The sequence below is a fragment of the Streptomyces sp. NPDC058308 genome, from assembly GCF_042880275.1.
Lineage (GTDB): Bacteria > Actinomycetota > Actinomycetes > Streptomycetales > Streptomycetaceae > Streptomyces.
In genome coordinates, this window is the sequence record NZ_JBHVZA010000013.1 from 115,344 (window position 1) to 225,918 (window position 110,575).

At 72.5% G+C, this 110,575-nt stretch carries 113 protein-coding genes and 1 pseudogene (2 of these 114 only partly in view); 48 read left to right on the forward strand and 66 right to left on the reverse strand.

Annotated features, from left to right (window positions below; all coding sequences use genetic code 11):
• The 3 genes from ACFVYL_RS19360 to ACFVYL_RS19370 form a co-directional block, all read left to right on the forward strand.
• A protein-coding gene (locus ACFVYL_RS19360; RefSeq protein ID WP_389717485.1) for a hypothetical protein crosses the window boundary here: on the forward strand, window positions 1-3,556 show its 3' portion. 623 nt of this gene lie to the left of the window's left edge; the window shows 3,556 of its 4,179 coding nt (coding positions 624-4,179); the start codon falls outside the window, past its left edge; its stop codon occupies window positions 3,554-3,556.
• Window positions 3,557-4,030: 474 nt separating this feature from the next.
• The gene (locus tag ACFVYL_RS19365; protein ID WP_389717739.1) at window positions 4,031-4,819 is read left to right on the forward strand and encodes a GntR family transcriptional regulator; all 789 of its coding nucleotides are present in this window, start codon (window positions 4,031-4,033) and stop codon (window positions 4,817-4,819) included.
• Between the two features lie 5 nt (window positions 4,820-4,824).
• Window positions 4,825-5,586 carry a glycosyltransferase family 2 protein gene (locus ACFVYL_RS19370; protein ID WP_389717487.1) on the forward strand — a complete coding sequence of 254 codons (762 nt, stop codon included), beginning with the start codon at window positions 4,825-4,827 and terminating at the stop codon, window positions 5,584-5,586.
• Window positions 5,587-5,792: 206 nt separating this feature from the next.
• Here ACFVYL_RS19370 and ACFVYL_RS19375 read toward each other — a convergent pair whose 3' ends face one another.
• Both ACFVYL_RS19375 and ACFVYL_RS19380 read right to left on the reverse strand, forming a co-directional pair.
• Window positions 5,793-6,713, reverse strand: a complete 921-nt coding sequence (locus tag ACFVYL_RS19375) for an FkbM family methyltransferase (RefSeq protein WP_389717490.1) — start codon at window positions 6,711-6,713, stop codon at window positions 5,793-5,795.
• Between the two features lie 56 nt (window positions 6,714-6,769).
• Window positions 6,770-7,993 carry an amidohydrolase family protein gene (locus tag ACFVYL_RS19380; protein WP_389717492.1) on the reverse strand — a complete coding sequence of 408 codons (1,224 nt, stop codon included), beginning with the start codon at window positions 7,991-7,993 and terminating at the stop codon, window positions 6,770-6,772.
• Between the two features lie 172 nt (window positions 7,994-8,165).
• Between ACFVYL_RS19380 and ACFVYL_RS19385 the strand changes: the two genes are divergently transcribed.
• The 5 genes from ACFVYL_RS19385 to ACFVYL_RS19405 all read left to right on the forward strand — a co-directional run bounded on the left by ACFVYL_RS19385 (window position 8,166) and on the right by ACFVYL_RS19405 (window position 10,892).
• Window positions 8,166-8,615 carry a DoxX family membrane protein gene (locus ACFVYL_RS19385; protein WP_389717494.1) on the forward strand — a complete coding sequence of 150 codons (450 nt, stop codon included), beginning with the start codon at window positions 8,166-8,168 and terminating at the stop codon, window positions 8,613-8,615.
• A 145-nt stretch (window positions 8,616-8,760) separates the two neighbouring features.
• The gene (locus ACFVYL_RS19390; protein ID WP_389717495.1) at window positions 8,761-9,315 is read left to right on the forward strand and encodes a hypothetical protein; all 555 of its coding nucleotides are present in this window, start codon (window positions 8,761-8,763) and stop codon (window positions 9,313-9,315) included.
• A 177-nt stretch (window positions 9,316-9,492) separates the two neighbouring features.
• Window positions 9,493-10,053 (forward strand): hypothetical protein, encoded by a 561-nt coding sequence (locus ACFVYL_RS19395; RefSeq protein WP_389717498.1) that lies wholly within the window; start codon window positions 9,493-9,495, stop codon window positions 10,051-10,053.
• A gap of 138 nt (window positions 10,054-10,191) precedes the next feature.
• On the forward strand, window positions 10,192-10,464 hold the full coding sequence (locus ACFVYL_RS19400) for a hypothetical protein (RefSeq protein WP_389717500.1): 273 nt from the start codon (window positions 10,192-10,194) through the stop codon (window positions 10,462-10,464).
• Between the two features lie 62 nt (window positions 10,465-10,526).
• Window positions 10,527-10,892 carry a hypothetical protein gene (locus ACFVYL_RS19405; RefSeq protein ID WP_389717503.1) on the forward strand — a complete coding sequence of 122 codons (366 nt, stop codon included), beginning with the start codon at window positions 10,527-10,529 and terminating at the stop codon, window positions 10,890-10,892.
• Here the strand turns inward: ACFVYL_RS19405 and ACFVYL_RS19410 are convergent.
• On the reverse strand, window positions 10,889-12,112 hold the full coding sequence (locus ACFVYL_RS19410; protein ID WP_389717505.1) for an FAD-dependent monooxygenase: 1,224 nt from the start codon (window positions 12,110-12,112) through the stop codon (window positions 10,889-10,891). The two genes, ACFVYL_RS19405 and ACFVYL_RS19410, sit on opposite strands and share 4 nt — an antisense overlap.
• Window positions 12,113-12,498: 386 nt before the next feature.
• Here ACFVYL_RS19410 and ACFVYL_RS19415 point away from each other — a divergent pair, with 386 nt between their 5' ends.
• Together ACFVYL_RS19415 and ACFVYL_RS19420 are read left to right on the forward strand one after the other, a co-directional pair.
• Window positions 12,499-12,927 (forward strand): STAS domain-containing protein, encoded by a 429-nt coding sequence (locus tag ACFVYL_RS19415; protein WP_389717507.1) that lies wholly within the window; start codon window positions 12,499-12,501, stop codon window positions 12,925-12,927.
• 80 nt (window positions 12,928-13,007) lie between these two features.
• Window positions 13,008-13,655: a M23 family metallopeptidase gene (locus ACFVYL_RS19420; RefSeq protein WP_389717509.1), complete on the forward strand. Its 648-nt coding sequence runs from the start codon at window positions 13,008-13,010 to the stop codon at window positions 13,653-13,655.
• A 26-nt stretch (window positions 13,656-13,681) separates the two neighbouring features.
• Here ACFVYL_RS19420 and ACFVYL_RS19425 read toward each other — a convergent pair whose 3' ends face one another.
• Complete coding sequence (locus ACFVYL_RS19425) at window positions 13,682-13,981, reverse strand: hypothetical protein (protein WP_389717510.1); 300 nt, start codon at window positions 13,979-13,981, stop codon at window positions 13,682-13,684.
• Window positions 13,982-14,289: 308 nt separating this feature from the next.
• Between ACFVYL_RS19425 and ACFVYL_RS19430 the strand changes: the two genes are divergently transcribed.
• Entirely contained in the window at window positions 14,290-14,625 is a 336-nt protein-coding gene (locus ACFVYL_RS19430; protein ID WP_389717512.1) for a chaplin, read from the forward strand.
• 81 nt (window positions 14,626-14,706) lie between these two features.
• Here the strand turns inward: ACFVYL_RS19430 and ACFVYL_RS19435 are convergent, their stop codons facing one another.
• The 7 genes from ACFVYL_RS19435 to ACFVYL_RS19465 all read right to left on the reverse strand — a co-directional run bounded on the left by ACFVYL_RS19435 (window position 14,707) and on the right by ACFVYL_RS19465 (window position 19,310).
• Window positions 14,707-15,579, reverse strand: a complete 873-nt coding sequence (locus ACFVYL_RS19435) for a tyrosinase family protein (protein ID WP_389717514.1) — start codon at window positions 15,577-15,579, stop codon at window positions 14,707-14,709.
• 37 nt (window positions 15,580-15,616) lie between these two features.
• A complete protein-coding gene (locus ACFVYL_RS19440; protein ID WP_389717516.1) occupies window positions 15,617-16,054 on the reverse strand; it encodes a tyrosinase family oxidase copper chaperone in 438 nt (145 codons plus the stop codon).
• A gap of 164 nt (window positions 16,055-16,218) precedes the next feature.
• Window positions 16,219-16,893 carry a vitamin K epoxide reductase family protein gene (locus tag ACFVYL_RS19445; RefSeq protein WP_389717519.1) on the reverse strand — a complete coding sequence of 225 codons (675 nt, stop codon included), beginning with the start codon at window positions 16,891-16,893 and terminating at the stop codon, window positions 16,219-16,221.
• The gene (locus tag ACFVYL_RS19450) at window positions 16,893-17,393 is read right to left on the reverse strand and encodes a DUF5949 family protein (RefSeq protein WP_389717520.1); all 501 of its coding nucleotides are present in this window, start codon (window positions 17,391-17,393) and stop codon (window positions 16,893-16,895) included. Before ACFVYL_RS19450 ends, ACFVYL_RS19445 begins: the two co-directional genes overlap by 1 nt.
• Window positions 17,394-17,580: 187 nt before the next feature.
• Window positions 17,581-17,859 (reverse strand): hypothetical protein, encoded by a 279-nt coding sequence (locus ACFVYL_RS19455; RefSeq protein ID WP_389717741.1) that lies wholly within the window; start codon window positions 17,857-17,859, stop codon window positions 17,581-17,583.
• Between the two features lie 292 nt (window positions 17,860-18,151).
• Window positions 18,152-18,793, reverse strand: coding sequence for a hypothetical protein (locus ACFVYL_RS19460; RefSeq protein WP_389717523.1), 642 nt, complete (start codon window positions 18,791-18,793; stop codon window positions 18,152-18,154).
• A gap of 277 nt (window positions 18,794-19,070) precedes the next feature.
• Window positions 19,071-19,310 carry a chaplin gene (locus tag ACFVYL_RS19465; protein WP_389717526.1) on the reverse strand — a complete coding sequence of 80 codons (240 nt, stop codon included), beginning with the start codon at window positions 19,308-19,310 and terminating at the stop codon, window positions 19,071-19,073.
• 383 nt (window positions 19,311-19,693) lie between these two features.
• Between ACFVYL_RS19465 and ACFVYL_RS19470 the strand changes: the two genes are divergently transcribed.
• Genes ACFVYL_RS19470 through ACFVYL_RS19510 form a run of 9 tightly spaced genes read left to right on the forward strand, consistent with a single transcriptional unit; the run spans window position 19,694 to window position 30,343 of the window.
• Window positions 19,694-20,779 carry a DUF3344 domain-containing protein gene (locus tag ACFVYL_RS19470; protein WP_389717527.1) on the forward strand — a complete coding sequence of 362 codons (1,086 nt, stop codon included), beginning with the start codon at window positions 19,694-19,696 and terminating at the stop codon, window positions 20,777-20,779.
• A gap of 55 nt (window positions 20,780-20,834) precedes the next feature.
• Window positions 20,835-21,980 carry a glycosyltransferase gene (locus ACFVYL_RS19475; RefSeq protein WP_389717528.1) on the forward strand — a complete coding sequence of 382 codons (1,146 nt, stop codon included), beginning with the start codon at window positions 20,835-20,837 and terminating at the stop codon, window positions 21,978-21,980.
• On the forward strand, window positions 21,977-23,476 hold the full coding sequence (locus tag ACFVYL_RS19480) for a sugar transferase (RefSeq protein ID WP_389717531.1): 1,500 nt from the start codon (window positions 21,977-21,979) through the stop codon (window positions 23,474-23,476). Before ACFVYL_RS19475 ends, ACFVYL_RS19480 begins: the two co-directional genes overlap by 4 nt.
• Before the next feature lie 3 nt (window positions 23,477-23,479).
• Window positions 23,480-24,853 carry an O-antigen ligase family protein gene (locus ACFVYL_RS19485; protein ID WP_389717533.1) on the forward strand — a complete coding sequence of 458 codons (1,374 nt, stop codon included), beginning with the start codon at window positions 23,480-23,482 and terminating at the stop codon, window positions 24,851-24,853.
• Window positions 24,850-26,577: a murein biosynthesis integral membrane protein MurJ gene (murJ, locus tag ACFVYL_RS19490; RefSeq protein ID WP_389717535.1), complete on the forward strand. Its 1,728-nt coding sequence runs from the start codon at window positions 24,850-24,852 to the stop codon at window positions 26,575-26,577. Before ACFVYL_RS19485 ends, murJ begins: the two co-directional genes overlap by 4 nt.
• Window positions 26,567-27,355 (forward strand): polysaccharide deacetylase family protein, encoded by a 789-nt coding sequence (locus tag ACFVYL_RS19495; RefSeq protein ID WP_389717537.1) that lies wholly within the window; start codon window positions 26,567-26,569, stop codon window positions 27,353-27,355. The genes murJ and ACFVYL_RS19495 overlap by 11 nt, the downstream gene beginning before the upstream one ends.
• The gene (locus ACFVYL_RS19500) at window positions 27,352-28,581 is read left to right on the forward strand and encodes a glycosyltransferase (protein WP_389717538.1); all 1,230 of its coding nucleotides are present in this window, start codon (window positions 27,352-27,354) and stop codon (window positions 28,579-28,581) included. The genes ACFVYL_RS19495 and ACFVYL_RS19500 overlap by 4 nt, the downstream gene beginning before the upstream one ends.
• Window positions 28,578-29,228: a lipopolysaccharide biosynthesis protein gene (locus tag ACFVYL_RS19505; RefSeq protein ID WP_389717540.1), complete on the forward strand. Its 651-nt coding sequence runs from the start codon at window positions 28,578-28,580 to the stop codon at window positions 29,226-29,228. Before ACFVYL_RS19500 ends, ACFVYL_RS19505 begins: the two co-directional genes overlap by 4 nt.
• Window positions 29,225-30,343, forward strand: coding sequence for a GNAT family N-acetyltransferase (locus ACFVYL_RS19510; protein ID WP_389717543.1), 1,119 nt, complete (start codon window positions 29,225-29,227; stop codon window positions 30,341-30,343). Before ACFVYL_RS19505 ends, ACFVYL_RS19510 begins: the two co-directional genes overlap by 4 nt.
• 31 nt (window positions 30,344-30,374) lie before the next feature.
• Here the strand turns inward: ACFVYL_RS19510 and ACFVYL_RS19515 are convergent, their stop codons facing one another.
• On the reverse strand, window positions 30,375-31,571 hold the full coding sequence (locus tag ACFVYL_RS19515; RefSeq protein ID WP_389717546.1) for a glycoside hydrolase family 26 protein: 1,197 nt from the start codon (window positions 31,569-31,571) through the stop codon (window positions 30,375-30,377).
• 165 nt (window positions 31,572-31,736) lie between these two features.
• Between ACFVYL_RS19515 and ACFVYL_RS19520 the strand changes: the two genes are divergently transcribed.
• Window positions 31,737-33,002, forward strand: coding sequence for an ATP-grasp domain-containing protein (locus ACFVYL_RS19520; RefSeq protein ID WP_389717548.1), 1,266 nt, complete (start codon window positions 31,737-31,739; stop codon window positions 33,000-33,002).
• On the forward strand, window positions 32,995-34,266 hold the full coding sequence (locus ACFVYL_RS19525) for an NAD(P)-binding domain-containing protein (RefSeq protein WP_389717549.1): 1,272 nt from the start codon (window positions 32,995-32,997) through the stop codon (window positions 34,264-34,266). The genes ACFVYL_RS19520 and ACFVYL_RS19525 overlap by 8 nt, the downstream gene beginning before the upstream one ends.
• 207 nt (window positions 34,267-34,473) lie before the next feature.
• Here the strand turns inward: ACFVYL_RS19525 and ACFVYL_RS19530 are convergent, their stop codons facing one another.
• On the reverse strand, window positions 34,474-35,175 hold the full coding sequence (locus ACFVYL_RS19530) for a chaplin (protein ID WP_389717743.1): 702 nt from the start codon (window positions 35,173-35,175) through the stop codon (window positions 34,474-34,476).
• Window positions 35,176-35,220: 45 nt separating this feature from the next.
• Here ACFVYL_RS19530 and ACFVYL_RS19535 point away from each other — a divergent pair, with 45 nt between their 5' ends.
• Window positions 35,221-35,487, forward strand: coding sequence for a hypothetical protein (locus tag ACFVYL_RS19535; protein WP_389717754.1), 267 nt, complete (start codon window positions 35,221-35,223; stop codon window positions 35,485-35,487).
• A 51-nt stretch (window positions 35,488-35,538) separates the two neighbouring features.
• On the opposite strand, the pseudogene ACFVYL_RS19540 reads toward ACFVYL_RS19535, so the two are convergent.
• From ACFVYL_RS19540 to ACFVYL_RS19550, 3 genes and pseudogenes are all read right to left on the reverse strand, one after another.
• Window positions 35,539-35,688, reverse strand: a pseudogene (locus ACFVYL_RS19540) (chaplin family protein); the annotation flags it as partial.
• A gap of 121 nt (window positions 35,689-35,809) precedes the next feature.
• Window positions 35,810-36,037 (reverse strand): chaplin, encoded by a 228-nt coding sequence (locus tag ACFVYL_RS19545; protein WP_389717746.1) that lies wholly within the window; start codon window positions 36,035-36,037, stop codon window positions 35,810-35,812.
• Window positions 36,038-36,310: 273 nt separating this feature from the next.
• The gene (locus ACFVYL_RS19550) at window positions 36,311-36,709 is read right to left on the reverse strand and encodes a rodlin (protein WP_389717551.1); all 399 of its coding nucleotides are present in this window, start codon (window positions 36,707-36,709) and stop codon (window positions 36,311-36,313) included.
• Window positions 36,710-36,948: 239 nt separating this feature from the next.
• Between ACFVYL_RS19550 and ACFVYL_RS19555 the strand changes: the two genes are divergently transcribed.
• From ACFVYL_RS19555 to ACFVYL_RS19575, 5 genes are all read left to right on the forward strand, one after another.
• Window positions 36,949-37,359: a rodlin gene (locus ACFVYL_RS19555; protein ID WP_389717552.1), complete on the forward strand. Its 411-nt coding sequence runs from the start codon at window positions 36,949-36,951 to the stop codon at window positions 37,357-37,359.
• A gap of 449 nt (window positions 37,360-37,808) precedes the next feature.
• Window positions 37,809-38,216, forward strand: coding sequence for a rodlin (locus ACFVYL_RS19560; RefSeq protein WP_389717553.1), 408 nt, complete (start codon window positions 37,809-37,811; stop codon window positions 38,214-38,216).
• A 198-nt stretch (window positions 38,217-38,414) separates the two neighbouring features.
• On the forward strand, window positions 38,415-38,642 hold the full coding sequence (locus ACFVYL_RS19565; RefSeq protein ID WP_389717555.1) for a hypothetical protein: 228 nt from the start codon (window positions 38,415-38,417) through the stop codon (window positions 38,640-38,642).
• A gap of 157 nt (window positions 38,643-38,799) precedes the next feature.
• Window positions 38,800-39,198 carry an ATP-binding protein gene (locus ACFVYL_RS19570; RefSeq protein WP_389717557.1) on the forward strand — a complete coding sequence of 133 codons (399 nt, stop codon included), beginning with the start codon at window positions 38,800-38,802 and terminating at the stop codon, window positions 39,196-39,198.
• Between the two features lie 151 nt (window positions 39,199-39,349).
• Window positions 39,350-39,844 carry a hypothetical protein gene (locus ACFVYL_RS19575; RefSeq protein WP_389717558.1) on the forward strand — a complete coding sequence of 165 codons (495 nt, stop codon included), beginning with the start codon at window positions 39,350-39,352 and terminating at the stop codon, window positions 39,842-39,844.
• An 18-nt stretch (window positions 39,845-39,862) separates the two neighbouring features.
• On the opposite strand, the gene ACFVYL_RS19580 is transcribed toward ACFVYL_RS19575, so the two are convergent.
• From ACFVYL_RS19580 to ACFVYL_RS19590, 3 genes are read right to left on the reverse strand one after another with little or no spacing between them, the layout of a single operon-like run.
• Window positions 39,863-40,198, reverse strand: coding sequence for an Asp23/Gls24 family envelope stress response protein (locus ACFVYL_RS19580; RefSeq protein ID WP_389717561.1), 336 nt, complete (start codon window positions 40,196-40,198; stop codon window positions 39,863-39,865).
• Window positions 40,195-40,857, reverse strand: coding sequence for an Asp23/Gls24 family envelope stress response protein (locus ACFVYL_RS19585; protein ID WP_389717563.1), 663 nt, complete (start codon window positions 40,855-40,857; stop codon window positions 40,195-40,197). Before ACFVYL_RS19585 ends, ACFVYL_RS19580 begins: the two co-directional genes overlap by 4 nt.
• Window positions 40,848-41,435 carry an RNA polymerase sigma factor gene (locus ACFVYL_RS19590; RefSeq protein WP_389717566.1) on the reverse strand — a complete coding sequence of 196 codons (588 nt, stop codon included), beginning with the start codon at window positions 41,433-41,435 and terminating at the stop codon, window positions 40,848-40,850. The genes ACFVYL_RS19585 and ACFVYL_RS19590 overlap by 10 nt, the downstream gene beginning before the upstream one ends.
• 223 nt (window positions 41,436-41,658) lie before the next feature.
• On the opposite strand from ACFVYL_RS19590, the gene ACFVYL_RS19595 reads away from it, so the two are divergent.
• The 5 genes from ACFVYL_RS19595 (at window position 41,659) to ACFVYL_RS19615 (ending at window position 45,425) form a co-directional block, all read left to right on the forward strand.
• Window positions 41,659-42,177, forward strand: coding sequence for an Asp23/Gls24 family envelope stress response protein (locus ACFVYL_RS19595; protein ID WP_389717569.1), 519 nt, complete (start codon window positions 41,659-41,661; stop codon window positions 42,175-42,177).
• A 90-nt stretch (window positions 42,178-42,267) separates the two neighbouring features.
• Window positions 42,268-42,453 carry a hypothetical protein gene (locus ACFVYL_RS19600; protein ID WP_389717571.1) on the forward strand — a complete coding sequence of 62 codons (186 nt, stop codon included), beginning with the start codon at window positions 42,268-42,270 and terminating at the stop codon, window positions 42,451-42,453.
• A complete protein-coding gene (locus ACFVYL_RS19605) occupies window positions 42,450-43,508 on the forward strand; it encodes a DUF6286 domain-containing Asp23/Gls24 family envelope stress response protein (RefSeq protein WP_389717574.1) in 1,059 nt (352 codons plus the stop codon). Before ACFVYL_RS19600 ends, ACFVYL_RS19605 begins: the two co-directional genes overlap by 4 nt.
• Window positions 43,505-44,107: a hypothetical protein gene (locus ACFVYL_RS19610; RefSeq protein ID WP_389717576.1), complete on the forward strand. Its 603-nt coding sequence runs from the start codon at window positions 43,505-43,507 to the stop codon at window positions 44,105-44,107. Before ACFVYL_RS19605 ends, ACFVYL_RS19610 begins: the two co-directional genes overlap by 4 nt.
• 310 nt (window positions 44,108-44,417) lie before the next feature.
• Window positions 44,418-45,425: a hypothetical protein gene (locus tag ACFVYL_RS19615; protein WP_389717579.1), complete on the forward strand. Its 1,008-nt coding sequence runs from the start codon at window positions 44,418-44,420 to the stop codon at window positions 45,423-45,425.
• A 111-nt stretch (window positions 45,426-45,536) separates the two neighbouring features.
• On the opposite strand, the gene ACFVYL_RS19620 is transcribed toward ACFVYL_RS19615, so the two are convergent.
• Window positions 45,537-46,352: an RNA polymerase sigma factor SigF gene (locus ACFVYL_RS19620; protein WP_389717580.1), complete on the reverse strand. Its 816-nt coding sequence runs from the start codon at window positions 46,350-46,352 to the stop codon at window positions 45,537-45,539.
• A gap of 301 nt (window positions 46,353-46,653) precedes the next feature.
• Between ACFVYL_RS19620 and ACFVYL_RS19625 the strand changes: the two genes are divergently transcribed.
• Complete coding sequence (locus ACFVYL_RS19625; RefSeq protein ID WP_389717582.1) at window positions 46,654-47,187, forward strand: hypothetical protein; 534 nt, start codon at window positions 46,654-46,656, stop codon at window positions 47,185-47,187.
• Window positions 47,188-47,206: 19 nt separating this feature from the next.
• On the opposite strand, the gene ACFVYL_RS19630 is transcribed toward ACFVYL_RS19625, so the two are convergent.
• Window positions 47,207-48,046 carry a class I SAM-dependent methyltransferase gene (locus tag ACFVYL_RS19630; protein ID WP_389717585.1) on the reverse strand — a complete coding sequence of 280 codons (840 nt, stop codon included), beginning with the start codon at window positions 48,044-48,046 and terminating at the stop codon, window positions 47,207-47,209.
• 99 nt (window positions 48,047-48,145) lie between these two features.
• Between ACFVYL_RS19630 and ACFVYL_RS19635 the strand changes: the two genes are divergently transcribed.
• Both ACFVYL_RS19635 and ACFVYL_RS19640 read left to right on the forward strand, forming a co-directional pair.
• On the forward strand, window positions 48,146-49,984 hold the full coding sequence (locus ACFVYL_RS19635; RefSeq protein ID WP_389717749.1) for a prolyl oligopeptidase family serine peptidase: 1,839 nt from the start codon (window positions 48,146-48,148) through the stop codon (window positions 49,982-49,984).
• A 671-nt stretch (window positions 49,985-50,655) separates the two neighbouring features.
• Window positions 50,656-51,426, forward strand: a complete 771-nt coding sequence (locus ACFVYL_RS19640; protein WP_389717586.1) for an SURF1 family protein — start codon at window positions 50,656-50,658, stop codon at window positions 51,424-51,426.
• Window positions 51,427-51,436: 10 nt separating this feature from the next.
• Here the strand turns inward: ACFVYL_RS19640 and ACFVYL_RS19645 are convergent, their stop codons facing one another.
• From ACFVYL_RS19645 to ACFVYL_RS19700, 12 genes are all read right to left on the reverse strand, one after another.
• The gene (locus ACFVYL_RS19645) at window positions 51,437-52,684 is read right to left on the reverse strand and encodes a hypothetical protein (RefSeq protein WP_389717589.1); all 1,248 of its coding nucleotides are present in this window, start codon (window positions 52,682-52,684) and stop codon (window positions 51,437-51,439) included.
• Window positions 52,681-53,343, reverse strand: coding sequence for a SigE family RNA polymerase sigma factor (locus tag ACFVYL_RS19650; RefSeq protein WP_389717591.1), 663 nt, complete (start codon window positions 53,341-53,343; stop codon window positions 52,681-52,683). The genes ACFVYL_RS19645 and ACFVYL_RS19650 overlap by 4 nt, the downstream gene beginning before the upstream one ends.
• A gap of 344 nt (window positions 53,344-53,687) precedes the next feature.
• Window positions 53,688-54,746, reverse strand: a complete 1,059-nt coding sequence (locus tag ACFVYL_RS19655; RefSeq protein ID WP_389717593.1) for an aspartate-semialdehyde dehydrogenase — start codon at window positions 54,744-54,746, stop codon at window positions 53,688-53,690.
• Entirely contained in the window at window positions 54,743-56,014 is a 1,272-nt protein-coding gene (locus tag ACFVYL_RS19660) for an aspartate kinase (protein ID WP_389717595.1), read from the reverse strand. Before ACFVYL_RS19660 ends, ACFVYL_RS19655 begins: the two co-directional genes overlap by 4 nt.
• 226 nt (window positions 56,015-56,240) lie before the next feature.
• Window positions 56,241-56,819, reverse strand: a complete 579-nt coding sequence (locus ACFVYL_RS19665; protein WP_389717597.1) for a Uma2 family endonuclease — start codon at window positions 56,817-56,819, stop codon at window positions 56,241-56,243.
• 50 nt (window positions 56,820-56,869) lie between these two features.
• Window positions 56,870-57,793 (reverse strand): hypothetical protein, encoded by a 924-nt coding sequence (locus tag ACFVYL_RS19670; RefSeq protein ID WP_389717599.1) that lies wholly within the window; start codon window positions 57,791-57,793, stop codon window positions 56,870-56,872.
• Window positions 57,794-58,069: 276 nt separating this feature from the next.
• On the reverse strand, window positions 58,070-58,327 hold the full coding sequence (locus ACFVYL_RS19675) for a DUF397 domain-containing protein (RefSeq protein ID WP_389717602.1): 258 nt from the start codon (window positions 58,325-58,327) through the stop codon (window positions 58,070-58,072).
• Between the two features lie 17 nt (window positions 58,328-58,344).
• Window positions 58,345-61,278, reverse strand: coding sequence for a tetratricopeptide repeat protein (locus ACFVYL_RS19680; protein WP_389717604.1), 2,934 nt, complete (start codon window positions 61,276-61,278; stop codon window positions 58,345-58,347).
• Window positions 61,279-61,413: 135 nt separating this feature from the next.
• Window positions 61,414-61,707, reverse strand: coding sequence for a helix-turn-helix transcriptional regulator (locus ACFVYL_RS19685; protein WP_389717606.1), 294 nt, complete (start codon window positions 61,705-61,707; stop codon window positions 61,414-61,416).
• Between the two features lie 88 nt (window positions 61,708-61,795).
• Window positions 61,796-62,455 (reverse strand): DUF5063 domain-containing protein, encoded by a 660-nt coding sequence (locus tag ACFVYL_RS19690; protein WP_389717608.1) that lies wholly within the window; start codon window positions 62,453-62,455, stop codon window positions 61,796-61,798.
• Window positions 62,448-63,047: a recombination mediator RecR gene (gene recR / locus ACFVYL_RS19695; protein WP_389717611.1), complete on the reverse strand. Its 600-nt coding sequence runs from the start codon at window positions 63,045-63,047 to the stop codon at window positions 62,448-62,450. The genes ACFVYL_RS19690 and recR overlap by 8 nt, the downstream gene beginning before the upstream one ends.
• A gap of 69 nt (window positions 63,048-63,116) precedes the next feature.
• Window positions 63,117-63,458 (reverse strand): YbaB/EbfC family nucleoid-associated protein, encoded by a 342-nt coding sequence (locus ACFVYL_RS19700; protein WP_389717612.1) that lies wholly within the window; start codon window positions 63,456-63,458, stop codon window positions 63,117-63,119.
• 239 nt (window positions 63,459-63,697) lie between these two features.
• Between ACFVYL_RS19700 and ACFVYL_RS19705 the strand changes: the two genes are divergently transcribed.
• Window positions 63,698-64,492, forward strand: a complete 795-nt coding sequence (locus ACFVYL_RS19705; protein ID WP_389717613.1) for an SLATT domain-containing protein — start codon at window positions 63,698-63,700, stop codon at window positions 64,490-64,492.
• Between the two features lie 149 nt (window positions 64,493-64,641).
• Here ACFVYL_RS19705 and ACFVYL_RS19710 read toward each other — a convergent pair whose 3' ends face one another.
• The 6 genes from ACFVYL_RS19710 to ACFVYL_RS19735 form a co-directional block, all read right to left on the reverse strand.
• Window positions 64,642-65,286, reverse strand: a complete 645-nt coding sequence (locus ACFVYL_RS19710; RefSeq protein ID WP_389717614.1) for a dihydrofolate reductase family protein — start codon at window positions 65,284-65,286, stop codon at window positions 64,642-64,644.
• A gap of 128 nt (window positions 65,287-65,414) precedes the next feature.
• A complete protein-coding gene (locus ACFVYL_RS19715) occupies window positions 65,415-66,065 on the reverse strand; it encodes a hypothetical protein (RefSeq protein ID WP_389717616.1) in 651 nt (216 codons plus the stop codon).
• A 318-nt stretch (window positions 66,066-66,383) separates the two neighbouring features.
• Complete coding sequence (locus ACFVYL_RS19720) at window positions 66,384-68,816, reverse strand: dolichyl-phosphate beta-glucosyltransferase (RefSeq protein WP_389717618.1); 2,433 nt, start codon at window positions 68,814-68,816, stop codon at window positions 66,384-66,386.
• Entirely contained in the window at window positions 68,813-69,508 is a 696-nt protein-coding gene (locus tag ACFVYL_RS19725) for a GntR family transcriptional regulator (RefSeq protein ID WP_389717621.1), read from the reverse strand. The genes ACFVYL_RS19720 and ACFVYL_RS19725 overlap by 4 nt, the downstream gene beginning before the upstream one ends.
• A gap of 148 nt (window positions 69,509-69,656) precedes the next feature.
• A complete protein-coding gene (locus ACFVYL_RS19730) occupies window positions 69,657-71,012 on the reverse strand; it encodes an aspartate aminotransferase family protein (protein WP_389717623.1) in 1,356 nt (451 codons plus the stop codon).
• A 782-nt stretch (window positions 71,013-71,794) separates the two neighbouring features.
• A complete protein-coding gene (locus ACFVYL_RS19735) occupies window positions 71,795-71,980 on the reverse strand; it encodes a hypothetical protein (RefSeq protein WP_389717625.1) in 186 nt (61 codons plus the stop codon).
• A 49-nt stretch (window positions 71,981-72,029) separates the two neighbouring features.
• Here ACFVYL_RS19735 and ACFVYL_RS19740 point away from each other — a divergent pair, with 49 nt between their 5' ends.
• The 3 genes from ACFVYL_RS19740 to ACFVYL_RS19750 all read left to right on the forward strand — a co-directional run bounded on the left by ACFVYL_RS19740 (window position 72,030) and on the right by ACFVYL_RS19750 (window position 74,463).
• Window positions 72,030-72,335: a hypothetical protein gene (locus ACFVYL_RS19740; protein ID WP_389717628.1), complete on the forward strand. Its 306-nt coding sequence runs from the start codon at window positions 72,030-72,032 to the stop codon at window positions 72,333-72,335.
• Between the two features lie 70 nt (window positions 72,336-72,405).
• Window positions 72,406-73,101 (forward strand): response regulator transcription factor, encoded by a 696-nt coding sequence (locus ACFVYL_RS19745; RefSeq protein WP_389717629.1) that lies wholly within the window; start codon window positions 72,406-72,408, stop codon window positions 73,099-73,101.
• Between the two features lie 3 nt (window positions 73,102-73,104).
• Window positions 73,105-74,463, forward strand: a complete 1,359-nt coding sequence (locus ACFVYL_RS19750; protein ID WP_389717631.1) for an ATP-binding protein — start codon at window positions 73,105-73,107, stop codon at window positions 74,461-74,463.
• Here ACFVYL_RS19750 and ACFVYL_RS19755 read toward each other — a convergent pair.
• Together ACFVYL_RS19755 and ACFVYL_RS19760 are read right to left on the reverse strand one after the other, a co-directional pair.
• Window positions 74,402-75,208, reverse strand: a complete 807-nt coding sequence (locus ACFVYL_RS19755) for a VTC domain-containing protein (protein ID WP_389717633.1) — start codon at window positions 75,206-75,208, stop codon at window positions 74,402-74,404. The two genes, ACFVYL_RS19750 and ACFVYL_RS19755, sit on opposite strands and share 62 nt — an antisense overlap.
• On the reverse strand, window positions 75,205-75,852 hold the full coding sequence (locus ACFVYL_RS19760) for a DUF4956 domain-containing protein (RefSeq protein ID WP_389717635.1): 648 nt from the start codon (window positions 75,850-75,852) through the stop codon (window positions 75,205-75,207). The genes ACFVYL_RS19755 and ACFVYL_RS19760 overlap by 4 nt, the downstream gene beginning before the upstream one ends.
• Window positions 75,853-76,010: 158 nt before the next feature.
• Between ACFVYL_RS19760 and ACFVYL_RS19765 the strand changes: the two genes are divergently transcribed.
• The 3 genes from ACFVYL_RS19765 to ACFVYL_RS19775 all read left to right on the forward strand — a co-directional run bounded on the left by ACFVYL_RS19765 (window position 76,011) and on the right by ACFVYL_RS19775 (window position 79,066).
• On the forward strand, window positions 76,011-76,607 hold the full coding sequence (locus ACFVYL_RS19765; RefSeq protein WP_389717636.1) for a DJ-1/PfpI family protein: 597 nt from the start codon (window positions 76,011-76,013) through the stop codon (window positions 76,605-76,607).
• A gap of 34 nt (window positions 76,608-76,641) precedes the next feature.
• Entirely contained in the window at window positions 76,642-77,109 is a 468-nt protein-coding gene (locus ACFVYL_RS19770) for a MarR family winged helix-turn-helix transcriptional regulator (RefSeq protein WP_389717639.1), read from the forward strand.
• Between the two features lie 79 nt (window positions 77,110-77,188).
• Window positions 77,189-79,066, forward strand: coding sequence for a serine/threonine-protein kinase (locus ACFVYL_RS19775; protein WP_389717641.1), 1,878 nt, complete (start codon window positions 77,189-77,191; stop codon window positions 79,064-79,066).
• A 52-nt stretch (window positions 79,067-79,118) separates the two neighbouring features.
• Here the strand turns inward: ACFVYL_RS19775 and ACFVYL_RS19780 are convergent, their stop codons facing one another.
• Together ACFVYL_RS19780 and ACFVYL_RS19785 are read right to left on the reverse strand one after the other, a co-directional pair.
• Window positions 79,119-79,730 (reverse strand): Uma2 family endonuclease, encoded by a 612-nt coding sequence (locus ACFVYL_RS19780; RefSeq protein ID WP_389717643.1) that lies wholly within the window; start codon window positions 79,728-79,730, stop codon window positions 79,119-79,121.
• Window positions 79,731-79,873: 143 nt separating this feature from the next.
• On the reverse strand, window positions 79,874-81,157 hold the full coding sequence (locus ACFVYL_RS19785; RefSeq protein WP_389717646.1) for an adenylosuccinate synthase: 1,284 nt from the start codon (window positions 81,155-81,157) through the stop codon (window positions 79,874-79,876).
• Between the two features lie 176 nt (window positions 81,158-81,333).
• Here ACFVYL_RS19785 and ACFVYL_RS19790 point away from each other — a divergent pair, with 176 nt between their 5' ends.
• Window positions 81,334-82,257: a diacylglycerol kinase family protein gene (locus ACFVYL_RS19790; protein WP_389717648.1), complete on the forward strand. Its 924-nt coding sequence runs from the start codon at window positions 81,334-81,336 to the stop codon at window positions 82,255-82,257.
• Window positions 82,258-82,283: 26 nt separating this feature from the next.
• Here ACFVYL_RS19790 and ACFVYL_RS19795 read toward each other — a convergent pair whose 3' ends face one another.
• The 11 genes from ACFVYL_RS19795 to ACFVYL_RS19845 all read right to left on the reverse strand — a co-directional run bounded on the left by ACFVYL_RS19795 (window position 82,284) and on the right by ACFVYL_RS19845 (window position 93,888).
• Entirely contained in the window at window positions 82,284-83,510 is a 1,227-nt protein-coding gene (locus tag ACFVYL_RS19795; RefSeq protein WP_389717651.1) for a cytochrome P450, read from the reverse strand.
• 50 nt (window positions 83,511-83,560) lie between these two features.
• Window positions 83,561-84,229 (reverse strand): response regulator, encoded by a 669-nt coding sequence (locus ACFVYL_RS19800; protein ID WP_389717653.1) that lies wholly within the window; start codon window positions 84,227-84,229, stop codon window positions 83,561-83,563.
• Window positions 84,226-85,569, reverse strand: a complete 1,344-nt coding sequence (locus ACFVYL_RS19805) for a sensor histidine kinase (protein WP_389717655.1) — start codon at window positions 85,567-85,569, stop codon at window positions 84,226-84,228. Before ACFVYL_RS19805 ends, ACFVYL_RS19800 begins: the two co-directional genes overlap by 4 nt.
• A gap of 150 nt (window positions 85,570-85,719) precedes the next feature.
• The gene (locus tag ACFVYL_RS19810; RefSeq protein ID WP_389717658.1) at window positions 85,720-86,394 is read right to left on the reverse strand and encodes a response regulator; all 675 of its coding nucleotides are present in this window, start codon (window positions 86,392-86,394) and stop codon (window positions 85,720-85,722) included.
• On the reverse strand, window positions 86,391-87,776 hold the full coding sequence (locus ACFVYL_RS19815) for a sensor histidine kinase (protein WP_389717659.1): 1,386 nt from the start codon (window positions 87,774-87,776) through the stop codon (window positions 86,391-86,393). The genes ACFVYL_RS19810 and ACFVYL_RS19815 overlap by 4 nt, the downstream gene beginning before the upstream one ends.
• On the reverse strand, window positions 87,769-88,932 hold the full coding sequence (locus ACFVYL_RS19820; RefSeq protein ID WP_389717662.1) for an acyltransferase: 1,164 nt from the start codon (window positions 88,930-88,932) through the stop codon (window positions 87,769-87,771). The genes ACFVYL_RS19815 and ACFVYL_RS19820 overlap by 8 nt, the downstream gene beginning before the upstream one ends.
• Complete coding sequence (locus ACFVYL_RS19825; RefSeq protein WP_389717665.1) at window positions 88,925-89,878, reverse strand: alpha/beta hydrolase; 954 nt, start codon at window positions 89,876-89,878, stop codon at window positions 88,925-88,927. Before ACFVYL_RS19825 ends, ACFVYL_RS19820 begins: the two co-directional genes overlap by 8 nt.
• A gap of 190 nt (window positions 89,879-90,068) precedes the next feature.
• Window positions 90,069-90,947, reverse strand: coding sequence for an alpha/beta hydrolase (locus ACFVYL_RS19830; RefSeq protein ID WP_389717666.1), 879 nt, complete (start codon window positions 90,945-90,947; stop codon window positions 90,069-90,071).
• A gap of 90 nt (window positions 90,948-91,037) precedes the next feature.
• On the reverse strand, window positions 91,038-92,255 hold the full coding sequence (gene kynU / locus ACFVYL_RS19835; RefSeq protein ID WP_389717668.1) for a kynureninase: 1,218 nt from the start codon (window positions 92,253-92,255) through the stop codon (window positions 91,038-91,040).
• Complete coding sequence (locus tag ACFVYL_RS19840; RefSeq protein ID WP_389717669.1) at window positions 92,248-93,117, reverse strand: tryptophan 2,3-dioxygenase family protein; 870 nt, start codon at window positions 93,115-93,117, stop codon at window positions 92,248-92,250. The genes kynU and ACFVYL_RS19840 overlap by 8 nt, the downstream gene beginning before the upstream one ends.
• A gap of 150 nt (window positions 93,118-93,267) precedes the next feature.
• A complete protein-coding gene (locus tag ACFVYL_RS19845; RefSeq protein WP_389717672.1) occupies window positions 93,268-93,888 on the reverse strand; it encodes a CGNR zinc finger domain-containing protein in 621 nt (206 codons plus the stop codon).
• A gap of 111 nt (window positions 93,889-93,999) precedes the next feature.
• On the opposite strand from ACFVYL_RS19845, the gene ACFVYL_RS19850 reads away from it, so the two are divergent.
• Window positions 94,000-95,127, forward strand: coding sequence for an NADH:flavin oxidoreductase (locus ACFVYL_RS19850; RefSeq protein ID WP_389717674.1), 1,128 nt, complete (start codon window positions 94,000-94,002; stop codon window positions 95,125-95,127).
• A 162-nt stretch (window positions 95,128-95,289) separates the two neighbouring features.
• Here ACFVYL_RS19850 and ACFVYL_RS19855 read toward each other — a convergent pair whose 3' ends face one another.
• From ACFVYL_RS19855 to clpB, 10 genes are all read right to left on the reverse strand, one after another.
• The gene (locus ACFVYL_RS19855) at window positions 95,290-95,703 is read right to left on the reverse strand and encodes a DUF3151 domain-containing protein (RefSeq protein WP_389717676.1); all 414 of its coding nucleotides are present in this window, start codon (window positions 95,701-95,703) and stop codon (window positions 95,290-95,292) included.
• A gap of 78 nt (window positions 95,704-95,781) precedes the next feature.
• Window positions 95,782-96,813 (reverse strand): class II fructose-bisphosphate aldolase, encoded by a 1,032-nt coding sequence (gene fbaA / locus ACFVYL_RS19860; RefSeq protein WP_389717678.1) that lies wholly within the window; start codon window positions 96,811-96,813, stop codon window positions 95,782-95,784.
• 129 nt (window positions 96,814-96,942) lie between these two features.
• Window positions 96,943-97,494 (reverse strand): orotate phosphoribosyltransferase, encoded by a 552-nt coding sequence (gene pyrE / locus ACFVYL_RS19865; RefSeq protein WP_389717680.1) that lies wholly within the window; start codon window positions 97,492-97,494, stop codon window positions 96,943-96,945.
• 10 nt (window positions 97,495-97,504) lie between these two features.
• Complete coding sequence (locus tag ACFVYL_RS19870; protein ID WP_389717682.1) at window positions 97,505-98,293, reverse strand: aldose 1-epimerase; 789 nt, start codon at window positions 98,291-98,293, stop codon at window positions 97,505-97,507.
• Between the two features lie 232 nt (window positions 98,294-98,525).
• Entirely contained in the window at window positions 98,526-99,401 is an 876-nt protein-coding gene (locus tag ACFVYL_RS19875; RefSeq protein WP_389717684.1) for an SRPBCC family protein, read from the reverse strand.
• Between the two features lie 59 nt (window positions 99,402-99,460).
• The gene (locus ACFVYL_RS19880) at window positions 99,461-101,029 is read right to left on the reverse strand and encodes a polyamine aminopropyltransferase (protein WP_389717686.1); all 1,569 of its coding nucleotides are present in this window, start codon (window positions 101,027-101,029) and stop codon (window positions 99,461-99,463) included.
• Between the two features lie 78 nt (window positions 101,030-101,107).
• Window positions 101,108-101,632 (reverse strand): DUF2617 family protein, encoded by a 525-nt coding sequence (locus ACFVYL_RS19885; RefSeq protein ID WP_389717689.1) that lies wholly within the window; start codon window positions 101,630-101,632, stop codon window positions 101,108-101,110.
• A gap of 800 nt (window positions 101,633-102,432) precedes the next feature.
• The gene (locus tag ACFVYL_RS19890) at window positions 102,433-103,644 is read right to left on the reverse strand and encodes an aminotransferase class I/II-fold pyridoxal phosphate-dependent enzyme (RefSeq protein ID WP_389717691.1); all 1,212 of its coding nucleotides are present in this window, start codon (window positions 103,642-103,644) and stop codon (window positions 102,433-102,435) included.
• Window positions 103,645-103,797: 153 nt separating this feature from the next.
• A complete protein-coding gene (locus ACFVYL_RS19895; protein WP_389717694.1) occupies window positions 103,798-104,340 on the reverse strand; it encodes a YbjN domain-containing protein in 543 nt (180 codons plus the stop codon).
• A 223-nt stretch (window positions 104,341-104,563) separates the two neighbouring features.
• Window positions 104,564-107,176 carry an ATP-dependent chaperone ClpB gene (gene clpB / locus ACFVYL_RS19900; protein ID WP_389717695.1) on the reverse strand — a complete coding sequence of 871 codons (2,613 nt, stop codon included), beginning with the start codon at window positions 107,174-107,176 and terminating at the stop codon, window positions 104,564-104,566.
• Between the two features lie 195 nt (window positions 107,177-107,371).
• Here clpB and ACFVYL_RS19905 point away from each other — a divergent pair, with 195 nt between their 5' ends.
• Window positions 107,372-107,812, forward strand: a complete 441-nt coding sequence (locus ACFVYL_RS19905; protein ID WP_389717698.1) for a pyridoxamine 5'-phosphate oxidase family protein — start codon at window positions 107,372-107,374, stop codon at window positions 107,810-107,812.
• A gap of 141 nt (window positions 107,813-107,953) precedes the next feature.
• Here the strand turns inward: ACFVYL_RS19905 and ACFVYL_RS19910 are convergent, their stop codons facing one another.
• A complete protein-coding gene (locus tag ACFVYL_RS19910) occupies window positions 107,954-108,310 on the reverse strand; it encodes a hypothetical protein (RefSeq protein ID WP_389717701.1) in 357 nt (118 codons plus the stop codon).
• Complete coding sequence (locus ACFVYL_RS19915; protein ID WP_389717704.1) at window positions 108,307-108,471, reverse strand: hypothetical protein; 165 nt, start codon at window positions 108,469-108,471, stop codon at window positions 108,307-108,309. The genes ACFVYL_RS19910 and ACFVYL_RS19915 overlap by 4 nt, the downstream gene beginning before the upstream one ends.
• A gap of 142 nt (window positions 108,472-108,613) precedes the next feature.
• Here ACFVYL_RS19915 and ACFVYL_RS19920 point away from each other — a divergent pair, with 142 nt between their 5' ends.
• Entirely contained in the window at window positions 108,614-109,603 is a 990-nt protein-coding gene (locus ACFVYL_RS19920) for a helix-turn-helix transcriptional regulator (RefSeq protein ID WP_389717706.1), read from the forward strand.
• Window positions 109,600-110,575, forward strand: partial view of a LuxR C-terminal-related transcriptional regulator gene (locus ACFVYL_RS19925; protein ID WP_389717707.1) — the 5' portion only. 17 nt of this gene lie beyond the right edge of the window; only the first 976 of its 993 coding nucleotides appear in the window; its start codon is at window positions 109,600-109,602; the stop codon falls past the right edge of the window. Before ACFVYL_RS19920 ends, ACFVYL_RS19925 begins: the two co-directional genes overlap by 4 nt.

The following is a 110,575-nucleotide window of genomic DNA, read 5'->3' on the forward strand; positions in this document are numbered from 1 at the left end:
CGAGGACGCTCTCGATGCCGGTCCGGTGCTGCAGCTGGTGCCGGGGAACGACCCGCTCGGGGAGCTGACCCGGCAGATACCCGAGCTCGCGCCCGCCGTCGCGGCGGCCGCGGACGAACCGGCGGAGGACGAAGCCGGGTCCGGAGCCGGGGCCGGGGCCGGGGGCGGAGCCGGGGCCGGTTCTTCGGTGTGGTTCGTCCGGGCCGTGCGGGACGGCATCGCCGCCTGGGCGGCGCGGTCGGGGGCACCTTCGGGGGCGCGTTCGGGGGCGCCTTCGGAGTCGGAGTCGGGGGCACCTTCGAAGACGGGGGCACCTTCGGAGTCGGAGCCACCTTCGGAGTCGCGATCAGCACCCGCGCAGGCCCGCCCCGTCCTCATCGTCGACCAGTTCGAGGAGACTTTCACCCTTTGTCCGGATGAGTCGGCCAGACGCGCCTTCGTCCGGCTGCTGCACGCCGCCTGCACGCCCCCCGCCCCGGCGGAGGGCGAGCCGGACCGGGACGCCGCCGCGCTCGTCGTCCTCGGCATACGCGCCGACTTCTACGAGGAGTGCCTCGGCTACCCCGAGCTGGCCGACGCCCTGCAGCACCGGCACATGGTGCTCGGCCCGCTGACCTCCACGGAACTGCGCAAGGCGGTGGCCGGCCCTGCCAAGGCCGTGGGGCTCGAACTCGAACCGGGCCTCGCCGAGCTGATCGTCCGGGAAGTGAGCACGGACGGGCCCCGCGGGGCGCACGACGCGGGCGTACTGCCGCTCCTCTCGCACGCCCTGCTCGCCACCTGGCAGCGGCGGAAGACGGGGCGGCTCACGCTGGCCGGGTACCGCGCGGCGGGCGGGATCCAGGGTGCCGTGGCGGCGACCGCCGAGCGCGCCTGGACCGGGCTCGATCCGGCGGCCCGTACGGCCGCGAGGCTGCTCCTGCTCCGCCTCGTGCGGCTGGGCGAGGACACGCAGGCCACCCGGCGCCGGGGTACGCGCCGTCAGCTGGCGGAGGAGTCGACGGACCCCCACAAGACGGAGGAGTCCCTCGAAGCGCTGGTCCGCGCCCGGCTGGTGACGCTCGACGCGGACACCGTGGAGATCACGCACGAAGCGCTGCTGCACGCCTGGCCCCGGCTGCGCGACTGGATCGACGAGGACAGGAACGACCACCTGCTGCGCCAGCGCCTCGAGGAGGACGGCAAGGCCTGGGAGGACTCCGAGCGCGACTCGTCGCTGCTCTACCGGGGTTCCCGCCTGGAGCAGGCCCGCGCCTGGGCGAAGAGCGCAGGGGACACGTTCCTGACCCGGGGCGCGATGGAGTTCCTGGCCGCTTCGGCCAGGCTGCGCAAGCGCACGGTCTGGATCGCCCGGGGCGCGGTGGCGGCCCTGGTCGTGCTGGCGATGGTGGCCGTCGTCTCTGCGGTGGTCGCCCGGCAGCAGCGGGACGACGCGGTGTTCCAGCAGGTGGTCGCGGAGGCCGACCGCGCCCAGCACACGGATCCGTCCCTGTCCGCCCAGCTCGACCTGGTGGCGCACCGGCTGCGGCCCGGCGACGCGGCGACCCGCAACCGGCTGATCTCGATCGTGAACGCGCCGCTCGCCACACCGCTCCTCGGCCACAAGGGCGCCGTCTACCTCACGTCCTTCAGCAAGAACGGACGCGTGCTCGCCACCGCCAGCTACGACCGGACCGTACGGCTGTGGGACGTGTCGGACCTGGCGCACCCCAAACCGCTGGGCAAGCCGCTGACCGGCCACAAGAGCTGGGTGAGCACCGCGGTGTTCAGCCCGGACGGCAAAACGCTCGCCAGCGCGTCGGACGACGGGACGCTGCGGCTGTGGGACGTGCGGGACCCGCGCCACCCGCGGCTGATCGGCGCTCCCGTGCCCGGTCACGGCGGCACGATCTATCTGCTCGCGTTCAGCCCGGACGGCCGGACCCTGGCCTCCGCCAACGAGGATCACGCCGTACGCCTCTGGGACATCGAGGACCTGGCGCGGCCGAAGGCGATCGACACGCTGACCGGGCACACGGCCGCCGTGCGCTCCGTGGCGTTCGCCCCCGACGGGCGCACCCTCGCGGCCGGCGGGGACGACGGCACGATCAGGCTGTGGAACACGGCCGACCGGCAGCGCCCGAAGCCGCTCGACAAGGTGCTGCGGGGCCATACGAGCACGGTGCACTCGGTGGCCTTCAGCCCCGACGGGAACACGCTCGCCAGCGGCGGCGCGGACAGCACGATCCGGCTCTGGGGCGTCGCCGACCCCCGCAGGGCGAGATCGCTCGGCACCCCGCTCACCGGCCACACCGGGGCCCTGTGGTCCGTGGCCTTCAACGCCTCGGGGAGCATGCTCGCGGCCGCCAGCGCGGACAGCACGGCCAGCCTGTGGAACGTCCGTGACCCGTCGCATCCGTCGCAGGTCGGCGAGCCGCTCGCGGGCAGCAGCGGGGAGATGTACTCCCTCGGCTTCAGCCCGGACGGACGGACGCTCGCCACCGGGAGCGGCGACAACAAGGTGCGCCTGTGGTCCATCCCGCCGTCGGACATGCTCGGCCGCGACGGGGCGTTCCGCCCCGACGGAAAGGTGCTCGCGACAGCCGCGGGCGACGAGAAGATCCGGCTGTGGGACGTGGCGAAGCCCGACCGGCCCGTGGCCCTCGGCCGGCCGTTCAAGCCCGGGAAGGGGAACCTGCGTGCGCCGGTGTTCTCCCCCGACGGCCGCACGCTCGCGGTGCTCACGGGCAACCGTGCGGTGCAGCTGTGGAACGTCGCCGACCCGGAGCGCCCCGTCCCCTACGGGCCGCCCGTCGCGCTGCGGACCCGGTTCGCGGCCGCCCTGGCCTTCAGTCCGGACGGGCGCACGCTCGCGTCCGCCGACACCGACCGCACCATTCAGCTGTGGAATGTCAGCTCACCGTCGCACCTGCGCAGGCTCGGCCGGCCGCTCACCGGTCATCAGGGCTACGTCAACTCCCTCGCGTTCAGCAAGGACGGGAGGACGCTCGCGAGCGGCAGCGCGGACGGCACCGTCCGGCTGTGGAACGTGACCGACCCGAGCCGCGCCACCCATCGCGGGGCGCCCCTCACCGGGCACCTGGGCCCGGTCAACCGGGTCGCCTACAGCCCGGACGGCCGCTCGCTGGCCAGCGGCAGCGACGACGGCACGGTCCGGCTCTGGGACATCTCCGACCCGGGCCGGGCGCCGCAGCGGGCCGCCACCCTGACGGGCCACACCGACGCGGTCGTGTCGCTGACGTTCGGCGCGGACGGCACCCTGGCGACCGGCGGCAACGACAACACGGTCCGGCTCTGGGACGTGGCCGACCCCTTCGACGCCTCGGCCATCGGCCAGTCGATGAGCCCGAACGCCAAGACGGGCAGTTTCCTGGTGTTCAGCCCGCAGAGCCGCATGCTCGGGGTGTCCAGCGGCACCGATACGGTCCGGCTGTGGGACTTGGACACCGACGAAGCCGTTAACCGCATTTGCTCGACCACGCGGGGCGTTCTGACGCGGGGTAAATGGGATGAGTATCTGCCGCGGCTCTCGTACGAGCCGCCGTGCGACGACTGACTAAGGGGCGCTGTTTCCCCTCGTTCAACGTTCTCCAGGTACGGGTTCAACCTTCTCCAGGTACGGGTTCAACCTTCTCCCGGTGCAGATCTCCCGACGTGATCCCGATCACAATGCCATAGTTCGATCGCGGAGTTGACTCCCACAGTTCCGCCATAGTTGTTACTGTTGGACGCAGAGCCCGATCGCTGGTGCATCCCCCGTCGCCAGCGATCGGGCCCTTTCCATGTCCGGGCCCAATTGCCCGGCCTTTTTCGGCGCGTGCCTCCCGGGTCGGGTTTAGGACGCGAGATCGATGCGTACGGAAACTTTCGGCCATTGCATCCGCGCCATGAACGTCGTGGCTCCCGTTGCGCGGCCCGTTTCCCTGCACATTCTCCGAGCCACTCGTCAACTCCTCCTGAGGAGTCGTAGGGTGTCGCCGAGGCCGGCCGACGGATCCCGGCCAGGCGCCGACGACGGATGGTGAGCGCGATACCGAAGGCCTACGAGCAGATCGCGGACGACCTCCGCCGGGCCATCCGCGCCGGGCGGCTGCAGCCCGGCGAACGGCTGCCCGCCGAGACGAAGCTCGCCGCGCACTACCGGCGCAGCGTGCCGACGCTCCGCGACGCGCTCCGCCTTCTGCGCGAGGAAGGGCTGATCGAGAAGGAGCACGGCCGCGGCAACTTCGTGCGCCGGATCCGCACCAGGGTGGTCCGCGACAACTCCCGCCACCAGTGGGAGAAGGACCGCGTGCACCAGCCGGAACAGCGCAGGGCGCGCACCGGGGCCACGGAGCGCGACACCGGACTCGAACTCCAGGACCTCGTCTTCCACGCCGCGTACCGCGAGGTCGAGGCGGACGGACGGCTCGCCCCCGCCTTCGGCGTCCCGGTGGGGACGCCCCTGATCGAGCGCACCTACCGGACGCGCAATGCCGCGGAGAACGCCCCGTTCAACCTGTCCACGTCCTACCTGGTCCGCGACATGGTGGCGGGCAACCCCGCCCTCCTCGACGCGGACCAGGAGCCGTGGCCCGGCGGCACGCAGAGCCAGCTCAGCACCGTCGGCATCGAGCTGGACCGCATCGAGGACCGCCTCACCGCCCGCCCGCCGACCCCGGAAGAGGCCGCGGAACTGGAGCTTCCGCCGGGGACGTCGGTACTGCGGCTCCGCAAGACGTCGTACGACACGGACGGCCGCGTCGTCGAGATCTCCGACGTCACCCTGCCCGGCGACCGCACCGAAGCGGTCTTCACCACTCCACTGGAAAGGTGGTGAGTGCCGTGCGCCGGCGCATCATCATCGTCACCGCCGTCCACGCGCCCTCGGCCCCGTTCCTGCCGGAGGCGTACACCTCTCTCCGCGAGCAGGAGCTGCCCGAGGGGTGGGAGTGGCACTGGCTCGTCCAGGAGGACGGCACGACCGACCGGGTCGCGCCGTACGTCCCTGACGACCCCCGGGTGACGTTCCGACAGGGGCGGCCCGGCGGGCCCGGCGTCGCCCGCACCCTGGCCCTCGCGCACGCCGACGGCGCGTACGTGAAGGTCCTGGACGCCGACGACCAGCTCGCCCCCGGGGCGCTCGCCCGCGACCTCGCGGCCCTAGAGGACCACCCGGACATCGGCTGGGCCACCTCCCGCGTCCTCGACCTGCTGCCCGACGGTTCCACGGCGGGCTTCCCCGGCGACCCGGAGCACGGTCCCGTCGAGCGCCGGACGGTGATCGACTACTGGGCGGCCCACGACTACCGGGCGCCGGTCCACCCGGCGACGCTCTTCGTACGCCGCGAGCTGCTCGTCGCCCTGGGCGGCTGGATGGCGCTGCCGGCCTCCGAGGACACCGGTCTGCTGCTGGCGCTCGACGCCGTCGCGCGCGGCTGGTTCTCGTCCGAGGTGGGGCTGCTCTACCGCAAGTGGGAGGGCCAGGCGACCGGCCAGAGCGCGCACGTCGACACAGGCGAGCGCGGGGTGCGCATGGCGGTGGTGGAGGCGCGGGCCAGGGCGCTCGCCGCGACCGGCTGGCGCTTCCCGCCCGACAAGGCCTGACACCGGGATGGGCATGCCCCTAGGCCCTGTCGTCAAACTCGCGTCGTTCGCCCGGAGGGCGGCCTCGCGGCGTCTGGTGCGTGCGATCGCAAGGCGGAGGGTCATCCCGGTACTGGGCGTACCGGGATGAGCCCGACAACGCGGCGAGCGTGCGTGCCAGACGCCGCGAGGCAGACGCGAGTTTGACGACAGGGCCTGGCCCCGCGTCAGTCCAGCCTCTCCGCGTCGATCCGCGAGAAGACCAACTCGGTCTCGCCGACGACCGGTTCGCGCCACCGCACCGGAGGCAGGGGCCGCCGCAGCGCTCCCGGGTAGCTGTCGGCGGCGTACTCATTGACCAGCCGGTACGGATGGAAACCCGCCTCCCGCATGGTCGTCATCAACTCGTCGACGCAGTCGCCGAGTTGTTCCATGCGGTCGGGGGTCACCTCCACGGCGATCTCCACGTCGGGCCGGAGGCGGTCGAGGGCAGGGGCGAGGCCTCTGATCACACCGCCCTCCGCCCCCTCCACATCGATCTTGATCACCCGGGCACGGGCGATCTCGTCGGGTTCGAGGAGCTCGGGCAGCACGGTCGCCTCCGTCTCGAAGGTCGACTCCGCGGGCCCGTCGTACGGGACGATGCTGTTCGCGCCCATGTTGTGCGAGCTGGCGAGGATGAAGGTGAGCGGCTTGCGCTCGTCCGACACGGCGGCGTTGACCGCGCGGATGTTGGCGCAGCCGTTCAGTTCCGCGTGCTGGAGCACCCTGCGGTGGAACGCGGGCGCGGCCTCGATCGCCACCACCCGGCCCCCGGCGCCGACGAGCCGGGAGCCGAGCACGGCGAAGTAGCCCACGTTCGCGCCCACGTCGACGAACACGTCCCCGGCCCCGAGGCGCCCCCGAAGCCACCGCGTCATATGGGGCTCCCAGGCGCCGAACAGGTACACGTAGCGCTGGATGAGGTCCTGGGTGTCGACGGCGAACCGCAGGCCGTGCCGGTCGGCGACGACGCGGCGGCGGGGGCTCTCCCGGAGCCGCGGGTTCAGGAAGCGGGCGGCCAGCGCCGCCTTGCCGAAGGTGCCGGGCGCGTCACGCACGTACCGGCGGCCGAGCGTGACCAGCGTCTCCGAGAGGGGGGTGCTCATCCGGTCGCCTCTTTCGTCGGGGTCGGATGAAACCGTATCCGCCCGGCGCGGGCCGCTTACCCGCCGGTCCGGTCGAACGGCAGGTCCAGCATGCGGATCGCGTTGCCGCGCAGCAGCTTGTACGCGATCTCCTCGGGGAGGTGGCCGACGTGTTCGGCCGCGACCTCCTTGGTGTGCGGCCAGGTGGAGTCGACGTGCGGGTAGTCGGTCTCGAACGTGGCGTTGTCGACGCCCACGGTCTCGATCGCCTCGATGCCGTGCTTGTCGCGGAAGAAACAGCAGAAGATCTGCCGGTAGTAGTACGTCGACGGGGGCTCCGGAATCAGGTCCTTCACGCCGCCCCAGGCCCGGTGCTCCTCCCACACGTCGTCGGCGCGCTCCAGGGCGTACGGGATCCAGCCCATCTGGCCCTCGCTGTAGGCGAGCTTGAGCCGCGGGAACTTCACCAGGACGCCGCTGAAGAGGAAGTCCATCATCGAGGCCATCGCGTTGTTGAAGGAGAGCGCGGCCTGCACCGCGGGCGGCGCGTCCGGGGACGCGGCGGGCATCTGGGACGACGAGCCGATGTGCATGTTCACGACGGTCCCGGTCTCCTCGCACGCCGCGAAGAACGGGTCCCAGTAGCCGGAGTGGATCGACGGCAGGCCCAGGTGGGTGGGGATCTCGCTGAAGGTGACGGCCCGCACCCCGCGGGCGGCGTTCCGCTTGATCTCGGCGACGGCGAGGTCCACGTCCCAGAGCGGGATCAGGCAGAGCGGGATGAGGCGCCCGCCGCTGTCGCCGCACCACTCCTCGACCATCCAGTCGTTGTAGGCGCGGACGCAGGCCAGGCCGACCTCCTTGTCCTTGGCCTCGGAGAAGGTCTGCCCGCAGAAGCGGGGAAAGGTCGGGAAGCAGAGGGACGCCTCGACGTGGTTGACGTCCATGTCCGCGAGGCGGGCCTTCGGGTCCCAGCAGCCGCGGCGCATCTGCTCGCGGGTGATGCCGTCCAGCGTCATCTCGTCCCGCGAGAAGCCGACGGCGGCGATGATGCGCTTGTACGGGAAGATGCCGCCCTCGTACTCCCACCAGTCGGTGATCTGCCCGGCCGGGTCCGTCGTGAACTTGTACTTGCCGCCTACGTACTCCAGCTCGCCGATGCCCGCGGTGAAGGGCTTCGGTCCCCGGTCGCGGTACTTGGCCGGGAGCCACGTCTCGAAGAGGTGCGCGGGCTCGATCACGTGGTCGTCCACGCTGATGACCCGGGGGAGTTCCTTGCTGCCGACCTCGCTGCTGACCACTGCTGTGCCCCCTACTGCCTGCCGGTTTCCTCGACCCAAATCTGACGCTCCATCAGATCGAGGTTATGGCCTCACCGGGGCGACGGCAAGCGCGGGTCCGCAACTCGACCCCTTGCGCGTTCCGGCCGGATCCGCTGAACTGACGCCCCGTCAGTTCGCTTGGAGGCACTCGATGCAGACGATCTGGCTCAGCGGAGCCGAGTGGCTGGCCGTGCTCCGGATCGGACTCGGCCTGTGGTGGCTGGAGAGCTGGCGCCACAAGGACAAGAAGGAGTGGTTCGGCGGCGGCGGGATCGGCTGGGCCGCGGGCATCGCCGAGAAACACCGGTGGCCCGTCGTGCGCGAGGGCTTCAACACCGTCGTCAAGCCCCGGCCGCGCCTGATGGCGTACGTCGTCGCCTACGCCGAACTGGCCTTGGGCCTCGGCCTGATCGTCGGCTTCCTCACGCCGATCGCCCTGGTCGGAGGTCTCGTCCTCAACCTGATCTACCTCGTCCTGATGATCCACGACTGGGCCGAGCAGGGGCAGAACTTCACGATGGCCCTGGTCTCGCTCGTCGGTCTGTTCGCCATGAGCTGGCAGACGTGGTCGCTGGACGACGCGTTGGGACTCTTCGTCTAGCCCATCCAGCCTGTCCAGCTCGCTCAGCTCGCCCGGACCGACCAGCTCATCCAGCTCGTCAGTAAGATCGTCCGGTCATGGCGGGAAGCGCTGGCTGGGGGCGGTTCGGGTGGGCGCGGGAGAGCAACTCGTCACCGTTGGCGCCGTGTTGCTCGGCGCGCTGACCACCCACGCCACCAATTACCTGATGGAGCGCAGCCGGAACAAGCACCAGCTGCTGACCCGGTGGGACGACAAGAAGGTCGACGCCTACGGCGACTACGTCGAGGCGGCGAAGGCGCGGATCGCCCACGCCGTACGGCTCTACGGGCTCCGGGAAGGTTCGGGCGACGGCGTGCGGACGGCGAGTGAACGGACGGAGCAGGAACTCCGCGAGGAGCTCGCGGCGGCCGCCCGCACCTGGGGCAGCGCCTTCGAGCGGGTGATGCTGCTCGGGGGCGACGAGGCCATCGAGGCGGGGCACGACCTCAACGCCCGGATCTCCGAGATCGACTGGCAGGCCACCGGCAGGATCGGCGGGAGCCTCGCCGAGTGGCGGGAGCGCAACCGTGCCGCCTTCCGGGCGATCAACGACTTCCACGAGGCGGCGCGGCAGGACCTCGGGATCCAGGGCAGCGTCACGGGCGAGAAGCATCCGGAGCGGGATCTCCTGCTCCCTCCCCAGGAGCAGAACCCCGCCGCCGGGGGCCGGTCGTCGTGACGCCTCGCCGACCGCCGGGGCCGTAGCGGCTGTACGGGGTCGAAGTCCCGTCGCGCATATGGCCTGTTGAGCCCGGACATGCCACCCTGCCCGGCAGTCAAGACCTCCATGGACCAGCCCCGGCATCCGGCATCCGGCATCCGGCTGACGAGGAGACGAGGAGACGAGGAGACAGCCATGAGCGACCGCACGCCCACCGAAGAGACAGGCACGCCCGGAGCCTCCCCCGAGGCGCGACTGCGTACCCGGCACGCCGCTCGCGCCGCGAGCGCCGCATCCCGCGCCGCCGCGGTCTCCCACTACATCGAGCGGCACGGGGCCGAGGAGACGGCGCAGGAGGACCTCGCCTGGAAGGCCGCGCACGCCGCCCGCGTCTCTGTCCAGGCCCTCGCCGTGCTCGCCGAGAGCGCCCCCGACCCGGCGGCGGACGCCCGCTGCGCGCGCAACGCCGCGGCCGCCGCCGCGCAGGCCGCCCAGATGGGCCGACTGCACGACGGCGACAGCGAGTCCGCCGCGGCCGCCTGCCGGTCCGCCCTCAAGGCCTCGCAGGCGGCGTCGGCCGCATCGGGCCGGGGCGCCCTCGGCACGGACGAGTCGCTGAACGCCGCCGCGGACGAGGCGGAGGCGGACGCCGTCACCGCCGCCGAACACGCGGGGTGGATGCGGCCGGGCCAGCGCCTCCCGGAGGTGCCGGCCGGGCTGCGCAGTACGGAACTGATGGCGATGATGCACTTCTGACCGATGGCGGCGGCGCGTTTCCTGCCGCCCTGCACCGGACCACGTGCCGCGTCGCCCCGATCGCTCGGACGGTGGAATTGCCCGGGTTCCTGACGACGGCGGCGCACCCTCCGGGCCCGTTGTGCCGTTTGAGAGATCATGAACAACTCCAAGCGCATGTTCGCCGCCCTCACCCTCGCCGCCGCTGCCGCCTCCGTCGCCGCGGCCGCCCCCGCCCACGCCGCCTCGTCCGACGAGGGCCACCGCAGCGTGGGCCGTACCGTCGGCGACTCCCTGGCCGACCCGGCCACGACGGGCAAGCAGGTCCTCGACGGGGGCCATCTGGCCCTTGAGGGTGGCAAGACCGCCCTGACCGTGGCCGACGCCGGGCTGAGGTCCGTGAAGACCAGCTCCGACAGCTTCAGCAGCTAGCCCGCCCCCGGCGGGGAGCCCTCGCTCAGGACAGGGCCGGGAGCCGGGGGCAGGATGGGGACGTGCTTACCGTGCTGGTGCTGGTCGGGCGACCGCAGGCGAGGGAACTCATCGCCCGGATCGAGAGCGTCCCGGACGTCTGCGTCCTGTCCCACACCCATGACAGCGGCCTGGCCCTGGCCCGCGCCCGGGTGCTGCTGCCGGACGTACTGGTCCTCGACCTCAGCGCCTGCCGCGCCGGGGACGCGGCCTCGGTCGTGCACCGCGCGCACTTGCTCGGCCTGCCGGGCGAACTGGTCGTGCACGCGGGCGACGCGGTCATCGGAACCGTCTCCCCCACCGGCGCCACGGACCCCGCGCGGGCGGGCGAACCGGGCGGCCTGATCCGCACGCTCACCCGACTGGCCCGCAACCAGCCCGCTTCCTAGGCCCGGTCCGCGGCCCGGCGGCTCTGCAGGGTGCGGGCGAGGCGGGGGCCGAGGCGCTGTTTCAGCCAGCGCAGGGCCTGCAGGCGGCCGACGGCCTGGTCGAGGTGGAAGTAGAGCTGCGGCGGCACGTAGGGCAGCAGTGGCGAGTGGCGCTGGCCGAGCAGCGCGAACATCTGGTGCGGCTCAAGGGCCAGATAGCGCGGCAGGTTCTCGTACCACTGCGCGCTGTGCCGGGCGGCGCTCTGCACCGGGAGCAGCGCCCGCCTGCGCTCCCGTTCGTACGCGGCGAGGGCCGCGGGGACGTCCGGCGGTCCGGCGGCGGAGCCGAGCGCGCGGGCCAGGCCCATCGCGTCGCGGAGCGCGAGGGTCGTGCCGGCCCCGATCGAGTAGTGCGTGGTATGCGCGGCGTCGCCGATCAGCGCGAGATTGCCGTGCGACCAGGCCGTGTTGGTGACCGTCGGGAAGGCCTGCCACTGGGCGTGGCTCTCGATGTCCTTGCGGCCGAGCAGCGCGTGGCCGTCGAGCAGGCCCGCGAAGTACTTCTCAAGAAGGCGCAGGGTCTCGGCGTTGCCGAGGCGGTCGAATCCCAGCGCCGTCCATGTCGCCTCGGAGCACTCCACCACGCAGGTGCTGTGCTCGTCGCTGAAACCGTAGGCGTAGCACCAGATCCAGCCGTGCTCGGTCTCGACGAAGGCGAAGGTGAACGCCGTGAACACCCGGGTCGTGCCGAGCCAGATGAAGCGGTTGGCGCCCGTGGTCACCCGGGTGCCGAACTGCGCGGCGTGGGCGGTCCGCAGCCCGCTGTGGGCGCCGTCCCCCGCGACGACGAGGTGCGCGCCGGGCAGCTCCGCGACACTGCCGATCTCCCTGCCGAACTCCAGGCGCACCCCCAGGTCACGGGCCCGGTCGGCGAGGATGGTCCGCAGCCGGTGGCGGCCGATGGCGTGTCCGGGGTCTCCGTCGTGCGCGGTGGTCCGGTCGCCGACGTAGGCGAATCCGCCCCGCCAGCACACGGACTGCTCCTCGATGAGCCGTGCGGAGTCGGGGTCGTGGTCGTACAGGTCGGCGAGGAGGTCGGGCCAGTAGGTCACGCCCCAGCCGTAGCTGGTGCCGGCCGCGTGCCGTTCGTGGACGGTGACCTCGTGGGCCGGCTCCCGGAGTTTGGCGAGGATGGCCAGGTACAGGGAGGCGGGCCCGCCGCCGACGCAATCGATCTTCACGCACGCTCCTGCTCTTCTTCCCCGCGGAGCCGGGGGTTCCGGCGCCCCGGGCCCTGGAAGGGGCAACGAGGAGGCCAACGTATGCGTCGGCGGCGCGGCACGGCCGAAGGCGGGCGCGGTGTCGTGATTCTGCCGGACGGATGGGTGAAACGGATGAGGGAAACGGATGGGGAAACAGACAGGGGAAGCGGACGGGTGGAACGGCTGGGTGGACCGGTGCCTCGACGGGGCGCGCGCGGTGGCCGGAGGGGCGAGGGTGTCAGCTGTGACTTGGCCGTAGTGGCTGACGTCTCCCGGGAGATCCTGTATACCCGCAGAGAGCAGATCGCCCGCGCCGGTTCGCACACGCTGCCGGACGGCGTCCGATGACGGCCCCTGGAGGTGTGATGGGTACGCCGCCCCACCGTTTGTCGATCACGGCCCTCGCGCGCTCCGACGTCTGCGCCGTGCTGAGGCTCACCGGCGAACTCGACCAGGCCTCCGAGAAGTTCTTCATGGACACGGTGGCCAAGGTGGTCGACGCGAGCCACCGCCACATCATCCTCGACGTGACCGCGCTGACGTTCTGCGACTCCCGCGGCCTGAACTGCCTGCTCGCCCTGCACTGGCTGCTGCGGCGCCGGTCCGGCGACCTGATGCTCGCCGGGGTGGGCCGCCGCCTCGCCACGCTCCTCGAACACAGCGGGAGCACAACCCTGTTCTCGGCGCACACCTCGGTCGGCCAGGCCCTGCGCTCCCTGCCGGAGTCCGCGCGGCCGCACTGGCCGCCGCCCTTCGAGCGCAGCGCGGACGAGGGCGTGACCCCACCCGCGTAGGGCCTGCCGGACACGACCGGCATACGCCGGGCGGGTCACCCGAGATGCGATCCGGGCCGCGCACCAGTGTGCTGTCGGACATGGAACACGACATAGCGAGCGTGACAGAAGCCGTCTCCACCCGGCGCCGCGCGCTGGGTGCCGCCGCGGCGCTGCTGGCCGGTGGAGCGGTATCGCTGGCCACCCCGCGCGCCGCCGTCGCCCATGCGGACCATGTCTGTACGGGCGGTTATGACGCCGAGTTCGAGGAAGCCCTGGCCGAAGCGGACGACAGGTTCGCCGCGGAGGAGCTCCGCGCCCTGCCGGACGGACCCCGCCGGAAGTACGCGCTGCCGCTGCGCCGCGACTTCCGGGTCTCCGCTCGCTACGGAGTACGCGGCGACTGGCTCGCCGGGCACCACACGGGCATCGACCTGGCCGTGCCGCAGGGGACGCCCGTCTACGCCGTGGGCGCGGGCACCGTGCTCGTCGCGGGGTGGTCGGGCGCGTACGGCAACGCCGTGACGGTGCGGATGCCGGACGGCCACTACGCCCTCGTGGCCCACCTCTCGCGCGTCTCGGCCCGGGTGGGCAGGCGGGTCCGGGCCGGCACGCTGCTCGGCAGGAGCGGGGCGACGGGACGCGCCACGGGCCCGCACCTCCACCTGGAGGTACGGGTCCGCAGGGAGTACGGCAGCGACATCAACCCGGTGAGGTATCTGGCCAGCCGTGGAGTGCGACTCCTCTGACCTGCCGCCGTGCGGCAGGCCACGGGTCACTGGATGGAGGGCAGGATGTTCGTGACGGGCGCCGCCAGGTCCGTGAGCTGGTGCAGCTCGTTGAGCTGGTTGAGCTTCTTGAGCTGGTTCATGCCCTGCAGCTGGCTCGCGATGGTCGGCATCTGGGCGCGCTGCTCCTCGGGCATGCCCGCGGTGCCGAGTTCGTCCAGGACGCTGAGCGGTGAGATCTGGCCCGTGTCCCGCGCGGGCTCGGCTGCCTGGGCGGCCGGCGTGGCGAGGGCCGCTGCCCCTGCGGCCAGCGAGACGGCGGCGATGAGTCGTCGTGCTGATGTCATGTCCTCAGAAACGGCTGAACGCCATGAAGGACACGGGTTTTCCGGCGCCCTCACTCCCGCCGCCGCACTGTTGCGCTGATCGGGTTGAATGACCGCACCGCCCGTTCTTCCTCGGCCGGAATAGCGCACCGCCTCCCACAATGAGCAGCAGAATGCCCGGGTATTCAGCGGGATCTCGCCGTCCCGCCGAAATCGAACTGCACGGTGGCATTCGAACCCCGGGTGCCGTGACTTCACCTCGACGGCAGCCGTTAGAAATATGCGGCTGCGTGTAGGCAGCCGCTCTGTCCAAGTCAAAGGAGAACGTGATGTCTCGCATCGCGAAGGCAGCCGTCGCCACCCTCGGCACCGGAGCCGTCGTCCTCGGCGGCGCCGGCCTCGCCATGGCGGACGCCGGTGCGCAAGGTACCGCCGCCGGCTCCCCCGGTGTGGTCTCGGGCAACCTGATCCAGGTCCCGCTGAACGTCCCGGTGAACCTGTGCGGCAACACCGTCGACGTCATCGGCCTGCTGAACCCCACGTTCGGCAACAAGTGCGCCAACCCCGGCGGCGGCGACCACCACGGTCACCCGGGCCACCACGGTCACCCCGGCCACCACGGTCACCCGGGCCACCACGGCGGCGGCCCCGGCTACGGCGGCTGACCCAGTAGTCAAGGCCCGGCCCCCGGTGCGCGTTCCACCGGGGGCCCTGCCATGTCCCAAGGTCCGGCCGCCACCGGCCACCTAGCCGCCGTAGGTGTACTTCCCCTTGTGCGACAGCTGGCTGTCCGGCGTGGCGTCCCACGGCGGCATCGGCTCGTGACGGGCGACGATGCGCTGGTACTGGACCGAGCCGGGGCCCGGCGGCCGCGCCGGCAGATAGGGGGCCGAGTCGGGGTGGCGGCGCTGCCACCGGTCCCACAGCAGGTCCACGAAGGCGTGGTTGAGCCAGAAGACCGGGTCGTTCACCGAGCCGCCGCCCAGCATGTGACCGCCGACCCAGCGGTGGACGCGGTTGTGGTTGCGCCACCGCTCCTTGCCCCGCGCCGCCGTCCAGCCCTCCAGCTTGTTGCGGAAGCCCCCGGGCGACGTGGAGTCCCAGGGCGCCGTGTCGTAACGGGGGTCGGACATGGCCCACTCCACGTCCCGGGCGGTGGGCAGGTCGACGGGGTCCTGCGGGCGGCCGAGGTCCCGCATGAGGAACTCCCCGTCGGTGACGCTCTCCTTGATGTCCCAGTGCCCGCTCCTGTACGCGAACGGCCCGGTCATGACCTGCCGGTCGGAGCGCCGCCCGTTGCCGCCCATCAGGTCCGCGCCCCACACCGACGCGGCCGGAGTGCGGTCCTTCGTCCAGTCCCAGTAGGGCACGGAGACACCGGAGTCGATCCGCCGAAGGGCCCGTTCGAACTCAAGCAGGAATCGGCGGTGCCAGGGGAAGAACGAGGGGGCCATGTGCGCGACCCTGAGCCGCTCGTCGCCGTCCGACACGTAGAAGTCGATGTGCATGCGGACGAACTCGTCGTACTCCCCCCGCCGTTTGAGCTTCAGGAGCGCGTCGACGAAGCGCCGCCGCTCGGCTCGGGTGAGGCTGCGCTGGTTCCTGCGCGTGTGGGCCATGTCCGTCCCTTCCGCGGTCGGGGGCTACGCGTCCGGCTCAGTGGCCGCGCCCGCTCAGGGCCCGCAGGGGACCGAGTTCGTCGACGGCTCCTCGCGCGGCGGCCAGCGGGGTCGCGTACGACTCGTAGTGGTCCACCATGCTGAGGTAGCTGCCGTCCGCGCGGCGCATGAGCCCGAGCCGCTGCCCGTCGACGGTGACCTGCCACCCTCCGTGCGCGGGCCCTTCGTGCGCGGGCCCTTCGTGGTGGACGACCGGCTCGCCCCGGATGCGTCGGCCCCGGTACGTCTCGTCGAACGGCGGATGGTCGTACGCGGCCTGCGGGCCCGGCGCCGCGAGGTCCGGCGCCGAGAGGTCCGGTGCGGACGGCTCGGGGGCGGACGCCTCGGGGGCGGGCTGATCAGGGGCGGCCCGGACGATGGCCGCGGCGCCGAGGAACGCCGTGGCCGCGGCGCCGATGAGGTGGCGGCGGGTCATCCGGTCGACCGGGCGGGCGGCCGGACGGGCGGCTGGATGGACGGCCGGGCCCGCCGCCTCCCGGGGGCCGTCGTGGGCCCGGCTCGGGACCGGGCCCACACGTTTCGATGCGGGCGCAGATTGCTCCATGGCGCTCGATTCGTCCTTTCGCCACACGGCCTCGGTCAGCTGGTCCAGAAATCCCACCAGCGCGTCAGAATGAGCATGCCGATAACGCCCGCGTGCAGAACGGGCAGCGTCCAGGTGAACTCGCCCAGGAAAGTGCGCACACCCCGGGGAGCGGGCAGGAATCCGCAGCGCACATTGTGCGATGTCACGTACCAGAACATGACGATGGTCGCGGCCCAGGCCAGACAGCACCACAGACAGAGGGAATGAATGCGGTAAAGGGACTGGAATTGCAGCCAGCCGCAGAATGCCACACCGAATACGGTGCCCGCGTTGAAGGTCAGCCAGTACCAGCGGGGAAAGCGTGCGCCGCCGAGCAGGCCGGCGCCGACGCCGATCACCACGGCGTACGCGACGAGACCGAGCATCGGGTTGGGGAACCCGAAGGCCGCCGCCTGCTCGCTCTTCATGATGTTGCCGCAGGCGACCACCGGATTGAGGCTGCACCCGGGGACGAAGTCCGGGTCCTCCATCAGTTTGATCTTGTCGAGGGTGATGACCCACGCCGCGAGCAGTCCCGCCGCGCCGGTGACCACCAGGAGCAGGCCGAGGAGCCGGCCCGCCTCCTGCTGCCGGGGCCGGTCGGCACCGGGAGCCGCGACGGGGGCCGCACCGGGGGCGCCGACGGCCTGGAGCGGTACCCGGTGCGGCAGTTCGGTGGTGCGGCGCATCAGCGCAGGCTGCGCGCGGGCAGCAGGCAGTGGGCGGCGTTGAGCATGGTCTCCTCGGCACCGGCGAACGCGGCGAGGCCCTCCTCCGGCACGGGCTCGCCCGGCTTGGCCTCCGGCCACGCGCGCGTGGTGATCATGAAGTAGGCGTGGCCGCGCAGCTTGACGGCGGCGATCCACTCCGGCGGCACCCCGCACTGCGCGTTCAGGTGGGGCATGTTGACGACCGCGTTGTCGCCCTCGACGAGCAGGCTCACCGGCAGGGAGGGGTTGTGGGCGCCGTCGAGGAGGGGGCCGCCCATCGGCAGGCCCGTCTCGGCGAGGAGAGTGCGCATCGCTTGGGCCGTGCCCTCCGGGCCCTCCTCGGTGTCGCCGAGGGAGTAGGCCAGCAGGAAGGGCATGTCCTTCTCGTCCTCGGGGTGTTCACCGCTCCAGGCGAGAACTGCGAGGGTTCCCAGATCAGTTGGTTGGAAGGGGCGCTGCTCACTGGAAGTTGAGGTCATGAGGGGAACCGTATAGACGCGAAGGGGCCGCTCCGGCTCCGTTGTCACCCGAGTGGCCCAGCCCGAGGACGCCATCACACGATGGGGTCACCCGGTCGGCGCCCGTGAGACCCCACGGCCGAACTCCCGTCCGTGCCGCGCGCCGCGACACCCCCTGGCACGGAACAGGAAACAGGAGCAGAAGGCTCTACTTGCCGACGGGGCGCCCGCCGAGGAGACCGGCGGGGCCGCCACCGGCGTTCAGGGCGTCCACGGCGTCCGCGACCGTGTTGACCACGGAGTCCTTGTTCTCGGTGTCGAGCATGTTCGTGCTCACCGGCTTGGTGTCGAGGAGCGACTGGCGGGTCAGGGCGTCGAGACCACCGTTCAGGCTGGAGGGCGTCAGGTCGCCGGCGAACGCGGGCGCGGCGGAACCGGCGATGGCGATCGAACCGGCAAGGACAGCGGCAGCCTTCAGGGCCTTCATCATGTTCCTTTCTTTGGCAACGCGTGTCGCCTGTGGGAGGACCGTTCAGGCATGGGTTTGCCTGTGTCTCTTCTCCCCGGCTAACGAGCACGGCTCGGTACGGAAACCCCTGTGCCGCAAAGTTCCCCGATCCCACCCGAATGAAGAACGCATCGCATTCTCATATCAACCGGCCGACCAATAAAGGCGGTTGGCAGCGAGAAGCCCGCCGCCCCGGACTGTCTCCGGTGCGGCGGGCGGTGGCGTTGGGCCTCCCCGGGAAGGCCTTCGCCGTGGGTTCAAAGACAGGCTCTCAGAGCGCGGGGAGCTTGGGCGGGCCCGGCAGGCTGGGTGCAGGCAGGCCGCCGCCGCGGAGGGTGGCGACGGCGAAGTTGACCAGGCCGGTGAGGACCGTGGGGACCTGCGCGAGCACAGCCTTGGGGTCGCCGGACGTGACGGCCTTGAGCAGGCCGTCGACCGCCTTCTGCAGCGCGGCCACGGCGTCGGCCTTGGGGTCGAGCACCGCCTTGGCGTCCCGTTGCGCTCCCGCGGCGGGCAGTTGCGCGGCCGGGAGCTGGGTGGCCGGAAGCTGAGGGAGCGCGGCCGGGTCGGCGGCGGTGCTGAGAGGCGCCTTGGCGGGCGGCTTGGCGGCCGCGTCCAGCGCTTTCTTGATCGCGTCGGCGTGCTTCTTGACGTCCTCGGGCGAGAGCTTGTTGTCCTTCGCCTTGAGCACCGCGGTGAGCAGATCCGTGACGGGGGTGATGACAGCACCGAGCCCGCTGAGCTGCTGGACCTGGCCCAGCAGTGCGGCCGGGTCCGCGGGCGCGCCGGACGCGGTCCGCAGGTCGTCGCGGGAGGCGGCGCCGTGCGAGGCGAAGGCCGGTCCGGCCGTGCCGAGAAGCAGCGTCGCGCACAGGACGGTCGTCGCGATACGCCGTACGGGCAGAGCGCGCATAGGTGTTTCCCTTTCGGTGGTGCATCAGATCTTGTGATCACCGTGGGATCGGGCAACCTCACCCGCAACCGAGCGGCTGCGCACCGTGGCTTCCATTCCTTCACGCGGAGGGCATCCGCGCAGGTGAGAAGTGAATGTGACGGTCAGTCGGCCATGCGTGGCGCGCCCCCCATTCGGGGCACGGCCGCGGGCGTGCCGCGGCGGCCGAATGCCGCCCCGGCACGCGGAACGGCCGCCCCCGTGAGTACGGGGACGGCCGCTCCTGTCAGACGGTGCGTCAGTCGTTGGCGCACTGGTTGCCGAACGCCGGGTTCAGCAGACCGATGACGTTGACGCTGTTGCCGCAGACGTTCACGGGGATGTGGACCGGCACCTGCGCGGTGTTGCCCGAGATCACACCGGGGGAGTTCTGGGCGGCACCCTGCGCGCCGCTGTCGGCGGCGGCGGCGCCCGCGGATCCGGCCACGGCGGCGGCGGCGACGGCGGACAGGGCAAGAGCCTTGGTGGTACGCGACATGGAGTGCTGCTCCTTGGTGGTGTAACGAGGACGGGAGGGATACCCGTCTAGGGGGATCAACTGCCGAGCGTGGCGGCGAGTTGTGCGCCCAGACGGGTGATGCTGCCCGGGATCCATTGCGGTGACGGCCCGTCGGCCGCCGACCCCGCGGGACCTGCACTCCTTCCGAACTGACGCGGGCCGTGCCCGACGTCGCCCATCTGCCGCGTCCTTCACCGTTCCGACACACGCGCCGAGGTTGACCGGGCCGCCCCCTTTAGGGGCTACAGTTGCGCTTCCGTTTAGGGCAATCCACTCATATACGTTCATATTCGTTCAAGTAAGTACGAATCGTCTCTCTGTCGTGGTTCAGAGTCTCCACCCTTCGGAAGGCCAACGCCGTCATGCGTCACTCCCCGGGCCTGCGTCGCGTGTTCGTCGTCCCGCTCGCACTCGCCGCGTGTCTCGCGGCCACCGGGCCCGGCTCGGCAGCCCCGCCCGGAGGCGAGAGGACGCGCGTCGACTTCGCGCAGAGATACCGCGCGCTGCAGCACGGCGGGATCGTCCGGGCCGCGAACTCGGCGATCACCTGCCGCCGCGCGGTGGCGCGCACGGCCGCCTCCTGCGCCGCGGCACGCGGCGGCACGGCGGGCGTCAACGACGACTTCGACATGGCCTACATCGACGTCGACGACGACCCGAACACCTACAACTCCAGTACGGGCGAGGTACGCCTGCCCCCGCACGCGCGCGTCACCTACGCACGCCTGTACTGGGGAGGCAACCTCCGGGCCGGCGAGCAGAAGTCGCCCAAGGACAACGGGCGGGTGCTGATCGCGGAACCGGGCGGACGCTACAGACCGGTCGTCGCCGACACCCTGACCGGCCACCGCGTCGCCGGTGACGCCGACGCCTTCCAGGCATCGGCCGACGTGACCGGACTGGTGCGCACCGCGGGCGGTGGCTCGTACACGGTGGCCCAGGTCAATGTCGCCAAGGGGCACTCACGGACCGGCGCCTGGGGCGGCTGGACGCTGGTCGTGGCCTACGAGGACGCCGCGGAACCGCTGCGCGCCCTGACCGTCTGGGACGGCTTCGACTCGACCGGGAAGAACGGGCACCGGCACACGCTGCGGTTGCGCGGCGTGCCCGCGCCGACGGCCGCGGGCGGCATCGCCGGAGTGGTGGCCTACGACGGCGACCGGGGGCGGCTCGGGGACACCGTGGGCGTGGCGGCCGGGCGGGGCCGGGCCGTGCCGCTGTCGGACGACGCCAATCCGGTCGGCGACGTACTCAACTCGACCATCAGCGAGCCAGGACCGCCGGTCCGCAGAACCCCCGCGTACCCGAACACCCTGGGATACGACTCCGATGTCCTTCCACTGACCACACGTCCGGGCGGACAGGGCGGTGATCTGACGGTCCACCTTTCCTCGCGGGAGTCGGCGTGGGTCGGCGTGGTCTTCGCCGCCGTCGACGCGCGGCGCTAGCAGCACGTCGCTCCGCAACCGGCTCCGCGCTGTCACTGACTCAAGGGAGTCGCGCATGCCTCTGCCTTCAGCACTCGCTCCCCCGCGGGTCCTGCACGTCAGCCAGCCCGTGGACGGCGGCGTGGCACGGGTCGTCGTCGACCTCGTCACGGCTCAGGCCGCGGCGGGCGCCGACGTCCACGTGGCCTGCCCGCCGGAGGGCTTACTGCCCGCGGTCCTGGGCGCCCTCGGCCCCGGCGTACGGGTCCACCCCTGGGCGGCCACCCGCTCCCCGGGACCCGGCCTCAGGGCCGAGATCAGGGATCTGAAGCGCATCGTCGACGCGACGGGCCCGGCGCTCGTCCACGCGCACAGCGCCAAGGCCGGGCTCGCCGCGCGGCTCGCGCTGCGCGGGGCCGTGCCCACCGTGTTCCAGCCGCACGCCTGGTCGTTCGAGGCGGTCGGCGGCGTCACCGCGCTGCTCGCCCGCCGCTGGGAACGGAGCGCGGCGCGGTGGACGGCGCGCATCGTCTGCGTCAGCGAGGCCGAGTGGGTCACCGGGCTGCGGGCCGGTATCAACGGCTCCTACACGGTCGTCCCCAACGGCGTCGACACCGGCCGTTTCAGGCCCGCCACCCCCGGCGGGCCACCCGGCGCGCGCGTCCCCCTGGTGGTGTGCGTCGGACGGCTCTGCCGGCAGAAGGGGCAGGACGTGCTGCTGCGCGCCTGGCCCGCGGTGGCCGCGCGGGTCCCCGAGGCCCGTCTCGTGCTGGTGGGCGACGGGCCCGACGCCGACCGGCTGCGCGCCCGGGCCGGTCCTCGGGTGGCCTTCGCCGGGGAGGCGGCCGACGCGGCCCCCTGGTACCGGGCGGCCGACGTCGTCGTCCTGCCCTCGCGGTGGGAGGGCATGGCGCTGGCGCCGCTCGAGGCGATGGCTTGCGCCCGTCCGGTCGTGGTCACCGACGTCGACGGGGCGCGGGAGAGCCTGCCGCGGACCGACCGCGGGCACGCCCTCGTACCGCCGGAGGATCCCGGCGCGCTGGCGCGGGCCCTGGTCGCCGTGTTGCGGGACGGGGAGCTGCGGGACGCGCTGGGGCGGCGGGGCCGTCAGCACGTACTGGACCACCACGACGCACGGCACGCCGCCGCCGCCATCGACGCGGTGTACGGCGAGGTTCTGGGCACGGCGCCCAGCCGACACAGGGAGTGCACCACCACGTGAGTGCCGAACGGACCGTCGCCTCCTCATCGGGTCAGTCACGGCAGGACACCCAGGCCCCGCCCGGGACCTTCGTCGTCGCGCCACGCGAAGCCATGGGCACCCGCGCCGGAACGTCGGCGCCGCACCCCGCCCGCCGACGGCGCTCGGCGGCCGCGCTGATGGCCGTCGACTGCGCCGCCGCCCTGCTCGCCCTGCTGCTGCTCCAGGACCCGCGGCAGCGGGCCGTCCTTGCGCCCCTGCTCGTGGCCGGTGTGCTGGTCCTGAACGTACGGGGCCGCCTGTACGAGTACGCCGTGCTGCCCGACACCCTCGGCAGGCTGCCCTCGCTCGCCGGGCGGATCGTGCTCGGCTGGTCCCTCACCGCGGTCCTGGCCACCGCCCTGCCCGCGGCGGATCCGCTCGCCCCGGAGACCCTCCTGCGCGCCGCCGCCGCGCAGTGCGCCCTGAGCTTCTGCGGGCGGGCGCTCGTCCACTGGCACCGGCGGACCGGCACCGTGCGCAGGCCCCGTCCCGTCCTGGTGCTCGGCCCGAGCGGACCGGCCCGCGGGGTGGCCGCGGCGCTGCTGCGGCGGCCCGGCTGCGGCATGCGGCCCGTCGGCATCGTGGGCGAGCCGGCGGAACCCCAGCAGGACCAGGACGACGGGGCCGATACGGCGTCAGGGGCCGGGCCCGAGCTGCCGGTTCTGCGCACGGAGGACGAACTGCACCGGGCGGTGATCCAGAACGACGTCCGCGCCGTGCTGCTCCTCACCGACCGCGGCCCCGGCTCCGCGCGCTGGCTGACCGCGCTGAGCGGTCTGGACTGCGACCTGTGGGAGCTCGACGCGCGGTGCCCGGACGTGGCGCCCGCGCCGGGCGGACCCCCGCAGTACGTGGCCGGATTCCCCTGCCGCCCGCTGGTGGCCACCCGGATCCGCCGGACCGGCATCGGCAAGCGGCTCCTGGACGTCGCCGTGTCGGGCGCCCTGCTCCTTGTCACCGCGCCGGTGCTCGCGGCCTGCGCCCTGGTCCTGCGGGCCGTGGAGGGCCCCGGCGTGATCTTCCGGCAGGAACGCGTCGGCAAGGACGGGCAGTTGTTCACCCTGCTGAAGTTCCGGACCCACCGGCCCGCCGACCCGCAGGAGGCGGCGACCCGGTGGAGCGTCGCCGACGAGCGCCGGATCAGCCCGTTCTGCCGGTTCCTGCGGGGCACCTCGCTCGACGAGCTGCCCCAGCTGTGGAACGTACTGCGCGGCGACATAAGCCTCGTCGGCCCGCGGCCCGAACGCCCCTTCTTCGTGGCGCAGTTCAGCCAGGCCTACCCGGACTACGCCCGGCGCCACCGGATGCCGACCGGCATCACCGGCCTCGCCCAGATCCACGGCCTGCGCGGGGACACCTCCATCGAGGACCGGTGCCGCTTCGACAACGCCTACATCGACAGCTGGTCGTTCTGGCAGGACCTGTGCATCCTGCTGCGCACCCTCGGCTGCCTCGTACGCCGCACGGGGAGCTGAGCAGTGACCCACATCCCGTCCCCCGCCCTGCACGGGCCCCACCCGCTCGACGTGGCGCTGCCGTGGCTGCGGCGGAACGCCCCCGTCCTCCCGGTGGTGCTCCTGATCGCGCTGCTCGCGCTGCCGGTGCCCGCCGGGAGCGCCACCGCCGAAGGCGGCACCGGGACCGCGGCCGACGCGGTGTCGGCCCTCGTCGTGGGCTACTGCGCCGTCCGCGCGGTGCGGGCCCGGCAGCGCGCACTGACCCGTACCGCGGCCGTGCTCTTCGGGCTGCCGGTCGTCGGCGTCACCGTGGCCGCGTTCGGCGCGTCGTCCGCCGCGACCGGCGTCGCCGGGGCCGCGCGCTATCTGCAGATCTTCGTCCTTGTGCCGGCGGCCGTGCTGCTCCTGATCCGCGACGCGTCCCACTTCCGCCTGATCGCCTGGTCGCTGGTCGGCCTCGGGCTGTGGCAGGGCGTCATCGGCGTGCACCAGAACCTCACCGGCACCGGCGCCTCGTACATGGGCGAGGACATCCGCGCCGTCGGCACGTTCGGCTCCACGGACGTCATGGGGATGGCCACGGTCGTCTCGTACGGGCTCGTCTGCGCGCTGGCCCTCGCCCACCGCCCCGGCGCGCCGCGCCACCGGACGGCGGCGGTGGCGTGCGCGGCGCTCCTCACCGTGCCGCTGGCCCTGTCGTTCAGCCGCGGGGCGTGGATCGCCACCGCGGCCGCCTGCGGCACGGTGCTGCTGCTCGCCGGGGTGCGCCGGGCCTGCCGGGTGCTCCTTGTCGCGGGCGCGGCCGCCGTGGTCCTGGTGGCGGGGCTCGGCGTCGGCTCGGCGATGCTCCAGGAGCGCCTGAGCAGCATCACCCAGGTCACGGACGCGCCCGACCAGTCCGTCACCGACCGCTACACGATGTGGGCGGCGTCGGCCGACATGTGGCGCGCGCACCCGGTGACCGGCGTGGGCCTGAAGGGGTTCCCCGACCACCGCGACAGCCACGCCTCGCTGGCCCTCTCCTCCGGCAGCGACACGGCGGGGGCGGGCAGCGGCTTCGTCCGCCAGCCGTTGCTCTCCCCGCACAACATGTACCTGCTCGTCCTCAGCGAGCAGGGACTGCTCGGCCTCACCGCGCTGGCGGGCGGCTGGGCGGCGCTCGTGGTGTGCGCGGTGCGCCGCTGGCACCGGCAGCGGGCCCGGCGGGGCGCGGCGGGCGGGCCCGAACCGGACTGCGCCCTGGTGGCCTGCGGGCTGCTGGTCTGGCAGTTGACCGACTTCATGTACGCCGACATCGGCGGGCCCTCCACCGTCCTGACCGGGGTCGTCCTCGGCGTCGCGGCCCGGTGGGCGGTCGGCGCCCGTGCCCGCCGGGGAGAGGCGGCCGCGCGATGACCACCGTGCCGCCCCAGGTGGCGCCGGATGCGGCCGCGCCGGACACCGCCGGGCTCGATGCGGAGCAGGGTTCCGGGAAGTCCGGCGGCTCGTTCCTCGCCAAGGCCGCGCTGGTCACGGCCGTGCTCTCCGTCGCGGGTTCGCTCCTCGGGCTCGTACGCGACCAGGCCCTCGCGCACTTCTTCGGCGCCGGGACCGACACCGACGCCTTCCTGGTGGCGTGGACGCTTCCGGAACTGGCCGCGACGCTGCTCATCGAGGACGGCCTGGCCTTCTTCCTCGTGCCCGCGTTCAGTCTGGCGCTCGCGCGCCGCGCGGACGCCCCGGCCACCGACCCGGTCCACGAGCTCGTACGGGCGTCGCTGCCCCGGATAACGCTGTGGTTCGCGGGCACCGCCGTCCTGCTCATCGCGGCGGCGCCGTACGTGGTCGCGGTGCTCGCCCCCGGGCTCCCCGACCCGCAACTGGCCGTCGACTGCACCCGGTTGACCGCCACCTGCGCCCTGACCTTCGGTCTCACCGGCTACTGCAGCGCGGCCCTGCGCGCGCACCAGCGGTTCGTCGCGCCCGCCACGGTCTACGTCGCCTACAACACCGCCATCATCGCCGCCCTGTTCGCGCTGGCCGCGCCGCTCGGCGTACGGGCCGCGGCGGCGGGTGTGGCGGTGGGGGGCGCCCTCATGGCGGCCGTCCAGGCGCCTTCGCTCTGGCGGCAGCTGCGGGGGACGCCTGGGTCGGCGTCGGGGGCAGTCTCGGGGGCGGGGTCAGGGTCGGCGTCGGCTTCGGCTTCGGCTTCGGCTTCGGCTTCGGCTTCGACGCCAGCTTCGGTTGCGAGAAGGACGGCGGTACCGGCCCAGGCCAAGTCCCTCCAGACGGCAATCATCTGGACGGTCCTGCTCTTCGCGCTCTGCCGCCAGTCTCAGGTCCTCATCGAACGGTTCCTCGCCTCGTCGCTGCCCGCCGGTGCCATCTCGCACCTGAACTACGCGCAGAAGGTCGCGCAGATGCCGATGGCCCTCTCCCTCATGCTGTGCACCGTCACCTTTCCCGTGGTCGCGCGGGCCCTGGCCGACGGCGAGACGGAACGCGCCCGCCAGCGGGTGGAGCGCGACCTCGTCCTCGCCGGGTGCATGGTGCTGCTCGGCACCGCCGCGGTCGTCGCCGCCGCGCCCCCGCTCATCGAACTCCTCTTCCAGCGGGGCGCCTTCACCGCCCGGGACACCGCCGCCACCGCCTCGGTGATGCGCGTCTACGCCCTCGGCCTGCTCGGCCACACACTGGTCGGCGCTCTCGCCCGGGCCCACTTCTCCGTCGCCCGGACCACCTGGATCCCGCTCTACGCGATGTTCACCGGCGTCGTCACCACCGCGGGGCTCGGCTTCCTGACCGTCGGCACATGGGGCGTCCGCGGGATCGCCGGGGCCAACGCCGTCGGCATCTGCGTCGCCGCGCTGCTCCTGCTGCGCGGCATGGGCCCGCGCACCGTGGCGATCAGGACGCGCGCCGTCGCCGGCCGCCTTGGCCGGCTCGTGCTCGCCGCCGCGGGCGCCGCCGCCCTGGGGGCCATGTGTGCCGAGCGCGTCGCGGGCCCGCCCGTCCTGGCCGTCCTCGCGAGCTTCGCGGTGGTGACCGTCTCCTTCGTGCTCCTGGGCCTCCTCCTGGGGGCGCAGCCCTGGGCGTCCGCCCTTCGCACCGTGACCGGAAAGCTGCGCCATGTCCGTTGACCTCACCCCTGACACCCCGCCCGGCACGGAGCCGTTCCTGCGGTTCCGGCCGCCCCGCACCCCGGCGTGGGTGGCGATGTACCACTCCGTCGCGGATCCGTCCGACGACCCGTACGAGATCACCGTCGCGCCGGAGCGCCTTGCCGCGCAGCTGCGCTGGATGCGGCGCCAGGGCTTGCGCGGCGTGTCGATGAAGTACCTCCTGGAGGCGTGCGCGCAGGGCCGGGAGCACAACCTCGTCGGGCTCACCTTCGACGACGGGTACCGCGACTTCGTCGACCACGCGCTGCCGTTGCTGCGCCTGCACGACTGCACCGCCACCGTGTTCGTGCTGCCGGGCCGCCTGGACGGCGAGAACGCCTGGGACCCGCTCGGCCCGCGCAAACCGCTGCTCGGCGCCGACGACATCCGGCACGTGGCCGACTCCGGCATGGAGATCGCCTCGCACGGGCTGACCCACGTCGACCTGACCACGGCCGACGACCGGCTGCTCCGCCGCGAGCTCGACGGCAGCCGGGCGGCGCTGCACGACCTGACCGGCCGTGAGGTACAGGGGTTCTGCTACCCCTACGGGCACGTGGACGAGCGCGTGGTGGCCGCGGTGCGCGAGGCCGGATACCGCTACGCCTGCGCCATCGCGCCGGGCCCCCTCGCCGGTCCGCTCGCCCTGCCCCGCGTCCACATCGGCCAGGGCGACACGGCCTGGCGCCTGCACCTGAAGCTGCGCACGAACCGGCTCAGGCGCCGCGTCCTGGGCCGCTCGGCGGTGTCCGGGTGAAGGTCCTGCACATCATCACCGGGCTCGGCGTGGGCGGCGCCGAGCAGCAACTACGCGTTCTCCTTCGCCACTTGCCCACCCCGTGCGACGTCGTCGCGCTGACCAACGCGGGCTCCGTGGCGACCGGGATCGCGGCCGACGGGACGCGCGTGACCGAGCTCGGCATGTCCGGCAACCGTGACGTGTCGGCGCTGCCCCGCCTGGTCCGGCTCATCCGCGCGGGCCGCTACGACGTGGTGCACACCCACCTCTACCGGGCCTGCCTGTACGGGCGGATCGCGGCCCGCCTCGCCGGGGTGCGCGCGGTGGTGGCCACGGAACACTCCCTGGGCGACTCGCAGATGGAGGGCAGGCCGCTCACCGCGGGGGTCCGCGCGCTGTATCTGGCCGGGGAGCGGCTCGGCCGGATGACGGTCGCGGTCTCCCCCGCCGTCGGGGCGCGGCTGCACCGGTGGGGCGTGCCGCGCCGCCGCATCCGGGTGGTGCCGAACGGCATCGAGGTGGAGCGCTTCCGCTTCGATCCGGACGCACGGGCCCGTACCCGCGCGCAACTGGGGTTGCCCGAGGGGGCGTTCGTCGTCGGTGGCGTGGGGCGGCTGGCCGCGGGCAAGCGGTTCGACGTCCTGCTGCGGGCGGCCGCCCGGCTCCCCGGGGACGTCGTCGTCCTGCTGGTCGGGGGCGGCCCCGAGGAGCCGGAACTGCGAAGGCTCGCACACCGGCTCGGCATCGCGGGACGGGTGCGGTTCGCCGGTGAAGCCTCCCAATTCACCTACGCGGAGCCCGAGTTCGCCGACACGGAGCCCCAGTTCGCCGACGCTGAGCTCCAGTTCACCGACGGGCAGGCGCGGCAGGAGAGCGGCGCCGAACCCGGCGTACCAGACCTGCCCTCCCTCCTTTCCGCCATGGACGCCCTCGCCTCCCCCTCCCCCGAGGAGGCGTTCGGCCTGGCGCTCGTGGAGGGCCTGGCCAGCGGCCTGCCCGTGCTGTACGCGTCCTGCCCCGCCCTGGAGAGCCTCGGCCCCGCCGAGCGGTCAGGGGCCGCGTACTGCCCGAGCGACCCGGACTCCTTCGCGCGGGCCCTGCACGGCCTGCGCGGCGACGTCCCCCCGCACCGCGCCGCCCCGGCCGCGGTGCGCCACTACAGCATCACCCGAAGCGCCGAGCAGCTGATGGGCGTCTACGCGTCCCTCACGCCCGGCCCGACCCCGGAGGTGAACCCCCGATGAGCGACTCCGCGAACGAGCGCCCGCGCACCGACGTCCTGCGAGCCCGGCTCGCGCAGCTGCCCCGCTGGTGGGCCCTGCCGGCGTGCGCGGCTCTCGGGGTGGTGGCCGGCGCCGGGTACGGCGTGCTGCAGACCCCGCAGTACACGGCCACGAGTTACGTCGTCGCCGTCCCGCAGGAGAAGGCGGACCCGGCGACGGCGCTGGGGTTCGCCCAGGCGTACGGCCGGGTGGCGACGCAGCTCGCCGTGCTGGGCGACGCCCAGGTGGCCGCGGGGATGTCACCGGCCGAGCTGCAGGACAGCGTGAAGGTGGTCACCTCACCCGACGCCCCGATGATCGCGGTCTCGGCGACCACCGCCAAGCCGTCGGCGGCCGCCCTCACCGCCAACGCGGTGGCGCAGTCGCTGGCCAGGAGCGCCAACCACTCCAAGGACAGCACCCAGGTCAAGCTCCTGGCGTTCTCCCGCGCCCTTGAGCCCAACTCCCCCTCCTCGCTCTCCACCGGGGTGACGGCCCTGGTCGGCGGGTGCGCAGGCGGCCTGCTCGGCGGCCTCGCGCTCCTTGTCCGCCCCCGCGCGCGTACGGAGAAGGCACCGGGGCCCTCCGTCCCCGGGCCCGCTTCCGCCCTGGTGAGGAGCGCCCCGTGAGTGCGCCCGAAGAGTTTCCGCGGGCCGAACTGTGCGTGGACGAGGACGAGTTCGAGGCGCTGGCCGTGCCGTGGGGGCGGCTGCACCGGGCGTGCCCGGCGGCGACCCCGTTCCAGAGCCACGCGTGGCTGTCGTCCTGGTGGCGGTCCTACGGCCGTCCCGGGCAACTGCGGGTGGTCCTGGTCCGGGACGGCGGACGGCTGATCGCCGCGGCACCGCTGATGCGGGTGGACCGGCCGCTGCCCGCCCTCAAGCCGCTGGGCGGCGAGATCTCCGACTTCACGGACGTCCTCCTTGACGGCGCGTGCCGCGAGGAGGCGGCGGACGCGCTCCTCCCGGGGATGTACGCGCTGGCCCGTACCGCGCTGGTCGACTTCGGGGAGGTCCGGCCCGGCGCGTGTGTGGAGAGCCTCTACGAACGGTGGCCGGGGCCGCGCCGCACGCTGCGGGACTCGCCCTGCCTGGAACTTCCCGCGCTGCCGATGGACGAGCTGCTCAAGCGGCTCCCGGCGCCGCGCGCCCAGCGCACCCGGGCCAAGATGCGCAAGCTGGCGGCGCTGGGGGTGGAGAGCCGGGTGGTGCCCGTCGACGAGGTGGAGACCTCGGTGCGGACGCTGCTGCATCTGCACCAGCTGCAGTGGCAGGGGCGCAAGGTGACCGCCGAGCACCTCCAGCCCCGGTTCCACGAACACCTGCTGCGCTCGATGCGTCCGATGGTCGCGGCCGGCGAGGCGGTGGTGACCGAGTTCCGGCTCGACGGTGAGGTCCTCGCCGCCGACCTGACGCTGCTCTCGGGCACGCTGGCGGGCGGCTATCTGTACGGCGCCCACCCCCGGCTCCGGGAGCGCAAGGTGGACGTCGCCACGATGCTCCTGGACGCGTGCACCCGCCACACCGGCGGCGAACACCCACGCGCGCTGAGCCTGCTGCGCGGCGACGAGCCCTACAAGCACCACTGGCGGCCCGAGCCGGTCCACAACCGGCGGTTCCTGCTGGCCCGCAGGCGGACCGTGCCGCTGGTGTGCGCGGTGGCCTGGGGCGCGGCGGGCCGCGAGTGGGCGAAGCGACGGCTGCGGGAGCGCGCCGCGCGCCGCGGTGGCGGAACACCGTCGTGACGGAGTGCCATCACCGCGGCACCGCGGTGTCTCAGGGAAGGCGCCGGCCGTCCAGCCAGTCGATCCGCACGCACAGCTTCTCGCCCAGCCAGTGCTGCACCCAGTCACCGAGCTCCACCGGCGAGCAGACCGGCGGCTTCGTGGGCTCGGTGGGCCTGGTCGGTTCCGTGGGCGCGGTCGGGTCGGCCGGCCCCCCGTCGCGGCCGGAGAGCAGCTCGCGGTACACCTTCGCGGCGGCGGGGTTCTCCTTGCACTGCCACACACCGTGCGGGCAGTAATCGGTGACGGTGTTGTACAGCGGCTTTTTCTCGTCGATCCATTTCAGCATCCGGCGCATGTACTCCTCGTTGTCGCCGTTGCGGAAAAGACCCCATTCCGGGTACGAGATGGGCTTGTTGTGAGCCGCCGCGAAATCCACGTGCTCCTGGAGTCCGTAGGGCTCCTTCACCTGTTCGTCGAACGGCATTCCGCGCGGCTGGTCGTACGAGTCCATGCCGATGATGTCGACCACGTCGTCACCGGGATAGCACTGCGTCCAGGGAACGGCGTCCCGCCCCCTGCTCGGCGTGAAGTCGAACCGGAACTTCTGCCCCGGCACCGCGCGCATCGCGGTGACGGCCCTGTTCCAGTACTTCTTCCAGGACTCCGGGTCGGGACCGCAGCGATGGGTGTAGGTCGTGCCGTTCATCTCCCAGCCGAGCACGACCACCGTGTCGGGCACGCCCAGGTCCACCAGGCGCTTGCCGAGCGCCCGGAAGTGGTCGTCGAACTCACCGTCGGCCCCCTGCTTCAGGAGCTGGGCCACCTCGCCGTCGCCGACCCCGTCCTCGTTGCGTTCGAGCATCGGGACGTTCAGGACGAAGAGCCGGTCGTCCTTGGCCTTGCGCCACTCGGCCCACTTCTCCAGGAAGTTCGGGGCGCCCTCGATGTTGCTCCAGCGATCGCCCGGTAGATAGGTGTGTCCGACCCGCAGCTCGGCGCCGTCCAGCCACGCGCTGAGCTCGTCCATGCGGGCGACCCCACGAGGGCCGTAGTCGAGATAGGCGCCAAAGGCGGGCGGCTGTTTCTTCGCGGCAGCGGGTCCCGGCGGCTCACCGTCGCGTACGGCGACACCGACCGTGTGTCCCGGCGCGGATGCCAGGGCCAGCGACGAGACGATTCCGGCAGCGATGAAGGCGAGACGTCTACTGCGTTGACGACTACCGCGTTGACGACGCTGTGGGGACATATCTGCTCCTCGTATTCCGACCGCATCTCACTGACATCTCGTCATATGTATTTCTATTACGCCAATCGGGTTTCTAATCCTGAGTTCCAGCACATCGCCCGCATGGGCGATCGATAAGCGAGGGTGACGTTGCAGCCTCTGGATACACGCATTCCTGCGGTCCTCATGCGGATCGACAGGAATCCCTTTCACCACGGCACCCTCGGCGCCGTGCGCTCACTGGGGCGGGCGGGCATCGAGGTCCACCTCGTGGCCGACGACCGCGAAAGCCCCGTACAGCGCTCCCGCCATCTGCACCGGATGCACGCGCCGCCCGCCCCCGGGGCGTCCCTCGCCGAGGTGGCCGCCGTGCTGCGCCGGGTCGCCCACCGCCTCACGGCACCGGCCGTGCTGATCCCCCTGGACGACGCGAGCGCCCTCGCGGTCAGCGCCCTCTACGACGAGCTCACCGACCGCTTCCTGCTGCCCCGCGCGAGCGGCGACGTCGCCGAGCGCGTCGCGGACAAGGCGAGCCTGGCCCGGATCTGCGCGCGGGCCGGCGTGGCCCACCCGGCGACGCTGGCCCCCGAATCCGCCGCCGAGGCCGCCCGCGCCGTGCACCGGCTCGGCTCCCCCGCCGTGGCGAAGTGGAGCCGCCCCTGGCTGCTGCCCCGCGACACCGGCCTGCGCAGCACCACCGTGATCGGCTCCCCGCACGAGGCCGCCGCGCTCTTCGAGCGCCGGGCCGAGGCCGGCAGCCGCCTGCTGCTCCAGGCGTTCGTCCCCGGCGCCCGCGACGCGGACTGGTTCGTCCACGGCTGCGCGGGCCGCGACGGCGTCGTACGCAGCGGCGGTACGGGCCGCAAGCACCGCTCCTGGCCGCGCTCGGCGGGCCTGACGGTGAGCGGCGAATGGGCCGCCGACCCGGCGCTCTGGTCGGCGGCGGCGCAGGTGGTGTCGGCCCTGAAGTACCGGGGGATCTTCGACCTGGACTTCCGCAGGGACGCCACGACCGGGGACTTCCACCTCATCGACTTCAACCCGCGCCCCGGCGCCCAGTTCCGCCTCTTCACCGACGCCACCGGCACCGACGTCGTCCGCGCCCTGCACCTCGACCTGACGCACCGGCCGGTACCGCCCCCGCAGCCCCTGACGGGCCGCACCTTCGTGGTCGAGAACTACGCCCCGCTGACCGCGCTGCTCTCGCTCGCCCGGCCGGGCCGGCGCACCCCGTCGCCGTCCCACGAGCTCGCCTGGCACGACGGGGACGACCCCGCGCCGGGCGCGGCCCTGCGCCGGCTCTGGTGCCGCCACGTGGTGCGGCGGCTGCGCGAGGGCCTCGGCCACCGGTCCCGCACCGTCCTGGTGTCCCTGTCGAGCAGGGCGCGCGAGCACGCGCCCACCGTCCTCCCCGGCACGGCGAACAGAGAGCGAGCAGTCACCGATGCATGACCTGCTGATCGTCGGCGCGGGCCCCTACGGCCTGTCGATCGCCGCGCACGCCGCGGCGGCCGGCCTGGACGTACGGATCTTCGGCAGGACCATGGCGTCCTGGCGGGACCACATGCCGCGCGGCATGTTCCTGAAGTCGGAGCCCTGGGCCTCCGACCTGTCCGACCCCGCGGGCCGGTACGGCCTGGCCGCCTACTGCACCCGCGAGGGGCTGCCCGCCGAGCACGGCAGGCCGCTGCCCATCGAGCACTTCGCGTCCTACGGTCTCTGGTTCGCCGAGCGGGCCGCCCCGCCCGTCGACGAGCGCCTCATCGCCTCCGTCCGCCGCGGCGCAGCCGGATTCGAGGTGCGGACGCGGGACGGCGAGGTCTGCCACGCGCGGGCGGTGGCCCTCGCGGTCGGCGTGCTGCCCTTCACCGAGATCCCCCGGGCCGTACGGGGACTCGGCGACCACCACGTCTCGCACAGCAGCCACCACGCCGACCTGCGGCGCTTCACGGGCCGGGACGTGACGGTGGTCGGCGCCGGGCAGGCGGCCCTGGAGACCGCGGCGCTGCTGGCCGAGCAGGGCACCCGGGTGCGCGTCCTCGCCCGGTCCCCGCGCGTGTCCTGGAACACCCTGCCGCAGGCCTGGCAGCGGCCGTGGTGGCAGTCGCTGCGCGCCCCGCACACCGGCCTCGGCTGCGGCTGGCGCAACAAGTTCTACGCGGACACCCCCGGCCTCTTCCGGCTGCTCCCGGAGCAGGCCCGCGCCCGCGCCGCCGCCCGCGCACTGGGCCCGGCGGGCGCGTGGTGGGTCAGGGACCGCGTCGAGGCGGGCGTCGAGGTGCGGGCCGGCCACCGCATCGAGTCGGCCGAACTCGCCGACGGGCGGGTCCGGGTGAGGACCGCGGCGCACACCGGCGAGGGGCTGCGCTTCACGACGGACCACGTCATCGCCGCCACGGGCTTTCGCGCGACGACCGCCCGCATCGGCGTCCTGGCCCCCGAGCTCCGCACCGGCCTGCGGTCCCTGGCGGACGGGACCCCGTACGTCGGCGACCGCTTCGAGACGTCGTGCCCCGGCCTCTTCCTGGCCGGTCTGACGACCGCGTCGAGCTTCGGCCCCGCCATGCGCTTCGTGTACGGCGCCTCGTTCACCGCGGAACGTCTGGTGCGGGGTGTCGAGCGGTACGTACGCACAGGCCGGGCCGCTCTTCTGAGTGACAGGGCGGGCGAACGGGTGAACTTCGGTTCCGCGCCGGGCCGTCCAGTGGTGCACTGAATGCGCTTCATGGGACAGGCCCGGGTCGCTCCCCACCAGCCGTCGGCAGCCCTGCCGTCGGGGCGCGGCCACCCCATCGGGCCGGTCGCCACCTCCTTGAAACGCCAGCAGGGAAGCCGTTCCGTCTCGGCTTCCCTGCTGGCGTTCTGCCGTCCCTGGCGCTCCCTCTCCCCGCGCCGCTCGCGCCTCCTGCCGTCGGCGCCCTGTCTAACGCCGGTTCCCGGCGAATCCGCGCCGGTACAGGATCGCCCCGCCGAGCAGCAGCCCGGCGCTGGCACCTGCCGCACCGAGCAGCGCGGAATCCGCGCCCGTCCGGGCCAGCTGGTCCTCGGCCCGCGCCACCGCGCCCGCCTGGGCCGGCACGTGGGCACGGACGCCCTGCGGCACATGGTGCGGTGCCGGGTGCGAGGCGGTGACGTAGTCCCCGGGGACCGCCGGGTGGGGGACGACCGGGGGCACGGCCCGGGGCCGCGGGCCGGGGGCGTCCGGCGCGTCGGCGTGCGGGGTGGTGCGCGGCGGCGCGTCGTGGTGCGAGCTGCCGTGGTGCGGACGGTCGTGGTGGGAACTGTCGTGGTGCGCACCGTCGTGGTGGGAGCCTTCGCTCCCGCACGAGTTGCCCATGGCGCTCGACAGCGCAGCCACGATGCCCACCGCGTTGCCGCAGGCCTTCACCGGTACGTCCGCCGGGGTCTTCACGTCGTTGCCCGCCGCCGCGCCGGGCGAGTGGGTCGCCGGGCCGTGGGCGGTGGCGCCGCTCGGGGCGTCGTGGGCGTCGCGGGTGTCATCGTCGCCGTAGCCACCGGCGCGCGGCGTCGTCGCAGGTGCCTTCACCGGCTTCTTCACCGGGGTCGCCGGTGCCTTCGCCGACTTCTTCACCGGGGTCGCCGGTGCCTTCGCCGACTTCTTCACCGGGGTCGCCGGTGTCTTCTCAGGTGCTTTCGCCGGAGGGGCGCTGTGAGCGGCCCGGTGGGGCTCCGCGCGGTGGGGTTCCGCCCGGTGGCGTCCGGGGCTCTGCGCGGCAGGGTGGTGCTGCTCGGCAGCCCGGTGGGGCTCCGCGCGGTGGGGTTCCGCCCGGTGGCGTCCGGGGCTCTGCGCGGCAGGGTGGTGCTGCTCGGCAGCGCGGTGCTGCTCGGCAGGACGGTGCTGCTCCGCAGGACGGTGCTGCTCCGCAGGACGGTGCTGCTCCGCAGGACGGTGGTGAGGGGAGGAGGAGCCGCATGAGTTGCCGAAAGCCGGGTTGCCGGCCGCGGCGACGTTCGCCGTGTTGCCGCAGGCGTTGACCGGTACTTCCAGCGGGGCCTGCACGCTGTTGCCCGACAAGATGCCGGGCGAGTCCAGCGCCTGCCCGTTCGCCTCGGTAGCGGCGAACGCGTGGGTGCCGGACAGGGACAGGATGCTCGTGGCGGCCGCGGCGGAGAGCATTCCTTTGCTGAGGGCCTGTCGCAATCTAGTGGTCTTTCTCTGTCCGATGGGGAGCCGGCCCTGGCCCCGGGAGGGTCGCCAGGGCCGGCCGAGGCGCAGCAGAGACAGCTGAGCCGTTACGTCAGTCGTTGACGCACTTGTTGCCGAACGTCGGGTTCAGCAGACCGATGATGTCGATGCTGTTGCCGCACACGTTGACGGGAACGTGGACGGGAACCTGAATGGTGTTGCCGGAGATGACGCCCGGGGAGCCCACGGACGCACCGGAGGCACCGGCGTCGGCGAACGCCGGGGCACCCAGGCTCAGCGCCATGACGGCACCGGCAATGATGGTTGCGCTCTTCTTCAGCTTCACAGCTTTTCCCTTCCTTCGGGTCACGCCTGAACGCCGGCCTGAACCGGGCGGGCAGTTCCTGTTCCCGCACCGTGACCTGAGCCCTACTTAACGACCGATAGGGAACGAAGAAACCGAGAAGTTGACTTCATTCGGAGGTTCACTCAAATGCGAGAGACGCTGAAAAACCTTGGAACGAAACAGAGTTGAGCCGGGACATGAGAAAGCCCGGGGCGCCCGAGGAGGAAGGAAAACGGGCGGCCCGAGCAGTCTCGGCAGTGCGTCGGATCAGCCGTTGTTCTGGCCGTTGCCCGACAGGATCGGCAGGTCGCTGAGGATGTGCGAGAGCGGCTCGTCACCCTTGGCCTGCGTCGAGTTCTCCGTGCACTGCTGGGTCTGCGGCGCGGAGAGGATCGGGATGTCCTGGATTCCGATGTTGACCAGGGCGACGATGTTCTGAATGTTGGCCTTGACCGGGAGACCGATGCAAGGCTTGTTCAGCGTGCCCTGGATCAGGGAGAGCTGCGGGCTCATGTCGCCCTTGGTGGCGGAGTTGCCGAACGACTGCTCAGCACCGTTGCCGCTCAGCGACTGGGTGCCGCTGTCATCACCGATGGCCATCGCCGGAGAAGCGATACCAGCCGCGGCCACCGCGACCACTGCCATTGCCATTGCCTTCTGAAGCATTTGTGGTTCCTTTTCTGGGGCAGACGCTCACGTCACTGCGGCCTGCTCAACTCCGCACTCCACGTTTGGTTCCGGGCATTCACTCCATCGGATCGTCGACGGCCGGAGCGACGACAGAATCAGTCATCCCCGCGAGTTGCCGTGCATTGGGCCATCGGAGTGAATTTCAGCAACCCCTACGGTCCCGCGTAGTTGCTCAGGGTGCTCCGAGGACGGGGCTAACTCAGAGAGGAACACCTGTGATCAAGAAGGTTATGACCGCGGCTGCGGTCACGGCTTCCGTCGTCGGCATGTCCGCCGCCGCCGCGCCCACGGCCCTCGCCATCGGCAACGACGGCGGTACGGAGACCATGAGCGGCAACAACGCCATGCAGTCGTTCGGCAACTCGGCCACGCACGGCAACATGAGCCCTCAGATGGCGCTTATCCAGGGCTCGTTCAACAAGCCCTGTATCGCTCTGCCGGCCAAGCTCAACCTCCAGAACATCGTCGGCCTGGTCAACATCGGCATTCAGGACATCCCGATCCTCTCCGCGCCGCAGACCCAGCAGTGCACGGAGAACTCGACGCAGGCCAAGGGCGACGAGCCGCTCTCGCACATCCTGGAGGACCTGCCGATCCTGTCCGGCAACGGCGTCAGCAACCACTGACACACGCACGCCTTTCAGTGGGCCGCCATCTTCCACTTGGGCGGCCCACTGTTCTGTTTCAGTTCCGGGGCCAGGGGTCGCGCTCGACCAGCCTTCTCCATTCGGGATCGGGCCGGCCAGGGACGGTCTTTCCCTGCGCGTACCAACTCTTGAGCAAGGAATCGTAGATGGGATCGGTGCGGCACTCCGGGGACTGTCTGCTCGTCGGAATGACACCCAGCCGCTGCCATGGTCCTGTGCGGTCAGCCATTTTTCCTCGCCGAGAGTGGGGAGCGTCTCCGTCTTCGTTCCTGCCGAAGCGTGCAACGAAACGGTGCCATTGAGAGGAAGGGCTGACGTTCAGCACATTTATCCACCGAACGGTTCAATCGCCGCAACTCCCGCCCCACAGCTCAGTTGGTCACGATGCGGCTCCGGAGTGGAGCCTCACTCGAAGGGATCTCCTCACCATGAAGAAGCTGCTCGCAACGACCCTCGTCGCCCTGTCGGCCGCCGGTCTTGGAGCCACCGCGACTCCGCAGGCCATGGCCGTCGGCGATGACTCGAACACCCAGTCCGTCAGCGGAAACAACGCCGGGCAGTCGTTCGGCAACTCCGGCACCAAGGGCAACATGAGCCCGCAGATGACCCTGGTCCAGGGTTCGCTGAACAAGCTCTGCGTCGGCCTCCCGGTCAAGGCCAACATCCAGAACATCGTTGCTCTCGTCAACATCGGCGTTCAGGACATCCCGATCCTCTCCGCGCCGCAGATGCAGCAGTGCGTCGAGAACTCGACGCAGGCCAAGGGCGACGAGCCGCTGTCGCACATCCTGGAGGACATCCCGCTCCTCTCGGGCAACGGCACCGCCAACCGCTGAGCCGAGCGCCCCGCCATGGCCGGGGGCATCGCCGGGGAGGGCCCGCGCACCGCTGTCGGCGCCCTCCCCGTCCCTCCGGCCGTGTCACTCGTCCAGCCGCGTTCGGCGGGCGGGCCTCTGTCGGACCGTTCAGCGTGGTGAGCGTTCGCGCACGCAGTTTCGATGCGTGCGCACGCCCCCACATCGAAGGGTCTGACTATGAAGCGCATAGCCCGTGCCGTGTCCATCGCCGGCATCACCGCCGCGCTGGCCGTCCCGGCCGTCGGCGTCGCCGCCGCGGCGCCCGCTGTCACCGCTGCTCCGGTCACTCAGCAGTCTGACGCCCGGGACTGGGACGACGACTGGGACCACCACCACGGTCACCACCACCACCACGACCACGACCACAACCTGCTGGACGCGGACCTGGACCTGGGGCTGCTCTGACGCCACGGTGTGAACGGTGGCCGCCGCGGTTTTCCGTGGCGGCCATCGCGCATTTGATTACTAATCGGGCGAACCACCCGAACGCCGCGTGTGGGCGCACCACCGTGGGGCAGCCGAAGAGAAAGAGTCCCCACACGATCGGTGGAAGTGATGCGCTGTGACGACCGTCAGCACGCCGGACACCGCACCCCTCACCTGGCCCGCAGGCCCCGGAGCCGCCCGGGACGTCGTACGCGCCCTGTTGCGTCAGGGCACCCAGCACGTCGGTGAGCTGGCCCTCGCCGATGCCGTCCTGGTGACCTCGGAACTCGTCACCAACGCGATCCGGCACGGGGGCGGACTGCGCGGCTTCGCGTGCCGCGTGCGGCCCGGGGCCGTCGAGATCGCCGTCGACGACGGCAACGACGAGGTCCCGGTGACCCGTCCTCGTACGGGCCTCCTCATGAGCGGCGGACTCGGCTGGCCCTCCGTGTGCCGCCTGGCCGACGAAGTGAGCGTGACGCACCTGCCCGGCGGCGGGAAACGCATCGTCGCCCACGTCCCACTGGCGGCCTGAGGACGGCCTGAGGACCCGCCCCCCGCCACTCCGCCGGCCCAGCGGGTACGCCCCGCGCCGTGTGGCTACCGGGAAGACCGGGGGCGCCGGGGTTGCATGGGGCCGTACGCCTCCCGACCAGGAAAGGCCGGTCCCCGCGGTGCAGCGATTCGTGAAGACAACCCTCGTGACAGCGGTCGCCGCGGCGACGGCACTGCTGCCCGGCGCGGCGGACGCCGCCGAACGGCACGCGGTCACCGTGACGCCCACGGCCCGGGCCGGCGCCGACGGGAGGACGGCCGTCGTCTCCGGTACGTACACGTGCGAGGGCTACACCGGACCCGTGCGGCTCAGGGTCTCCCTGCGGACGGAACGGACGCGCCCGCTCACCGCGGCGGAGACCGAGACGGTGAAGAACCTCTTCCAGTGGCTCGGCGCCCCCGGGGTGCCCGTCCCGAAGACGAGCACGGCGTCGACCGCACAGACACGGACGCTCGACGGGACCTGCGACGGCAGCGCCACGCCCCACCGCTGGGAGTACACCTTCTCCGGCCCCGCGACCAAGGACACCAAGGGCTCGGTCGCCGTGACGATGACCGCCGAGGACTCCCGTACGCCCAAGGCCAGGCAGCTCGCCGACACCGCGAGCGACGTCACGTTCGCCTAGGGCCTTCCTGACGGCTAGTCATACGCGGCCGGTGACCGTCACCGTCACGCGTGGCGGTTCCGCGTCGCCGGTCGTCCCCCGCAGCGCCTCGGCCACCGCGGCGCGCACCGCGCGGGTGACGTCCACCGCCCGGTGGCCCCGGTGCAGGACGACGTGGATGTCGGCGTGCCATCTCCCGGAGCCGCCGTCGCGGGCGAGCCGTACGCCCGCGGAGCGTGCCGTTCCCCTCGTCAGCAGGTGGGAGGCGCGCAGGAGTTCGGCGAGGCCGGGGCGGAGGAAGGCGACGCCCGGCGTGCCGAGCACCGCTTCCCGTACGGCATCGGCCGGCGCACCGGAAGTGGGTCGTTCCGTCACGGCTGCCGCCTCTCCACGCTGTCGTCGTCGGTGCTGTCGGTGCTCTCGGTGATGTCGCTGATCGTCACGTCGACGGCGGCGACCCGCAGGCCGAGCTCGGCGTCCGCCGCCTCCAGGACCCGGCCCCTGACCCGCTCCGCGACCTCCTGAAGATTCCGGGTGAGGGGCACGGCCACCGCCACCCTGACCCGTACCGGCCCGCGCGGCCCGCTGTCCGGGGCGAGCGGCTCGATGCGGCAGCTGCCCGCCCGCACCCCTGACAGGGTCTCCGCCGCGGCGCGGACGGTCCGGGCCGCCGCGGCCTCCACGATCCACGCGTCCTCGTCCTCCTCGCCCAGCGCAAGCGTGCGGCCCGGCCGCAGTTCGAGGCGGACCACGTCCATGACCCGGCCGACGAGCGCGGTGGCGTCGGCCTCCGGCTCCCGCGGTTCCGTCTCGCGGGCGGCCGATACGACGTCCTCCAGGCGCCGCAGCGTGTCCAGCGCGTCGGCGCAGTGCGGGCAGGTCTCGGCGTGCGGATCGGTCTCGCCGTTCTCCGCGCGCTCCCAGACGCTCCACACGTCGCGTCCGCAGGGCAGCAGTTCGTTCGGTTCGTCCGTCATCTCTCCGTCCGGCCCGTGGTCCGTCCCGTCCGGCCCGTGCTCCTCGTTCACCGCCATGCGGCCATCGCCTCCGTGAGATAGCGCCGCGCGCGGAAGACCCGGCCCCGTACCGCCTCCGGGCTGATGCCGACCGTTTCCGCGATGGATTCGTAGGCGAGGCCGTTGAGCTCGCGCAGCACCCAGCACACGCGCTGTTCCGGGGACAGCCCCTCCATCGCCTTGCCGAGAGCCGCCACGGCGGCGTGCGACTCGGCCACCCGGGCGGGCGAGGCCTCGTGCTCCGGCGCCTGCGGCTCGGGCACCTCGCCCAGATCCACGGAGGGGCGGCGGGCCCGCAGCAGGTTCAGGCACCGGTTCGTGACGATGCGGTGCATCCAGGTGCCGAAGCGCGCGTCGCCGCGGAACTCCGGCATTTTGCGCCATGCGCTCACGAACGACTCCTGCACCGCGTCCTCGGCCTCCGTGCGGCTGCCGAGCAGCCGCGTCGCGAGCCGCAGCAGTCCGGGCGCGTGACGGCGCACGAGCTCCTCGAAGGCCTCCTCGTCGCCCTCGGCGGCCCGCACGGCCAGCAATCCGTCGTCGCGCGGGGAGGACCCACCGGCTTCCTCCAGCGCCCCGTCCCGGTCCCCCGGCACACGCGGCTCCTCTCACTCACGTCGTCCTCCTACGACACTGCGGCGTCCGCCCGCGTTACGCGAGACGGGCGGGCGGATCACCGGGAGAAGAAATCCGGCCGCGCCGCGTAACGAATCGCACCCGCGAGGGTCAGACGAGCGCCGGTCCGGGCACCCGGCTTCCACCGAGCGCTCGGACCGCAGACGGACGGCGACCCGTCCCTGACGACGAGGAGATGGCTTCATGACGCCTCAGGAGATCACTTCGAAGACGGCCACGGCCGGTGACGACACGGCCTTCGCCGGCCGCGCGCACCAGAGCGTGCCGGGCAGCACCACCGTGGCGGGCCGCACCGGGGCCGCCGAGCCCGCCGCGACCCGCGGGAAGACCTCCATCGCCGACGTGGTGGTGGTGAAGATAGCCGGGACGGCCGCCCGCGAGATCCCGGGCGTGTACGACATGGGCGGCGGGCTCTCCCGCACGCTCGGCGCCGTCCGCGACCGGGTCCCGGGCGGCCGCCCCAACGTCGGACGCGGCGTGAAGGTCGAGGTCGGCGAGCGGCAGACGGCCATCGACCTGGACATCGTCGTCGAGTACGGCGTGCCCATCACCGAGGTCGCCCACGAGGTGCGCGAGAACGTCATCGCCGCCGTGGAGCGCATCACCGGCCTGGAGGTCGTCGAGGTCAACGTCGCGGTCAACGACGTACGACTGCCCGACGACGACAGCGCGGACTCCGGCGGCGAGACGCGCGTGGAGTAGGCATTCCGAGCCCTGCCCGGGGTACCGCGGTCATGTCCCCTTCAGCGATGACCCCTTCAGCGATGCCCCTTCTGTGGAGTGAGGTGAGTGGTGAGCACAGCTCTGACAGGCCTGGTCGCCGGGATGGCCCTCGGGTTCGCCGGGTGGTTCGGCGGCTTCGGTGCCTTCCTCCTGGTCGCCGCCCTTGGCGCGGTCGGCTTCGTCGTGGGGCGCTTCGTGGACGACGGGACGGACATCCGGGGCTTCCTCGGCGGCCGTGACCGGGGGCGGCGATGAGTACGCCCGCGAGGGAGCGCGGCTCGACGAGCGTCGCCGACCGTGCGGTGCGCCGGATCGCCGAGCGCGCCGCGACGGAGGCGCTCGCGCCCGGCGAGGTCAGGACCACCCGGAGTTCGGCGTCGGTACGCGGGCGCCGGGCGCGGGTCGCCGTCACCGTCACGCTGCCCTACCCCGAGGTGCTCGACGACGCGGGCGAACGCGTGCGGTCGCACGTCGCCGACCGCACGCAGCGGCTCACCGGACTCGTCGTGCCCTCGGCGCGGGTCCGGATCGCGGGGCTGCGCCCGCGGGCGCGGACCGATGAGGGCGAGGTCCCGGGGCCGGAGCAGACGGGCGACGGCAGGGTGTGGCGGCCGTGGTCCCAACGCCGGGTTCCTGTCGGGGTGTTGGCGCTGGCGGTCGCCGCGGTCTGCGGCGTACTCCTGTACGACGTACTGGCCGTGCACGCGGCCGGGCGGTCACCCGGCCGGTGGCGGACCGGTCCGGTGGAGTGGCTCACCACGCACGGCCCGGCCGGCAGCGCGTGGCCGGGCCTGGCGGCGGCGCTCGCCGTGCTCGGCCTCGGCGTGTGGCTGCTGGTGCTCGCCGTCACGCCGGGGCTGCGCGGCCGCTTCCCCCTGCGCGAGCCGCTGCCGGACCTCCACGCGGCCCTGGACCGGAGCGCGGCGGCGGCGCTGCTGCGGGACGCCGTGACGGAGCTGCCCGGGATCACCCGGGTACGGGTCGGCGTCGGCCGCCGCCGGGTCCGCGTGCGCGCCGGGCTCGCTTTCGGCCAACTTGAGGCGGAGCGGGACGCGTTGGCCGGCACGGTGGCGCGGACCGTGGCGGGCTGGGGAGCGGCCCGCGCGCCGCGCGTCCGGGTCCGGCTGCGCCCGGAACCCGCCTGGCGCGCGCCTGCGGTGCCGGAACCCGTCGCGCCGGAACCCGTCGCGCGGGAGTCCGTCCCGGGCGGCGACGGCGGCGGCGGCGGCAACGGCAGCGGCAGCGGCAGCGGCGCCTGCAACGGCGACGGCAACGGTGGCTCGGCGGCGCAAGGGAGCGCCGGCCGATGAGCCGCCTCCAGAGCCGCTTCCGTACCTGCGCCAACCGCACCGCCCTGCTCTGCGCGGCCGTAACGCTGATGGCCTCGGGCGCCGTGCTGGCGTCCGCCACCGGTCCCGTCCGCGACCGGCTGCCGTCCGGCTGGCCGCGCCCTGGCAACGGCCGGGCCTGGGTCTGGGCCGACGCGGAGGATCTCGTCCGGTGGCGCGAGCACGACTGGTGGACGCCCGCCGTGATCGCCGCGCTCTCCGTCGGCGTACTCCTGTTCCTGGCCCTGTCCGTGGCCCAGGCCCGCAGCGGGCGCCTGCGCGAACTGCCCCTGGGGCAGCCGGGCGTCACCCTGTCCGGGCCCGCCCTGGCCGCGGCGATGGCCGAGCGTGCGCGTGCCGTCGACGGGGTGGCCGACGCGCACGTGAGCCTCCGAGGGAGCCCTCGGCGGCTGCGCGCCCGCATCACGCTGGTGCTGGCGCCGGACAGTTGCCCGGAGGCGGTCCTCGGCCTGCTGGCCCGGCACACGGTGACCGAGGCGAGAGCGGCGGCGGCGCCCCGCCCGCTGCGCGTCGACGTGCGGCTGACGATGCGGTCACACAAATCGAGGCGGCTGCGCTGACGGCGTCACCCGGACGCATCGATCCCGTCACCCGGACGCATCGCCCCCGTCACCCTGCGGGGTCGTGTTGTATGAACGATTCTGCAGCAGTACTCCGTCTTTCATCTCTGCCGACCGTATGGCTGTCGGGCCGGAGAACAGACCCGTTCGGCGGGCATCCCACCCGTATGACGACCCCGGACGGAGCAACCGTGCGACCAGCTGTCAGGCGGTAAGAATGACTCGCCAGCTGATCGTAGAAGTAGGGCCGACCGGAGTACTCGACGGCAAGCGCCATTTCCTTCAAAGACGTTGATCCGTTCAGCCGGTCATGGAACTCAGGGACCGGCTTGAGCGACATGCCGTGCTCGCGGACATGTACTGCGAGGCCAACGAGCGTGTCGTGGACGCGCAGTTGACACTGGAGGAGCTGAGAAAGAACAGGAATCGTGTGCTGGCGGCCCTCGCCGTCACCCTCGGCAGCGACACCGGAGCCGCGCACGTGCTCGGCCTGCCGGAGCGCGACGTCCGTACGGCACGCAAGTCCGTGAACCGCGAGGAAGCCCTCGACCTGGCGACCAACGCGCTGGAGCTGCTGGCCGCCGAGACCGCCGCCGTGCCGACCGCGTCCTACGCGGACCGGCCGCCCGCCGCCGCGGAGCCGTTCGAGGCACAGGACGCGAAAGCCGCGCCGGAGCCGGTCTCCCACCCGCCCGAACCAGCGGCGACGCCGCCCCCCGCCCGGGAGACCGTCGCCATGCCCGCGCCCACGCCTGCACCCGCGACCGCGCAAGCACCCGTGGCCGCGCCGCAGCCGCCCGTGGCCACCGCTGCTCAGCCGGCCCCCGCGGCCGCACCCGCTGCCCCGCACGTGCAGGTCGCGGCTCCCACGTCGGTACCCGAAGCCGTCTCGTGGACCGCGCCGATGGACCACCTGCTGGTCCAGGGCTGGCACGAGGGGGTGAACCCCAGCGTGCTCGCCACTCAGCTGGGCTGCGATCTGCCGGCACTGGCACTCAGGGTGCAGGAGCTCTCCTACGCGGAGAGCGCACCCGCCCAGGCTGCCTCGGCCCAGGCCCATGTCCGGACAGGAGGTGACACTTGGGAGCCCGCGCAGGCTCCCTCGCGACAACCCGGGCGCCACCGGCGCCACCGAGCCAACGGGACTTCTCATGGCCTTTTCCCGCAAGAGACGATGAGTCATCAGCAGGAGGCGTGCCGTCAGGAGGCGTGCCAGCAGGACCTGGGCTACCACCCTTCGCACGCGCCTCAGGGGCAGCCCGCGGGCTATCACCTCCCCTACGGAGACGTGCAGCACGCGTTCTCCGTAGGCATGTGATCCGTAGGCAGGTGACCCGTGGGTCTGTGATCCGTAGGCAGCTGAAACGCGTCCCGCCCACGGCGCCAGTGGGGCCGTGGGCGGGGGATCAGGTCCGGCGTGGGGGGGGGATCAGGTCTGGGCGAGCATTCCGGAGCGGAGCTTGCCGAGGGTGCGTGTCAGGAGCCGCGAGACGTGCATCTGGGAGACGCCGAGGACCTGACCGATCTGCGCCTGTGTCATCTCCCGGCCGAAGCGCATCTCGATGATGGTGCGCTCGCGCTCGTCCAGCTGCTCTATGAGGGGTGCCAGCGTGTGCAGTTCCTCGAAGAGGTCGAGCGCGGGGTCGTCCTCGCCGAGGACGTCGGCGTAGTCGCGCCCCTGCGTGCCGTCGTCCTGGCCGACGGGGACGTCGATGGAGCCGGCGGTGTAGCCGTTCGAGGCGACGAGGCCGTCGTTGACCTCGCGCTCGGTGAGGTCGAGGTGCTCGGCGAGTTCCCGGACGGTGGGCTCGCGGTCCAGCTCGCCGCCCAGCCGCTCCTTGGCCCTTGCCAGGTCGACGCGGAGCTCCTGGAGGCGGCGCGGCACGTGGACGGCCCAGGTGGTGTCCCGGAAGAACCTCTTGATCTCTCCGGTGATGTAGGGCAGCGCGAAGGTGCTGAACGCCACGTCGCGGGAGAGTTCGAAGCGGTCGATGGCCTTGATCAGGCCGATCGTGCCGACCTGCACGATGTCCTCGGCGTCGGTGCTGCCGCCGCGGAAGCGCGCGGCCGCGAACTGCACGAGCGACAGGTTCATCTCGATCAGGGTGTTGCGCGCGTACTGGTATTCGTGCGTGCCCTCTTCGAGGAACTGGAGCCGGTCGAAGAAGATCTTCGACAGGGCCCGCGCGTCCTTGGGAGCGACACTGCCCGCGTCTTCCACCCACGGCAGCTCGCTGCTGGACATCTCTTCCCAGGGGCTCGCAGCGTGCTCTGCCTCATCCGTCGATGTGGCAGTCAACTGTGTCGGCAGCCTCACAAGTTCACCTCTGGTGGGGGGACATCGGGGACAACTCTCGGGACGACAACAGTGCACCTGCCCATTCACGGGCGGGTTAAGCACCTTGATCACCATAGGAGTTCGAGGGCTGCTCCCCCAACCCCGGTTACGGCCCGTCGCGCCGTTCCGCTGGCCGGTCCGTGCTGTCACCATGCGGAGTCCAGGGTGTAGGGGGAGTCGCCCTCAGCAGGGCGGGCGGGAGGCGTACATGTCGGACGTGTTCCTACGGCGGCTGAGCCGCTGGCAGGCGGAGCAGCAGCGTGAGGCCGTGGCGGACCTCTACGTAGAGGCGTATCGGGGAACGGTGGGGGCCGAGGGCCGCGGTCGGCAGGACTTTCTGCGCCGCTTCGCACGCGACGTGCAGCAGACGGACTTCGAGATGGTCGTGGCCGACGCGTCGGGCCTGGTCGGCTGCCTCTACGGATACCGCGCGGAGCGCAGCGGCGAATGGTGGGAAGGGTTCCGTGGCGTCCTGTCCACCGAGGCAGGGGAAGAGACCGCTTCGGGGCGGGTGTTCCGGCTGGGCGAGCTCCTTCTGTCGCCCGCCGGACGCCGGGCGGGCGTCGCCGCCCGGCTGCGGACGCTGCTCCTCACCCGGCACACGTCCGACGTCGTCGTCGCCGTCACCCGACACGACGACGATCTGGGCCGGGAGGTGCTGCAGGAGTGGGACTGGCGGAAGCTGGGCGAGTTCGCACCCGGCCGGGAGGGCTGGCTGCGGCCGCCGTCACCGCTGCCGTGAGGCGGGTGACCAGGGTCCATCAGAAGGATCCTAGAGCCTGCCTGCTCGCCTTCAGGGAGTACATGAGCGGGACGCGCGGCCGGTCGGCGGGGAACCGGTAGGCCCCGTCGCGCAGTTCGAGCGCGCCGAAACGCTCGAAGAGCGTCTCGTCCCGCTCGTGCAGGAAGTCGATGCGCAGGCCCGCGGCGGCGAGCGCGGAGACGACGTCGCCGATGGGGTGCTGCCACTCGACGCTGCGGTTGTGGACGGTGGGGGTGACGGAGTCCGCGTAGCCGCCGGAGGTCTCCTCGATCCAGGCGTCGCGCGCGAAGTAGTCGTGCTCGATGCGGGAGCCCGTCGCGTCGTCCAGGACGTCGGTGAGCGGATGGAACTCGGCGAGGTAGAGGAAGCCGCCGGGCGCGACCAGCGAGGCGGCGGTCTCCGCCCAGCGCCGGATGTCGGGCAGCCAGCCGAGCGCGCCCACCCCGGTGTAGACGATGTCGTACGAGGAGTCGGGCACCGCCGCGGCCGCGTCGTACACGTCGGCGGCGACGAAGGTGGCCTGCTCCGGAGTGAGGCCGAGCTCGGCGGCGAGCTCGCGGCCCGCCTCGACGGCGGGCTCGGAGAAGTCGAGCCCGACCACGCGGGACGCCCCGTGCCGCACCCAGGAGAGGGTGTCCAGGCCGATGTGGCACTGCAGGTGCAGCAGGGACTTTCCGCGTACGTCACCCACTTCCGTCAGCTCGTAGTCGCGCAGGGGGTCCTTGCCCGCGCGGAAGGCGTCGAGGTCGTAATAGCTGCTGGCGAGGTGGAGGGGGACGCGCTCGTCCCAGCGTTTGCGGTTGGTCTCCCGCCAGTCGGCGGGCGTCGGGGAGTACATGGTCGAAAAGTTATCCACAGGCTGGGGACTCCCGCCAGCGAATTGTCGGCGGGGACAGGCACTATGGGGGGCATGAGCGAGACGGGTGCGACGAGCGCAATGAGTGCGGCGGAGGCGGCGAAGGCCACGGCGGCGGGGTCCGGGGGGCCGGACGCCATGCCGGACTGGGAGAAGCGGTTCAGGGCGCCCCGGGTGTCGCTGCCGGACTGGGCGGAGGACGCCCCGCAGCGCTCCCTGTTCGTGTCGAACGCGACGGGGACGTACGAGCTGTACGCGTGGGACCGGACGACCGGCGCCCAGCGCCAGGTGACCGACCGGCCGAACGGCACGACGGACGGCGCGCTCTCGCCCGACGGCGAATGGATCTGGTGGTTCAACGACAAGGACGGCGACGAGTTCGGCGTGTGGCTGCGCCAGCCCTTCGGCGGCGGCCCCGACGAGCCCGCCGTGCCGGGCCTCGATGCCTCGTACCCCTCGGGTCTGGCCCTCGGCAGGGACGGCCGCACGGTGGTCGTCGGCCGCTCCACGGACGACGACGGCTCGACGATCCACGTCGTGCACCCCGACGGCACGGGCCCGGTCGAGGTGTACCGCCACCGCGAGTCGGCGGGCGTCGGCGACCTCTCGCACGACGGCACGCTGATCGCCGTGGAGCACACGGAGCACGGCGACGCGATGCACTCCGCGCTCCGGGTGATCCGCCCGGACGGCTCGACGGTCGCCGAGCTCGACGACACCGAGGGCGGCACGGTCGAGCTGGGCCTGGAAGTCCTCGGCTTCGCGCCGGTCGACGGCGACTCGCGCCTGCTCATCGGGCACCAGCGGCGGGGCCGCTGGGAGCCGCTGGTGTGGGACGTGGCGACGGGCGAGGAGAGCGACCTCGCGCTCGGACTGCCGGGCGACGTGAGCGCGGAGTGGTATCCGGACGGCTCGGCCCTGCTCATCGCGCACGGCTTCGAGGCCCGCGGCGAGCTCTTCCGCTACGACCTCGCCTCGGGTGAGCTGGACCGCATCGAGACGCCCGCGGGCTCCGTGTCGGGCGCGACGGCGCGCCCCGACGGCGCCGTGGAGTACATGTGGTCGTCGGCCGCCGAGCCGCCCGTGGTCCGCTCGACGGCGGGCGGCGTGGTCCTGGACCCGCCCGGCATGAAGGCACCGAAGTCCGTTCCGGTGGAGGACGTGTGGGTGGACGGGCCCGGCGGCCGCATCCACGCGCTGGTGCAGCGGCCCGCGGGCTCGTCGGGGCCGCTCCCCACCATCTTCGAGGTGCACGGCGGTCCCACCTGGCACGACAGCGACTCCTTCGCCGCCGGCCCGGCGGCGTGGGTCGACCACGGGTACGCGGTGGTCCGCGTGAACTACCGCGGCTCCACGGGGTACGGCCGCGCATGGACGGACGCCCTCAAGCACCGCGTCGGCCTCATCGAGCTGGAGGACATCGCGGCGGTGCGGGAGTGGGCGGTGACGTCGGGCCTCGCGGACCCCGACCGCCTGATCCTGGCGGGCGGCTCCTGGGGCGGCTACCTCACCCTGCTCGGCCTCGGCACGCAGCCGGACGCCTGGGCGGTGGGCCTCGCGGCGGTGCCCGTCGCGGACTACGTGACGGCGTACCACGACGAGATGGAGGCCCTCAAGGCGATGGACCGCACGCTGCTCGGCGGCACGCCCGAGGAGGTCCCCGAGCGCTTCCGCGCCTCGTCCCCGCTGACGTACGTGGACGAGGTCAAGGCCCCCGTCTACATCTCGGCGGGTGTCAACGACCCGCGGTGCCCGATCCGCCAGATCGACAACTACGTGGACCGGCTGGCCGCGCGGGGGGCGGTGCACGAGGTCTACCGGTACGACGCGGGCCACGGGTCACTGGTCGTGGACGAGCGGATCAAGCAGGTCGCTCTGGAGCTGGAGTTCGCGGCGCGTCACGTGGGTGCTCCCGCGTAGGGGCACGTGGGTGCTCCCGCATAAGGGCATGTGGACGGCCCTCCCTGTGTGACCTGCTCCACCGCTCCGCGGGGGGGGCGGGTGCGGGGGCCCTGTGACCCGCTTTGCCGCTCCGCGGAGGATTCGGGTGCGGTGGCCTCGCCCCTCCCGTGGCCTGGCCCGCCGCTCCGCGGGGGATTCGGGTGCGGGTGGCGCTTCCCGCGTGCCGCACTGGCCCGCCGCTTCGCGGCGGATCTATCCCACCCACCCACCCGTTTGCCCGGCACCGAACAGTCCCCCAGGGCCAACCGCCCCTACCTCCACCGTGCGGTGCGGGGCAAACGGGTGGGTGGGTGGGGACCATCCGCCGCGAAGCGGCGGGCCAGTGCGGCGCCCCCTCCAGCGAGGGAAAACGGCCGGGCCCGGCACCGCAGGGACAACGGGACGACCCCCACTGGGCAAAGCGGCACCGCGGGGCCACCCCCGCCGGGCAAAGCCGAGCCGCAGGGCCGCCCCGCCGGGAAAGCCGAGCCGCAGGGAGAAACCCCGCCGGGCAAAGCAGCACCACAAGGCCAGCCCAGCCGGGCAAAGCCGCACCGCAAGGTCAGCCCCCGCCGGGCAGGGCCGAGCCGCAGGTGCCGGGCGCCGACCCCCCAGCCAGGCCCCCCGCAGGGGCCCCGTACCGTGGAGGTGTGTACCGGTTTCTGCTGACGCCCCGATGGTGGGGGATCAACGTCTTCGTCGTGCTGGCCATCCCCTTCTGCATTTTCATGGGCTCCTGGCAGCTCGGCCGCTTCGAGGACCGCGTGCAGGACCACGAGTCCGCCAAGGAGCAGGTCGCGGAGCAGGGCAAGGAGCGGAACACGCAGGGGCGGCCCCTCGACGCGCTGTTGCCCGTCGACAAGGAGACCTCCGGCGAGCAGGCCACGGCCACCGGGCACTACGGCAAGCAACTGCTGGTGCCGGAGCGGGAGTTGGACGACAAGCGCGGTTTCTACGTGCTGACACTGCTGCGTACGGACGGCGGCAAGTCCCTGCCCGTCGTCCGCGGCTGGCTTCCGGGCGACGCCGACCCGGCGAAGGCACCGGCCGCTCCCACCGGCGAGGTCACGGTCAGGGGCGCGCTGCAGGCCTCGGAGAGCCCCGGTTCCAACGGGGTCAGCGCCACGGGTGGTCTGCCCCGGGGCCAGCTGGGCGCGATCAGCTCGGCGTCACTGGTCAACCTCGTACGCGACGACGTGTACGACGCGTGGGTCACCCTCGACAAGGCCGACTCCGGGATGAAGCCGGTCCCCGCGGCCGCGCCCAACAACACCGGCCTGGACCTGAAGGCCTTCCAGAACCTCGGCTACACCGGTGAGTGGTTCGTCTTCGCGGGCTTCGTCGTCTTCATGTGGTTCCGGCTGTTCCGCCGCGAGGCGGAGTTCGCGCGCGACGCCCACCTCGGCCTCCTGGAGACCTGATCCGCGCCCGCTACGAGGCGGGCAGCACTCCGGTCCGGTACACCGTTCCCGCGCACGCGTTGGGGACCGTCGCCCCCGCCGAGGGCGAGCCCGCCTCCGCGGTCAGGGAGACCACGACGCTGCCCTCGGCCACGCCGCCGTCCGTCCGGACCAGCTGCGGTTCGGTACCGTCGGACGAGCCGCCCTCCGGCGTTCCCGTGCCGCCTTCCGAAGGCGTCGGGTTGGGCGTCGGGTCCCCGCCGTCCGCGGGACACGTCTCCGACGGCACCCAGACGAACCGCACCTCGTACGCGGCGCCGGGCCGCAGCACGAACGGGCTGGCTTCCTTCGCGGGGTCGGGCAGGCCGGTCGCCGCGTCCCCCTCCGTGTGGTCGACCACGGCGATCTTCGCGGGGTCGGCCGCGCCCTGCGCCACCGTGCCGACGGCGCCCGCGGCCTCGATGGTGCAGCTGCTGTCGGAGACGTTGGAGACGCGGAAGGAGCCGTACACCTTGTTGTCGGTCTCCGGCGTGCCCGCGCTGCCCGTGGCGCCGAGCTGGGCGGCGTCGCAGACCGGCGAGCTCGCGGCCTCGGAGGTGGAGGGGTCCGGCGCTCCCGTACCGCCGCCGCCCGTGCCGCCCTTCTCCTTGTCGCCCTTCTTGTCCTTCTTGTCCTTCTTGCCCTTGTCCTTGGACTTGTCCCCCGCCTTCTGGCCGGGGGCCTTCTCGCCGCCGTCGGGGCCCTTACCCTGACTCGACCCGCCCTGCGCGTCCTGGCTGTTGCCCGCGATCGAGGTGCGGTCGTCCGAGTCGCCCTCGGAGTTGGTCACGTGCACGAGGGCGGGGACGGCGGTACCGATGAAGAGTGCGGCGGCGGCGAGGCCGACGACCGCCTGGCGCTTGCGGGCCCTGCGGGCGGGCACCGCCTGCCGCAGGTGTTCGAGGGAGCGGTCGCTCGGCTCGATCTCCTCCACGGCCCGCCGCATCATCCGCCGCAGCGCGAGCTCGTCGGAGGCGAGTTCGACGGCAGTGAGTTCGCCGGGCCCGGGACCGTCGAGGCCGGGACCATCAGGGCCGGAACCGTCGAGGCCCGGCCCGCCGGTCTCGACGCCGCTCTTCTCGGCGCCACTCTTCTCGGCCTTCCCGGCGCCACTCTTCCGGGGGCCGGTTCCCTGGGCCCCGCCGTCCGGCCCGAGGCCGTCTTCGGGTCCGTGGTTCACGTTTCCGTTCCTGCCATGCCGCTCAGATCCGCCCTGCTCGTCCCGCTTGCGCTCACTCATGCCGGCGCCTCCATGGCGACCCTGAGGGCCGCGATGCCGCGCGAGCCGTACGCCTTCACCGAACCCAGGGATATCCCCAGGGTCTCGGCGACCTGCGCCTCGGTCATGTCGGCGAAGTAGCGCAGCACGAGGACCTCGCGCTGGCGCCGCTGCAGGCCGCGCATGGCCTTGATCAGCTCGTCGCGTTCCAGCTGGTCGTACGCCCCCTCTTCCGCGCTCGCCATGTCGGGCATCGGCTTCGAGAGAAGCTTGAGCCCGAGGATGCGCCGGCGCAGCGCGGACCGGGACAGATTGACCACGGTCTGGCGGAGGTACGCGAGCGTCTTCTCCGGGTCGCGCACGCGCTTGCGCGCCGAGTGGACCCGGATGAACGCTTCCTGGACCACGTCCTCACAGGACGCCGTGTCGTCCAGGAGCAGCGCGGCGAGGCCGAGCAGCGACCGGTAGTGGGCGCGGTAGGTCTCGGTGAGATGGTCGACTGTGGTGCCCGCGGTCATCGTGTCGTCAGCGCCCTCGCGCTGCGAGGGAATGCGGGCGGGCCGCGCCGCGGGCATGGGGGCGATCACCGGCATGCCACCGGTCGTGCGGGGTCGGCGAGTGGGGCGCAGTGTTGCCGCGCCTCTCGTCTGTACCGCTGTGAAATCGAGTACCTCTGCCACGCTTGTTGGACACGCTTCCCCCCTTCAGGGTTGTACGCATCCGGGATCGCGTTTGCGGCATGCTGCGCGGGCACCGCTCGTGACGATGCATCAAATGCCCCCATGCGTACCAGCTCTTCCCCTATGCCCCATTTTTTCGACAGCGCTCGGGCCACCCCTGAAGGGCGACCGCAAAGACGTCCCCCGCCCCGCCGCCGGTTGCACTGATCAGACGCGAATCTTCGAACGCGGAGATGGTCCAGTTCAAGCACGCGCGACGACCAAGTTGGACACAGAACTTACACAGATCTCACATAGGGATCCGCTCCGGGGTGGTCCATACCAATCGGTCGGGCGGAGACGGCTCAGCCGGCCGTGAGCTCCGCGGCCACCAGTTCCGCGATCTGCGCGGTGTTCAGCGCCGCGCCCTTGCGCAGGTTGTCGCCGCACACGAAGAGCTCCAGCGCGGTCGGGTCGTCGAGCGAGCGCCGCACCCGGCCCACCCAGGTCGGATCGGTGCCCACCACGTCGGCGGGGGTGGGGAACTCGCCCGCCGCCGGATTGTCGAACAGCACGACGCCCGGGGCGGTGGCGAGGATCTCGCGCGCCTTGTCCACCGTGACCTCGTCCTCGAAGCGGGCGTGGACGGTGAGGGAGTGCGTGGTGACCACGGGCACGCGTACACAGGTGGCGGCGACGCGGAGGGTGGGCAGCCCGAGGATCTTGCGCGACTCGTCCCGGACCTTCATCTCCTCGGACGACCAGCCGTCGTCCTTGAGGGACCCGGCCCAGGGCACCACGTTCAGCGCGACGGCCTCCGGGAAGGGGCCCGTGTCGTCGCCGACGGCGCGGCGTACGTCACCGGGGCTCGTGCCCAGCTCCGTGCCCGCGACGAGGCGCAGCTGACGGCGGAGCGTGTCGACGCCGTCGCGTCCCGCGCCGCTCACCGCCTGGTACGAGGAGACGATCAGCTCGCGCAGCCCGAACTCGGCGTGCAGCGCGCCGACGGCCACGATCATCGAGAGCGTCGTGCAGTTGGGGTTGGCGACGATGCCGCGCGGCCGTACGCGCGCGGCGTGCGGGTTGACCTCCGGCACGACGAGCGGCACGTCCGGGTCCATCCGGAAGGCGGCCGAGTTGTCGACCACGACGACGCCCTTGGCGGCGGCGACGGGGGCCCACTGCGCGGCGACCTCGTCGGGGACGTCGAACATGGCGACGTCGACCCCGTCGAAGACCTCTTCGGACAGGGCAAGCACCTCGGTCTCCGCACCGCGCACGGCCAGCTTGCGGCCGGCCGAGCGCGGTGAGGCGACGAGTCTGATCTCGCCCCAGATGTCGGCGTGCTGCGACAGGATCTGGAGCATGACGGTGCCGACGGCCCCGGTCGCTCCGACGACCGCGAGCGTCGGCTTCCGGTTCATCGCCCGGTGCCTCCATAGACCACGGCCTCGTCCGTGTCGGAGTCGAGTCCGAAGGCCGTGTGCACGGCACGCACCGCCTCGGTCACGTCGTCGGCGCGCGTGACGACCGAGATGCGGATCTCGGAGGTCGAGATGAGCTCGATGTTCACCCCGGCGTCGCTGAGCGCCTCGAAGAAGGTCGCGGTGACGCCCGGGTTCGTCTTCATGCCCGCACCGACGAGCGAGATCTTGGCGATCTGGTCGTCGTAGCGCAGCGAGTCGAAGCCGACGGAGGCGCGGGTCTTCTCCAGGGCGTCGACGGCCCTGCGGCCCTCGGCCTTGGGGAGGGTGAAGGAGATGTCGGTCAGGCCCGTCGAGGCGGCCGACACGTTCTGCACGACCATGTCGATGTTGACCTCGGCGTCCGCGATGGCGCGGAAGATCGAGGCGGCCTCGCCCGGCTTGTCGGGCACGCCGACGACCGTGACCTTGGCCTCGGAGGTGTCGTGCGCGACACCGGAGATGATGGCCTGCTCCACCTTGCGGTCCCCTTGCGGTTCGTTGCTGACCCACGTGCCCTGAAGGCCGGAGAACGAGCTCCGTACGTGGATCGGGATGTTGTAACGACGTGCGTACTCCACACAGCGGTGGAGCAGCACCTTGGACCCGGAGCTCGCGAGCTCCAGCATGTCCTCGAACGAGATCCAGTCGATCTTCCGCGCCTTCTTGACCACACGCGGGTCGGCGGTGAAGACACCGTCGACGTCCGTGTAGATCTCGCAGACCTCTGCGTCGAGGGCGGCGGCGAGGGCGACGGCGGTCGTGTCCGACCCGCCGCGGCCCAGCGTGGTGATGTTCTTGCCCTCCTGGCTGACGCCCTGGAACCCGGCGACGATGGCGATGTTGCCCTCGTCGATCGAGGTCCGGATCCGCCCGGGGGTCACGTCGATGATCCGCGCTTTGTTGTGGACGGAGTCGGTGATGACGCCGGCCTGGCTGCCCGTGAACGACTGGGCCTCGTGGCCCAGGTTCTTGATCGCCATGGCCAGCAGGGCCATGGAGATCCGCTCTCCGGCGGTCAGCAGCATGTCGAATTCACGCCCGGCAGGAATCGGGGATACCTGTCCGGCGAGATCGATCAACTCATCCGTCGTGTCGCCCATCGCCGACACCACGACAACGACCTGATGGCCGTTCTTCTTGGCGTCGACGATTCTCTTGGCGACCCGCTTGATGCCCTCGGCATCGGCTACGGAGGAGCCTCCGTACTTCTGCACGACAAGGCCCACGTGCGCTCCTCGCTCAATCCGTTGTGCGGTCGGCTCAGTCTAACGAGCGGCCGAAATCCGCCTCGGCTATATCACATCGTGAGATGTCCCGCTCACAAGTTGATCACCACGGGCATACGGCCCCGCTGTTCGGGGAGTACGTTCCGGCCGCTCGGCTGGGCACATGCCCACTGTGGAGCGCTGCACTCCGGAAAGTGGGGCGGGTCACAGGGCCTGGCCGGAGGCCTCAGGCGGCGTACTCCTTGAGCTTGGCCGTGTCCAGGGTGATACCGACGGGTTCGGGGAGCTCGACGGCGTCGCCGAACGCCCGCCGGACGAGGCTGCGGTATCTCCCGTCCTCCGGATCCGCGTACACCCGGACCTCGCCCGCGTCCCGGTCGACGAGGAGATACACCGGGATGCCGGAGGCGGCATACCCGTCGGGCTTCTCGACGCGGTCGCGCCGGTCGGCGTCCTGGTCGTAGGAGGTGACCTCGACGGACATCAGCACGCCGGCCGGATCGGCCCACTGCCCCTGGCCCACGAAGTTCTCGTCCGGCGCGAGCACGCCGTCCGGGCGGGCCCGGCCCTTCCGGTAGCCCGCGACCTTGAGGCCCTGCTCGGGGAAGAGGGACAGCTCGGGGCGCTGCTGCATGCAGCACTTGATCAACCACATGACGATCTGGCCGTGGGAACCATCCGGCACCGGCTTGACCTGGACCTTTCCATTGATGAACTCCAACCGCACCGTCTCGGGCGCACGGCTGGCCAGCTCCTCGAAGTCCTCGACGGACATCTGGGGCCGGTCGGTGGTCCTGGGGGTCATGGTGTCGCCTCCTTGACTCCATGGTGCCCGGACCGGCACGTCCTGCACGCTCATACGCCGTCCCGGGGCGTCGGCAGCCCGGCGGCGCGGCGCAGCTCCGCCACGCGTTCGGTGACGTCCACGACCCCCGACCCGGCGGCTCGGCGCGGGCGTGCGCGGAACGTGTCCGGGATGTACCCGGTCCGCTCCGCAAGGGGGTAGCACTCCGTACAGATCCCGTTGACCAGCTCCACGGAGGTCTCCGGCTCCTCACAGTCCCCGCAGATCATGACGGCGCGGGTGACGCGGGCGCGGGCCTCGGCGGGGGCCTGACGCTTGGGGGGCATCTTGTTCTCCAGTCGGGTACGGGCGAAACCGCCCGGGTTGGTGACGGTGGGCGGCAGCCCTTCGGTGAGGGCGCGCGTGATGTCCTGCGGACTCGCCCCGCGCTCCAGCCACTCCGCCGCGCTCGGCTCCAGCTGCTTGCACTCACCCTCGGAGAGGGCCATGCGGCGGTCGGCGGTACGGAGCTGGGCGAGGGTGCGGTGAGCTGCGCTCGGCTCGGCGGAGGGGGTGGGCGCCGGGTCCTTCTCCGGTCGCGCGTCCGCCCTGGCCAGCCCGGACCGGTACGTGTGCGTCACGTCCCGCCCGTGCCGTTCCCGTACGAACTCCGCCCACCAGTCAGGGGACTTGGGCGCCCTCGACCAGTACGTCCTGGTCACCCAACGCATGGTGCCGTCCTCGACGGTGAGGTGCTCCTTGACCCAGCGGAGGTGACCGGCGTCGGTGAGGCGGTTGAGGGAGGTACGGACCGCCTGCTGGCCGTAGCGGGGGTGGGCGGCGGCGATGGCCTTGTGCCCCATCGCGGCGCCGTCGGGGAGGTGATCGACGAATGTCGCGAGTTCGGCGTCACGCGGGAGCAGGTGTGCGAAGTCGGGTTCGGTGTCCGGTTCGGCGTCACCCGCGAGGCGTTTCCCGTACCCCGATTTGGCCATCGGGTGGGACGGGGAGGGCAGGACGGGCTTAGGCTGAGAGCAAGTCACGGTCGACCTGTTTTCGACTCGTAGGACTAGGCCTCGGACCCGGTGTTGGTAGCACCGGCCGAGGCCGTTCTATTGCCGCGAACCTAGGGCGGCTTTACGTTCCGGCGCAAGCTGACTACGGAACGTCACTCTTGAGGGTGACGGAGCCCTCAACTCCGCTTCTGGGTAGGTTGGTTGGGTTCATTTCATCGGTGAACCAGACCCAGGGAAGAGCTCGGGTCCCGGGGCTCAAGCCCCGGGCTGAACTGCGGCGATGAAGGCGGACCACGCGGGGGCGGAAACGGTGACCTCGGGGCTCGCGGAGAGCTTTGAGTCACGGACGTGGACGCGGTGGGCGCACTCCCCCCGGTCCAGGGCGGCTTCGAGGCAGTTGCTGCCCTCGGCATCGCTGTAGCTGGACTTGCTCCAGGCCAGGGCAGCTTCGAGGCAGGCGCCGCCTTCGCCGTCGCTGTAGCTGGACTTGAACCACTTCAGCTCATCGCTCATAGGTCTTCCGCCATCCATCAATCCGTCGCCTTGCGCGGTTTCCAGCTTTTTGAGCGGGCGACCGTCAGGCCCTGTTTGAGGATCACGGTCGTCGGGTGATCCGCGCCGAGGACACGGACGGAGTCGGTCAGCGCCTGCTCGTACATCGTGACCGCGCGGTGCGCGTCGCCCGACGTCCAGTACGCGTGGGCCAGGTTGTTCCGCGAGGTCAGCGTGTCCGGGTGGTCCCTGCTCAGCACCTGGAGCTGGTCGGCGAGCACCTGCTCGTACAAGAGGATCGCGCGGGCGGTGTCGCCCGTGCGCCAGTACGCGTGGGCCAGGTTGTTGCGGGTCCTCAGCGTCCTCGGGTCGTCCCTGCCGAGGACGCGCAGCTGATCGGCGAGCACCTCCTCGTACAGCGCGACCGCACGGGCCACGTCGTCCGCCGACTCGTACGCGGCCGCCAGGTTGTTCCGCGACCTGAGCGTGTCCGGGTGGTCCGCGCCGAGGACGCGCAGCTGATCGGCGATCACCTCCTCGTACAGGGGGATCGCCCGCGTCGCGTCGCCCGACATCGCGTACGCGGTCGCGAGGTTGTTCCGCGAGGTGAGCGTGTCGGGGTGGTCCGGGCCGAGGACGCGCAGGCGGTCGGCCAGCGTCCGTTCGTACAGCGGGATCGCGCGCCCCACCTCGCCCGACGCCCGGTACGTGTAGGCCAGGTTGTTCCGCGACATCAGTGTGTCGGGGTGGTCCGCGCCGAGGACCCGGAGCCGGTCGGCCAGCGTCCGTTCGTACAGCGGGATCGCGCGGCGCGCGTCACCCGCCGACTCGTACGCTCCCGCCAGGTTGTTCTGCGACCTGAGCGTGTCCGGGTGGTCCGGGCCGAGGACTCGCAGCCGGTCGGCCAGCGTCCGCTCGAAGAGGCGGATCGCCCGGTCCACCTCGCCCGCCGTCTCGTACGCGCCCGCCAGGTTGTTCCGCGTCCCCAGCGTCACCGGGTCGTCCGCGCCGCGGACCCGGATGCTCGCCTCCAGGCACCGGTGGAGCAGCGCGGTGGCCTTGCGCACCTCTCCCTGCGCCTGGAGGTACAACGCGACCTGGTTGAGGAGGATTTGGGTCCGCTCGGTGTCCTCCTCGGGGCGCCACGCGTCGAGGAGGGCCTCGGCGTGGGGCAGGAGCCTGCGCCACGTCGGCCATCCCGCCACGTTGTCCATGGGGTCGCCGGGCAGCGTGTCGCACAGCCACACCGCCGCCCGGTCGCGGGCCTCGGAGACGAGGGACCCGGCGCGGTGCGGGTCCGCCTCCGACGCCGTGCGGGCCACCATCTGGACCAGGCGGTGGACGCCGAGGGTCCAGCGGTCGAGAGTGATCATGTTGTAGTTGGCCAGGAGGGCCAGGATCCTGGCGAGGTCGACGGGGTTCTCCGCGAGCGGGGCGAGCAGGTCGCGGGGGATGCCCGTCGGGGCGTACCAGGCGGCGACGCGCAGCAGGTCCACGGCGCGGGGGTCGCGCTCGGCGAGGACGTCCAGGGTGATGCGCCAGATCCGGGCCATCGTGCGTGCCGGGTCCGAGCCCTCCGGCGCGGCGTCGGTGGCCTCTCCCGGATACCGGCCGAGCATCTCCTGGTACTCGCCCGTCGTCATCATGGTCTGCGCGATGAACGCTCCCGCCTGTTCCAGGGCGAGGGGGAGGTGGCCCAGGTCCTCGGCCAGCGCGCGGGCCTCATCCTCGTCGCCGCCGTCCGTCAGACGCGTGAGCAGGTCCGTCGAGTCGTCTGCGGTCAGGACGGGCAGCGGGATCGGCTCGCCGGTCCAGCCCGCCCTGCAGCGGCTGGTGATCAACTGGCGTCCCGCCGAGCCCAGTTGACCGGTGACCGCCCGGACGTCCTGCGGCCTCTCCGCGTTGTCGAAGACCAGCAGCCAGCCCGGGTGGGTCTGCAGCCAGCCGATGGCCCAGGAGGCGGCCTGCGCCGTCGCCAGGGCGGGGGCGTCGCCGCGGAGCCGGGCGGCGAGCGCGGCCAAGCCCGTGTCGATCAGGTCCGGTGTGTCGGCGCGGATCCACCACACGAGGCGGTACGCCTCCCGGTGGCCGTGGGCGTAGTGCAGCGCCAGCGTCGTCTTGCCGACTCCGCCGAGACCGTGCACCGTCTGCGTGATGGTCCGGGAGCCCTCGGACAGGGCCCGGCTCAGGGAGGCCAGTGCCTCGTCCCGGCCGACGAAGAACCGCGACGGCAGCTCCGGCAGGTTGTGCAGGCCCCGGGGCGCCGCCATGTCGTAGGCGGTGCGCGGGGGTTCGGGGTCGTCGGCGGCCGTGACCGCCGCGAGGACCAGGTCGCCGCCCACCGCGTTCGCGAACCCCGGCCGCGCCGCCAGCGACGCCACCGGCACCGCCGTCAGCTGGTCCGCCGCGTAGTCCCGCGCCCGGTCCGTGGTGACCACCCCGACGAGCCGGCCCCGCGCGAACAGCGCCGCGCCGGACGCGCCCGCCCAGCGCGACCGCTCGGCCGGGCGGCTCGGGGCGGCGACGCCGTCGACGTACGCCGTGATCAGGCCGCCGGACCTCAGGCCGGTCAGCGTCTCGATGTGGCCGCGGATCTCCTTGGTGTCCCGGACCCCGCCCCGTACCTCCGAGCGCGGGAACCCGACGGCCAGGCAGCCGAGCCGGCCCTCGCCCGGGGCCCCGTCGATCCGGCCCCACCGCACCGGCTCCGCCCCGGCGGGCGGCGTCCACGCGCCGTCCGTCACCCGGATCAGCGCCGCGTCGGCCTGGGCTTCCTGTTCCGGCCCGGGCCAGAGCGGCTCGGCGGCCGCCCATGTCTCACGCCCGCCGGGATCGAGCCGCCGGACCTCCAGGCCGCCCGCCCCGCGCACGTTGTGCAGCGCGGTCAGGACGACCCGGTCCGCGACCAAGTACCCGGTGCCCGCCTGCCTTTCGGCCGGGTTCCAGATCTCCACGACCCGTCGTACGTCCATGACGCGACCACCGCCCTACCGGGGGCGCTCCGCCCGAGCCTCGTCTGTCATGTCGTAGCCCCCCTCACCCCTGATGTGGCGCGCAGCATAACGCCGGGGGCACAACAGGTCCTGCCACGAGCAAGGTTGGCCACGTCAGGCCGCGCCGCCGACGCGATCCCCGTACTCGATGGACACCGTGAGCCTCGCGCCCAGCGCCGCCGCATACGCCCGCATCGTCTCCAGGTTGTGGATCTCGCCCCGCTCCACCTGTGACACCCGCGCCTGAGAGATTCCCACCGCCTTGGCGACGTCCGCCTGCGTCAGGTTCTGTTCCTCGCGGATCTCCCGCAAGTGATGTCCGAGGACGTGTGCCTCAGTGGCAGTACGTGCCGTCTGCTTACGGTGTTCCCACGCGGCGTCGGAGACGTCGGGGGCGCTCTCACGCATCCGGCGCTTCACCTCTGTCCAGCTGCTGTACTGACCCATCAGGCGCCTCCGCCCTCTCCCGCTCCGTCCCGAACCGGCAGCCCGACGGCTACTTGACCGTCCGCAGCCCCAACGGACCCGCGATCTCCTCCGCCATGACCTTCCCGGCCTCCTCCTCAAGCGCCGACTCCATCAGGTCCTCGTCCGTGTCGAGGCCGTCGAGGTCTTCGAGGGGCTGGTTCAGGCGGACGTGGGCCACCAGGGACTGCAGGGCGCGCAGGGCGCCCGAGGCCGTGGAGCCCCAGTTCGAGAAGTAGGAGAACTGCCACCACCACAGGGCCTCGGTCGTGCGGCCCGCGCGGTAGTGGGCCAGGCCGTGGCAGAGGTCGGCCACGACGTCCGCCAGGTCGTCCGAGAGGCGGCAGGCCACCGGAGCCTTGCGGGGCTCGTACGGGTCGAAGACCTCGGAGTAGACGTCGATCGGGTCGAGCATCAGCGCCAGGCGCTCGCGCAGGTCGTCGACGTCCTGCTCGGGGCCGAGGTCCGGCTCGTACCGCTCGTCGGGGACGATGTCCTCGTGCGCGCCCAGGCGGCCGCCCGCCAGCAGGAGCTGGGAGACCTCCAGGAGGAGGAAGGGGACGGCCGAGTCGGGCTCGTCGCCCTTCGCGATCTCCCTGACCGAGACGATGAAGCTCTCGATCTGATCGGAGATCTGCACCGCGAAGTCGTCCGGGCTGTCGGTCGCGGTGTACAGCGTGGCGTCAGACATCTAGGAGTCGTCTCCCCTCGAAAGCGCGGCCCAGGGTGACCTCGTCCGCGTATTCCAGATCTCCCCCGACAGGGAGTCCGCTGGCCAGGCGGGTGACCTTCAGGCCCATGGGCTTGATCATGCGCGCGAGGTACGTGGCCGTGGCCTCGCCCTCCAGGTTCGGGTCGGTGGCCAGGATCAGCTCCGTGACCGTGCCGTCCGCGAGGCGCGCGAGGAGTTCCCGTATGCGCAGGTCGTCCGGGCCCACGCCCTCGATCGGGCTGATCGCGCCGCCCAGGACGTGGTACTTGCCCCGGAACTCTCGCGTCCGCTCGATCGCCACGACGTCCTTCGGCTCCTCCACCACACAGATGACGGAGAGGTCGCGGCGCGGGTCCCTGCAGATGTTGCAGAGCTCTTCCTGCGCGACGTTCCCACAGGTCGCGCAGAAGCGGACCTTGTCCTTCACCTCGATCAGGGCGTGCGCGAGCCGACGGACGTCCGTCGGCTCCGCCTGGAGGATGTGGAAGGCGATCCGCTGCGCGCTCTTGGGACCGACGCCGGGCAGCCTGCCCAGCTCGTCGATGAGGTCCTGAACCACGCCTTCGTACACGGAACGCCTTTCCTGAAGTCCTCTGGAGGGTGTCGGCTCTCTACGTACGGTAGTTGGCCGGGGGGTTTCTTAGAAGGGAAGCCCCGGGATGCCGCCGCCGCCCAGGCCCTGGGCGAGGGGGCCCAGCTTCTCCTGCTGGAGCGCCTGCGCGTTCTCGTTCGCCGCCTGGACCGCCGCGACGACCAGGTCCGCCAGCGTCTCGGTGTCCTCGGGGTCGACCGCCTTCGGGTCGATCACGAGGTCGCGCAGCTCGCCGGAGCCGTTGACCGTCGCCTTGACGAGGCCGCCGCCCGCCTGGCCTTCCACCTCAGTGCGCGCCAGTTCCTCCTGCGCGGCCGCGAGGTCCTGCTGCATCTTCTGGGCCTGCTGCAGCAGCTGCTGCATGTTGGGCTGGCCACCACCGGGGATCACGATCAGCTCCGTTTCGTACGGGTCCGTCTGGCGGGTTTTCCGCCAGCACCGAGCCTACGTGGTCGGCGGCCGGGCCGCCCCAGCACTCTCGCCGGCACTCTTTCGAGTGAGATCAGCCGTCTTCCTATACCTGATCAAGCGCCTCTTCCGGGCGGAAAAGCCGTGAACCCGGTCTCATGGCCACCCATTGGGCGGTAGGACTTAGCGTCGATACGCGCGATCTCATAGAGGAGTGCCGGGTGAGCCAGCCGGAGATGCAGCCCGAGGGGGTGCCCCCCGAGGGGCAGGGTTCGGGGGCCGGTTCGGGGCCGGGTGCGGGTCCTGGCGCGGGTGCGGGTCCTGGTACGGGTCCGGGGGCGCGGCCCGGCGATCTGACCGGCCGGGCCTTCCCCCAGGGCGACTGGGGCGAGCCCGCCGAGCGGCTCGACGAGCTGTACCGCTGGGTCGAGCGGGGCGCCCTCGACACCGCCGAGTGGTACCTCACCGACCGCGGCAGGAAGCGGCTCGGGGCGCGGCTCCTGCGGGCGGGCGCCGCGCTGGGCGCCGTGGGCGGCGGGGTGCTGCCGCTGCTCGATCTGGCGGGGGCCTTGGGGCCCGTGGCCACCTGGGGGTTCGTCTCGCTGCTCGCCGGGGTGGCGTGCGTGGGGTGCGACCGGTTCTTCGGGCTCACGTCCGGGTGGATGCGGGACGTGGCGACCGCGCAGGCCGTGCAGCGGCGGCTGCAGGTGCTGCAGTTCGACTGGGCGTCGGAGAGCGTGCGCGAGGTGCTCGGGCCCACCGAGGGCACCGCGGGCGAGGCCGCCGAGCGGTGCCTCGGGGTGCTGCGGAAGTTCACCGAGGACGTCACGGACCTGGTGCGGGCGGAGACCTCCGACTGGATGGTGGAGTTCCGGGCCGGTCCTGTGCCGCTGGCCATGCAGGCGATGCCCCCGGGAAGCCCGCCCCGGGAGGCGTCGGCCTCCCCCGGGCGGTTCCCGATGGCGCCGGGGGCCCGGCCGAACATGCCGCGGCAGCGGCCGCCGGAGCCGCGCTGACGCGGGGGCCGGAGCCGCGCTGACGCGGGGGCCGCGGTGACGCGGGGGCCGACGGCCGTGCTCCGCTTCGTACGGCCGTGCACCGCTGCGTACGGCCGCGGGCAGCTGCGGGCGGCACCGACAGCCGAGACAGGCTCAGAGCCCGTCTCTCACTTCCGCCAGAACAAGTGGTGCGTCACGCCGCTCGGGCTGGGCACGACGTCCAGGTGGAAGCGGTCGAGCAGCTCGTCGGGCGACTCCCAGAGGCGTGCGCCCGCCCCGAGCTTCACCGGCGAGACCGCCACGTGCAGGGTGTCGACGAGGCCGGCCGCCAGGAACTCCCGGATGACGGTGGCGCCGCCCCCGAGCCGGACGTCCTTGCCCTGCGCCGCCTCCCGCGCCTGCGCGAGGACCGACGCGGGGTCGTCGTCCACGAAGTGGAACGTGGTGTCGGAGAGCGTGAACGACGGGCGCACATGGTGCGTCATCACGAACACGGGCGTGTGGAACGGCGGCTCCTCGCCCCACCAGCCGCGCCACTCGTGGTCCTGCCACGGCCCGCGCTGCGGCCCGAACTTGTTGCGGCCCATGATCTCGGCGCCGATGTTGTGGGTGAAGTCCCGCGCGAGATAGTCGTCGAGGCCCCGGCTGCCACCGGGCTCGGTGCGGTTCGGCCAGCTCGCCGTGGCGAAGGCCCAGGAGACCAGCTCCCCCGGATCCGCGTGGCCGAACGGCCGCTCAAGGCTCTGGCCCTCACCGGCACCGAAACCGTCGAGCGAGACGGTGAAGTTCTGGACTTTCAGCAGCTGTTCCACAGTGCTCCTTCTCCTGCGACTTCCCCTGCGTCTTCTCCTGCGTCTTCTCCTGCGACGCCGATGACAGGCAGACCGCGCGGACCGCGAGAACTCATCGGTGCGCCAGGGCCTGTCTCGCCCTACGGCCCTCAGCTGTAGATGATCATCGAGCCCTGGGCGAGGCTCCGGGTCGCCGCCGCGTGCAGGCCCAGCCAGACGTGCCGCTCCCTGGCGAACGGGCTCTCGTCCGGCGGCGCCGCCGCGGCCGGTTCCTCCAGGGCGGTGGGCGCCTCGGGCGGGGCCGGGGCGAGCGGCGGGTTCGCCGGGTCTATGCCGATCGACGGGGCGACGAACTCCAGCTCGCGCAGGAGCGCCTGCGAGGAGCCCAGCGGGCCGCCGCCGGCGAGGAGGTCGTCGTTGGAGAGCGGGGCGGGGAAGTCCACGGGGACGTACGCGCCCGCGTGGTCGTAGTGCCAGACGAGGTGGGACTGCTGCGCCGTGGCGTCGAACATCTCCAGGAGCTGTTCGTAGTCACCGCCCAGCGCGTCCACCGGCGTGACCTCCAGGCCGCAGATCTGCAGGAGGTAGGCGCGGCGCAGGAAGTGCAGCGCGTCGTAGTCGAAGCCCGCGACCGGGGCCACGTCGCCGGAGAGGCCCGGCATGTAGGCGAAGACGGGCACGGCCGGGAGCCCGGCCTCGTGCAGCGCCTTGTCGTAGGCGGCGAGCTCTTCCGCGAAGGGGTTGTCGGCGCTGTGGCACAGCACGTCGACGAGGGGGACCAGCCACAGGTCGCAGGCCAAGAAGGACTCCTCGGGTCGGTCGGACGGGTACGGACGGCAGCGGGCGCCGCCGTCGTGCGTTGCTGTGCGTTGCCCGGCGTGCAGGGCAGCGTAGTCGGGCACGGGGTGGGCCAAGGCCCTTCTGACAGATCTCCGCGGGGACCTAGGCCCTGTCGTCAAACTCGCGTCTGCCTCGCGACGCCTGGCACGCACGCTCGCCGCGTTGTCGGGCTCATCCCGGTACGCCCAGTACCGGGATGACCCTCCGCCTTGCGATCGCACGCACCAGACGCCGCGAGGCCGCCCTCCGGGCGAACGACGCGAGTTTGACGACAGGCCCTAGCCGACGTGGTGCGGATCCCGGCCGTCGCCCCGGTGCAGATCCCATACCCATACGCCGTCTACCCACTTTCCGGGACGGCCAAGGAGTGCGTCCACGGTCGCGCGCAGCTGCCCGTCGTGCGGCTGCGGCGCCAGGACGAGGACGCCCGCCTTCCAGAACTTCAGGTCCTCGCGGGCGGCGGCGCGCCAGGCCGGGGTGATCCTGGGGGTGCGGCCCGAGGAGCTGACCTCGCGCAGCAGGTTGGACGTGTTGCGGGGCGAGGGGCCGTAGATGCCGACGCGGTCCGGGCCCCAGGGGCCGTTGAAGTAGCCGCCGGGGATGCGGAAGCCCAGGCCGGCGCTGGTCTGCCAGTGCAGGCCCTCCGCGTTGGCGGCGTCGGGGACCGGCACCGGGACGAGCGTCTCGCCCTCGCCCAGGTACGCGCGCCACGTGCCGTGCGCGATGAACGGCGGCACGTCCGCCCGGTCCACGGCCTTCAGCGGGGCGGGCAGGACCGGCAGCAGCGCGAGGGCGACGGCGGCGACGCCCGCGTACCGGGGGAGGCGGCGCGGCACCGAGGACAGCCGGGCCAGGGCGAGGGCGAGGAGCATGCCGAGCGCCGGGGCGCACACCATCGCCACGCGCGCCTCGATGACGGACTCGAAGAGCGGACGGTCGGAGAGCGCCGCCCACGGCCCCGGCAGCACGATGTCCGTCAGCGGGATGCGGAACTTCAGCCCGAGCGACAGCAGCGCCGCCCCGGACACGGTGAAGGCGAGCGCCTTGACCGCCGGGCGCTCCCAGAGGCGTACGACGACGGCGAAGGCCAGGGCGACGAGGGGCCAGCCGAAGAACGCGTTCTGCTCGGTGCGGTTCAGGGCGAGGTGGTCGGAGCTCTCCGCGCTGCCCGCGAGGGACCGCTCCGCGAAGGAGAGGAAGGCGAGCGGGCTGTTGCCCGCGTTGTCGCCGTGCAGCACGCTCTTGTAGCTCTGCGGCCCGAAGAACTGCCAGTACAGCGGGAAGGCGATCAGCGGGACGGCGACGGCGAGCGCCACCCCCGTGCCGCGCAGGAGCGGGCGCAGGGCCGCCTTCGCCACGTCCCGGCGCACGGCCCCGTAGGCGAGGGCGAAGAGCAGCATGCCAAGCGCGGCGAGCAGGAGCGGCTCCTCGCCCAGGAAGATCTGGTACGTGGTGAGGAGGCCGAGGACGACCCCGTCGCGTACGACACGGGTGCCCTCGCACAGCCGCAGCGCCCTGTCGATGATCAGCGGGATCATGAACAGGACGACGAAGTTCGGGTGCGCGTTGGCGTGGCTGACCATCGGGGGCGCGAAGGTCGCGAGGGCCGCGCCGGCGAACGCGGCGCCCCGGTGCGGGACGAGGCGCTTGCGGATCAGCCAGTACCAGGAGACGGCGGTGGCGGCGAGGCCGCCGGTCATCGCCACGTTCAGGGCGAACGCCGGGCCGAGCAGCCAGGTCACGGGGGCGAGCGGCACGGAGAGGCCGAGCATGGCCGTGTTGGCCATGAGGTTCACGCCGTCCGGGATGTTCTGGAAGGTGGTGAACAGGGGGTTGTGGAGGTGGCGGACATTGTCCGCGGTCACCGCGAAGAACCACTCCCACTGGTTCTGGTCCTGCATGGAGTCGGGGAAGTAGCGGTGCGCGGGGCCCACCAGGCGCCCCGAGAAGAGGACGGCCGACAGGACCAGGAAGAGGAGGGCGACGCGGAGGTCGGTGCGGCTGACCGCGCGGGCCTTCAGGGCGGTCAGCTCGGCGAGGACCTTGACGTAGTCCAGCGGCCTGACCTTCGAGCCCTCCTGGTGCGACCAGCGCACGGGCACCTCGGCGACGGGCCAGCCCGAGCGCCGGAAGTACTGCAGTATCTCGACGTCTATGCCCCAGCCGTGCAGCCGGGACGCCGCGAACGCCGCACGGGCGCGGTCGCCGTCGAAGAGCTTGAAGCCGCACTGGGTGTCGCGGATTCCGGGGACGGCGACCGTGCGTATCAGGAAGTTGCCGGTACGCCCCAGGAGCTCGCGCAGCCGGTGCTGGTGGGCGCCGATGGTCGCGCCGGGGCGGGCGCGAGAGCCGATCGCGGCGGTGTGGCCGTCGGTGAGCGCCTTGTCGAGGTGGTCGAGCTCCTCGATGGGCGCGGCGAGGTCGGCGTCGGTGATCAGGACGCGGCGGCCGTAGGAGGCCAGGACGCCCTGGCGCAGGGCGTGGCCCTTGCCCCGGTTGCGGTCGCCGCGCAGGAGCTGGACGCGGGGGTCGGCGGCGGACGCCTCGGCGGCGATCTCCGCGGTGCGGTCGGTGGACCCGTCGTCGACCACGATCAGCTCCCACGCGCCCCGGTCCGTCAGCTCCAGGTGCGCGCGGATCGCGTCCAGGGTGGGGCCGAGGCGCCGCTCCTCGTTGTACGCGGGAACGACGACGGTCAGATCGACGCTCATGCAGCGGCCAGCCGCTCGATCAGGGCCAGGGAGTGCGCGTTGTACTCCACGACGATGCCGTGGGCGGTCTCCGGCTCGCGGCGCGCCAGCGCGTCGACGAGCTCGGTGTGCCGGGACCAGAGGACGCCCCGCAGGTCACCGCCGCTGTTCTCGCACCAGCGCCGGAGGTGGGTGACGGCGCAGACCCAGGACTTCACGCGCAGCCGGTGCAGGAAGTCGGAGAGGTAGGGGTTGCCGAAGAGGGCGCTGAGCTCGCGCCAGAAGCGCAGGTCGTAGCCGATCAGGACGGTCAGGTCGCCGGCGCAGGCCGCGCGGGCCGCCTCCTCGCCGCGGCGGCGCACGGAGAGCAGCGCGTCGGCGACGTCCCGGCGGGCGCCGTGCGCCGCGAGGTCGCGGAAGATGCCGTCGGCGACGAGGCCGCGGGCCTCCAGCATGGAGCGGTAGTCCGCGAGGGTGTGCTCGTGGACGCGGAAGCCGCGGTGCTGGTCGGCGTCGAGGAGGCCCTGCGCCGTGAGGTTCACCAGCGCCTCGCGGACGGGGGTCGCGGAGACGCCGTACTGCTCGGCGATCTCCTTGACGGTGAACTCCTGGCCCGGCTCTAGGCGGGCGGCCAGGATCTCGTCGCGCAGGGCGTCGGCGATCTGCTGGCGCAGAGTGCTGCGGATGACGGCGGAGCCGTCGGTGCCGGGCATCTGTTTCCCCCGCGGGGTCCGGGTACGTGGTCGCTTACGAGCACGTCAGACTACGTGGTCGGGGTTGCGGGGCAGGGGGCCGCGATACGGACCCCCGCCCCGCCGTCACCGCGGGGAACCGCGGAGCTACCTGGTGTGATTGTCCGGGCTACACGGTGTGTTCGTCCGCCGCCGTCAGTGCCTCGTCCAGGGCCGCGAGGCCCTCCTTCGCCTCGGCCTCCGTGATGTTGCACGGCGGCACCACGTGGGTGCGGTTCATGTTGATGAACGGCCACAGGCCCCGCTTCTTGGCCGCGGCGCCGAACGCGGCCATCGGGGCGTTCGCCTCGCCGGTGGCGTTGTAGGGCACGAGCGGCTCGCGGGTCTCCCGGTTCCGCACCAGCTCAAGGGCCCAGAACATGCCGACGCCGCGCACCTCGCCGACCGAGGGGTGGCGCTCGGCGAGCGCACGCAGGCCCGGCTCGATGACCTGGGCGCCGAGGGTGGCGGCGTGCTCGACGACGCCTTCCTCCGCCATGACGTTGATCGTGGCGACGGCCGCGGCGCAGGCCAGGGGGTGGCCGGAGTAGGTGAGTCCGCCGGGGTAGGGGCGCTTGGCGAAGGTCTCCGCGATCTCTCCGGAGATGGCGACGCCGCCGAGGGGCACGTATCCGGAGTTCACGCCCTTCGCGAAGGTCATGAGGTCCGGCACGACGTCGAACAGGTCGGCGGCGAACCACTCGCCGGTCCGCCCGAAGCCCGCCATGACCTCGTCGAGGACGAAGACGATGCCGTACTTGTCGCAGAGCGCGCGCACGCCGGCGAGGTAGCCGGGCGGCGGGATCATGATGCCCGCGGTGCCCGGCACGGTCTCCAGGATGATCGCGGCGACGGTCTGCGGGCCCTCGTAGACGATGGTGTCCTCAAGGTGCTGGAGCGCGCGCTCGCACTCCTGCTCCTCCGTCTCCGCGTAGAACCGGGAGCGGTAGAGGAAGGGCGCCCAGAAGCGGACGACGCCCGCCGTGCCGGTGTCGGAGGCCCAGCGGCGCGGGTCGCCGGTGAGGTTGATGGCCTGGTGGGTGCCGCCGTGGTACGAGCGGTACGCGGAGAGCACCTTGGGGCGGCCCGTGTGCAGGCGGGCCATGCGGGTGGCGTGCTCGACCGCGTCGGCGCCGCCGTTGGTGAAGAAGATCTTGTCCAGGTCGCCAGGGGTGCGCTCGGCGATGAGGCGGGCGGCCTCCGAGCGGGCCTCGACGGCGAAGGCGGGCGCGAATGTCGTCATCGTCGCCGCCTGCTCCTGGATCGCGGCGACGACCTTCGGGTGCTGGTACCCGATGTTGGTGTAGACGAGGCCGCTGGTGAAGTCGAGGTAGCGGTTCCCGTCGAAGTCCCAGAAGTACGAGCCCTCGGCGCCGGCGATGGCCGGCGGGTCGATGAGCTCCTGTGCGGACCAGGAGTGGAAGACGTGTGCGCGGTCCGCGGCCTTCACGGCGGCGCCGACCTGGGGATTCGGCTGAGGGGTCATGGGGCCGAGGGTAGATGTCCACGGAGTGGACGGGACATGGGCGTCTTGTCTGACGTGCGGGGTGGAATGCGACAGAGTGTCGGGTCGCCCTTGGGAAGGCGCCCGGTTTGCCTTCACTCCCGGCGGGAGGGGGCTTGGCGCGCAGTTCCCCGCGCCCCTGAGTGGGCCTCGTGGGTGCCTCCCGTCTGGCTCGGGCAGCCCGGGGTGCCCTGGCGGGCGCGCGTCCCTTTTTGACCTGCGGCGGGAGGGGGCTTAGCGCGCAGTTCCCCGCGCCCCTGAGTGGGCCTCGTGGGCGCCCCCCCCGCCTGGCTCGGGCAGCCCGGGGTGCCCTGGCGGGCGCGCGTCCCCTTTCCACCTGCGGCCCGGCGGGGGCTTGGCGCGCAGTTCCCCGCGCCCCTGGGTGGACCTCGTGGGCGCCCCCCCCGCCTGGCTCGGGCAGCCCGGGGTGCCCTGGCGGGCGCGCGTCCCCTTTCCACCTGCGGCGGGCGGGGGCTTGGCGCGCAGTTCCCCGCGCCCCTGGGATACCCGTGGCTCAGCCCCCGTACGGGCGGGACCCAGGCGGGTGAGGGTCGGGAGGCTCCCTCAGGGGCGCGGGGAACTGCGCGACGAGCCCCCACCAGCCCGCACGACAACGAACCGACCTCAGGAACCCCCCAGGGGCGCGGGGAACTGCGCAACCAGCCCCCACCGGCCCACACGACAACGAACCGGCCCCACAAACCCCAGGGGCGCGGGGAACTGCGCAACCAGCCACCACCGGCCCGCAGGCGAAAGAGGCGGCGTCAGTCGTCGTCCGGGGAGTCCGGGACCACCTTGGCCCAGGGGCCCGACCGCCCGCAGCGGATCTCGTACGGGAGATCATCCCGCTCGTCGTCGTCCCCCGGCTCCGCCTCCAGGCGGGCGACCGCCGACGGCCCCCGCTCCACGTCGTCATCGATGTGAAAGCCGTCCGCCGGGCTCCAGGACACCAGATACACCGTCCCGTCGGACCGGCACTCCACCGTCGCCGAGCCCCCCGTGAAGCGGACAGTGGACCGCTCCGGCGAAGAGGGCGAAGAGGGCGAGGGGGGCACGGACGAGGACGTGGGTGAGGGGGGCTTCGAGGGCGCGGAACCCGAAGGGTGCGCGGAGGACGACGTCAGCGCACGCCGCACCGCCGCCTCGTCCAACGGCCGACTGTGCGCCGCCCCACCCGCACCGTCCGAACTCGCCAACTGCCACGCGCCGAGCGCCCCCGCCGCCGTACCCACGGCCACCCACGCCGCCGTACCGACCGCGTTCCGCCACTTCCTCATCCCGCCACTGTGCCGCATCGTTTCCTAACGCCCGGTTAAGAGCCCGTCCTTGAACCCCCGGCAAGAGCGCACGCCCCGCCCCTGACTACGGTGGTTGTATGGCACATCTTCTCGTCGTCGAGGACGACCCCCAGCTCCGCGGCGCGCTGGTGCGGGCCCTCCGCGACAAGGGGCACGCCGTGGCGACCGCGCCGAGCGGCATGGCCGGTCTGGACGCCGCGGTGACCAGCAGGCCCGATCTGGTCGTGCTCGACCTGGGGCTGCCGGACGTCGACGGCGCCCAGGTGCTGCGCATGCTGCGCGCGGTCAGCGACGTCCCCGTCATCGTGGCCACCGCCCGCGACGACGAGCCGCAGATGGTGACCGTCCTTGAGGCCGGGGCCGACGACTACATCGTCAAACCCTTCGGCGCCGCGCAACTGGACGCCCGCGTCAAGGCCGTGCTGCGCCGCCTCGGGGTGGGCGAGACGGAGGAGCCGCTGCGCGTGGGGGCGCTCTCCATCGACCCGGCCTCCCGCGAGGTGACCCTCGGCGAGGCGGCACTCGACCTCACGCCCCGCGAGTTCGACCTCCTCGCCTACCTGGCCCGCCGCCCCGGCCAGGTCGTCTCCCGCCGCGAGCTCCTCGCCGAGGTCTGGCAACAGCCACTGGGCGGCGCCGACAAGACGGTCGACGTCCATCTCTCGTGGCTGCGGCGCAAGTTGGGGGAGACCGCCCAGGAACCCCGCTACCTGCACACGGTCCGCACCGTGGGCGTCAAACTCGCGGCCCCCGAGGCCCGGGACGCGGACTGACCCATGCGCCGCAGCCTCCTCCTCCTGACCGCGGCGACCACCGCCCTGGTCCTCACCGCCCTCCTCGTCCCCCTCACCCTGCTGACCCGCACCCACGCCGCGGACCGCGCCACCGCCGAGGCCACCGCCCGCGCCCAGTGGGTGGCCCACGCCCTGGGCCCCGCCCTCGCGACCGCCGACGAACGCGAGACGGCGGAGCAGACGGTGGAGAGCGTCAACGGCGACGGGCTGCCCGCCACTTCCCTGATCCTCGCGAACGACCAGGTCATCGGCGCCCGCCCGCACGACGCCCCCGCCGTCACCGACCCCGTCCGCCTCGCCCGCACGGGCCGCGCCTTCACCTACGAGACCAGCTCGGGCAGCCGCCTCGTCCTCGTCCCCGTCCAGGGCGCGAAGGACGGCACAGCCGTCGTGCAAGTGACGCTGACGGAGAAGCAGTTGTACGCGGGCACCCTCGCGTCCTGGCTCGTCCTCGCCGGCATCGGCGTGGGCCTCGTCCTGCTCGGGCTCCTGCTCGCCGACCGGCTCGGCGCCCGCCTGGTCGGCGCGACCCGCCGCCTCGCCCGGACCGCGGACCGGCTGGCCGCGGGTGACCTGACGGCCCGCGCGGACCTGGCGGGGCCGCCCGAACTGCGCCTGGTCGCGGGCGAGCTGAACCGTCTCGCGGCCCGTATCGACGAGCTGCTCACCGCCGAGCGGGAGAACGCCGCCGACCTCGCCCACCGGCTGCGCACCCCGGTCGCCGCCCTGCGCCTGGACGCGGAGACCCTCCGCGACCCGGAGGGGGCCCGCCGTATCGCGGCGGACGTCACGGCCCTTGAGCGCAGCGTCGACGACGTGATCCGCAAGGCGCGGCGCCCGCTGCGCGAGGCCCCGCGGGCGGATCTGGCGGCGGTGACGCGCGAACGGGCCGCGTTCTGGGCGCCGTTGGCGGAGGACCAGAACCGCGCCACCCGCACCACGACACCGCCCGAGGAGTTGCTCATCCCGGTCCCTGGCGACGAACTCGCCGCCGCCCTCGACGCGTTGATCGGCAATGTCCTGGACCACACGCCGCAGGGGACGGCGTTCGCCATCGAGGTCCGCCGTACGTCCGGTGGCGAGGCGGAGCTGACCGTCACCGACGAAGGCCCCGGCTTCCCCGACGGGACGGCCCCCGGCCGCGGCACGAGCGGCGCGGGCTCCACGGGCCTCGGCCTGGACATCGCCCGCCGCACCGCCGAGGAGGCGAACGGCCGCTTCGAGACGTCGAACGGGGGCGCCGGGGCCGCTCAGCAGGCCACCGGCGCCCGCGTCACGCTCACCTTCCCGCGCGCGCTCCCCGGGGGAACGCCGTCCGTACCGCCCGCGCCCACTTGTTGATCCCGAGCTCGGGCCGGACCGCGGCATACCCCCCGCAGTACTTGGTGAAGTCCGCGGCGCGCACCCCGAACCGGTGCAGCACCCGGTCGGCCTCCGTCAGGTGCCCCCTGGTCTTGGTCTCCACCAGCACGAGACCGCTGTCGGCGGCGGCACTGCGCCCGGTCGCCGTGTCCCGTACGACGAGTCCCGCGTCGCACGTGATCCGCTGCCCGTCGGCGACGAAGGTCGCCCGCTGGTACTCGGTCACGAGCGAGGGGGTGAGGCCGCCGGGCGCCTCGACGCCGTACGACCCCCGCAGCACGCCGGCGAGGAAGCCGAGCCGTACCGCGTCGAGCGCGTGGTCGTCCCCTTCGAGCCGCTGGCGGTGCTTGACGGTCTCGCCCCGCCCGCTCTTCAGCTTGATCTCGAACTGCCGCTCCCCGCTGTCCTGGTAGACCCGCTCCCGGATCCGGTAGCGCAGCCGCCGGCCCTGCCGGTGGTCGTGGAAGGTGCCGAGCTCGGGGGTGTCGTAATACGTCGAGTGGTAGCGGAACCAGCGCCTGCCCCCGATGCTGAGCGCCCGGAAGGGGCCGCTGGCCCGCCGGGGGTCGGTCAGCAGGGCCGCGAGGTCCTCGAATATCTCGACGGGCACGAGATAGCTGTGGTCGTAGCGGGCGAGCAGTTCCGCCCTGGCGTTCACTTCGTCGAGCGCGATGGGGTGCGCGGCGAGGGCGGCGCGGCCGATGGCGCGTACGGCGGGGTTCACACGGTCTCCTTCGGGTACCTGGGGGCGATCGTGTCGGACCGGGTCGTGCGTCGTCGTACCGTCAACTCCCGGTGCGGCACCGAAGGTTCCGGCTGACGGAAACGGACTTCCAGCACCATGAGGTCGCGTACGTAGTCCACCTCCTGGACGGTCCATCCGAGCGGCTCCCCGAGGCGCCGGGCCAACTCGGCCCGCAGGGGCCCCTCCTCGCGGTGCACGCTGTCCAGGGTGACGACGGCCCGCCGGTCGCGCGCGAACAGGCGCGGGTGATCGGCGCCGTACATCACGGCGAGCAGCACACCGGCGAGCAGCGCGGCCACCGGCAGGCTCAGCCCTGGCAGGCCGCAGAGCAGGCCGAGCACCAGGGTGATGAAGTAGTACGCGACTTCCCTGTGCTGCAGGGTGTCGGAGCGCAGCCGCACGATCGAGAGCACGCCGAAGAGCCCGAATCCGAGGGCGAGCCCGCCGTCGCCGCCGGCCGCCCCGAGCCCGGCGACCACCGCGAAGAGGGCGACGTTCAGGGCGAGATACGCGGGGACGAGCTCGCGCCTGTGGTGCCGCGGATAGAAGACACCGAAGGTCAGCAGGGCTACGGCGGCCAGGTCGAGGCCCAGATGGGCGCTGAGGTTCAGGGTGCTGTCCATGCCGGGGACGCTAGGGAAGGGCGGGTTAAGGCCGCCTCTCGTGAGCGTTAACGAGTCCGGCGGGCGAGTCAGAGTTGTTGACAGCATGCTGTCACTTCGACAGCATGCTCACATACGCACCACGGCAGAGCATCGTGACCCGAGCCCCGGAGGCCGTCATGTCCCGCAAGCCCGTACATCTGGCCCTCTACGACACGTTCGCGGACTGGGAGACCGGCCACACCACCGCCTGGCTCGCCCGCGTCGGCTACGACATCCGCACGGTCGCCCTGTCGGCCGAGCCCGTCGTCTCCATCGGCGGTCTGCGCGTACAGCCCGACCTCTCCCTCGCCGAACTGCGCCCCGAGGACAGCACGCTGCTGATCCTGCCGGGCGCCGACCTGTGGGACACGAGTGACGACCTCGCACCGTTCGGCCGCGCGGCCCGCGCGTTCCTCGACGCGGGCGTGCCGGTCGGCGCCATCTGCGGGGCCACGGCCGGCCTCGCCCGCGAGGGGCTGCTCGACGACCGCGCACACACCAGCGCGGCATCGACGTACCTGGCGGCCACCGGCTACCAGGGCGGCGAACGGTACGTCGAGACGGACGCGGTCACCGACGGCGACCTGGTCACGGCGGGGCCGACCGAACCGGTCGCGTTCGCCCGGGAGATCTTCGGCAGGCTCGGCGACGTCTTCGAGGGCGCGAAGCTCGACGCCTGGTACCGCCTCTTCCACGACTCGGACCCGGCCGCGTACGAAACCCTCAACTCCTGAGCGGAGCAAGCATGATGACCGTGGAGCACCGACGATGACCGACGAAGAAAGCAGTACCCGGCTACGGCAGGACCTGCTCAGCCGCACCGCCCTCGCCGTCTTCCACCTGAACGGCCGGTTCCTCGCGCTGTCCGAGGGGCTGGCCGGGCCCGCGGGCCTGACCGCCGCCCGCTGGCAGGTGCTCGGCGCCGTGCTGCGCGAGCCGCTGCCCGTCGCCGGGATCGCCCGCGCGATGGGCATCACCCGGCAGAGCGTGCAGCGCGTCGCCGACCTGCTGGTGCGCGACGGCCTCGCCGCGTACGCGCCGAACCCGGCCCACCGCCGCGCCAAACTCCTGCGCCCCACGGACGCGGGCCTGGCCGCCGTCGCGAAGATCAACCCGGGCCACGCGGAGCTCGCGGAGCGGCTCGCCGCAGCGCTCGGCACGGACGGATTCGCGGAGACGGCACGGGTCCTTGAGCGGCTGGCGGCGGTCCTCGGCGAACCCGTTACGCAACCGTAGAGCGAAGCGCGGCCCACCCTGCCGTACGGCCGCACTATCCTCACTCTGTTGCACACCAGTGGGGGAGGTCGGTGCGGCGATGGAGAAGCTCGTGCCCGGAGATCCGCAGAGAATCGGCGCGTACCGGCTGCTGGCGCGGCTCGGCGCCGGTGGCATGGGGCAGGTGTACCTGGCGCGGTCGGACCGCGGCCGGACGGTGGCGGTCAAGCTCGTCCGCCAGGAACTCGCCGAGCAGGACGAGTTCAGGAACCGCTTCCGGCAGGAGGTGCAGGCCGCACGGCAGGTCGGCGGCGCGTGGACGGCGCCGGTCCTTGACGCGGACACCGAGGCGGCGATCCCGTGGGTCGCCACGGGGTATGTGGCGGGGCCCTCGCTGCAGAGCGTCGTCTCGCACGACCACGGGCCGCTGCCCGAACGGTCCGTGAACATCCTCGCGGCCGGGCTCGCGGGAGCGCTCAGGGACATCCACGCGGCGGGCATCGTCCACCGCGACCTCAAGCCGTCGAACGTCCTGGTCACGATCGACGGCCCGCGCGTCATCGACTTCGGCATCGCCCGCGCGCTCGAAACGGTCACCGACGGCGGTCTGACCCGCACCGGCGCGCTGGTCGGCTCGCCCGGCTTCATGGCGCCCGAGCAGGTGCGCGGGGACCGCATCACCCCGGCGTGCGACGTGTTCTGCCTCGGCTCCGTCCTCGCGTACGCGGCGTCGGGCGCGCTGCCCTTCGGCACCGCCAACAGCGGGGTGCACGCGCTGATGTTCCGCATCGCGCAGGAGGAGCCGGACCTGGCGGGGCTCCCCGAGGGCCTCACCGAACTCATCGGCGCGTGCCTGCGCAAGGACCCGGCGGACCGGCCCTCCCTCGACGAGATCCAGGAGCGCACGGGCGCGGCGGACGCCCTCGGCGACGGCCGCACGATCGACCCCTGGCTGCCGGGGGCCCTGGTCGCCCAGCTGGGGCGGCATGCGGTGCAGTTGCTGGACGCGGAGGATCCGGAGGAGACGTCGGCGGGCGCCGCGGGTCGTGCCGCCGACGCGCGTGGTGAGGACGACGACCAGGCAGCCGCGCCCGCCGCATCCCCGGCGCCCGCCCCGCCCCCGCAACCCGCCACACCGCCGCCACCGGGCACCCCCGGCACCCCGCCGCCCGTCAACCACCTGCCGACCATGGTGTCCGGGCAGGCCCCACCGCCCGCACCCACACCCATGCCCGGCGCCCCGGCGTACGGCTACCCCCAGCAGCCCCCGCAGCAACTCCCGCAGCCCGCCGCCTACGGCTACCCGCAGGCGTTCCCACAGAACGGTTACGGCCCCACGCCCCCGTACGGGCCCGGCGCGACACCCCCCTACGGGCCCCTCCCGCCGCAGCCCGAGCCCCCGCGCCGCAGCGGCCGGTCGACCGCCGCGCTGATCGTCGTGGCGTTGATAGTGGCCATAGGGGCGGGCGGCACCGTCTACGCCGTCATGAACGGCGACAGCACGGGGAAGAAGGGCGGCGAGGACCGCAAGAACAACACGAGCAGCTCCTCGCAGACCCCCGGGCCCACCTCCTCGGCACCGGGCCCGACCGGCCCGTCGCCGTCCGCGTCGGACACGGGCGAGGGCAAGGTGCCCGACAAGTACCTGGGCACCTGGACCGGCGGCCTCGACACCAAGGACGGCCACAGCACCCGCGAACTCACCCTCCGGCAGGGCGAGGTGGGCGACACGGTCCTCTCGGTGACGGCGGAGGGCCCTTCCGACACCGGCGGCAGGTACCGCTGCGTCTTCGAGGGAAAGCTGGAGTCCGCGTCCGGCGACCGCCTGCACATCGGCCCCACCGTGATCACGCTCGGCGAACCCATGACGTCCTGCACACCGGGCGAACCGAGCGTCGTCACGATCCTCGGCGACGGCAGACTGCGCCGCGCGAACACGGACGGCAGCGGCGAGCTGACGTATGACAAGGGCTACTGAAGGGTTACTGAACCGGCGGATCCCGCACCCGGTGTCCGGGACCCGGTACTGCTCAGGAGCGGTACCGGGGGAACTTTCCGGTCTCCACCGACCACTGCCCCATCTGGACGGTGTCACCGAACTTGTACCGGAGCGGGGTGTCCGCGTAGCGGGGCACGCCCCCGGAGGTATCGGGGCCCGAGTGCACGGTGATCGTGCCGTCCCGGGGGTCGATGATCACGTAGACCGGTACACCCATGCGCGGGTAGTCGCGGAGCTTGGTGATGTGGTCGTTCTTCGGGTTCGAAGGGGATACGACCTCGACGGCAACGGAAGCGTCGGGGCCGAGCGTGCCGAACTCCTCCTCCTGCTGGTCCCTGACTTCCCGGGTGAGGACGAGCAGGTCCGCCGTCCGGCACAGACCGAGGTCGGGGCGGTGCACGCGGTTCTCCACGAGAGCGACCGCGTCGCGGTCCTGGGACCGGATCTGGAAGCCGACCTCCATCACGATCTCGCCATGGGCATTTGAGGGGGACATCATGTGGACGGTGATCTCCTGGTTCGCAATGTCTGCCCGTACGAGGTGGCCTTGGCCGTCCGCCAGGTCCACAAAGGCCTCGGCGTACTCACTGAGCTGCTGATACGTGACCGTCGGCTTGATCGATTCCACCGGCTGCGCACTCATCGGCCTACTCCTCGCTCGGGCATGACGGAGATGCCCTCCCACGGTAACGCCGGTCGCTGTCATGCCCGCCAGTCTTCCGGGCACGCCGAAGGGGTGGGTCGCACTTCAGCGCGACCCACCCCTTCGTGTGACGGGTGAGCTGATCAGACGAACGAGTTGATCTCGATCGTCTCCGTACGGCCCGGGCCCACGCCGATCGCGGAGATCGGCGCGCCGGACATCTCCTCCAGCGCCTTCACGTAACCCTGCGCGTTCTTCGGCAGGTCGGAGAAGGTCTGGGCCTTGGTGATGTCCTCGGACCAGCCGGGGAACATCTCGTAGATCGGCTTCGCGTGGTGGAAGTCGGTCTGGTTGTACGGGAGCTCCTCGACGCGCTTGCCGTCGATCTCGTACGCCACGCAGACCGGGATCTGCTCCCAGCCGGTGAGGACGTCGAGCTTGGTGAGGAAGAAGTCCGTCAGGCCGTTCACGCGGGTCGCGTAGCGGGCGATCGGGGCGTCGAACCAGCCGCAGCGACGGTCACGGCCCGTGGTGACACCGCGCTCGCCGCCGATCGTGCGCAGCGCCTCGCCGTCCGCGTCGAGCAGCTCCGTCGGGAACGGGCCCGCGCCGACGCGGGTCGTGTACGCCTTCAGGATGCCGATGACGCGGCTGATCTTCGTCGGGCCGACACCCGTACCCGTGCAGGCGCCGCCCGCGGTCGGGTTCGAGGAGGTGACGAAGGGGTACGTGCCGTGGTCCACGTCCAGGAGCGTGCCCTGGCCGCCCTCGAACAGGACGACCTTGTCCTCGTCGAGCGCGTTGTTGAGGATCAGGGTCGTGTCGGCGACGTACTGCTTGATGTTCTCGCCGTGCTCCAGGAGCTGCTCGACGATCTGCTCCGCCTCGATGGCCCGGCGGTTGAACACCTTCGTCAGGAGCTGGTTCTTCTGCTCCAGGGCCGCTTCGACCTTCTGCTTCAGGATCGACTCGTCGTAGAGGTCCTGGACGCGGATGCCGGTGCGGTTGATCTTGTCGGCGTAGGTCGGGCCGATGCCGCGGCCGGTGGTACCGATCTTCCTCTTGCCGAGGAAGCGCTCGCCCACCTTGTCGACCGTGACGTTGTACGGCGTGATGATGTGCGCGTTTCCGCTGATCAGCAGCTTCGACGTGTCGACGCCGCGCTCGTTCAGACCGCTCAGCTCGGAGAGCAGGACCGACGGGTCGACGACGACTCCGTTGCCGATGACCGGGACACAGTCCGGGGAGAGGATCCCGGAAGGGAGGAGATGCAGCGCGTACTTCTGGTCGCCCACGACGACCGTGTGGCCGGCGTTGTTGCCGCCCTGGTAGCGCACTACATAGTCCACGGAGCCACCGAGCAGGTCAGTGGCCTTTCCCTTGCCTTCGTCACCCCACTGAGCACCGAGCAGCACAAGTGCGGGCACAGGCGTACACCCCTTCCGGGCGGGGCATGTCCAAGGTCAGGGGCCGTAGCCGCCATATGGGTGTGCCTTGGATGCTGCCCCGGAATAGACGAAGCCCCTGGCGCAATAGCGCAAGGGGCTCTTGCACAAAGATGCTACCCGAGGTCTCAAAGAACGGCTAAAAGAAAGGGCGCACGTTGTCGGCTCGCGACCAGCTCCTAGTCGTCATCGACCCGGTCGCCCGGCGTACGGACGGTGAGTCGGTACGGATCGCGAAGGACGTGCTCAGTGCGGGCGCGGCGGTCCGGATCTGCCTGCCCGACGGCCCCGAGGACTTCACAAAAGCGCTGGCCAGGAGGGGTGCGCGGCGTCTGGTGGTGATCGGCGACGACCGTGCGCTGCTGCGGGCCGTCGGCTCTCTGCACCGGGACAGGGAGCTCGCCGGATGCGCGCTCTCGGTCGTTCCCGTGGGCGCGTCACAAACGCTCGCGCGGGCCCTCGGAGTGCCTGCCGGGGCGGTCGCGGCGGCGCGGGCGGTGCTTGAGGGGGCCCAGCGGCGGCTCGACCTGCTGGTGGACGACAGCGACGGGGTGGTCCTCGGGGATCTGCGGATTCCTCCGGTGGGGGCGGCCGAGGCGGATGTCTCCGCCGGTGCATTCGGCGCGGGCGCCGGTGCGGGCCCGGGGGCGGGCTCGGGGGCGGATGTCTCCGCCCGGGCCGTGTCGCGGGTGACCGCCGGCGGCCCCGCCGACGGCCACCCGTGGCTGCGGACCTGCCAGTCCTTCGTCCGCACGCTGGCCTCCCGGCCCTCGCGCCCGGTCCCCGGGGCGGGGCGCGGTCCCGCGCGGCTCCGGATCGAGGCGGACGGCGTCGTCCTGGTCGACCTGGACCAGCCCGTCGAGGGCGTCCGGATCACCGCGGTCCACGGCGGCCTGGCCCAGGTGGAGGTCCGGCCCACGTCGGTGGGCGCGGAGGCGGCGCCGCTACGGGTACGGGCCGGGACGGTGACCGTCTCCGGCCCCGACTTCCGCTACCGCGCGGACGCGGTGGTGGCGGGCCCGGTCCGCACCCGCACCTGGACGGTCCATCCGCTGGCCTGGGGGCTCACGTTGCCCCGGTGAGGGGCGGGAGGCCTCCGCCGCAAGGTTCAGACCTCGACAAGGAGTTCTTCCAGTCCCCGGATCACGAAGTCCGGCTTGCGGGGCGGGGGCGACGCGAGGGTGAGGTGCGGGGCCCTGTGGAGCAGCGCTGCGAGCGATGCGGTCAGTTCCATGCGGGCCAGCGGGGCGCCGATGCAGTAGTGGAGGCCCGCGCTGAAGGAGATGTGGGGGTTGTCGCGGCGGGCCAGGTCGAGTTCGGCGGGGCGCTCGAAGACCGCGGGGTCGTGGTTGGCGGCGCCGAAGAGGAGGGCCAGCTCCGCGCCGCGCGGGATCGTCACACCGTCGATCTCGATGTCGTCGAGGACCCAGCGCTCGAAGAGCTGCAGCGGGGTGTCGTAGCGCAGCAGCTCCTCGACGGCCGTCGGGACCAGTCCGGCCGGGTCGGCGCGCAGGGCGGCCAGCTGCTCGGGGTGGCGGAACAGCGCGTACCAGCCGTTGACCGTGGCGTTCACCGTCGCCTCGTGCCCCGCGTTCAGCAGGAGCACGCACGTCGAGATCATCTCCTGCTCGCTGAGTCCCTCCCCGTCCTCGTACGCCGCGATCAGGCCCGAGATCAGGTCGTCGCCCGGCTTCTCGCGCCGGACCGCGATCAGCTCCCGCAGGTAGGCGGTGAATTCGAGGGACGCCCGTACCGCCCGCACGGCCGTCTCCTCGGGCGGGTTCAGCTCGTACATGCCGCAGATCGCCGCCGACCACGGGCGGAGCAGCGGCCGGTCGCTCTCCGGGATGCCCAGCATCTGGGCGATGACCGCGACGGGGAGCGGCTCGGCGACGCGGGCCGCGAGGTCTCCGCCGCCGTCCGCCACCAGGTCGCGCACCAGGCGGTCGGCCAAGTCCGCGATGTAGGGGCGGAGCCGCTCGACCGTGCGCGGGGTGAACGCCTTCGACACCAGGCGCCGGATGCGGGTGTGCGCGGGCGCTTCCAGGTCGAGCATGCCGTTGTCGTTGAGGACGTGGAACGGCTCGTGCTCGGGCGGCGGGGGCCGGCGCCCGAACTCCTCGTGGCTGAAGCGGTGCAGGTAGGTGCGGCCGAGGCGCCGGTCGCGGAGCAGGGCCGCGACGTCCGCGTGGTGCGGGACCAGCCACTGGCCGGTGGGCGGGTGGTGGTGCACGCGGCCCGCCTCGCGCAGTCGCGCGTACGCCGGGTAGGGGTCGGCCAGGAACTCCGGTGACGAGGGGGCGAAGGCCCAGCCCGCTTCGGTCGCTGCGTCCATGGCGGGACGCTAGCCCCGCGCCCGCCCCGGTGAACACCCCGCGAACGCTCTCACCCGGGGGTGACCAGCCTCGCCTCGTAAGCGAACACCGCCGCCTGCGTGCGGTCCCGCAGCCCCAGTTTCACCAGGATCCGGCTGACGTGGGTCTTGATGGTGGACTCGGCGACCACGAGCCGAGAGGCGATCTCCGCGTTCGACAGTCCCTGCGCGATGAGGACGAGGACCTCCGTCTCGCGCTCGGTGAGCTCGCCGTACTGCTGGGCCTGGACCGTGGCCGACAGCCGCGGCGACTGCGCCAGCTTGGAGAACTCGGTGATCAGGCGGCGCGTCACCGTGGGCGCGAGCAGCGCCTCGCCGGACGCCACCACCCGTACGCCGTCGGCCAGTTGGCGAGCAGAGGCGTCCTTGAGGAGGAAGCCCGACGCGCCTGCGCGCAGCGCCTGGTAGACGTACTCGTCGAGGTCGAAGGTGGTCAGGACGAGGACCTTGGAGTTGCCCTCGGACGCGATGATCTCGCGGGTCGCCTCGATGCCGTTCAGTTCGGGCATGCGGATGTCCATCAGGACGACGTCGGGGCCGAGTTCGCGGACACGCCGCACCGCCTCGCGGCCGTTGACGGCCTCGCCGACGACCTCGATGTCGGGCATGGCGTTGAGGAGGACGGAGAACCCTTCGCGGACCATCATCTGGTCGTCCGCGATGAGGACGCGGATCGTCATGCGAGGTCCTCCGCCGCCGGGTCGGGACGGTCCGCGTGCGGCACCGGCAGGAAGACCGTGACCTCGTAACCGCCGTCGGGCGCCTGCTCCGCCGTCATCTCGCCGTTCAGCATCGCGACGCGCTCCCGCATGCCGGTGATGCCGTGCCCGGCGCCCGGGGAGGGCTTGACCAGGCCGGTCGCGGGGCCGTTCACGATGCGCAGGCCCAGGCCGCCGAGGACGTAGCCGACCTCGACGCGGGCCGCGGCGCCGGGCGCGTGGCGCAGGCTGTTGCTCAGCGCCTCCTGCACGATGCGGTACGCCGAGAGCTCCACGCCCTGCGGCAGTTCGCGGACCGCTCCGGTGATCACCTTGTCGACAGTCAGGCCCGCGTCGCGGACGTTGTCCAGGAGCCGGTCGAGGTCGGCGAGCGTGGGTTGCGGGGCGTCCGGCGCCTCGTAGTCCTCGGCCCGTACGACGCCGAGCACGCGGCGCAGTTCGGTGAGCGCGGACACCGCGTTCTCGCGGATCGTCACGAACGCCTGCTCCAGCTCGGGCGGCGGGTTCTCCACGCGGTAGGGCGCGGCCTCCGCCTGGATGGCGACCACCGACATGTGGTGGGCGACCACGTCGTGCAGCTCGCGGGCGATGGTGGTGCGCTCCTCCAGGAGGGTGCGCTTGTCGCGCTCGATGGCGGTGACGGTGCGCTGCACGGTGACCTCGCGCTGCGCCTCGCGGCGCACGTGCACCATGGTGGTGACAAGGAGCGCGAGCGCGGAGAAGAACAGCATCATCGGGGCGTCGGAGGCACCGGGCGACCCGAGACCGACCTCCGTGACCAGGCCGTACCCGGCCGTGGCGAGCCACATCCACAGGGCGGTGCGCGGACCGGTCCTGGCCGCGACGACGACCATCACCACGATGTGCGCGAAGAACGCGGGGGGCGTCCACGGCCAGCCGTCCCAGGTGTTGCCGAGCACCGCGGTGAACGGCGTCGAGGCCAGCGAGACCCAGAAGGCGCCGACCGGCCTGACCAGGGTCATCAGGACGGCGGCCGCCGGGATGAAGCCGGTGAGGAGGTGCGCGAGCTCGCCGCTGCCGAGGCCCACCTCGTAGGCGATGAGCATCGTGATCAGGGCCGCGGCGACCACCAGGGCGTGCGGGGCCCAGACGGCATACCCGCGTATCCGCTCCGGCAGGAGGCGGCCGAGGCGCCCCTCCGTCGCCCTGGGAGGCAGCATCCGGTAGGCGAAGGCGTCGCGGAACAGCGCCGCGTGCAGGCCGCCGAAGGCCTCCCGCACGAGGTGGTACTCGGGGCTCTTGCGGCCGCTGGCCTTGAGCTGCTCAGTCGTATCGGTCACGGCTACGACGGTACGGGGGCTCCGCCGCGGGGGCGTCCATAGCAAGAGGGGTTCCCGGGCGTCCGTCCCAGGTACTACTCGTCGTCCGTGCGGGCTGTCGGCCAAGGATTCGGGGCTCTGCCCCGGGCCCCGGACCCCGGGCCCCGGGTCTCAAGCGCCGGACGGCTTTCCGGGGCGGACCACGCCCGACTCGTACGCGAACACCGCCGCCTGCGTGCGGTCGCGCAGGCCCAGTTTCACCAGGATGCGGCCGACGTGGGTCTTCACGGTCTGTTCGGCGACGACGAGGCGCGCCGCTATCTCCGCGTTCGACAGGCCCTGCGCGATCAGGGCGAGGACCTCCGTCTCGCGCTCGGTGAGCTCGCCCACCCGGGATCTGAGGGGGCCGCGCGGACCGCCGTCCATGCGGGAGAACTCGGCGATGAGGCGCCGGGTGATGCCGGGCGCGAGCAGCGCGTCGCCCGCGGCCACCACGCGGACGGCCTCGGCGAGCTGGTGCGCGGAGGCGTCCTTCAGCAGGAAACCGGAGGCACCCGCGCGCAGCGCCTCGTACACGTACTCGTCGAGGTCGAAGGTGGTCAGGACCAGGACGCGCACGTCGGGCTGGGCCGCCGTGATGCGGCGGGTGGCCTCGATGCCGCTCAGCTCGGGCATGCGGATGTCCATCAGGACCACGTCCGGCGCGAGCCCGGCGACCTGGGCCACCGCGTCCGCGCCGTCGACGGCCTGCCCGGTCACCTCGATGTCCGGCTCCGCGTTGAGCAGGACGGAGAAGCCCTGTCTGACCATGATCTGGTCGTCTGCGATCAGCACTCGGATCGTCATGGTCGGATCTCTCTGTCAGGGGCGTCGGTCGGCGGGGAATCGGCCGGCAGGGAATCGGCCGGCAGGGCGTTCGCGGGCAGGAAGGCGGAGACCTCGTAGCCGCCGTCCGGGGTGGGACCCGTGGCGAGGTCGCCGCCCAGCATGGCGGCCCGCTCGCGCATGCCGAGCAGCCCGTGGCCCGCGCCGGGCGAGGGCGGGGCCTTCGAGCGGGCGCCGGAGTCGGTGACGCGCACGCGCAGGCCGCCGCGCGCGTACGCGAGCTCGATCCGCACCGTCGAGCCCGGCGCGTGCCGGATCGCGTTGCTGAGCGCCTCCTGCACGATGCGGTACGCCGACAGGTCCACGCCGGGCGGCAGCGGGCGCGGCTCGCCGGTGCTCTCGCGGTGGACGCTCAGACCGGCCGCGCGCGCGTTGTCGAGGAGGCCGTCCAGGCGGTCGAGGGTGGGCAGCGGGGCCTGCGGGGCGGCCTCGGGGGCGTCGGGGTTCTCCGCGCGCAGGACGCCGAGGACGCGGCGCAGTTCGGTGAGGGCTTCGAGGGCGTTCTCGCGGATGCCTTCGAGGTTCTCCCTGAGCTCGTCGGGCGGGTCCTTCACCAGGTGCGGGGCGACCTGCGCCTGGATGGAGATCACGGACATGTGGTGGGCGACGACGTCGTGCAGTTCGCGGGCGATGCGGCTGCGCTCCTCCAGGAGGGTGCGGCGGGCCCGCTCCTCGGCGGTGAGGGTCTCCTGCTCGACGAGGCGGGTGCGGGTCTCGCGGCGGCCGCGCAGCAGCGTGCCGAACAGGGTGACGGCGCCGAACACGATCGCCGAGAGGGGCACCGTGGTGTCGGAGGGGCCCGGGCCGGGGCTGGTCGTCAGCTGCAGCAGGAGCGGGACACCGACGCCGAGGGCGCAGGCCGCCCAGGCTGCCCGGGGCCGCAGCCGCAGCGCGAGCAGCAGCGTCACCGTCGCGTGCGCGATCAGCGCGGGCGGCCCCCACGGCCACGGCTGGGAGCCCTGCCCCATCGGAAGGGTCGTCATGCCCGCGACGGCCGTGCTCACCGCCAGGGACAGCCACCAGGCGGGGACCGGCCGCACCAGCGCCAGCAGGAGGGCCACGGCCTGCGCAAGGGCCATGGCCGGGCCGGCCGGGTGACCGAGGTGGTAGCGCTCCGACATCTGGTCGACGTTGCCGAGTGTCGTACCGAGGGCGATGCCCACGACCACCAGGTGCGGGGCCCAGCGCAGCAGACGCGGCCTCCCGAGCGGCGGCAGCGGCATCGGCGCCACCGTCCCCAGCTCCTCGCGCAGACTCCGCGCCTCCGACAGGACGGCACCGTCGAACCGCTCCCCGTCACCGCTGCCGCGGCCCCCACCGTTCACCCGGTCAACCCTAGACATGCCGCGCCACCTTCACTCCCGCGCCCCCGGACCCGCGCCGCCCCCGTGCCCGGCCGCCCCGCTCGTACGTGCGGAACGCCGCCCAGCACACCGCGAGACCGAGCGCGAACACCGGCAGCCAGGCGAGGCGGGCGAGCAGCCAGCCCCAGCCGTCCGGCGCTGTGTGCAGGCCGGGCAGCGGGCCGCCGGTGAGCAGGCCGAGCGCGGTGACCGCCATCAGCGCCGTCTGGTGCCAGAGGAATATCGTCATCGCGGAGAGGTTCGTCAGCGCCACCGCCGCCCACGCCGCGGGGCGGCGCAGCCCGCGGGCGAGCGGCTCCCGCAGCAGGATCGCGAGGCCGCACTGGGCGAGGCCGAAGGCGACGGCCGCCAGGGTGGGCGGGTTCAGGTTCGACACCGCGGCGCCCGGGACGCCCACCATCGAGGCGGGGTAGCCGGCCCACAGGACGAGGCCCGCGGCCGCCGCCGCGCCGCCCACCAGGAGCACCCGGCCCGAGCGCCGCGTCAGCTCGCCCCGCGCCCAGGCCGCGCCCAGCGTCCACGGCACGAGCCAGCCGGCCGCCAGGTTGATCCAGCCGAGCCAGGCGGGCCCGCCGAAGCCGAACCGTACGAGGTCCACGTGGAGGACGACGGCGATCGGCCACAGCGCATGGAGCCGCCGCACCAGCGGCGTGAGCGCGGTGAGCCCGGCGAAGACCAGCAGGAACCACAGCGGTGAGAGCGCCAGCTTCACCAGCGTGTGCACCGTGTCCGGGGCGGCGCCCGACAGGACCAGGCCCGCGCCGACGGCCGTCCACAGCACGAGCACCGCGGCGACCGGCCGGAAGAGGCGCCCGAGCCGGGCCGCGAGCCACGGGAGGCGGCCGGTGCCGCGTTCGCGGGCCGACGCGTGGCTCTTCGTCGCCACGTACCCGCCGACCAGGAAGAACACGGCGAGCGTCTGGAAGATCCAGGAGACGGGCGCGAGCCAGGGCTGGTGCCGCAGCGGGCTGGCGGCGTGCAGGGCACCGCCGTCCGACACCAGGGCGGTGACCAGCCAGTGCCCGCCGACCACGCCGAGGATGGCGAGGGCCCGCAGGGCGTCGAGACCGCGGTCCCGGCCTGCGGGGGTGGCGGCGTCGACGCGCCGGGCGAGTGCGGAGAGGCGCTCACGCACGGCCGGCCTCCGCTCCGTCGCCGCGCGCGATCCGGGCGAGGTTGCGGAGCGGTACGGATCCCGGCTCCAGGTAGTCGCTGTGGCCGCCGTCGCCCGCCGCGAAGACGCGGGCCCCGAAGTGGCCGGAGACGGGGTCGGTGCCGAAGCCGACGGTGGCGCCGAAGAGGCCGACGCTCGTGTGCGGCACGTCGGCGATCCAGTCGCCGGCGCCGCGGCCCGCCCAGATCCGGGCCCGGGTGTGCAGGTCACCGGCCGTGTCGACGCCGGTGCCCGGGCTGCCGTAGAGCGCGATGTCGGCGACGTCCAGGCCGCGCGGCCCCGAAGCGGCGGCGGCGCACACCACCGAGCCGTAGGAGTGGCAGAGCAGGGAGACGCGGGCGCGGGCGTTGATGCCGTGCAGTTCGCCGACGAAGGAGCGCAGCGCGGGGGCCGCCTCCTTCGCGCGGCCCGTCGTCAGGACGGCGGGGCTGACCGTGCCCGGCGTCTCGTACCCGAGCCAGGCCACGACGGCCGTGCGGGGTCCGGCCGCCGCGTGCAGGGCGAGGGCGCCGGAGCGCAGCCTGCCGTACGTGTCGAGGGAGGTGTCCGAGCCGGGCACCAGGACGGCGACGCGGTCCGCGGCCGTCAGGTCGCCGAAGACCTCGGCGGTGCGTCCCGTCCCGCGCCCGTCGAAGGCGAGGAACCGCCGGCCGGGCGCGGCCATCGCGCGCAGCTCCGCGGCCCGCCGCGTGGCGCCGTACCCGTCGGCGAGGGCCGCCGCCTCGGTGGCGTTCGCCCGGTTCGCGGCGTACGCGGCGGGGAGGCCCTGCGCCGTGACGCGGCCGAGGGAGGCGGGGGCGGGGGCCGGGATCTCGGGGCGGGCGGCGCCCGACACCGGAATCACCACGGCGGCCGCGACCCCGACGGCCAGCAGAGTGCGGCGCAGCCGCCCGGCCCGGATCCTCATCGTGCGCTTCCCTTCCGTCGTTTCGCGGGCCGGTGTTCCGACTCGCTTCCACGGAAGGGAAGTTATGGATCAGTCTCTGTCGCTCACATCCCGCTGGGGTATGCAGCCGCGGGGTAGCTCTCAGGTATTACGGGTATCCCCGGGTATCACGGGTATCCCCCGGGCCCCCGTCACCGCGGGCCCGAGCCGGTCAGAAGGCCAGTTGCGCGATCTCTTCGGCGACCACCGCGCAGGCGTCCGCCGCCGGGTCGATGAGCGGGAAGTGCCCCACGTCCTCCAGGAGCGTGAGGCCCACGACCTCGCCCGCCTTCGCGGCCGCGTCGGCGTACGCCTCGGCCACCGCCTGCGGCACGACGATGTCGGTGCGCCCCTGCACGACGGTCGTGGCGATGCCCGTCGGGAGCAGGGCGGCCGGGTCGGCGTACGGCAGCCGCTCCTCGAACCGGTCGCCGCCGCCCAGGAGTTGCGCCGACGCGCCGTCGCAGACGGCCAGCTCCTCGGCGACGCGGAGGTCCGCGATCGGCGCCAGCGCGACGACGCCGCGCAGCGGGGCCGGGCGGCCGGTGTGCCAGGGGGAGTCGGCGGGCAGTACGTGCCGTGCGGCCGCCCACAGGGCGAGGTGGCCGCCCGCGGAGTGCCCGGTCACCACGGTGCGGCGCGGGTCGGCGGCGGGCAGGGCGTCGCGGACGAGGGCGGGCAGCGCGTCGAGGGCGGCCGCCACGTCGTCGAAGGTCTCGGGCCAGCGCCCGGCGACCGGGCCCGTGCCGGCCTGTGCGGGGATCGGACTGCCCCTGCGGTACTCGACGTTGGCCACCGCGAAGCCCCGGCGGGCGAGGAAGTCCGCGAAGGGGGTGATGTGGTGCCGGTCATAGGGCGCCCGCCACGCGCCGCCGTGCAGGACGACGACGAGCGGGGCGGGGCGGCCCGCGTCACCCCTGGGGGCGTAGAAGTCGACGACCTGGTCGGGGTGTTCCCCGTACGCGGCGGTGGTGTCCGGCTTCACGGCGGGATGCGCGAAGGCGGCCTCGGCCTCGGCGGCATCGCGGGCCACGGCGGCGTCGTCCGGCATGCGGCAACCTCTCAACGGCAGTGCGGCTGGCGGCACTGCCCCCGCGCTTCCGGCGGGCGGAATCGCGGGGGCAAGATCCGCCGGACGCTATCAGTCCAGCGTGTCCGCCAGTACCCGAGCGGCCCGTTCGGCGTCGCCGAACGAGACGTACAGCGGCGTGAACCCGAAGCGCAGCACGTCAGGCGCGCGGTAGTCGCCGACCACGCCCCGCTCGACGAGCCGGCGCATGACGTCACCCGCGCCCGCGCAGCGCAGCGCGACCTGGCTGCCGCGCTCGGCGTGCACGGCCGGAGTGAGGGACTCCACGCGCCCCTTCGGCACGTACGCGCCGACGCACCGCAGGAAGAAGTCGGTCAGGGCGAGGGACTTGGCGCGCACGGCGTCGACGCCGACGCCGTCCCACACGTCGAGCGCCGCCTCAAGGGCGAGCATCGACAGGATGTCCGGGGTGCCGACGCGGCCGCGCAGCGCCCCGTCCGCCGCCTCGAACTCGGGCCGCATCCCGAAGGGTTCGGCGTGCGAGTTCCAGCCGGGCAGCGGGGAGTCGAAGCGGGGCTGCAGATCCGCCCGTACGTAGAGGTAGGCGGGCGAACCCGGGCCGCCGTTCAGGTACTTGTAGGTGCACCCGACCGCGAGGTCCACGCCATGCGCGTCGAGCCCGACGGGCAGCGCGCCCGCGGTGTGGCACAGGTCCCAGACCACGAGCGCGCCCGCGTCGTGCACGGCCCGCGTCAGACCGGGCAGGTCGTGCAGGCGGCCGGTGCGGTAGTCGGCGTGGTTGAGCAGGACGGCGGCGGTGCGCCCGCCGAGGACGCCGGGGACCTCGGCGGGGGCGGCCGGGACGAGCCGGCAGCCGGTGAGGCGGGCCGCGGACTGCGCGATGTACCCATCCGTGGGGAACGTCGTGGCGTCGACGACGATCTCGTCGCGTCCCCCGTCCGCGGCACGGGCCATGCGGACGGCGGCCACCAGCGCCTTGAAGACGTTCACGCTGGTGGAGTCGCCGACCACGATCTGCCCCAGGGCTGCGCCGACCAGCGGGGCGATGCGGTCGCCGATGCGCTCGGGCGCGGTCCACCAGCCGCTCTCGTCCCAGGACCGGATGCGCAGCTCGCCCCACTGGCGGCTGATGACGTCGGCCACCCGGCCCGGCACGTGCGCGGGCAGCGCGCCCAGGGAGTTGCCGTCCAGGTAGACGGTGTCGTCGAGGACGAACTGCGCGCGCCTGTCCCGCAGTGCGTCGTCGGCGTCCAGCTTCGCCGCCTCGGCCGCGAGGTCCGGTGCGGCGCCGGCACGGTCGTCAGACATGGCTCCTCGCAGTCCACAGCTCGGGGAAGACGTTCTTCGCCGCCCGCTTCTCCAGCCACGCCACACCGGCGGAGCCGCCCGTGCCGGTCTTGGCGCCCATCGCGCGGCGGGTGGCGACGAGGTGGTCGTTGCGCCAGCGCCAGACCAGCTCCGCGACGTCCGTCAACGTCTCGCCCAGGCGGGCCAGTTCGCCGCTCTCGTCGCCGGAGTAGAGCTCGGTCCAGACGGCCTCGACCTCGGGCGACGGCTCGTACTTCTGGGTGAGGTCGCGCTGCAGGACGGCGTCCGGTATCGCGTACCCGCGGCGGGCGAGGAGGCTGAGGACCTCGTCGTACAGGCTCGGGTCCTGCAGCGCCTTCTCCAGCTCCGCGTGGACGCGCGGCGCGCCCCGGTGCGGGACGAGCATGGACGCGGACTTGTCGCCGAGCAGGAACTCCATGCGGCGGTACATCGCGGACTGAAAGCCGGACCCCTCGCCGAGCGCGCCGCGGTAGGAGTTGAACTGGGCGGGGGTGAGCTGGGCGAGCGGGCGCCAGGAGGCGTTCAGGGCCTCCAGCTCGCGCAGGCTGCGCTTGAGCGCGTGCTGCGCCACGGGGATGTCGTCGCGGCGCAGGGCGTGCGCCGCGGTCTCCCACTCGTGGACGATCACCGTGAACCACAGCTCCATGACCTGGGTGGTGACCAGGAAGACCATCTCTCCGGGGTCGTCCGAGCGCAGGTGCTGCAGGTGGGTGAGGACGTCCGCCTGGACGTAGTCCTCGTACGGGGTGGTTCCCGCGAAGTCGAGGTTCGGGCTCTCCGCCTCGGGAACCTCGGTGGACGCGCGCTCCTGGTGGGAGGCCTCGGGCGTCTCTGGGGACATCGCTGTCTCCTCGATACGTACTCCGGGTAGCGGTCCGCCCCTGCCGTTACCGACACGGGGGCCCCGGTCCCCACGGGAATCTTCTGCAACTTTCCCGGAATCGGCAAGGGCTCGGACACGTCACACAGCAGCGAACACATGACACTGCTGTCACGCCTCGACGGAGACACTCCCGCCCGTCCCTGCCCGGCGACGCTCCCGGCAGGCCCGCAGATGGGCGGCGTTCCCGCAGCCGCGCACCGAGTGCCAGACGCCGCTGTTGTTGCGGGAGCGGTCGTAGAACGCGGCGGCGCAGTACTCGTTGCGGCAGATCTTCAGCCGCCGCCAGAGGCCCATGGCCTGGGCGAGCAGCCCTTCGGCGAGGACGGCGGAGACCAGCCAGCGCGCGCCCGCGCCCTCCGGCTCCACGGTCAGGGCGCCGTCCCCGGAGAGCTCGACCACGACCGGCGCGGAGGTGAAACGCACCGCGCCGCCGTCCTGATCGCCCGCGGCCAGCGCGCGGCGCAGCTGGTCGCGCAGGCAGCGCAGCTTCGGCAGGTCCTCGGCGGCCAGGACCAAGCGCACGCCGCCCCGGCCGGTCTCCGCGGCCCAGGACCGCACGGCCAGGTCGGCCCACTCCTGGGCGGGGCCGAGCGCCCCGTCGGCGAGCAGGTCGGCGGCGTCGGCGGAGTCGGGGTGGCCGGCGGGCGCGGTGTTCAGGAGCTCCTGAACGAGGGCGAGGCCGCCGGGCGCGGGGGTCAGACAGAGGCGCTCGGTCGCGGGCCAGTTCATGCCGTTCACGGTACCCCTCTTGGCAACGACATGGGCAAAGCACTTACAGTGCTGTCAGACGCGTATGCCTCTGTTCGCGCCGTACACCCTGCAGAATCTCCGGGAGAACGCATGGAAGCCACGGAAACCACCGCCTCACGAGCCGCGAACATCCTCGGCCGCCCCTTCGACATCAACGGCCTCAGCCTCCGCAACCGCATCGCCATGGCTCCCATGACCCGTGAGTTCTCGCCGGACGGCGTGCCCGGCGCCGACGTCGCGGAGTACTACGCGCGGCGCGCCGCGGGCGGCGTCGGCCTGATCATCACCGAGGGCACGTACGTCGACCACGCGTCGGCGGGCAGCAGCCACCGCGTCCCGCACTTCCACGGCGACGCCGCGCTCGACGGCTGGCGCCGGGTCGCCGACGCCGTGCACGCGGCGGGCGGCAGGATCGTCCCGCAGCTCTGGCACGTCGGCGCGACCCGCGACGAGGGCCAGGGCCCCGTACCCGCCGCACCCCCCGCGGGCCCCTCCGGCCTCGCCCTCGACGGCACCGCCAAGGGCCGCACGATGACGGGCGCCGACATCGACGCGGTGATCGGTGCCTTCGCCGACAGCGCGGCCGCCGCCGAGCGGCTCGGCTTCGACGGCGTCGAACTGCACGGCGCGCACGGCTACTTGATCGACCAGTTCCTCTGGAGCACCACCAACCGCCGCACCGACGGCTACGGCGGCGACCTCGCCTCCCGCACCCGCTTCGCCGCGGAGATCGTCGAGGCGGTCCGCGCGGCGGTCTCGCCGACGTTCCCCGTGATCTTCCGGCTCTCCCAGTGGAAGGCGTACGCCTTCGACGCGAAGCTGGCCACGGACCCGGCCGAACTCGACGCCCTGCTCAGCCCGTTGGCGGCGGCGGGCGTCGACGCCTTCCACGCCTCCACGCGCCGCTACTGGCTCCCCGAGTTCGACGGCGCGGACCTCAACCTCGCGGGCTGGGTCAAGAAGCTCACCGGAAAGGCCACGCTGTCCGTGGGCTCGGTCGGCCTCGACAAGGAGTTCGTGGGCACGGCGGGCTTCGCCGAGCGGGCCACGTCCACCGGCATCGACCTGCTCCTCGACCGCATGGAGCGCGACGAGTTCGACGTCATCGCGGTGGGCCGCTCGCTGATCGCGGACCCGGAGTGGGCGAACAAGGCGATGACGGGCCGCCTGGCGGAGGCGGCGCCGTACGACGCGAGCCTTCTGCGCACACTGGTCTGAGTTCGTCCGCGGACTCGTTGTGGCTGGCCGCGCAGTTCCCCGCGCCCCTGAAAGGTCCCCGGCGCCGGGGAGTCTCAGCCCGTCCGGCGCTTGAGGACGAGGCCGTCCAGGCCGAAAATAAACGGGGGTCCGGGGGCAGCGCCCCCGAACCCCCGCCCGACGTCAGCCGAGCGTCTCCGCCGCGGAAGCGGAAGAATCCCGCAAGAAGCCCGCGCAGCGCTCGTACTCCTCCTGCTCCCCGATCGCCTGCGCGGCCCGCGCGAGCCCGTGCAGCGCCCGCAGGAAGCCGCGGTTGGGCTCGTGCTCCCACGGCACGGGACCGTGGCCCTTCCAGCCGCTGCGGCGCAGGGCGTCCAGGCCGCGGTGGTAGCCGGTGCGGGCGTACGCGTACGACTCGACGACGCTGCCCCGCTCGAACGCCTCGTCGGCGAGCTGCGCCCAGGCGAGCGAGGACATGGGGTACTTCGCGGCGACGTCCGCGGGCGCCGCGCCGTTCGCGAGCAGCTCGCGCGGCTCGGGGTCGTCGGGCAGGTGGGTCGGGGGCGGTCCCCCGAGCAGATCCTTGTGAATGGCCATGGACCCAAGTCTGCGCCATGTGCGGACGGGCCCGGCACCCAGGGAAGGGTGCCGGGCCCGCCGGGGACGCGAGGGTGCCTACTTCAGCTTCGTGCCCGTGGAGCGCAGGTTCGCGCACGCCTCGGTGACGCGCGTGGCCATGCCCGCCTCGGCGGCCTTGCCCCAGGTGCGCGGGTCGTACGTCTTCTTCGAGCCGACCTCGCCGTCGACCTTCAGGACGCCGTCGTAGTTCTTGAACATGTGGTCCGCGACGGGACGCGTGAAGGCGTACTGCGTGTCCGTGTCGAGGTTCATCTTCACGACGCCGTTCTCCAGGGCGGTCGCGATCTCCTCGGCGGTCGATCCGGAGCCGCCGTGGAACACGAAGTCGAAGGGCTGCGCGCCGGCCGGCTTGCCGTACTTCGCGGCGACGCCTTCCTGGAGGTCCTTGAGGAGCTCGGGACGCAGGACGACGTTGCCCGGCTTGTAGACGCCGTGGACGTTGCCGAAGGACGCGGCGAGCAGGTAGCGGCCCTTGTCGCCGAGGCCCAGGGCCTCGGCGGTGCGCAGCGCGTCGTCGACGGTCGTGTACAGCTCGTCGTTGATCTCGTGCGTGACGCCGTCCTCCTCGCCACCGGTCGGGGTGATCTCGACCTCAAGGATGATCTTCGCGGCGGCGGCCTTCGCGAGCAGCTCCTGGCCGATGGCCAGGTTGTCGGCGAGGGTCTCGGCGGAGCCGTCCCACATGTGCGACTGGAACAGCGGGTCGCGGCCGGCCTTGACGCGCTCGGCGGAGACGTCGAGCAGCGGACGGACGTACGTGTCCAGCTTGTCCTTGGGGCAGTGGTCGGTGTGCAGCGCGACGGTGATGCCGTACTTCGCGGCGACGATGTGCGCGAACTCGGCGAGGGCCACGGCACCCGTCACCATGTCCTTGTTGTGCTGGCCGCCCAGGAACTCCGCACCACCGGTGGAGATCTGGATGATGCCGTCGCTCTCGGCCTCCGCGAAGCCGCGCAGGGCCGCGTGCAGGGTCTGCGAGGAGGTCACGTTGATGGCCGGGTAGGCGAACTTGCCTGCCTTCGCCCGGTCGAGCATCTCGGCGTAGACCTCGGGAGTTGCGATGGGCATGTGTCCGCTCCTTGTGATGTGCGGGTGTGTGCTTGGCCCTGACCTAAGGGGGCGACGTCATCGTCGCCCCCATCTTTCCAGACGAGCCGGGCAGCTCCTGCCGGTCGCGGCTCGGCGGGACCAAAGTCCTCAGTCGGCCAGTCCGAGGTCGTCCTTGGAGTACGCGAAGAGGTACGGCACGCCCGCGCCCTCGGTGATCTTCTCGCCCGCGCCGGTGGCCCGGTCCACGATCGTGGCGACGCCGACGACCTCGGCGCCCGCCTCGCGGACGGCCTCGACGGCGGTCAGCGGGGAGCCGCCGGTGGTGGAGGTGTCCTCGACGACCAGGACGCGGCGGCCCTTGATGTCCGGGCCCTCGACGCGGCGCTGCATGCCGTGCGCCTTGGCGGCCTTGCGGACGACGAAGGCGTCCAGGCGCTTGCCGCGCGCGGCGGACGCGTGCAGCATCGCGCCCGCGACGGGGTCGGCGCCCATGGTCAGGCCGCCCACGGCGTCGAAGTCGAGGTCCTCGGTGAGGTCGAGCAGGACCTGGCCGACCAGCGGGGCGGCCTCGCCGTCGAGGGTGATCCGGCGGAGGTCGATGTAGTAGTCGGCCTCCAGGCCGGAGGAGAGCGTCACCTTGCCGTGCACGACGGCCTTGTCCTTGATCTGCTGCAGCAGCTCGCCGCGTACGTCAGTCATGCCCTAGAGCTTAAAGCCGCCGCCAGGTCCAGGTCGTCGCCGTCTCCAGCGGCTCGATGGGGGTGACCAGGCGCGGGTCGGTGTTGAGCCCGTTGGGCGGCCCGGTCTGCGGCTCCACGCACACCGCGGCCTCCTGCTCGTCGTAGACGACGACCCACTGCTCGCGGCTCCTGACGTTCACCTCGAACTGTCCGGGCCAGGTCAGCGTCACGTCCACCCCGTCGGGCATGCCGAAGCAGTCGTCCCAGGGGCCGGGGAGCGGGTCGATCCGGCGGCCGGTGGGCAGGTGGTCGTCGCCGCGCTCCTCCTGCCAGGCGGGGGAGAAGCCGATGCGGACGTCCTGGCCGCCGAGGTTGCGGTGGAACCACGGGTGCCAGCCGGCCTGCGCGGGGAAGGAGCCGCCGCGCGACTCGATGCCGAGGCGCAGCGTCAGCGCCTCCTCGGTGAGCTCCACGATCTGGGTGACGCGCCCCGCGTAGGGCCAGGGGTCGGTCAGGTCGTACGTGAAGACCGCCTCGCTCCCGCCGGTGCGGGCCGTGCGCCACGCGGCGTCGCGGCCGAAGCCGTGGATGGCGTGCGGCGGGGAGTTCAGCGGCATCCGGTGGACCGTCGCACCGTCCTGGAACCGGCCGTTCTCGATGCGGCCGCACCACGGCACCATCGGGAAGCAGCCGTAGCGCTCCCCCTGCCTGAGCAGCTCGACACCGTCGATGCGCAGACTTCCGATGCGGCAGCCGTTGCCCGGCTGGACGGTCACTTCCGCGTCGCCCGCGGTCAGGGTCACGTTTTCGGTACTCACGGAGCCGACCCTACGGCGTGCCGGGCGGGTCCCGGGTCAGAGCCTGTGTCATATCCCCGGTCGGATCAGCGGGCGTCGTCTGGTGCGTGCGATCGCAAGGCGCCGGGAAGTCCTCGATGGGGGTCCCCCCGGGCCCTTAAGGCCTGGGGGAGGAGCTACTAGGGCTTTTCGGCAACGCGGCGAGCGTGCGTGCCAGACGACGGCCGCCCGGCCGGGGATATGACACAGGCTCTCAGCGGCGGCGGCGCAGGGCCCTGCCGACGACGATGGCCGAGGCCAGGGCGAGGGCGGCGGCGGGCGCGGCCCAGCGGAGTGTGGCACCGGCGGTGAGGGACTCGGGGGCGGGCGCGGGCGCGTACCGGCCGCGGGGCGGGGCGTGGTCGACCTCCTCGGCGGAGCGGCCGATCATGGTGCGGCGCGCGTGGGCGGCCTCGGCGGGCGGTACGTCGATGGTCTCGACGTCGGCCGCGTCGTCGGCGTCGTCCGGGTCGCGCACGTCGCTCGCGTCGTCGACGACGATGTCGTCGAGATCGCCCAGGTCATCGGCGTCGTCGACGTCGTCCTCCGCGTCGAGGCCGTCGCTCAGCGGGTCGAGGGAGGGCGGCGGCACCTCGGTCTCGAACACGGTGACGGTGTGCGTCCCGGCCGCGGCGTCGGGCACCGTGTCGGGCGGCGCCACCGACCCGAGCCCCTCGGCGAACCGTTCGAGCAGCCGGTGCACCACGGATTCCACAGCCTGTGGAGAACCTTCGGTGATCCGCCCGTCGGCGACGGCGGTGCCGCCGAACGTGAGGGTCGTCCCCCCGACGGCCGGCGCGAGCCGCACGGTCAGCGTGAGCTGCACGGCCCCGGAGCCGCGCACCTCGGCTCCCTCGGCCTCGATCGCGTACGTACCGTCGCCGCGGGCCGCGGTCCGCGCCGTCCCGCGGTACGTGATGGTGTGCCCGCCCTGGCCCCCGACGCGCACCCTGAGGCGCCCGGAGAGCGGGCCCGCCGTCTCCTCCGCGTCGCGCTGCAGCCCGGGGACCGCCCCTGCGACCCGCTCGGGGTCGGCCAGGACCTGCCGGAGCCGCTCTGCCGAAACCGGAACGAACACCTCATGCTCCATGGCAGTCGAGCCTACCCACGAGGCCGCCACTTGTACGACTGTTCGTCAAGTGTTGTACGTCAGTTCGCGTAACGCGGATGCACAAGGGTGGACGGCGCGAGCCCCGGCTGCCGGGTCCGCTCGGCCGCGGCGGCACCGGCCCGCACCACCGCGGAGCCGGCCGCCCGCAGCAGCACGGGCTCGGTCCGCGCGGCGAGCACGAAGCCCCAGTCGCGCACCGCGCGGGCGCCCTGCGCCGTCCGGTCGGGCCCGGCGGCGAACCCGGAACGGCGGCCGCCCACGCGGTACGGCACGGTCCGCAGCCCCGCCGAACGCAGCGTCGCCTCCACCGTCCAGAAGGTGCGGGGCCGGGCCACCAGCGGGCCCGCGTGCACGGCGAGGCGGCCGGAGCCGGCGAGGACGCGGGTGGCGAGGCCGTAGAACTCCTGGGAGTACAGCTTCGTGCTGACGGTGATGCCCGGATCCGGCAGGTCGGAGATCACCACGTCGTACCGCGCGCGGGCGGAGCGCAGCCAGCGGAAGGCGTCGGCGTTCACCACATGGACCCGCGGGTCGCGGTACGCGTGGCCGTTGAGCTCGCTCAGCGCCCGGTCGTGCCGCGCCAGGCCGACCACGACCGCGTCCAGCTCGACGATGTCGACGCGGCGCACCCCGCGGTGGCGCAGGATCTCGCGTGCCGCGAGGCCGTCGCCGCCGCCGAGGACCAGGACGCGGGCGTGCGGTCCGCGCATCGCGGGCGCCACCAGGCCCCGGTGGTAGCGCCGCTCGTCGCGTCCGCTGATGCGCAGGCGTCCGTCGAGGAAGAGGTCCAGGGTGCCGTGCCGCCCGCCGGTCAGGACGACTTCCTGGACGTCGGTCTGGACGGCGACCCGGACGTCCGCGCCGTACACCGCGCGCCGGGCGGCCCGCTCGAAGTCGTCGACGAGCACGGCGGCGGAGGCGAGCAGGGAGAGCACGAGGACGTTCACGGTGAGCAGCGCCCAGCGGCCGCGGACGCTGAGGTCGCGCCGGAACAGGCCGAGCACGAGCGCGCCGCCCGCGAAGGCGTTGACCGCGCCGGTGAACAGGGCGCCCGTCAGCTGCCCGAACAGCGGCAGGAGCAGGAAGGGGAAGGCGAGCCCGCCCACCAGGGCGCCCACGTAGTCGGCGGCGAAGAGGTCGGCGACGGCGCCGCTGGCGTCCTGGCGCCGGATGCGCTGGATGAGCACCATCAGGAGCGGCACCTCGGCGCCGATGAGGATGCCGATGGCGAGGGAGAACGCGACGAGCAGGAACCGCGATCCGTCCGCCCACACCTCTCCCCGCTCGCCGGTCCACGCGAACGCCGCGTACAACGCCATGGCGCTGCACCCGCCGACCAGCGCGAGCGCCGACTCGACGAGGCCGAACCAGGCGGAGGCGCGGCACCGCAGCCGCTTGGCGAGCAGCGAGCCGATGCCCATGGCGAAGACCATCACGGAGAGCACGACGGATGCCTGGGTGACGGAGTCGCCGATCAAGTACGACGCGAGGGCGACCAGTTCGAGTTCGTAGACGAGTCCGCAGGCAGCACAGACGAACACGCCCGCGAGAACGAGGGACCGTCCTGTCCGGGCAGAGACCGGCAACCGCACCGAGGACTCGAGCACCCTGGCACGCTACGTCACCGCGCACTCACTCCGGTTCCCCCACATGGGTGCAACTCCCGTTCTACGCATCCCTCTCCCTCACAGCGGCACCGGCGTCGGCATGCGCACGCCCACCCGGGTCCGTGTCGCCACCAGCTGGCCGTCCTGCGGGTACGCGTGCCACGTACGCCACATCAGCGCCCCTTCGTGACGCTGCGCGAGGAGGGCGGTGAAGGCGTGCGGGCTGCCGGGGAACACGCCGGCCAGGCCGTGCGGGTGCTCGGCGACCAGGGCGAGCAACTCCTGCGCCCGGCCGGCGAACTGGCCCCGCGACAGCGTCTCCACGCGCGCGGCGAATTCGTACTCCCATTCGCCGACGCGCTTGGAGACGCCGAGCGGGAGCGGGGTGCTGCTGCCGGGGATGCAGGCCACGGTCTCGGAACAGCCGCCCCGGTCCTCCTCCAGGAGAACCTGGTGTGAGGCGCCGAGCAGTCTCAACTGCATCTTTGTGCCGCCCAGTTCCAGTTCGAGGGTGGCGAGCGCGGGCAGCGGCTCGCGCCCCAGGGCCCAGGCGAGGTCCGCGGCGCGCGTGTCGGTGTACGCAGTGTTCAGGGTCGTGAGCATGGGTCGGCTCCGCTAACACTCAATGGAGGTGGGGCCGGCGCACCCGGATCGGTCACCGGGAGGTCGGGATGCCGGCTCGTGCCCACGAGGACGTCATCTGACGGGTATCCAGAACGCTTTCTGCGAAACCTGCGACGTACGTCCTTGGGCGGTGCTGACGTTCAAGAGGGAATCATGGTCGGCGACGCTGCTACTGCGTTTTTACCCAACTTCGTAGGGTTTCCATCCCCATGAGGGCCGCACAGTTCAACTGTTCACTACGTCAACCACGGCACGGCTCCCGAGCACGCCCCCGTCGCACGACGCCCCGCACGGCGAAGCGCCCGGCGGGAATCGTCCGCCCCCGCCGGGCGCCTCCGTGGAATCGGTGGACCAGCTGCCCCGTGTCAGCTGCCTCCGCCGCATCCGCCCCCGCCACCTCCGCACGAGGAGCCACTGCTCCCACAGGACGACCCGCCACCGCAGGAGTGCCCTCCGCCGCCGTGGTGCCCGCCACCGCCGTCGCCCCCGGCCCACCAACTGCCGCCCGACGCACCGGACGCGGTGCCCGAGCTCCACCGCGCACCCGTACGGCGGCGGCTGCTTCCCCCGAAGCTGAACACCGCGACCAAGGCGAACACGAACACCACGACGAAGACGAAAGCCACGACCATGGCCCTCACACTCCTTCCGTTCCCCCGAAGCAGGTCCCCCGTGGGCCGTGCTTCTTGCGTGACAGGGGGATGCCCGTGCCGAACCCGGCCCAAAGCAGAGTTGAGGAACTCCAGAGGTTCGGAGCCTGTCTTTGTAGCCCCGTCTGCTCAGCGCGCCGCGGCGAGCTGCTCCACCGCCTTGCGGATCGAGTCCTCGCGCTTGCAGATCGAGAAGCGGACCAGCCAGGCCGGGGCGCCGGGGGTCAGGTAGAACGCCGACGTCGGGATGGCCACGACGCCCGCGCGCCGCGGGAGTTCGCGGCAGAAGTCGATGCCGCTGTCGTAGCCCCACGGGCGCACGTCCGCCTGGAGGAAGTAACCGGCGTCGGCGCGGAAGGGGTGCAGGCCCGCCCCGGCCAGGCCGGCGCTCAGCACGTCGCGGTTGGCCCGCAGCGTGTCCCGTACGCCTGCCGCCCACTCCTCCACCGAGCCGAGCGCCCGGGCCAGTGCCTCCTGGTACGGCGTGCCCGAGGCGTAGGTGAGGAACTGCTTCGCGGAGCCGACCGCCGCGACGAGCGGGGCCGGGCCGCAGACCCAGCCGATCTTCCAGCCCGTCACATTGAAGGTCTTCCCGGCCGACGAGACGATCAGCGTCCGCTCGCGCATGCCCGGCAGCGTCGCGATCGGCACGTGCCGCGCGCCGTCCTCGAAGACGAGGTGTTCGTAGACCTCGTCCGTGACGACCGTCAGCGCGTGCTCGCGGCAGACGTCCGCGACCGCCGCCAGCTCCTCGGGCGTGAAGACCTTTCCCGTGGGGTTGTGCGGGGAGTTGAGCAGAAGCACCCGCGTACGGGGCGTCACGGCGGCCCTGAGCGCGTCGGCGTCGAGGACGAAGCCGTCGCCGTCGAGGACGAGGGGGACGCCCACGACACGGGCGCCGGCCAGGCGTGCGTCCGCCGCGTAGGCGTCGTAGCAGGGGTCGAAGGCGATGACCTCGTCCCCGGGGTCGCAGAGCGCGAGGAGGGCCGCCGCGAGCGCCTCCGTCGCGCCCGTGGTGACCAGGACCTCTCCGGTGGGCGCGTAGTCGAGCCCGTACCGCCGGAGCTGGTGGGCGGCGATCGCCTCGCGCAGGGCCGGGAAGCCGGCCGCGGGCGGGTACTGGTTGTTGCCGGAGCGCACGGCGTCCGCGACGTCCTGGAGGAGCGCGGGCGGGGCGGGCAGCTCCGGGACCCCCTGCCCGAGGTTCACGGCACCGGTGCGGCGCGCGAGCTCCGTCATCTCCGTGAAGATCGAGGTCCCCATGTCCCGCACGCGCGCGGCGGGGGCCCACTGCTCCGAGCCCACCTCGCCGCGGAAGCCCGCCGTCCCCACCGTGTCCATGCGTTCCCGCTTTCTCTCGTCCGCCGCCAAGAGGTCCGCCGCTCGCCCCGGGCGGATGCCGTGCTCACCAGGCTATGACGAGAGCCCGGTCCGGAAGCGCCCACCTGGTGGTGTGCGTTCCGGCCGGGCTCTTGCTCGCGTACCGGCGTGGCCTCAGGCCTCGCCGTCGCCGGGCTTCTCCTCGCCCTCGGCCGAGTCGACCTCGGACTCCAGGCCCAGCTGCTCGACGAGCCAGCGGTCGAACTCGATCGCGGCGCGCACCCAGCTGACCGTCGACGACACGAAGTGCTCCAGGGAGACACCGGTGCCGATCAGCATCTGGGCCTCGCCGATGAGGCGGACCGTGCCGTCGTCGTGCGTGTGGCTGTAGACCTTCGGCCACAGGGTGCGGCGGTTCCAGTCGTCGATCGACTCGAGGAGCTGCTGCTTGGTCTCGATCGTGTGCGGCCGGTCGTAGAACGTCCGCACCGAGAAGACCTGCTGGTCGTCCTCGCCGCGGAACATGAAGTACGTACGGAACTCCTCCCACGGCGCCGCGAGGTCACCCTCGTCGTCGACGACGTGCTTGAGCTCCATCTGGTCCAGGAGCTGCTTCACCAGGTCCTGGTCGGGGACGACGGGGCCCGCCGGTCCTGCGCCCTGCTGCGGTTCGGGCTGGCCCCCGAAATTCGGAATGGAGGACGGGTCGATGCTCACGTGCTGTGTCCCTTCGTATGGATGGGCCCATCCTCTCCCAGGAAGGGCCCCCGGGGGCAAGCCCGGCTCCGCACCCGGCCGGGTTTGTGCCGTTCGCCGACCGCGGACGGTCGATGGCTGCTCGCGCAGTTCCCCGCGCTCCTGACGGGCGCGCAGCGCCCTCCAGGGGGCGCGGGGAACTGCGCGAGGACGGACCACCCCCCGCAGACGGGGTGCCGTACCGCTACAGGGACTTGCCCGTAGGGGCCGACGCGGGGCCCACGATGAGGCCGTCCGCGACCCGGTCCACCCGGACCACGTCCCCGTCCTTCACCTCACCCGCCAGGATCTCCTTGGCGAGCCGGTCGCCGATGGACGTCTGGATGAGGCGGCGCAGCGGGCGCGCGCCGTACGCCGGGTCGTTGCCCTCGTCCGCCAGCCAGGCCAGCGCCTCGGGGGTGACGTCCAGCGTGAGACGCCGGTCGGCGAGCCGCTTGGCGAGGCGGTTGATCTGCAGTTCGGCGATGTGCGCCAGCTCGTCCCTGCTGAGCGCGGAGAAGACGACGAGGTCGTCGAGCCGGTTGAGGAACTCGGGCTTGAAGGAGGCCCGCACGACCTCAAGGACCTGCTGCTTCTTCTCCTCCTCGCTGGTCAGCGGCTCCACGAGGTACTGACTGCCGAGGTTGGACGTGAGGACCAGGATGGTGTTGCGGAAGTCGACCGTCCGGCCCTGTCCGTCGGTCAGCCGTCCGTCGTCGAGCACCTGGAGCAGGATGTCGAAGACCTCGGGGTGCGCCTTCTCGACCTCGTCGAGGAGCACGACGCTGTACGGGCGCCGCCGCACGGCCTCGGTCAGCTGTCCGCCCTCTTCGTAGCCGACGTATCCCGGCGGGGCGCCGACGAGCCGCGCCACGCTGTGCTTCTCGCCGTACTCGCTCATGTCGATGCGGACCATGGCCCGCTCGTCGTCGAAGAGGAAGTCCGCGAGGGCCTTGGCCAGCTCGGTCTTGCCGACACCGGTCGGGCCGAGGAAGAGGAAGGAACCGGTGGGCCGGTCGGGGTCGGCGATGCCCGCGCGGGTGCGCCGCACCGCGTCGGACACCGCGCGCACGGCCTCGGTCTGGCCGATGAGGCGGCGGCCGAGCTCGTCCTCCATGCGCAGCAGCTTCTGCGTCTCGCCTTCGAGGAGGCGTCCTGCGGGGATGCCGGTCCAGGATCCGACGACGTCGGCGATGTCGTCGGGACCGACCTCCTCCTTCACCATGAGGTCCTTGGCCTGAACGGCCTCCTCCTCGGCCTCGGAGGCGACCTCCAGGTCGTGCTCCAGGCTGGGGATCTCGCCGTAGAGCAGCTTGGACGCGGTGTCGAAGTCGCCGTCGCGCTGGGCGCGTTCGGCCTGGCCGCGCAGCTCGTCGAGCTTCTCCTTCAGCTCACCGACGCGGTTGAGGGACTGCTTCTCCTTCTCCCAGCGTGCGGTGAGGCCGCGCAGCTCCTCCTCCTTGTCGGCGAGGTCGCGCCGCAGCTTCTCCAGGCGCTGCTTGCTGGCCGGATCCGTCTCCTTGCTGAGGGCGAGCTCCTCCATCTTCAGGCGGTCGACGGCACGCTGGAGCTCGTCGATCTCGACGGGCGAGGAGTCGATCTCCATGCGCAGCCGGGACGCGGCCTCGTCGACGAGGTCGATGGCCTTGTCGGGCAGGAAGCGGGAGGTGATGTACCGGTCGGAGAGGGTGGCGGCGGCGACGAGCGCGCTGTCGGCGATCTGGACCTTGTGGTGGGCCTCGTACCGCCCCTTGAGCCCGCGCAGGATGGCGATGGAGTCCTCGACGCTCGGCTCGGCGACGAGGACCTGCTGGAAGCGCCGCTCCAGGGCGGGGTCCTTCTCGATCCGCTCGCGGTACTCGTCGAGGGTGGTCGCGCCGACCATGCGCAGCTCACCGCGGGCGAGCATGGGCTTGAGCATGTTGCCCGCGTCCATGGCGGAGTCGCCGCCGGCGCCCGCGCCCACGACGGTGTGCAGCTCGTCGATGAACGTGATGATCTGCCCGTCGCTCCCCTTGATCTCGGAGAGGACGGTCTTCAGGCGCTCCTCGAACTCGCCGCGGTACTTCGCGCCCGCGACCATGGCGCCCAGGTCGAGGGAGACGAGCCGCTTGTTCTTCAGCGACTCCGGGACGTCGCCCTTCACGATGCGCTGGGCGAGCCCTTCGACGACGGCGGTCTTGCCGACGCCGGGCTCGCCGATGAGGACGGGGTTGTTCTTCGTACGCCGCGACAGGACCTGCACCACGCGCCGGATCTCCTGGTCACGCCCGATGACCGGGTCGAGCCTGCCCTCGCGGGCGGCGGCGGTGAAATCGGTGCCGAACTTCTCCAAGGCCTTGTACTGGCCCTCGGGGTCGGGTGTGGTCACCCGGCGCCCTCCCCTGGTCTTCTCGAAGGCGGCCAGCAGCTTCTTGCTGCCGGCTCCGTGCCGGTTGAGTACGTCCCCGGCCCTGCCGCCCTCGGCGGCGATGCCGATGAGCAGGTGCTCGGTGGACAGGTAGTCGTCGCCGAGCTCCTTCGCCCGCTTGGCGGCGTCCGCGACGACGCCCAGCATCTCGCGGTCGGGCTGGGGCGGCGCGACGGTGGACCCGGTCACGCTGGGCAGCCCCGCGAGGACCCGCTCGGTGTCCGCGCGCACGGCCGCCTGGTCGGCGCCGGCCGCGGCGAGCAGGTCGGTGATGTTCTCGTTGTCCTCCCCCTCAAGCAGCGCGAGCAGCAGATGCGCGGGGGTCAGATCGGGGTGGCCGTCCTGCACGGCGCGGCTGGTGGCCGCGTTGATCGCGTCCCGGCTCCTGTTGGTCAGCTCGGCGTCCACGTGCGCTTCTCCTCCTTACGGGGTCCAACCAAGTCGTACGGGCTACGGGTTCTACGGGTTCTACCGGGTCTACGGGTTCCCTCTACGGGTTCCACGCAGCTGCGCCCGTAACACTGACTATGCCAACGTACACAAAGTTGAGTCTATTCCACTCAAGGGAAGCGCGGGAAGTCCGGGCGGCTATGTTCCGTACCCATGGCCCCGAACCCTTCCCCCGCCGCCGCCCGGATAGATCCGCGCGACCCGCCCGAGCCCTACCTCAGCTTCTGGCGCGAGCGGCGCGTGTGCACCTTGACGACCCTGCGCCCGGACGGCACACCGCACGTGGTGCCCGTCGGCGTGACGTACGACCCGGCGGCGGGGGTCGCCCGGGTCCTCGCCCGCAGGACCAGCCGGAAGGTCCTGAACATCCTCGCGGCGGCGGGCCCGGACGGGCCCGGGGCGCGGGTGGCGGTCTGCCAGTTCGAGGGCCGGCGGTGGGCGACGCTGGAGGGGCGGGCGGTGATCAGGAGGGAACCGGCGGCGATCGAGGAAGCGGAGCTCCGCTACGAGGAGCGCTACGAGCGCAGGCCGTCACCCAACCCGGACCGCGTCCTGATCGAGATCACGCTGACCCGGGCGCTCGGCAAGGCGTAGCCCGCGGCCGGAACGGGCCGGGCCCACCACACCGGGCCCACCACACCGGGCACACCACAGCGGCGCCACCGTGTTCAGGTCCACGGTGGCGCCGCTGCTGGGGGAAGCGCCTGCGCGATTTAAAACGACGGGGGAATCGCGTCAGGCACTGCGGGGGGTGGCTGTGATGTTGTCCGAGGCGCTCGCGGCGCCCTGGTCGTGCTGGTCCTGGCCGCCGACCACCTGGTGGTCGCGCCGGTCGAGATTGACGAAGACCATCCCGTACCGGATGGCGCAGCGCACGGGCTGCGGCGCGCCACGGGGCCTGCGCAGGCACCGGTAGGCCCTGATCTCTTCCTCGTCGTCACGCGTGACGACGATCGGCTCGCCGAGCAGGGTCACCATCAACGAGTCGCCGCGGTGGGGGATCGCGGTCACGAGGTCGATGAAGTGCCAGCCGGAGCGGTAGGCGGTGGCCATTTCCCGGCGGAAGGTGCGGTCATCGGGAGGGGTGCTCACGCCTGGCCACCCTCCGGGAGCATGTCCCAGGACAGGTCCGGCCTCGCTGCGGAGACCGAGGTCCCCCCAGCCGGTCCGCTGTTCCAGGAGAGATCCAGGGTGGTCACCGTGCCCAGGCCCAGCCCGACGGAGAAGGTGGTGACAAGCACCGAGCGAAGCATGCGCTTAAACATGATCGGCTTCGTCCTCACTTGGTAGATTTCTCTCCCCCGGCTCTAGAGACGATGTCTCAATTGAGCACGTCAAAGCCACAGGGTCGATGCATCATGTTCCTGCACGTTCAGGACCCTGGGGGGTGGAGATTTGCTAACAACAGGCACCAAACCGACACATCCTCACCCCTCAACGCCGTTGTGTGACGAGGGCTCGCGGCTCTACGCCCATGCACTGGCCAATGGTCGCCTGGCCCGCTCCGAGGCCGAGAACACGCCCTGCCTCCTGGAATCCAGCCTGCTGCATCCCGACCCGGACGACGGCGGCTGGTTGCATCCGGTTTCTCCCGCCGCCGCGCTCGCCCAGCGCCTCAACCCCCTTGAGCGGGAGATCCGCGACCGGCGGAGACTCGCCGTGCAGCTCACAGACATTTTCGAGCCATTCATGGCCATCACCGCGCGGTCCGAGCCGACGAGCCCCTCGATCGCGGTTCTGGAGAACAGCCGGCACATCGATGCCGCCATCGAGCGGGCCACGGCCGAGTGCAGCTTCGAAATCCTCACCGCCCAGCCGGGCGGCGGCCGCAGCGAGGACTCGCTCACCGTCGCACTTCAGCGCGGACAGACGGTACTCGACCGCGGCATCACGATGCGCACGCTCTACCAGCACACCGTCCGCCACAGCCAGGGGACCCTGGCCTACGCGGCGCGCATGGCCAAGGGCAATGTCCAGATCAGAACCCTAGAGGAACTGATCGACCGACTGATGATCTTCGACCGCACCGTCGCTCTCATTCCCGCGCGCGAAGACCGCCAGGTCGCCCTGGAACTGCGCCACCCCGGGATCGTCGAGTACCTCGCCAAGGTCTTCGAGCACCAGTGGAGCAAGGCCACTCCCCTGATCGACGAGGTACCGTACGCGCCCTCGACCGACGGGATAACCGGCGTCCAGCGCTCCATCGCCAAACTTCTCATCGATGGCCACGTCGACGAGGCCATCGCCCGCCGCCTCGGCATGAACGTCCGCACCTGCCGCGCCCACATCGCCAAGATCGCCGCCGCCCTCGGCAGCGGCAGCCGCGCCCAGCTCGGCTACCTCATCGCCCAGTCGGGAATCCTCGACCAGGGCCACCCGAAGTGACCGCCGGGCCCCACCCCCACGGCCCCGACGAACTCTGCGAAGCCGGTTCCGCGCTCTACGCCCGCGCCCTGCGCGAGAACCGCGTGGCCCGTGCGGACGCCGAACCCTTGCCCTGTCTGGCCGCCCTCGGACTGCTGCACCCGGACGCCGACGACCCGCGGTGGCTCCTCCCGGCCCCGCCCGCGGTAGCCCTGCCCCGGCTGCTCGAAGGCATCCAGCAGCGCATCGCCGCGCGACGCCTCAGCGAGACCCGCCTCGCCACGGCGTTCGAGCCGCTCATGGAGTTGGCCCGCAGGTCGGTGCCGAGCTCCGCGCCCTGCGCCATCACCGTGCTGCGCGAACTGCCCGAGATCCAGGAGGCGGTGAGCCGCGCCCTGTCCGGGCCCGGCTCCGGCGCGGGACCCGGACAGGAGATGCTCTCCATCCAGCCCGGCGGGGTCCAGCCCCCGGTGATACTGGACCAGTTCCTGTCGGAGGTACGCGGCGTCCTCGCCAGAGGCGGCCGGCTGCGCACCCTCTACCAGCACGCGACGCGCCACTCCCTACCCGTCTTCGCGTACCACGAGACACTCGACGGCGACACCGAGGTCCGCACGCTGGCGGAGGTGCCCGAACGCCTCTTCGTGCTCGACCGGACCGTGGCCTTCATCCCCGCGGACAAGGACCACACCGCGGCACTGGAGATCCGTCACCCCGTCCTCATCGAGTACTTCGTGACGGCCTTCGAGCGCCTCTGGCGCCTCGCCGTCCCGCTGGATCCGCGCAGCGCCCCGCTCCCGGCGGGCAGCGGCGTCACCCCCCGCCAGCGCGACATCGCCCGCCTCCTCGTCGAGGGCTGCACCGACGCGGACATCGCCGAGCGCCTCGGCATGAACATCCGGACCGCCCGCATCCACATCGCCAAACTCGCCGCCACGCTCGGCAGCGGCAGCCGCGCCCAACTCGGCTATCTGATCGGCCGGTCGGGCATTC

Bases quoted from the DNA above. Each gene is read 5' to 3' on its own strand.
- ACFVYL_RS19885 (WP_389717689.1), bottom strand. From the start codon at position 101,632: ATGCTCACGACCCTGAACACTGCGTACACCGACACGCGCGCCGCGGAC.
- ACFVYL_RS19765 (WP_389717636.1), top strand. From the start codon at position 76,011: ATGTCCCGCAAGCCCGTACATCTGGCCCTCTACGACACGTTCGCGGAC.
- ACFVYL_RS19915 (WP_389717704.1), bottom strand. From the start codon at position 108,471: ATGCTTCGCTCGGTGCTTGTCACCACCTTCTCCGTCGGGCTGGGCCTG.
- ACFVYL_RS19595 (WP_389717569.1), top strand. From the start codon at position 41,659: ATGACGCCTCAGGAGATCACTTCGAAGACGGCCACGGCCGGTGACGAC.
- ACFVYL_RS19720 (WP_389717618.1), bottom strand. From the start codon at position 68,816: ATGAGCGTCGATCTGACCGTCGTCGTTCCCGCGTACAACGAGGAGCGG.
- ACFVYL_RS19795 (WP_389717651.1), bottom strand. From the start codon at position 83,510: ATGGACGCAGCGACCGAAGCGGGCTGGGCCTTCGCCCCCTCGTCACCG.
- kynU (WP_389717668.1), bottom strand. From the start codon at position 92,255: ATGTCTGACGACCGTGCCGGCGCCGCACCGGACCTCGCGGCCGAGGCG.
- ACFVYL_RS19430 (WP_389717512.1), top strand. From the start codon at position 14,290: ATGTCTCGCATCGCGAAGGCAGCCGTCGCCACCCTCGGCACCGGAGCC.
- ACFVYL_RS19750 (WP_389717631.1), top strand. From the start codon at position 73,105: ATGCGCCGCAGCCTCCTCCTCCTGACCGCGGCGACCACCGCCCTGGTC.
- ACFVYL_RS19850 (WP_389717674.1), top strand. From the start codon at position 94,000: ATGGAAGCCACGGAAACCACCGCCTCACGAGCCGCGAACATCCTCGGC.
- ACFVYL_RS19645 (WP_389717589.1), bottom strand. From the start codon at position 52,684: ATGAGTGAGCGCAAGCGGGACGAGCAGGGCGGATCTGAGCGGCATGGC.
- murJ (WP_389717535.1), top strand. From the start codon at position 24,850: ATGACCACCGTGCCGCCCCAGGTGGCGCCGGATGCGGCCGCGCCGGAC.
- ACFVYL_RS19745 (WP_389717629.1), top strand. From the start codon at position 72,406: ATGGCACATCTTCTCGTCGTCGAGGACGACCCCCAGCTCCGCGGCGCG.
- ACFVYL_RS19815 (WP_389717659.1), bottom strand. From the start codon at position 87,776: ATGTCTAGGGTTGACCGGGTGAACGGTGGGGGCCGCGGCAGCGGTGAC.
- ACFVYL_RS19415 (WP_389717507.1), top strand. From the start codon at position 12,499: ATGGGTACGCCGCCCCACCGTTTGTCGATCACGGCCCTCGCGCGCTCC.
- ACFVYL_RS19615 (WP_389717579.1), top strand. From the start codon at position 44,418: ATGGAACTCAGGGACCGGCTTGAGCGACATGCCGTGCTCGCGGACATG.
- ACFVYL_RS19770 (WP_389717639.1), top strand. From the start codon at position 76,642: ATGACCGACGAAGAAAGCAGTACCCGGCTACGGCAGGACCTGCTCAGC.
- ACFVYL_RS19450 (WP_389717520.1), bottom strand. From the start codon at position 17,393: ATGACCTCAACTTCCAGTGAGCAGCGCCCCTTCCAACCAACTGATCTG.
- ACFVYL_RS19520 (WP_389717548.1), top strand. From the start codon at position 31,737: ATGCGGATCGACAGGAATCCCTTTCACCACGGCACCCTCGGCGCCGTG.
- ACFVYL_RS19620 (WP_389717580.1), bottom strand. From the start codon at position 46,352: ATGTCCAGCAGCGAGCTGCCGTGGGTGGAAGACGCGGGCAGTGTCGCT.
- ACFVYL_RS19465 (WP_389717526.1), bottom strand. From the start codon at position 19,310: ATGTCGCGTACCACCAAGGCTCTTGCCCTGTCCGCCGTCGCCGCCGCC.
- ACFVYL_RS19445 (WP_389717519.1), bottom strand. From the start codon at position 16,893: ATGCGCCGCACCACCGAACTGCCGCACCGGGTACCGCTCCAGGCCGTC.
- ACFVYL_RS19825 (WP_389717665.1), bottom strand. From the start codon at position 89,878: ATGAGGATCCGGGCCGGGCGGCTGCGCCGCACTCTGCTGGCCGTCGGG.
- ACFVYL_RS19425 (WP_389717510.1), bottom strand. From the start codon at position 13,981: ATGACATCAGCACGACGACTCATCGCCGCCGTCTCGCTGGCCGCAGGG.
- ACFVYL_RS19585 (WP_389717563.1), bottom strand. From the start codon at position 40,857: ATGGCGGTGAACGAGGAGCACGGGCCGGACGGGACGGACCACGGGCCG.
- ACFVYL_RS19550 (WP_389717551.1), bottom strand. From the start codon at position 36,709: ATGCTTCAGAAGGCAATGGCAATGGCAGTGGTCGCGGTGGCCGCGGCT.
- ACFVYL_RS19460 (WP_389717523.1), bottom strand. From the start codon at position 18,793: ATGCGCGCTCTGCCCGTACGGCGTATCGCGACGACCGTCCTGTGCGCG.
- ACFVYL_RS19800 (WP_389717653.1), bottom strand. From the start codon at position 84,229: ATGACGATCCGCGTCCTCATCGCGGACGACCAGATGATGGTCCGCGAA.
- ACFVYL_RS19515 (WP_389717546.1), bottom strand. From the start codon at position 31,571: ATGTCCCCACAGCGTCGTCAACGCGGTAGTCGTCAACGCAGTAGACGT.
- ACFVYL_RS19605 (WP_389717574.1), top strand. From the start codon at position 42,450: ATGAGTACGCCCGCGAGGGAGCGCGGCTCGACGAGCGTCGCCGACCGT.
- ACFVYL_RS19435 (WP_389717514.1), bottom strand. From the start codon at position 15,579: ATGGCCCACACGCGCAGGAACCAGCGCAGCCTCACCCGAGCCGAGCGG.
- fbaA (WP_389717678.1), bottom strand. From the start codon at position 96,813: ATGCCCATCGCAACTCCCGAGGTCTACGCCGAGATGCTCGACCGGGCG.
- ACFVYL_RS19560 (WP_389717553.1), top strand. From the start codon at position 37,809: ATGAAGAAGCTGCTCGCAACGACCCTCGTCGCCCTGTCGGCCGCCGGT.
- ACFVYL_RS19810 (WP_389717658.1), bottom strand. From the start codon at position 86,394: ATGACGATCCGAGTGCTGATCGCAGACGACCAGATCATGGTCAGACAG.
- ACFVYL_RS19675 (WP_389717602.1), bottom strand. From the start codon at position 58,327: ATGAGCGATGAGCTGAAGTGGTTCAAGTCCAGCTACAGCGACGGCGAA.
- ACFVYL_RS19565 (WP_389717555.1), top strand. From the start codon at position 38,415: ATGAAGCGCATAGCCCGTGCCGTGTCCATCGCCGGCATCACCGCCGCG.
- ACFVYL_RS19455 (WP_389717741.1), bottom strand. From the start codon at position 17,859: ATGAAGGCCCTGAAGGCTGCCGCTGTCCTTGCCGGTTCGATCGCCATC.
- ACFVYL_RS19670 (WP_389717599.1), bottom strand. From the start codon at position 57,793: ATGGCCAAATCGGGGTACGGGAAACGCCTCGCGGGTGACGCCGAACCG.
- ACFVYL_RS19760 (WP_389717635.1), bottom strand. From the start codon at position 75,852: ATGGACAGCACCCTGAACCTCAGCGCCCATCTGGGCCTCGACCTGGCC.
- ACFVYL_RS19635 (WP_389717749.1), top strand. From the start codon at position 48,146: ATGAGTGCGGCGGAGGCGGCGAAGGCCACGGCGGCGGGGTCCGGGGGG.
- ACFVYL_RS19775 (WP_389717641.1), top strand. From the start codon at position 77,189: ATGGAGAAGCTCGTGCCCGGAGATCCGCAGAGAATCGGCGCGTACCGG.
- ACFVYL_RS19780 (WP_389717643.1), bottom strand. From the start codon at position 79,730: ATGAGTGCGCAGCCGGTGGAATCGATCAAGCCGACGGTCACGTATCAG.
- ACFVYL_RS19630 (WP_389717585.1), bottom strand. From the start codon at position 48,046: ATGTACTCCCCGACGCCCGCCGACTGGCGGGAGACCAACCGCAAACGC.
- ACFVYL_RS19905 (WP_389717698.1), top strand. From the start codon at position 107,372: ATGGCCCCGAACCCTTCCCCCGCCGCCGCCCGGATAGATCCGCGCGAC.
- ACFVYL_RS19395 (WP_389717498.1), top strand. From the start codon at position 9,493: ATGAGCGACCGCACGCCCACCGAAGAGACAGGCACGCCCGGAGCCTCC.
- pyrE (WP_389717680.1), bottom strand. From the start codon at position 97,494: ATGACTGACGTACGCGGCGAGCTGCTGCAGCAGATCAAGGACAAGGCC.
- ACFVYL_RS19840 (WP_389717669.1), bottom strand. From the start codon at position 93,117: ATGTCCCCAGAGACGCCCGAGGCCTCCCACCAGGAGCGCGCGTCCACC.
- ACFVYL_RS19475 (WP_389717528.1), top strand. From the start codon at position 20,835: ATGCCTCTGCCTTCAGCACTCGCTCCCCCGCGGGTCCTGCACGTCAGC.
- ACFVYL_RS19505 (WP_389717540.1), top strand. From the start codon at position 28,578: ATGAGCGACTCCGCGAACGAGCGCCCGCGCACCGACGTCCTGCGAGCC.
- ACFVYL_RS19655 (WP_389717593.1), bottom strand. From the start codon at position 54,746: ATGAACCGGAAGCCGACGCTCGCGGTCGTCGGAGCGACCGGGGCCGTC.
- ACFVYL_RS19400 (WP_389717500.1), top strand. From the start codon at position 10,192: ATGAACAACTCCAAGCGCATGTTCGCCGCCCTCACCCTCGCCGCCGCT.
- ACFVYL_RS19495 (WP_389717537.1), top strand. From the start codon at position 26,567: ATGTCCGTTGACCTCACCCCTGACACCCCGCCCGGCACGGAGCCGTTC.
- ACFVYL_RS19875 (WP_389717684.1), bottom strand. From the start codon at position 99,401: ATGGAGCATGAGGTGTTCGTTCCGGTTTCGGCAGAGCGGCTCCGGCAG.
- ACFVYL_RS19685 (WP_389717606.1), bottom strand. From the start codon at position 61,707: ATGCGTGAGAGCGCCCCCGACGTCTCCGACGCCGCGTGGGAACACCGT.
- ACFVYL_RS19855 (WP_389717676.1), bottom strand. From the start codon at position 95,703: ATGGCCATTCACAAGGATCTGCTCGGGGGACCGCCCCCGACCCACCTG.
- ACFVYL_RS19610 (WP_389717576.1), top strand. From the start codon at position 43,505: ATGAGCCGCCTCCAGAGCCGCTTCCGTACCTGCGCCAACCGCACCGCC.
- ACFVYL_RS19830 (WP_389717666.1), bottom strand. From the start codon at position 90,947: ATGCCGGACGACGCCGCCGTGGCCCGCGATGCCGCCGAGGCCGAGGCC.
- ACFVYL_RS19470 (WP_389717527.1), top strand. From the start codon at position 19,694: ATGCGTCACTCCCCGGGCCTGCGTCGCGTGTTCGTCGTCCCGCTCGCA.
- ACFVYL_RS19525 (WP_389717549.1), top strand. From the start codon at position 32,995: ATGCATGACCTGCTGATCGTCGGCGCGGGCCCCTACGGCCTGTCGATC.
- ACFVYL_RS19385 (WP_389717494.1), top strand. From the start codon at position 8,166: ATGCAGACGATCTGGCTCAGCGGAGCCGAGTGGCTGGCCGTGCTCCGG.
- ACFVYL_RS19420 (WP_389717509.1), top strand. From the start codon at position 13,008: ATGGAACACGACATAGCGAGCGTGACAGAAGCCGTCTCCACCCGGCGC.
- ACFVYL_RS19665 (WP_389717597.1), bottom strand. From the start codon at position 56,819: ATGACCCCCAGGACCACCGACCGGCCCCAGATGTCCGTCGAGGACTTC.
- ACFVYL_RS19440 (WP_389717516.1), bottom strand. From the start codon at position 16,054: ATGACCCGCCGCCACCTCATCGGCGCCGCGGCCACGGCGTTCCTCGGC.
- ACFVYL_RS19725 (WP_389717621.1), bottom strand. From the start codon at position 69,508: ATGCCCGGCACCGACGGCTCCGCCGTCATCCGCAGCACTCTGCGCCAG.
- ACFVYL_RS19375 (WP_389717490.1), bottom strand. From the start codon at position 6,713: ATGAGCACCCCCCTCTCGGAGACGCTGGTCACGCTCGGCCGCCGGTAC.
- ACFVYL_RS19680 (WP_389717604.1), bottom strand. From the start codon at position 61,278: ATGGACGTACGACGGGTCGTGGAGATCTGGAACCCGGCCGAAAGGCAG.
- ACFVYL_RS19690 (WP_389717608.1), bottom strand. From the start codon at position 62,455: ATGTCTGACGCCACGCTGTACACCGCGACCGACAGCCCGGACGACTTC.
- ACFVYL_RS19845 (WP_389717672.1), bottom strand. From the start codon at position 93,888: ATGAACTGGCCCGCGACCGAGCGCCTCTGTCTGACCCCCGCGCCCGGC.
- ACFVYL_RS19730 (WP_389717623.1), bottom strand. From the start codon at position 71,012: ATGACCCCTCAGCCGAATCCCCAGGTCGGCGCCGCCGTGAAGGCCGCG.
- ACFVYL_RS19625 (WP_389717582.1), top strand. From the start codon at position 46,654: ATGTCGGACGTGTTCCTACGGCGGCTGAGCCGCTGGCAGGCGGAGCAG.
- ACFVYL_RS19890 (WP_389717691.1), bottom strand. From the start codon at position 103,644: ATGGACACGGTGGGGACGGCGGGCTTCCGCGGCGAGGTGGGCTCGGAG.